This window comes from Micromonospora arida (genome assembly GCF_042873195.1).
Lineage (GTDB): Bacteria > Actinomycetota > Actinomycetes > Mycobacteriales > Micromonosporaceae > Micromonospora > Micromonospora arida.
In genome coordinates this window covers 936764-1052106 of record NZ_JBIALC010000001.1, presented here as the reverse complement: position 1 = coordinate 1052106, position 115343 = coordinate 936764, and the positions used below count along the sequence as shown (strand labels likewise).

Annotated in this window: 90 protein-coding genes and 2 pseudogenes (2 of these 92 running past the window's edge); 52 read left to right on the top strand and 40 right to left on the bottom strand. The window is 69.6% G+C overall.

Annotated elements, in window-relative coordinates:
- The 3 genes from ACFYP0_RS04935 to ACFYP0_RS04925 all read right to left on the bottom strand — a co-directional run.
- Positions 1 to 766: the 5' portion of a DUF1996 domain-containing protein gene (locus tag ACFYP0_RS04935; RefSeq protein WP_355499595.1), read on the bottom strand. It extends 149 nt beyond the left edge of the window; 766 of the gene's 915 nt are visible here — the first part of the coding sequence; its start codon is at positions 764 to 766; the stop codon falls past the left edge of the window.
- Between the two features lie 239 nt (positions 767 to 1005).
- The gene (locus tag ACFYP0_RS04930; RefSeq protein ID WP_355499596.1) at positions 1006 to 1665 is read right to left on the bottom strand and encodes a C39 family peptidase; all 660 of its coding nucleotides are present in this window, start codon (positions 1663 to 1665) and stop codon (positions 1006 to 1008) included.
- A gap of 1291 nt (positions 1666 to 2956) precedes the next feature.
- Positions 2957 to 4840: a Xaa-Pro dipeptidyl-peptidase gene (locus ACFYP0_RS04925; RefSeq protein WP_386994446.1), complete on the bottom strand. Its 1884-nt coding sequence runs from the start codon at positions 4838 to 4840 to the stop codon at positions 2957 to 2959.
- A 338-nt stretch (positions 4841 to 5178) separates the two neighbouring features.
- Between ACFYP0_RS04925 and ACFYP0_RS04920 the strand changes: the two genes are divergently transcribed.
- Both ACFYP0_RS04920 and ACFYP0_RS04915 read left to right on the top strand, forming a co-directional pair.
- Positions 5179 to 8508, top strand: a complete 3330-nt coding sequence (locus tag ACFYP0_RS04920) for a S8 family peptidase (protein WP_386994444.1) — start codon at positions 5179 to 5181, stop codon at positions 8506 to 8508.
- Between the two features lie 126 nt (positions 8509 to 8634).
- A complete protein-coding gene (locus tag ACFYP0_RS04915; protein ID WP_355499601.1) occupies positions 8635 to 9315 on the top strand; it encodes a DUF998 domain-containing protein in 681 nt (226 codons plus the stop codon).
- A 10-nt stretch (positions 9316 to 9325) separates the two neighbouring features.
- On the opposite strand, the gene ACFYP0_RS04910 is transcribed toward ACFYP0_RS04915, so the two are convergent.
- The 5 genes from ACFYP0_RS04910 to ACFYP0_RS04890 all read right to left on the bottom strand — a co-directional run bounded on the left by ACFYP0_RS04910 (position 9326) and on the right by ACFYP0_RS04890 (position 13399).
- A complete protein-coding gene (locus ACFYP0_RS04910) occupies positions 9326 to 9841 on the bottom strand; it encodes a DUF2231 domain-containing protein (protein ID WP_124862720.1) in 516 nt (171 codons plus the stop codon).
- Positions 9842 to 9969: 128 nt separating this feature from the next.
- Complete coding sequence (locus ACFYP0_RS04905) at positions 9970 to 10605, bottom strand: LysE family translocator (protein ID WP_355499607.1); 636 nt, start codon at positions 10603 to 10605, stop codon at positions 9970 to 9972.
- Between the two features lie 2 nt (positions 10606 to 10607).
- Complete coding sequence (locus tag ACFYP0_RS04900; RefSeq protein WP_386994441.1) at positions 10608 to 11354, bottom strand: metallophosphoesterase; 747 nt, start codon at positions 11352 to 11354, stop codon at positions 10608 to 10610.
- Positions 11355 to 11444: 90 nt separating this feature from the next.
- A complete protein-coding gene (locus tag ACFYP0_RS04895; RefSeq protein WP_386994438.1) occupies positions 11445 to 12488 on the bottom strand; it encodes an SEC-C metal-binding domain-containing protein in 1044 nt (347 codons plus the stop codon).
- A gap of 80 nt (positions 12489 to 12568) precedes the next feature.
- Positions 12569 to 13399: an NAD(P)H-binding protein gene (locus ACFYP0_RS04890; RefSeq protein ID WP_386994437.1), complete on the bottom strand. Its 831-nt coding sequence runs from the start codon at positions 13397 to 13399 to the stop codon at positions 12569 to 12571.
- 102 nt (positions 13400 to 13501) lie between these two features.
- Between ACFYP0_RS04890 and ACFYP0_RS04885 the strand changes: the two genes are divergently transcribed.
- From ACFYP0_RS04885 to ACFYP0_RS04870, 4 genes and pseudogenes are all read left to right on the top strand, one after another.
- Positions 13502 to 14428: an AraC family transcriptional regulator gene (locus ACFYP0_RS04885; protein WP_386994434.1), complete on the top strand. Its 927-nt coding sequence runs from the start codon at positions 13502 to 13504 to the stop codon at positions 14426 to 14428.
- Positions 14429 to 14463: 35 nt separating this feature from the next.
- Positions 14464 to 15417 carry an alkaline phosphatase family protein gene (locus ACFYP0_RS04880; RefSeq protein ID WP_355499617.1) on the top strand — a complete coding sequence of 318 codons (954 nt, stop codon included), beginning with the start codon at positions 14464 to 14466 and terminating at the stop codon, positions 15415 to 15417.
- Positions 15378 to 15791, top strand: a pseudogene (locus ACFYP0_RS04875) (alkaline phosphatase family protein); the annotation flags it as partial. The gene ACFYP0_RS04880 and the pseudogene ACFYP0_RS04875, both read left to right, overlap by 40 nt.
- Positions 15679 to 16173, top strand: coding sequence for a phospholipase domain-containing protein (locus tag ACFYP0_RS04870; protein WP_355499620.1), 495 nt, complete (start codon positions 15679 to 15681; stop codon positions 16171 to 16173). The pseudogene ACFYP0_RS04875 and the gene ACFYP0_RS04870, both read left to right, overlap by 113 nt.
- A gap of 151 nt (positions 16174 to 16324) precedes the next feature.
- Here the strand turns inward: ACFYP0_RS04870 and ACFYP0_RS04865 are convergent, their stop codons facing one another.
- The 10 genes from ACFYP0_RS04865 to ACFYP0_RS04820 all read right to left on the bottom strand — a co-directional run bounded on the left by ACFYP0_RS04865 (position 16325) and on the right by ACFYP0_RS04820 (position 26034).
- The gene (locus ACFYP0_RS04865; protein WP_355499622.1) at positions 16325 to 17161 is read right to left on the bottom strand and encodes an aldo/keto reductase; all 837 of its coding nucleotides are present in this window, start codon (positions 17159 to 17161) and stop codon (positions 16325 to 16327) included.
- 44 nt (positions 17162 to 17205) lie between these two features.
- Entirely contained in the window at positions 17206 to 17892 is a 687-nt protein-coding gene (locus tag ACFYP0_RS04860) for a hypothetical protein (RefSeq protein WP_355499625.1), read from the bottom strand.
- A 125-nt stretch (positions 17893 to 18017) separates the two neighbouring features.
- A complete protein-coding gene (locus tag ACFYP0_RS04855; protein ID WP_386994430.1) occupies positions 18018 to 19232 on the bottom strand; it encodes an exonuclease domain-containing protein in 1215 nt (404 codons plus the stop codon).
- A gap of 14 nt (positions 19233 to 19246) precedes the next feature.
- The gene (locus tag ACFYP0_RS04850) at positions 19247 to 19906 is read right to left on the bottom strand and encodes a DUF6218 family protein (RefSeq protein WP_386994846.1); all 660 of its coding nucleotides are present in this window, start codon (positions 19904 to 19906) and stop codon (positions 19247 to 19249) included.
- A gap of 208 nt (positions 19907 to 20114) precedes the next feature.
- Complete coding sequence (locus ACFYP0_RS04845) at positions 20115 to 20513, bottom strand: DUF4190 domain-containing protein (RefSeq protein WP_355499630.1); 399 nt, start codon at positions 20511 to 20513, stop codon at positions 20115 to 20117.
- A 36-nt stretch (positions 20514 to 20549) separates the two neighbouring features.
- A complete protein-coding gene (locus tag ACFYP0_RS04840) occupies positions 20550 to 20954 on the bottom strand; it encodes a hypothetical protein (RefSeq protein ID WP_386994428.1) in 405 nt (134 codons plus the stop codon).
- Complete coding sequence (locus ACFYP0_RS04835) at positions 20951 to 23404, bottom strand: AAA family ATPase (protein WP_386994426.1); 2454 nt, start codon at positions 23402 to 23404, stop codon at positions 20951 to 20953. Before ACFYP0_RS04835 ends, ACFYP0_RS04840 begins: the two co-directional genes overlap by 4 nt.
- A gap of 193 nt (positions 23405 to 23597) precedes the next feature.
- A complete protein-coding gene (locus ACFYP0_RS04830) occupies positions 23598 to 24416 on the bottom strand; it encodes a ribonuclease HI (RefSeq protein ID WP_386994424.1) in 819 nt (272 codons plus the stop codon).
- Positions 24417 to 24483: 67 nt separating this feature from the next.
- On the bottom strand, positions 24484 to 25383 hold the full coding sequence (locus tag ACFYP0_RS04825; RefSeq protein ID WP_356975078.1) for a hypothetical protein: 900 nt from the start codon (positions 25381 to 25383) through the stop codon (positions 24484 to 24486).
- Positions 25384 to 25473: 90 nt separating this feature from the next.
- A complete protein-coding gene (locus ACFYP0_RS04820; protein WP_355499647.1) occupies positions 25474 to 26034 on the bottom strand; it encodes a DUF4352 domain-containing protein in 561 nt (186 codons plus the stop codon).
- Positions 26035 to 26137: 103 nt separating this feature from the next.
- Between ACFYP0_RS04820 and ACFYP0_RS04815 the strand changes: the two genes are divergently transcribed.
- The 9 genes from ACFYP0_RS04815 (at position 26138) to ACFYP0_RS04775 (ending at position 40239) form a co-directional block, all read left to right on the top strand.
- A complete protein-coding gene (locus tag ACFYP0_RS04815; protein WP_386994421.1) occupies positions 26138 to 28042 on the top strand; it encodes an N-6 DNA methylase in 1905 nt (634 codons plus the stop codon).
- A gap of 242 nt (positions 28043 to 28284) precedes the next feature.
- Entirely contained in the window at positions 28285 to 28665 is a 381-nt protein-coding gene (locus tag ACFYP0_RS04810) for a YbaB/EbfC family nucleoid-associated protein (protein ID WP_386994419.1), read from the top strand.
- Positions 28655 to 28987 (top strand): hypothetical protein, encoded by a 333-nt coding sequence (locus ACFYP0_RS04805; protein WP_386994417.1) that lies wholly within the window; start codon positions 28655 to 28657, stop codon positions 28985 to 28987. Before ACFYP0_RS04810 ends, ACFYP0_RS04805 begins: the two co-directional genes overlap by 11 nt.
- Before the next feature lie 151 nt (positions 28988 to 29138).
- Positions 29139 to 30365 (top strand): WXG100 family type VII secretion target, encoded by a 1227-nt coding sequence (locus tag ACFYP0_RS04800; protein WP_386994414.1) that lies wholly within the window; start codon positions 29139 to 29141, stop codon positions 30363 to 30365.
- Complete coding sequence (locus ACFYP0_RS04795) at positions 30365 to 30775, top strand: hypothetical protein (protein WP_386994413.1); 411 nt, start codon at positions 30365 to 30367, stop codon at positions 30773 to 30775. The genes ACFYP0_RS04800 and ACFYP0_RS04795 overlap by 1 nt, the downstream gene beginning before the upstream one ends.
- Positions 30776 to 30970: 195 nt before the next feature.
- The gene (locus tag ACFYP0_RS04790; RefSeq protein WP_355499660.1) at positions 30971 to 32035 is read left to right on the top strand and encodes a serine/threonine protein kinase; all 1065 of its coding nucleotides are present in this window, start codon (positions 30971 to 30973) and stop codon (positions 32033 to 32035) included.
- 13 nt (positions 32036 to 32048) lie between these two features.
- Positions 32049 to 34850 (top strand): SNF2-related protein, encoded by a 2802-nt coding sequence (locus ACFYP0_RS04785; protein WP_386994409.1) that lies wholly within the window; start codon positions 32049 to 32051, stop codon positions 34848 to 34850.
- The gene (locus ACFYP0_RS04780) at positions 34847 to 39760 is read left to right on the top strand and encodes a class I SAM-dependent DNA methyltransferase (RefSeq protein ID WP_386994407.1); all 4914 of its coding nucleotides are present in this window, start codon (positions 34847 to 34849) and stop codon (positions 39758 to 39760) included. Before ACFYP0_RS04785 ends, ACFYP0_RS04780 begins: the two co-directional genes overlap by 4 nt.
- A 167-nt stretch (positions 39761 to 39927) precedes the next feature.
- Positions 39928 to 40239: a hypothetical protein gene (locus ACFYP0_RS04775; RefSeq protein ID WP_356975099.1), complete on the top strand. Its 312-nt coding sequence runs from the start codon at positions 39928 to 39930 to the stop codon at positions 40237 to 40239.
- Positions 40240 to 40330: 91 nt separating this feature from the next.
- Here the strand turns inward: ACFYP0_RS04775 and ACFYP0_RS04770 are convergent, their stop codons facing one another.
- From ACFYP0_RS04770 to ACFYP0_RS04760, 3 genes are all read right to left on the bottom strand, one after another.
- Positions 40331 to 40525: a DUF397 domain-containing protein gene (locus tag ACFYP0_RS04770; protein WP_356975101.1), complete on the bottom strand. Its 195-nt coding sequence runs from the start codon at positions 40523 to 40525 to the stop codon at positions 40331 to 40333.
- A complete protein-coding gene (locus ACFYP0_RS04765) occupies positions 40518 to 41399 on the bottom strand; it encodes a helix-turn-helix domain-containing protein (RefSeq protein WP_356975103.1) in 882 nt (293 codons plus the stop codon). Before ACFYP0_RS04765 ends, ACFYP0_RS04770 begins: the two co-directional genes overlap by 8 nt.
- Before the next feature lie 307 nt (positions 41400 to 41706).
- Positions 41707 to 42204 carry a hypothetical protein gene (locus tag ACFYP0_RS04760; RefSeq protein ID WP_356975105.1) on the bottom strand — a complete coding sequence of 166 codons (498 nt, stop codon included), beginning with the start codon at positions 42202 to 42204 and terminating at the stop codon, positions 41707 to 41709.
- Between the two features lie 283 nt (positions 42205 to 42487).
- On the opposite strand from ACFYP0_RS04760, the gene ACFYP0_RS04755 reads away from it, so the two are divergent.
- The 15 genes from ACFYP0_RS04755 (at position 42488) to ACFYP0_RS04685 (ending at position 65931) form a co-directional block, all read left to right on the top strand.
- Positions 42488 to 45802, top strand: a complete 3315-nt coding sequence (locus tag ACFYP0_RS04755) for a type ISP restriction/modification enzyme (RefSeq protein ID WP_356975107.1) — start codon at positions 42488 to 42490, stop codon at positions 45800 to 45802.
- A gap of 268 nt (positions 45803 to 46070) precedes the next feature.
- The gene (locus ACFYP0_RS04750) at positions 46071 to 46403 is read left to right on the top strand and encodes a hypothetical protein (protein ID WP_356975109.1); all 333 of its coding nucleotides are present in this window, start codon (positions 46071 to 46073) and stop codon (positions 46401 to 46403) included.
- 21 nt (positions 46404 to 46424) lie between these two features.
- Positions 46425 to 47162 carry a hypothetical protein gene (locus ACFYP0_RS04745; RefSeq protein ID WP_356975112.1) on the top strand — a complete coding sequence of 246 codons (738 nt, stop codon included), beginning with the start codon at positions 46425 to 46427 and terminating at the stop codon, positions 47160 to 47162.
- A gap of 13 nt (positions 47163 to 47175) precedes the next feature.
- Positions 47176 to 48177 (top strand): hypothetical protein, encoded by a 1002-nt coding sequence (locus ACFYP0_RS04740; protein ID WP_356975114.1) that lies wholly within the window; start codon positions 47176 to 47178, stop codon positions 48175 to 48177.
- Positions 48165 to 48992 carry a hypothetical protein gene (locus ACFYP0_RS04735; protein WP_356975116.1) on the top strand — a complete coding sequence of 276 codons (828 nt, stop codon included), beginning with the start codon at positions 48165 to 48167 and terminating at the stop codon, positions 48990 to 48992. The genes ACFYP0_RS04740 and ACFYP0_RS04735 overlap by 13 nt, the downstream gene beginning before the upstream one ends.
- A 26-nt stretch (positions 48993 to 49018) precedes the next feature.
- Positions 49019 to 49462 carry an NUDIX hydrolase gene (locus tag ACFYP0_RS04730; RefSeq protein WP_356975118.1) on the top strand — a complete coding sequence of 148 codons (444 nt, stop codon included), beginning with the start codon at positions 49019 to 49021 and terminating at the stop codon, positions 49460 to 49462.
- 1908 nt (positions 49463 to 51370) lie between these two features.
- On the top strand, positions 51371 to 52603 hold the full coding sequence (locus ACFYP0_RS04725; protein WP_386994400.1) for a hypothetical protein: 1233 nt from the start codon (positions 51371 to 51373) through the stop codon (positions 52601 to 52603).
- Positions 52604 to 52622: 19 nt separating this feature from the next.
- The gene (locus tag ACFYP0_RS04720) at positions 52623 to 53117 is read left to right on the top strand and encodes a hypothetical protein (RefSeq protein ID WP_356975122.1); all 495 of its coding nucleotides are present in this window, start codon (positions 52623 to 52625) and stop codon (positions 53115 to 53117) included.
- 407 nt (positions 53118 to 53524) lie between these two features.
- Positions 53525 to 59953 (top strand): DEAD/DEAH box helicase, encoded by a 6429-nt coding sequence (locus ACFYP0_RS04715; RefSeq protein ID WP_386994398.1) that lies wholly within the window; start codon positions 53525 to 53527, stop codon positions 59951 to 59953.
- Entirely contained in the window at positions 59950 to 62133 is a 2184-nt protein-coding gene (locus ACFYP0_RS04710; protein ID WP_386994396.1) for a UvrD-helicase domain-containing protein, read from the top strand. The genes ACFYP0_RS04715 and ACFYP0_RS04710 overlap by 4 nt, the downstream gene beginning before the upstream one ends.
- A gap of 53 nt (positions 62134 to 62186) precedes the next feature.
- A complete protein-coding gene (locus ACFYP0_RS04705; RefSeq protein ID WP_386994394.1) occupies positions 62187 to 63449 on the top strand; it encodes a serine/threonine-protein kinase in 1263 nt (420 codons plus the stop codon).
- Positions 63450 to 63835: 386 nt separating this feature from the next.
- Positions 63836 to 64138, top strand: coding sequence for a DivIVA domain-containing protein (locus ACFYP0_RS04700; protein ID WP_386994391.1), 303 nt, complete (start codon positions 63836 to 63838; stop codon positions 64136 to 64138).
- Entirely contained in the window at positions 64135 to 64386 is a 252-nt protein-coding gene (locus ACFYP0_RS04695) for a hypothetical protein (protein WP_386994389.1), read from the top strand. The genes ACFYP0_RS04700 and ACFYP0_RS04695 overlap by 4 nt, the downstream gene beginning before the upstream one ends.
- Before the next feature lie 160 nt (positions 64387 to 64546).
- Complete coding sequence (locus ACFYP0_RS04690; RefSeq protein WP_091400182.1) at positions 64547 to 65467, top strand: ParA family protein; 921 nt, start codon at positions 64547 to 64549, stop codon at positions 65465 to 65467.
- Between the two features lie 8 nt (positions 65468 to 65475).
- Positions 65476 to 65931, top strand: coding sequence for a hypothetical protein (locus tag ACFYP0_RS04685; RefSeq protein WP_386994386.1), 456 nt, complete (start codon positions 65476 to 65478; stop codon positions 65929 to 65931).
- A gap of 13 nt (positions 65932 to 65944) precedes the next feature.
- On the opposite strand, the gene ACFYP0_RS04680 is transcribed toward ACFYP0_RS04685, so the two are convergent.
- The gene (locus ACFYP0_RS04680; protein ID WP_386994384.1) at positions 65945 to 68074 is read right to left on the bottom strand and encodes a HelD family protein; all 2130 of its coding nucleotides are present in this window, start codon (positions 68072 to 68074) and stop codon (positions 65945 to 65947) included.
- A gap of 56 nt (positions 68075 to 68130) precedes the next feature.
- The gene (locus ACFYP0_RS04675) at positions 68131 to 68616 is read right to left on the bottom strand and encodes a hypothetical protein (protein WP_386994381.1); all 486 of its coding nucleotides are present in this window, start codon (positions 68614 to 68616) and stop codon (positions 68131 to 68133) included.
- 119 nt (positions 68617 to 68735) lie between these two features.
- On the opposite strand from ACFYP0_RS04675, the gene ACFYP0_RS04670 reads away from it, so the two are divergent.
- Both ACFYP0_RS04670 and ACFYP0_RS04665 read left to right on the top strand, forming a co-directional pair.
- Positions 68736 to 74711 (top strand): DUF4011 domain-containing protein, encoded by a 5976-nt coding sequence (locus tag ACFYP0_RS04670; protein WP_386994379.1) that lies wholly within the window; start codon positions 68736 to 68738, stop codon positions 74709 to 74711.
- A gap of 248 nt (positions 74712 to 74959) precedes the next feature.
- Positions 74960 to 75100 carry a hypothetical protein gene (locus ACFYP0_RS04665; RefSeq protein WP_386994857.1) on the top strand — a complete coding sequence of 47 codons (141 nt, stop codon included), beginning with the start codon at positions 74960 to 74962 and terminating at the stop codon, positions 75098 to 75100.
- 54 nt (positions 75101 to 75154) lie between these two features.
- Here ACFYP0_RS04665 and ACFYP0_RS04660 read toward each other — a convergent pair whose 3' ends face one another.
- The 4 genes from ACFYP0_RS04660 to ACFYP0_RS04645 are packed head-to-tail and all read right to left on the bottom strand — an operon-like array spanning position 75155 to position 77374.
- Positions 75155 to 75379 carry a hypothetical protein gene (locus ACFYP0_RS04660; protein ID WP_244219226.1) on the bottom strand — a complete coding sequence of 75 codons (225 nt, stop codon included), beginning with the start codon at positions 75377 to 75379 and terminating at the stop codon, positions 75155 to 75157.
- Positions 75380 to 75388: 9 nt separating this feature from the next.
- Positions 75389 to 76672: a WXG100 family type VII secretion target gene (locus ACFYP0_RS04655; protein WP_386994377.1), complete on the bottom strand. Its 1284-nt coding sequence runs from the start codon at positions 76670 to 76672 to the stop codon at positions 75389 to 75391.
- Positions 76669 to 76989, bottom strand: coding sequence for a type VII secretion target (locus ACFYP0_RS04650; RefSeq protein ID WP_356975143.1), 321 nt, complete (start codon positions 76987 to 76989; stop codon positions 76669 to 76671). Before ACFYP0_RS04650 ends, ACFYP0_RS04655 begins: the two co-directional genes overlap by 4 nt.
- Complete coding sequence (locus ACFYP0_RS04645) at positions 76976 to 77374, bottom strand: YbaB/EbfC family DNA-binding protein (RefSeq protein ID WP_386994375.1); 399 nt, start codon at positions 77372 to 77374, stop codon at positions 76976 to 76978. The genes ACFYP0_RS04650 and ACFYP0_RS04645 overlap by 14 nt, the downstream gene beginning before the upstream one ends.
- Positions 77375 to 77597: 223 nt before the next feature.
- Here ACFYP0_RS04645 and ACFYP0_RS04640 point away from each other — a divergent pair, with 223 nt between their 5' ends.
- Entirely contained in the window at positions 77598 to 78542 is a 945-nt protein-coding gene (locus ACFYP0_RS04640) for a TAXI family TRAP transporter solute-binding subunit (protein ID WP_386994373.1), read from the top strand.
- A 12-nt stretch (positions 78543 to 78554) separates the two neighbouring features.
- Here ACFYP0_RS04640 and ACFYP0_RS04635 read toward each other — a convergent pair whose 3' ends face one another.
- On the bottom strand, positions 78555 to 79973 hold the full coding sequence (locus tag ACFYP0_RS04635; protein ID WP_386994371.1) for a sensor histidine kinase: 1419 nt from the start codon (positions 79971 to 79973) through the stop codon (positions 78555 to 78557).
- A 4-nt stretch (positions 79974 to 79977) separates the two neighbouring features.
- Complete coding sequence (locus ACFYP0_RS04630) at positions 79978 to 80661, bottom strand: response regulator transcription factor (RefSeq protein WP_386994369.1); 684 nt, start codon at positions 80659 to 80661, stop codon at positions 79978 to 79980.
- Positions 80662 to 80805: 144 nt separating this feature from the next.
- Here ACFYP0_RS04630 and ACFYP0_RS04625 point away from each other — a divergent pair, with 144 nt between their 5' ends.
- From ACFYP0_RS04625 to ACFYP0_RS04570, 12 genes are all read left to right on the top strand, one after another.
- Positions 80806 to 81828: a tripartite tricarboxylate transporter substrate-binding protein gene (locus ACFYP0_RS04625; protein ID WP_386994367.1), complete on the top strand. Its 1023-nt coding sequence runs from the start codon at positions 80806 to 80808 to the stop codon at positions 81826 to 81828.
- 1 nt (position 81829) lies between these two features.
- Complete coding sequence (locus ACFYP0_RS04620) at positions 81830 to 82291, top strand: tripartite tricarboxylate transporter TctB family protein (protein ID WP_112679933.1); 462 nt, start codon at positions 81830 to 81832, stop codon at positions 82289 to 82291.
- Positions 82292 to 82311: 20 nt separating this feature from the next.
- The gene (locus ACFYP0_RS04615) at positions 82312 to 83817 is read left to right on the top strand and encodes a tripartite tricarboxylate transporter permease (protein WP_124862651.1); all 1506 of its coding nucleotides are present in this window, start codon (positions 82312 to 82314) and stop codon (positions 83815 to 83817) included.
- A gap of 43 nt (positions 83818 to 83860) precedes the next feature.
- Positions 83861 to 85795: a Na+/H+ antiporter NhaA gene (locus ACFYP0_RS04610; RefSeq protein WP_356975152.1), complete on the top strand. Its 1935-nt coding sequence runs from the start codon at positions 83861 to 83863 to the stop codon at positions 85793 to 85795.
- A gap of 1067 nt (positions 85796 to 86862) precedes the next feature.
- Positions 86863 to 90891, top strand: a complete 4029-nt coding sequence (locus ACFYP0_RS04605) for a discoidin domain-containing protein (RefSeq protein WP_356975154.1) — start codon at positions 86863 to 86865, stop codon at positions 90889 to 90891.
- A gap of 125 nt (positions 90892 to 91016) precedes the next feature.
- Positions 91017 to 92204, top strand: a complete 1188-nt coding sequence (locus ACFYP0_RS04600; RefSeq protein WP_355500382.1) for an MFS transporter — start codon at positions 91017 to 91019, stop codon at positions 92202 to 92204.
- Between the two features lie 116 nt (positions 92205 to 92320).
- On the top strand, positions 92321 to 93997 hold the full coding sequence (locus ACFYP0_RS04595) for an ABC transporter substrate-binding protein (RefSeq protein ID WP_356975157.1): 1677 nt from the start codon (positions 92321 to 92323) through the stop codon (positions 93995 to 93997).
- Between the two features lie 6 nt (positions 93998 to 94003).
- On the top strand, positions 94004 to 94960 hold the full coding sequence (locus ACFYP0_RS04590; RefSeq protein WP_091399352.1) for an ABC transporter permease: 957 nt from the start codon (positions 94004 to 94006) through the stop codon (positions 94958 to 94960).
- A complete protein-coding gene (locus ACFYP0_RS04585; protein WP_124856126.1) occupies positions 94957 to 95844 on the top strand; it encodes an ABC transporter permease in 888 nt (295 codons plus the stop codon). The genes ACFYP0_RS04590 and ACFYP0_RS04585 overlap by 4 nt, the downstream gene beginning before the upstream one ends.
- A complete protein-coding gene (locus ACFYP0_RS04580; RefSeq protein ID WP_124856128.1) occupies positions 95841 to 96857 on the top strand; it encodes an ABC transporter ATP-binding protein in 1017 nt (338 codons plus the stop codon). The genes ACFYP0_RS04585 and ACFYP0_RS04580 overlap by 4 nt, the downstream gene beginning before the upstream one ends.
- Positions 96854 to 97855, top strand: coding sequence for an ABC transporter ATP-binding protein (locus tag ACFYP0_RS04575; RefSeq protein ID WP_124856130.1), 1002 nt, complete (start codon positions 96854 to 96856; stop codon positions 97853 to 97855). Before ACFYP0_RS04580 ends, ACFYP0_RS04575 begins: the two co-directional genes overlap by 4 nt.
- Positions 97852 to 99642: a gamma-glutamyltransferase family protein gene (locus ACFYP0_RS04570; protein WP_386994360.1), complete on the top strand. Its 1791-nt coding sequence runs from the start codon at positions 97852 to 97854 to the stop codon at positions 99640 to 99642. The genes ACFYP0_RS04575 and ACFYP0_RS04570 overlap by 4 nt, the downstream gene beginning before the upstream one ends.
- A 23-nt stretch (positions 99643 to 99665) precedes the next feature.
- Here the strand turns inward: ACFYP0_RS04570 and ACFYP0_RS04565 are convergent, their stop codons facing one another.
- Positions 99666 to 100346: a GntR family transcriptional regulator gene (locus ACFYP0_RS04565; RefSeq protein ID WP_356975165.1), complete on the bottom strand. Its 681-nt coding sequence runs from the start codon at positions 100344 to 100346 to the stop codon at positions 99666 to 99668.
- Positions 100347 to 100416: 70 nt separating this feature from the next.
- Between ACFYP0_RS04565 and ACFYP0_RS04560 the strand changes: the two genes are divergently transcribed.
- Entirely contained in the window at positions 100417 to 101133 is a 717-nt protein-coding gene (locus ACFYP0_RS04560) for a YoaK family protein (RefSeq protein WP_355500365.1), read from the top strand.
- An 84-nt stretch (positions 101134 to 101217) separates the two neighbouring features.
- On the opposite strand, the gene ACFYP0_RS04555 is transcribed toward ACFYP0_RS04560, so the two are convergent.
- Genes ACFYP0_RS04555 through ACFYP0_RS04540 form a run of 4 tightly spaced genes read right to left on the bottom strand, consistent with a single transcriptional unit; the run spans position 101218 to position 104472 of the window.
- A complete protein-coding gene (locus tag ACFYP0_RS04555; protein ID WP_112605650.1) occupies positions 101218 to 101844 on the bottom strand; it encodes a response regulator transcription factor in 627 nt (208 codons plus the stop codon).
- Positions 101841 to 103091, bottom strand: coding sequence for a sensor histidine kinase (locus tag ACFYP0_RS04550; protein WP_356975168.1), 1251 nt, complete (start codon positions 103089 to 103091; stop codon positions 101841 to 101843). Before ACFYP0_RS04550 ends, ACFYP0_RS04555 begins: the two co-directional genes overlap by 4 nt.
- A gap of 5 nt (positions 103092 to 103096) precedes the next feature.
- Positions 103097 to 103549, bottom strand: a complete 453-nt coding sequence (locus ACFYP0_RS04545) for an ABA4-like family protein (protein ID WP_356975170.1) — start codon at positions 103547 to 103549, stop codon at positions 103097 to 103099.
- Complete coding sequence (locus tag ACFYP0_RS04540) at positions 103546 to 104472, bottom strand: hypothetical protein (RefSeq protein ID WP_355500357.1); 927 nt, start codon at positions 104470 to 104472, stop codon at positions 103546 to 103548. The genes ACFYP0_RS04545 and ACFYP0_RS04540 overlap by 4 nt, the downstream gene beginning before the upstream one ends.
- 166 nt (positions 104473 to 104638) lie before the next feature.
- Between ACFYP0_RS04540 and ACFYP0_RS04535 the strand changes: the two genes are divergently transcribed.
- Entirely contained in the window at positions 104639 to 105388 is a 750-nt protein-coding gene (locus ACFYP0_RS04535) for a glyoxalase (protein ID WP_355500355.1), read from the top strand.
- A 53-nt stretch (positions 105389 to 105441) separates the two neighbouring features.
- On the opposite strand, the gene ACFYP0_RS04530 is transcribed toward ACFYP0_RS04535, so the two are convergent.
- Together ACFYP0_RS04530 and ACFYP0_RS04525 are read right to left on the bottom strand one after the other, a co-directional pair.
- Positions 105442 to 105837 (bottom strand): hypothetical protein, encoded by a 396-nt coding sequence (locus ACFYP0_RS04530; RefSeq protein ID WP_355500352.1) that lies wholly within the window; start codon positions 105835 to 105837, stop codon positions 105442 to 105444.
- 205 nt (positions 105838 to 106042) lie between these two features.
- The gene (locus tag ACFYP0_RS04525) at positions 106043 to 106345 is read right to left on the bottom strand and encodes a helix-turn-helix domain-containing protein (RefSeq protein ID WP_124856151.1); all 303 of its coding nucleotides are present in this window, start codon (positions 106343 to 106345) and stop codon (positions 106043 to 106045) included.
- A gap of 65 nt (positions 106346 to 106410) precedes the next feature.
- Between ACFYP0_RS04525 and map the strand changes: the two genes are divergently transcribed.
- From map to ACFYP0_RS04500, 5 genes and pseudogenes are all read left to right on the top strand, one after another.
- Complete coding sequence (map, locus tag ACFYP0_RS04520) at positions 106411 to 107184, top strand: type I methionyl aminopeptidase (RefSeq protein ID WP_356975174.1); 774 nt, start codon at positions 106411 to 106413, stop codon at positions 107182 to 107184.
- A gap of 186 nt (positions 107185 to 107370) precedes the next feature.
- A pseudogene (locus ACFYP0_RS04515) lies at positions 107371 to 108063 on the top strand (CDP-alcohol phosphatidyltransferase family protein); the annotation flags it as partial.
- A 275-nt stretch (positions 108064 to 108338) separates the two neighbouring features.
- On the top strand, positions 108339 to 109994 hold the full coding sequence (locus ACFYP0_RS04510) for a sulfatase-like hydrolase/transferase (protein ID WP_386994353.1): 1656 nt from the start codon (positions 108339 to 108341) through the stop codon (positions 109992 to 109994).
- Between the two features lie 34 nt (positions 109995 to 110028).
- A complete protein-coding gene (locus tag ACFYP0_RS04505; RefSeq protein ID WP_355500344.1) occupies positions 110029 to 110829 on the top strand; it encodes an FkbM family methyltransferase in 801 nt (266 codons plus the stop codon).
- 159 nt (positions 110830 to 110988) lie between these two features.
- Entirely contained in the window at positions 110989 to 111945 is a 957-nt protein-coding gene (locus ACFYP0_RS04500; protein ID WP_124853910.1) for a LysR family transcriptional regulator, read from the top strand.
- Here ACFYP0_RS04500 and ACFYP0_RS04495 read toward each other — a convergent pair.
- The 4 genes in view from ACFYP0_RS04495 to ACFYP0_RS04480 are tightly spaced (each overlapping or abutting the next) and all read right to left on the bottom strand, a layout consistent with a single transcriptional unit that may run on beyond the window.
- Positions 111870 to 113108, bottom strand: coding sequence for a vWA domain-containing protein (locus ACFYP0_RS04495; RefSeq protein WP_386994351.1), 1239 nt, complete (start codon positions 113106 to 113108; stop codon positions 111870 to 111872). The two genes, ACFYP0_RS04500 and ACFYP0_RS04495, sit on opposite strands and share 76 nt — an antisense overlap.
- Positions 113105 to 113947, bottom strand: a complete 843-nt coding sequence (locus tag ACFYP0_RS04490) for an SRPBCC family protein (RefSeq protein WP_386994349.1) — start codon at positions 113945 to 113947, stop codon at positions 113105 to 113107. Before ACFYP0_RS04490 ends, ACFYP0_RS04495 begins: the two co-directional genes overlap by 4 nt.
- On the bottom strand, positions 113944 to 114813 hold the full coding sequence (locus ACFYP0_RS04485; protein WP_355500335.1) for an AAA family ATPase: 870 nt from the start codon (positions 114811 to 114813) through the stop codon (positions 113944 to 113946). The genes ACFYP0_RS04490 and ACFYP0_RS04485 overlap by 4 nt, the downstream gene beginning before the upstream one ends.
- Positions 114810 to 115343, bottom strand: partial view of a nucleotidyltransferase family protein gene (locus ACFYP0_RS04480; protein WP_355500332.1) — the 3' portion only. Its footprint extends 42 nt past the window's final position; the window shows 534 of its 576 coding nt (coding positions 43-576); its start codon lies beyond the right edge, outside the window; the stop codon is at positions 114810 to 114812. Before ACFYP0_RS04480 ends, ACFYP0_RS04485 begins: the two co-directional genes overlap by 4 nt.

The following is a 115343-nucleotide window of genomic DNA, read 5'->3' as shown; positions in this document are numbered from 1 at the left end:
CGCCGGTGACCGGGTACCGCAGCACCTGGCGCAACTTCGGCACGTGCACCGGGTGGGTGCTCGGGCAGGCCTGGTTCACCGGGTACGCCAGGTGGCTCTTGTGGTCCGGCGAGTCGAGGTCACGGCCGTTCCAGCACTGCGGGAAGTCCAGGTACGACTCCAGCATCGTGCCCGACGGGCAGTTGACGAAGTCCTTCGACGGCGGCACGTGCCCGGCGTGCAGGCAGGACCAGCGGGCGATGCTGTCGTTCGCCCCGGTGGCCTTCGCGTTGCCGGCGACGAGCCGCAGCCCCAGCGGGAACGGCTGGGTGTTCGCGACGACGTCGGCGCGTACGCCCTCGCCCAGGTAGTAGAACGTGGCGATCGCCGGCTCCACGGGGACGTTGTCCCGATACAGGGTCGGCACCCAGTACGACGAGACGTCCACCCGCGGGTTGCAGGTGGTGGGCGAGTTGACCAGATCGGGGAGGGTGGTCCTGGCGTTCGTCACCGTGCTGCCGAAGAAGCTGTGCATGTGCGACGCCCCGGGCAGCCCGGGGAAGACGATCGGGTCGTCCGGCAGCCGGTGGCTGTAGGTGCAGTCGGCGGGGAACTCGGCGACCCGGATGGCGTTGGCGCCGAAGTCAGCGCCGGCTCGGCCGGGGGCGGCGTCGGCCCGGTTGATGGTGGACACCAGGTACGTGCCGAGTAGCACCAGCAGGGCGCCGATCGCCGTGGCGAGGCGCAGTCGGCGGGGGATGCCGGAGAGGGGTGCGGCCCTGTCCATCGTGACTCCTGTCGGGGGACGGGTCAGGGACAGCTCCGGCGCCGCCGCCGAAGGCATCGGAGTTGTGCCTGGCCAGACTGGGTGGTGGCCGGTTGGGCCGGTGTGAGAGAGCGCTCTCACTGCCCCCAGCCTCACGCTGAGGTCGACAATTGTCAATACGTGCCGCAGTTGGTGGAAAAGACGCCGAAGGGCCGGCCCCGTGGTGGGGTCCGGCCCTTCGGCGTGTGCTGGTGTGCGGGTCAGCTGGTGGCGTAGCCGCGGGTGGCGATCCAGTCGGCGAGGTGCTCGACGGTGACCTCGTAGGAGGCGGTGTTCGCATCGGCGGAGTCGGCGATCTTCACCACGTTCCCGCCGTCGCGGTAACCCACGACGCTGATGTAGTGCCCGCCCTCGAAGGAGTGCACCCCGCCGTCGGTGTCGACGCTGGTGCCGGCGATGTTCGCGACCACGGCCCGGCCGTCGTCCACGGTCTTGACGATGTCGGCGCGCAGCTTGTCGGTCTGCTTGGCGTCGGCGTCGGGGGTGCTGATTTCCACGGACCGGTAGGCGTCGTTCTTACCGGTTTCCTTGTTCAGCACCGGGGTGATGTCGTTGATGGAGTTGGTGCCGGCCTCGGTGGTGCCCATCTCCTTGGCCATGGCGTCCACGCTGATCTCCTTGCCCTGCACGGACAGGGCGTTACGCGTGGCGGCCGGGCCGCAGTAGTAGAAGTTCGGCTGCGCCTCGTAGCGCACACCGAGCTGACGCTCACCGGCGGGCTTACGGTCGCTCTGCGTCTGGGTGGCCGGCTTGGCATCCGACGCGGCGTACGCGGCGGTCACCGGTCCGGCGATGGCGCCGCCCGTGAAGGCGAGGCCGGCAGCGGTCAGGGCGGTCTTACGGATCAGATCGGTACGCATGATGGCGTGCTCCTCTGCATCGGGGGTGCCCGCACGGCACTCAACGGGGGGTCAGTGCGACGTGCGGGGAAAGTTCGAGGGGTTCTGCCCGGTGACCCGCGAGGGGGGTCGGCGTCGGGACAAGGTGTAACCGTTCGCGGTGGCAGGTCATTCCGCCTGCCCGCGAGGGCCGGCCTGTTGTGCTGCTCGGCCGTGCGGGGATGTAACCGGGGCGGCCTGGCGGGTGTTCCCGGCGGCTGCCCTGCCCGGCCGTTGTCGTGCTCGGCCGTGCGGAGGGTGTAACCGTGCGGGCCTGGCGGGTGTTCCCGGCGGGGCCGGTGCGCCAACGACCCGGGCTGTTGCGGTGGTCTGCCAGGTATAACGACCCGACCCGGCCGCCGATTCCGCCGAGGGGGTGGCCCCGACCACCCGACACCCGACGCCAAACCCGACAAACCACCCACCCCGCCGGCCGTGCGAACCCGACACGGAGGTCACGGCGGCGTGATCCACTCGGGTTCCTGAAAGTCGCGGTGTCCCGGCGCCGGGGATGCCCCGACTTCATGAAAGCCGAGTGGATCATGCCGGTCTGCGCCGTTCGCGCGCCCCGGGCCGGTCCGACCCCGAGGCCAGCGCGCCGTGTGCCCCGGCCTGGTCCGGGGCAGCCCGCGTCATGTGGCCTGGCCTGATTCGCGTCACCGCGCCGTGGCCTGGCCTGGCTGGCCGGGTTAGAGCGTCGTGTGGCCTGGCCTGGTCCGGGTTGGCGCGTCGTGTGGCCTGGCCTGGCCCGGGTCAGCGTGTGGCCTGGCCTGGTGCGGGTCACCGCGCCGTCGGCCCGGCCTGGCCCGGGTTGGCGCGTCGTGTGGCCTGGCCTGGTCCGGGTCACCGTGCGTTGGCCCCGGCCTGGCCCGGGTCGGCGCGCGGACCGAACCTCGCGTCCCGCATGATCGTGCTCGATCCAGGAAATAGGCCCTTCCCCATGCCACGAGACCACTACATCCAGGATCGAGCACGATCATGCGGACTCGGGCAGGGCGGCGGCGTTCGGGCCGGTCCGACGCGGGGTCAGTGTGGCGTGCGAACCCGGCACGGGGGAGACGGATGGCGCGATCCACTCGGGTTCCTGAAAGTCGCGGTGTCCCGGCGCCAGGGATGCCCCGACTTCATGAAAGCCGCGTGGATCACGCCGCTGAGTGGCGGCCGGCGGCACCTGCGCGGCAGCACGCGGTGCTACGCCGGCGGAGGGGTCCCGACGTGCGGGTGGGGCAGCCCGAACGTGTCGGACTGCCCCACCCGGGAGCGCAGGGACGAATCAGAACCCGAGGACGCTCCGCCCGCCGACAACCGGCAGTCGCAGTTCGCTGTCGTTCGGCGCGACCCGCAGCTCGGTGCCGCCCAACGGCAGCAGGGTGTACTCCTGGTCGCTGGAGAAGACGACCACGCCGATCCGGTGTCCCGCCGGGAAGATGTAGTCCTTCGGCTCCATGGTCCACCGGTAGTCGTACAGCTTGCCCTGCTTGACCGGCTCGGTGCGCGCGGCGCTCTTACGGTTCTGCGGGTCCATCCAACCCCGCGTCACCACGGTCGGGGCGGCGGTCGACCCGGCCGGGCCGTAGTCGACCAGGTACGCGGTGAGGTTCGCGTCCGGCTTGTTGTCGATCGCCATCCGCAGTCGCATCTCCGGACGCCCGGAGATGCGCACGCTCTGCGTCAGCTCGGGGGAGCGGTAGGCGAGTCGGTTGGCGCTCGCGGTGTCCGGGTTGGACACCAGGGTGTCCGGGTGGACGGTCCGGCCCTCGTCGACGAAGCTCTGCTCGATTTTGGCCTTCGGCGGCTTGCCGGTGGTGAGCGCGCCGGGTGCGGTGGTGTCGGTGGCCGCGAAGCGCAGGCCGACTTCCCGCGCCGCCGGGTCGGGCCAGTTGGCGTACGTGGTGTAGGCGCGGTCCTCGCGCTGGAGCACGGCCGTCGGCTCGTCCATGATGCCGTTGCGCACGTTCCACAGCCAGAAGTCGAACCAGCGGTTCTCGGTCTGCTTGTACGTCCACGTCTGGCCGCCGGGCAGGGTCACCGAGGCGCTGCTGCCGGGACCGCCGTGGCCGCCCTGGTGCAGCCAGATCTTGCGGGGGACGTCGCGCTTGGCGAGCTGGTCCCACCAGCCGGCGAAGTGCTCGGTCTTCACGTTCCAGTCGTTGAGGCCGTGCACGACGAAGACGCTGGCCTTGACGTCGCGGGCGTCGAGGTAGTCGCGATCCTGCCAGAACTTCGAGTAGTCGCCGGTGACCCGGTCCTGCTTCGCGGTGATATCCGCGAGCTCGTCGGCGCACTGCCCCTCGGCGCGGGCCTGCCCGGCGGTGTACTGGGCCAGGATGTCGAGGTCCTCGCCCTGGAACGTCCCGGGCGCGACCACCAGGCCGTTGGCCCGGTAGTAGTCGTACCAGCTGCTGATCGCGGAGACCGGCACGATGGTCTTGAGCCCCTTGACGCCCGTGGTGGCGACCTGGTTGGGCAGCGTCCCGTTGTAGGAGACGCCGGTCATGCCAACCGCGCCGGTGGTCCAGCCGGCGGTGACCGGGGCGCCGTTCGCGTCGTACCCCTTGGCACGGCCGTTGAGCCAGTCGATGACCGCCTTGGTGCCGAGCGTCTCGGCCTGGTCCCCGCTGGTCGGGCAGCCGTCCGAGTCGCCGGTGCCGACGCTCTGGCCGAGCACCACCGCGTACCCGCGGGGCACGTAGTAGTCGTCCAGCGAGCCGGGCAGGTTGGCCTTCGCCTGGGCCCGCTGTGCGCCGGCGTCGAGTGCGCGGCGCCCGTTGCGGTCGGTCAGGCCGTTCTGCGGCAGGTCGTCGACCAGCACGCTCGGGTACGGCACGTCACCCCAGGTGCCCTTGCGGTACGGGCTGTGCTCGAAGATGACCGGCACCTTGAAGCCCTGCGTGGCGGTCTCCCGGGGGCGGGAGATGTCGATCGCCACCCGATCGGGCCGACCGTCGTGGTCGGTGTCCACCGGGGTCTGGACGAACACCCGCTCCTCGATCGCATCGGCGAGCGAGAACACCGGTTGGGTCATGCCGTCGCTGACCACGATGCCGGTGGGCGTGGTGGGCGTGGGCGGGGCGGCAGCCGCGGGTGGGGCTGCGCTGAGGACCAGGGCGCCGGACACGCCGACGCTCAGGAGTGCCAGATGACGGGGTCGACGCATGCGCGTCTCCCTTCGGTTGGGCTGGTTGCCGGGGTCGGCAGGGGCCAATCTCGAAGATCCATTCGTCGCCATGCTAGGTCCGGGCCGGCGTCCCGTCGATCCCTTCGGCCAGGCACGCATCTGTCGTCCACACCGTCGATGCCGGTCTACCGGGCGGCAATCGAAACGACATCGAACTGAGCCCGGCGGCGAAACAGCGCCGAAATCCTCAGCGCGCGGGCCGGAAAACCCCTCGTCAAGGGGTGCCCGGATGATCCTTTCCCTGCATATGATCTTGCCGAAGTCGCCCGAAGAGGCGGGTTCGTCCACATTAGACGAGGAGCAAGATGCTCAGGAAAATGCGATGGCTGTTGGCCGTCGCCGTCACGGCCACGACGCTGACCGCCCTACCGGGCGGCACCGCCACGGCCGGGCCCAGCGACATCGGTCAGACCGGCGCACCCGCAGCCACTGCTGACGGGAAGACGCACACCGTCACCCTGCTGACCGGGGACGTGGTGACCGTACGGGACACCGGATCGGGTTGCCCACACGCCACAATTCGGCCGGTGGACGAGAACGCGGTGATCCACCAGAGCTGCGGCCCCGACGGGCACCTGCACGTCATCCCCGCCCGCGTCGCGTCCCAGCTCGGCTCGGTCCTCGACCCCGACCTGTTCGACGTCACCACGCTGATCGCTGACGGCTACGACGACGACAACTCCGCCGAGCTGCCGCTCATCGTGCAGCCCGCCACCGCGTCCGCCCGGGTGGCCGCGCTCGGTGACGTGCTGGCGTTGCCCAGCATCGGTGCGGTCGCCGGCCGCGTACCCAAGAAGAGCCCGGCCACGGCGAAGCTCGCGACCAACTCGCTGCTCGCCGGCGCGAAGAAGGTCTGGCTCGACCGCAAGGTCCGGGCCACCGCCCTGACCGGCGGTGGGCGCCCGGCCGGCCTGGACCGCAACCTGGACCAGATCGCGGCGCCGGACGCCTGGAAGGCCGGCTGGACCGGCAAGGGCGTCCGGGTCGCGGTGCTCGACACCGGCGCCGACTTCACCCACCCGGACCTGGTCGGCCGGGTCGCCGACCGGGCCGACTTCACCGTCGAGGGCGGTGACGCCGTCGACCACAACGGCCACGGTACGCACGTCGCCTCGACCATCGCCGGCACCGGCGCGGCCGCACACGGTCAGCGTCGCGGCGTGGCGCCGGACGCCAAGCTGGTGATCGGCAAGGTTCTCGACGACTCCGGCTACGGCGACGACTCCGGCATCATCGCCGCCATGGAGTGGGCCGCCACCCGGGCCGACGTCATCAACATGAGCCTCGGCGGCAGCGACCCGGACGACGGCAGCGACCCGCTGTCGCTCGCCGTCGACACTCTGAGCAAGTCCACCGGCGCGCTCTTCGTCATCGCCGCCGGTAACAGCGGCGGCGCCATCTCCTCGCCGGGCTCGGCCGCCAGCGCGCTGACCGTCGGAGCGGTCGACCGCAACGACAAGCTCGCCGACTTCTCCAGCCGCGGGCCGCTGGTCACCAGCAACGTGGCCAAGCCGGAACTGGTCGCGCCCGGTGTCGACATCGTCGCCGCCCGGGCCGCCGGCACCAACCTCCAGGACCCGATCGACCGGTACTACGAGGCGATCAGCGGCACCTCGATGGCGAGCCCGCACGTGGCGGGTGCCGCCGCGCTGCTCGCCCAGCGTCACCCGGACTGGAGCGGTGAGCGACTCAAGGCCGCCCTCGTCGGCGCCGCCGACCCACTCGCCGGCATCGACCCGTACGCCGTCGGCGCCGGTCGGCTCAACGCGGCCCGGGCCCTCGGTGGCCCCACCGGCAACCAGCCGGTGGTCAACCTCGGCACCTTCGCCTACCCGCAGTCCGGGACCAGCGAGACGAAGCTGAGCTGGACCGCTGAGTCGACGGCCGTTCTCGACCTCGACGTGTCGATCGTCAACCACGACGGCCAACCGGTGCCGCGCGGCGCGGCGTGGCTGTCGACGAGCCGGCTGACGCTCAAGCACGGCACCACCGCCTCGGCGACCCTGCGGGTCAACCGTGCGGCCCTGGCCGCCCGACCGGGCTTCTACCTGGCCACCGTCACCGCCCGTTCCGGGCGCAAGCTGGTCGCGACGACCCCGGTGAGCTTCTACGTCGAGCAGCCCAGCTACGACCTGACGATCCAGACGAAGCCGCTGCCGGGCCTGAAGGACGGCGCGGAGAGCTGGATCAACCTGCTGGTCACCAACCTCACCGACCCGCTGATCTACTACGGCGGTGCGGGCGGCACGCCCGGAGACACCTTCACGCTGCGGGTGCCGGCCGGCCGGTACGCGATCCTCGGCTCGTCCGTCGCCTACTACGTCGACAGCGACGTGCTGGAGTCGACGCTCGCCGCCGAGGTCGACCTGGACGTGCGCGGGGCCCGGAGTGTGACGCTCGACCCGGCGCGGGCCAAGCCGGTGACGGCGACGGTCGACGGGGTGCCCACCACGCCCACCCGGACCGACCTCACCAACGTCCAGACCGCGCCGAACGGCCTGTCCTGGTGGCACCAGATCAGCGGGTACGGTGCCAGGACGACGGTCCGCACCACCGCGCTGCCCAAGCCCACCGTCGGCTCCCGGCGCACCTGGGCGGCGGTCAACCTGGACTCGCCAGCCGGCACCGCCAAGCCGTACCGCTACAACCTGGTGCACGAGTACGCGGGCGGCGTGCCGGCCGACCCCGCCTTCCGGGTGAGCAAGGCCGAGCAGACGAAGCTCGCCCGGATCGAGGAGCGCTTCCACCAGGTCGACTCGGAGGGGATGGTCACCCAGCTGATCCGCAGCGGCTTCACCCCGGACGGGGTGCCGGTGACGCAGACCCACGAGGGGAACCTGCCGCCGTACCGCACCGACTACCTCTCCGCCGGCTACCGCTGGGCGGACGAGGGTGTCTACGGTGGCCTGTCGGCCCAGGAGGCGCCCCGCACCTACCAGCCGGGCAGTCTGCAGACCAAGGTCTGGGCGCGCCAGCCGCTGCACTCCGGCTGGTACGACGACCCGGCCGGCGTCGACCAGAGCTGCGCCACCGCTCCGTCACGGACCCGGGGCAACCTGCACATCGACCTGGTGTCGCTGACCGACCAGCACCAGCGGGCCGACTGCCTCCAGGGCTCCTCGATCGGGGTGAACCGCAAGCTGTCGTTGTACCGCAACGGGAAACTGGTCGAGGAGCGGGACCGCCCGCTCGCCGACTTCACAGTGCCGCAGCAGTCGGCCGACTACCGGCTGACCCTCGACGTCGACACGAGCCTGATCCTGCCGATCTCCACCAAGGTCAACACCTCGTGGACGTTCCGGTCGGCAGGGCCGGACGGCACCGGGAGCGTGCCACTGCCGCTGCTCGCGGTGGACTACGCGCTGCCGATGGACACCAACAACCACGCCACCGGCGGAACTGCGGAACTGGCCGTCCGGCAGATGCGGGGCATCAAGGCACAGAAGGTGACGTCGTTCCAGGTCTGGACCTCCACGGACGACGGGGCCACCTGGAAGTCGGCCCGGGTCACCGGCAGCGGCGACAGCTACCGGGTCGCGCTGCCGACGGCCGCCGCCGGGCAGTCCGTGTCGTTGCGGGTGAAGGCCGCCGCCAACGGCGGTAGCGGAATCGACCAGACCATCATCCGGGCGTACCACGCCGGCTGACCGTCGACACGGTGGTGCGGCCCGGCTCCGGCCGGGTCGCACCACCTTTTGCGTCGCGGTGTCGATCCGGCCCTACCTCGTTCGTCGTGACGGTGAACCGTGACGCCGACAACGAGAGGCACGCCCATGACGTCCGTCGCCGAGACATCGCTGCACCGAACCCATTTCCTGCTGGGCTGTGGCACTGTCGCCGGCCTGCTCTTCCCCGTCCTGTCGTTCGGGCAGGCGTTCACCCGATCCGGCTTCGACCTGCGCCGGCACGCGATCAGCTCACTCACCCTCGGTGACCTCGGCTGGTTGCAGGTCGTCGCGTTCGTGGGCACCGGCGTCCTGGCCGTCGCCTTCGCGCTGGGCCTGTGGCAGGCACTGCGACCGGGCCGCGCCGGCACCGTGGCACCGGTGCTGGTCGGCGTGTACGGGGTGGCGATGGTCGGCGGTGGGATCTTCGTGCCCGATCCCGCACTCGGCTGGCCACCCGGCGCCCCGGCGGGGCTGCCCGAGCAGGCCAGCACGGGCAGCGTCCTGCACACGGTGTGCGGTGCGGCGGCGTTCCTGTCGCTGATCGCGGCCGGCCTGCTGCTCGCTCGACGGTTCGCCGCCCAGGGGGACCGGAACTGGGCGCTCTACAGCGCCACCAGCGGTACCGTCGCGTTCGTACTCACCGCCCTGCCGTGGAGCGAGGGGAGCGCGAGCATCCGTTTCGCCGTCGGAGCGGTGCTCATCTCGGGGTGGCTCGTGGCGCTCTCCTGGCGAACCCGCGACGAGGGCGTCCTGACCGCGGTCGCGCCTTCGGCCAGCGGCCGATGAGCCACCGACGTCACTGGCCCTCCCAGACCGCCTTCGCCCCGGAGTCGCCGGTGCGCACCACGTAATACACGGTGACGGCGGCGGCCACCAGCGACAACACCTGCAACGCCAGGGTCAGCGGCCGACCGGGCCGCCCGTCCGCGCTGGCGTCGGCGGCCTTCGGCGCGACGAGCCGGACCAGCGCCAGGGCCACCACCCCCAACCCGATGCTGGCGTAGAGCGTGATGTCACCGAACTCCTGGTGTGCCTCCAGCTTCGGCAGGAACTCGGGGGTGACCCGGTTGGCGGCGCGCATCCGCTCGAGGAAGGCGTCGCCGGAGAGCTTCGTCAGCAGGGCGGCGACCGGCGCACCCACTGCCAGCAGCCCCAGCACCCACCGGGTGTGCGGCCGGATCGGCGGGACGAACGCGTAACCGACCGTCAGCAGGGCCAGCAGCGGCACGAAGGCGACAGCGGCGTGCAGCAGCAGAGGGTGGGCCGGGATGCCCATGAACTCCTCGAACATCGGCGTCTCCTCCGGTGACATCGGCCTGGACGTTGATCGTCCACATCGGGACGCTATCGGTACCACGCGGGCGTGTCATCCCCGCCGATCGCTCACCTGTCGCGGCCAGGTCGACGGTGACGGGCACCCCGCGCCGGGCGAACCCGGCCTCAGGTCGCCGCCGCGCGTACGCCGAGGCCGACCAGGATCACGCCGGTCAGCCGATCGAGCATTCGTCGCACCGATGCGGTGCGGAGCAACCGGGCGGCGGCACCAGAGACGACGGTCCAGCCGGCGAGCCAACAGGTGTGCAGCGCGGCGTGCGCCGTGGCGAGCAGCACCATCGGCACCAGCACCGGTCGGCCCGGTTCGAGGAACTGCGGTGCCAACGTGAGGTAGATGGCGGCGGCCTTGGGGTTCAGCACATTGCCGAGCAACCCCTGCAGATACGGGTGGTCCACGCGCCAGGGCAGCCTTCGGGCGGAAACCGTCGGTCGCCGTCCCGCCTCCGCGCGACGGCGCGACGCGGACCAGAGCATCCAGAGCCCGAGCCCGACCAGATAACCGGCCCCGACCAGCTTGACCACCCAGAACGCCTGCGACGAGCGGAGCACCAGCGCGGCCAGGCCGACAGCGGCCAGCGTGGCGTGCACGTAGAGCCCGGTCACCGTACCCAGGATCACCCACCAGCCCTGCCGCCGCCCGCCGGTGGCGACCCGCGAGACGACCAGGGTCAGGCTCGCGCCCGGCGTGGCGGTGATCGGCGCCACGGCGACCAGGAAGCCGAGCACCGCGACCCCGTGCATCCTCAGACCACCACCCGGTAGTGGGTGGTGAGCAGCCCGGCGTCGTCGTACACATGGAATGCGACGCCGGGCGGTTGGGTCTGGGTGGTCAACGGGCCCTCGCCCTCCCAGGGCATCCGCAGGGTGGAGACCACACCCGGGGCGATCCGCAGTGGACGGCCAGCGAAGGTGCTCGCGGCGGCGGTGTGGAAATGCCCGGTCAGCACGGCGACGACCTGCGGGTGGGCGGCGACGAGTTCGGCCAGGGGGTCGGCCGGCAGAAGCCGCATCGGGTCGATGACCGGGTGGTGCAGCACCACCGGCGGGTGATGCAGGGCGATGAACGTCGGCGTCCCGGCCGGCACCGAACCCAGCTCGTCGGCGAGCCAGGCCATCGTCTCCTCGTCCAGGTGACCGTCGTCCGCGCCGGGCACCGAGGAGTCGGCGAGGAGGAAGACCGCCCCGGCCACGTCGTGGCGGGCGTTGATCGGGCCGGTGCCGCCGCGGTCGTCACCGAGCAGACCCTTGCGGTACGCGTCGCGCACGTCGTGGTTGCCGGGGCAGACCATCACCGGCAGCGGGGAGTCGAAGAGCTTCGCGGCGGTCTCGTACTCGGCCACCTCGCCGTGGTCGGCGATGTCCCCGGTGATCAGGATCGCGTCGACCTGTCGTGGCAGGCCGTGCAGGTGGTCCATGACCCGGGCGGTCCGCTCGGCCGACCGGGGATGGCTGTCGAGGTGGGTGTCACTGAGGTGCGCGATGACCAGCACGAAGGCACTCCTTAACGGCTACTAGGGTGAAAGCCGTTAGGGACGCTACTCCGGGCCAGGCCGGCCGCCGCAGCGCGTCAGCCGCCGCGGTCAGCTCCGCGAGCGCGGCAGGCAGTCCTTCTTGTACTTGAGGCCCGAACCACACCAGCACGCGTCGTTGCGCTCCGGTGGCCAGGCGATCCGCGCGCTGGGCCGCGCCGACACCTCGGCCGCGTAGCCGGCCCGGACCGCCGCGTCGGCCGGGTCGCCGCCCCGTCGACCGGCGAACGCGGTCAACCCGGCCACTGTCGCGCCGAACACGCCCAACCCGGCCTGACCGGAACCCCGCAGCCGAACCAATTCCGTCTCCAGCCGGCCCCGGTGCGCGTCCCAGTCCGGCCCGTACACCTCCGTGAGGGCGGGGTGCTCGGCGAGCAGGCGATCGAACTCGGCCCGTGGCCAGAAGAGCAGATCCGACTCGGCGTCCCGACGCTCACCGGTTCGACGCACGAGCTGGGTCTCCAACCGGTCCGCCAGGTCGTCCTGCCGGTCGTGCGGCAGGTTCAGATTGCGGCGTACCCGATGCCGTTGTTGCAACAGGAAGAAGGCGACACCGGGCGCGTCCGGCGGACCGAGATCGACCACCGGGTCGATCGCCGTGCTGGCCGGCCCGGACGCGGCGGTCGCACGTTCGTTGAGCACTGTGTCGACCGCCTCGCTCAGCCACGTCTCGGCGGTCGCCGAACGCCCACCGGCGTCCAGCGCGGCACTGACGTAGGCGGGTGCGTCGGGCTGCACGAGCAGCAACGGACGCAAGGCGGTCAACTCCGCCATCGCCTCGTCGTCGTGACCGCCGGCCCGGAACAGCGCGCGGGCCCGCAGCGCGCGGGCGAACCCGGCCCGAGGGTCGTCTCCGGACGGGTACGCCGCCAGGGCCTGCTCCGCGTACCGCAGCGCGGCCTCGGGCCTCGCTCGGATCTCCGCGATCTCGGCGGCCAGAGTCAGCGCGTCCCCGGCGTCGTCCGGGTCCTCCAGCCGGCCCTGTTCGGCGGCCTCCGCGAGGTCGGCGGCGACACCGAGCGGATTGGCCGTCCCGAGCGCCGAGCGGCGAAGTTCGGCGAGGTCAGCCTTGGTGAGTATCTCTTTCGTCGGCACGATCTCACGGTACGTCGGGGTGCTCGCGGTATGCGGGCAGATCACCTGTTACGCCGCTCTCATGCCGCCCGCCGGGCGGACTACGACCACGCGCCGGCCGCCGCTGCCCGGGCGGCGTAGGTGTCGAAGTCGAGCGGGTCCCGTCCGAGAACCCGACGTACCCCGTCGGTCGGTTCGGCGAGGTGGCCTGCCCGCATGCCGGCGAACAGGGCGTTCAGCCCCGTGGCCGTCTCCGCCGGATAACCCTCGGCGAGCAGTTCGGCGTGGTACTCCTCCGGGGTGAGCTCCACGTAGCGGATCGAACGGCCGCTCACCCGGGCGATCGTCGCCACCGCCGCTGCGAAGGTGAGCGCACGAGGTCCGGACAGGTCGTACACCTGTTCGTGGTGACCGGGCGACGTCAACAGCGTCGCGGCCACGTCGGCGACGTCCTGGGCGTCGACGAACGGCTCCGTGGTGGCACCCATCGGCAGGGCCAGTCGACCGTCGAGCAGCGGTTGCCGAAACAGGTCCTCGCTGAAGTTCTGACTGAAGTTGTTCGGCCGGATGATCGTCCACTCGATGCCGGACTTCCGCACCGCCTCCTCGGCCGCGAGCATGCCGGGGGAGAAGTCATCGACCCGGTCGATCCCGCGCCCGGAGAGCGCCACGATCCGGCCGACACCCGCGTCGACCGCCTGGGTCACGAAGTCGGTGGCCAGCGCGGGGTCCTCCGGGGCGAGCAGATAGACCGCCGAGGCGCCGGCCAGGGCCGGCCGCCACGTGTCCCGCCGCGACCAGTCGAACCGCACCTCACCGGAGCGAGAGGCGGCCCGGACGTGCCGACCCGCCGCCCGCAGTGTCTGGACCAGCCGACGACCGGTCTTGCCGGTGCCGGCCATCACGAGTGTCGAAGGTGCGTTCGTCGTCATGACCACGAGTCAACCCGCCCGGCCGCGGGCGGGACATGTCCTGTCGTACGCCAGGCATGTCCGATCGTCCGCGGTCCATCCTCGGCGATCTATCGTCGGTGCATGGACCCGTTCGACAATCTGCTGCGCGGCCTGCACGCCGACGGCGCGGCCTTCGGCCGGTCGGTGCTGACGCCGCCGTGGGCGCTGCGGTTCACCGACGGCGCCCCGCTGACACTCTGTGTCCCGATGCGGGGCGAGGGCTGGATCTCCCACCCGGAGAGCGACAAGCCTCGCCTGGTCCGGGTCGGCGAGGCGGCCACCGTGCGCGGGCCGGCTCCGTTCGTCTTCTCCGCCGAGCCCCGGTCGAGCTTCGAGCCCGGGGAACTGCAGGACGTCCGGCGCGGCCAGACCGGGGTGGTCGACCCGGTGGGCGTGGACCACACCGACCGCCTCGTGCTGCTGGTCGGGGTGTACCACGTCCGGGGCCGGGTGCCGCAGCGGCTGCTGGGTGCGCTGCCGCCGGTGCTCGTCGTGCCGGAAGACCAGGACTGCGCCGCGCTGCGCGACTACCTGGACGCCCAACTCGACGCGGGGCGACCCGGACGGCAGGTCGTGCTGGACCGACTGCTGGACTGGTTGTTGGTGTGCACGGTGCGGGACTGGTTCGACCAGCCGGAGGCCGAGGCCCCCGGCTGGTACCGCGCGTTGGGCGACGACACGGTCGGGCCGGTGCTGCGTGCCATGCACGACGCGCCGGGCCGGCCGTGGACCCTGGCCAGCCTGGCCGCGCAGGCCGGCGTCTCCCGGTCCACACTGGCCAAACGGTTCACCACGTTGGTGGGCGAACCGCCGCTCACCTACCTGACCGACTGGCGTATGGCTCTGGCCGCCGACCTGCTGGCCGAATCGACCGCGACGGTCGCCGCCGTGGCACGTCACCTCGGGTACGCCGACGCGTTCGGCTTCAGCGCGGCCTTCAAACGCGTGCACGGCATGAGCCCCAGCGGGCACCGACGGCTCGCCCGCACCGACGCGACGGCGGCCTGAGCGGCTGCTCTTCCAGGCCCAGAGCCGGTCGACGAGTGGTCGCAGAACCAACGAACTACGGTCATCTGCCGTCAACCCGTCGTCGGTGGCACCAGCCCAACGGGGCCGACGAGCTGCTGCCCTTCCGCCCCGAGGTGAAGGACCTCGGCCAGACCTTCCTGCCGGACCCGCCGCACGGCTGGAACGACGGGCACGCCGCCTGGAACGACGGCCGGTTCGACAAGTGGGTGCCGAACAAGGGCGTCACGGCGATGACCTACCACACCCGCCAGGACCTGCCGTACCACTACGCGCTCGCCGACGCGTTCACCGTGTGCGACAGCTACCACTGTTCCCTGATGGGGCCGACCGACCCGAACCGCTACCACATGTGGAGCGGGTGGGTCGGCAACGATGGCAAGGGCGGCGGCCCGGTCATCACCAACGCCGAGGCTGGCTACGACTGGTCCACGTACCCGGAGCGGCTGGAGCGCAACGGCATCTCCTGGAAGATCTACCAGGATGTCGGCACCGGCCTCAACGCCGCCGGGTCCTGGGGCTGGACGAACGACCCCTACATCGGCAACTACGGCGACAACTCGCTGCTCTACTTCCACCAGTACCAGAATGCGCAGCCCGGAACGCCGCTGGCCGACAGGGCCAAGACCGGCACCGAGGTCAGGACGCAGGGCCGCGACCCGGAGGCGCTGCTGGCGGACTTCCGCGCCGACGTCGAGGCGGGACGCCTGCCGGAGGTCTCCTGGATCACCGCGCCGGAGGCGTACACCGAGCACCCGAACTGGGAGCCGGCGTACGGCACGAGGAGGGCGGCTTCTTCGACCACATGGTCCCGCCGACGCCCCCGCAGACCCGCGAGTACGGGCAGTCGACAGTGCCGACCACCAACGAGATCTTCCCCGGCGACGCCGACCACCCGGCCTGACCGTACGGCCTCGGCATCCGGGTGCCGATGGTCATCGTCTCGCCGTGGACGCGCGGCGGCTACGTGAACTCGCAGGTCTTCGACCACACCTCACTGATCAAGTTCTTGGAGGCGCGGTTCGGACACGGCCGGCCGGACCTGATCGAGCAGAACATCACTCCGTGGCGGCGGGCCGTCGTCGGCGACCTGACCACAGCGTTCGACTTCCGGCACCCGAACCGCTCGCGCGAGGTCAGGTTGCCCGACACCGACGACTTCAAGCCCGAGGAGTTGGTCCGGCACCCCGACGAGGTGCCGGTTCCGCCGGCGGACCAGCGGCTGCCGAAGCATGAGCACGGCGTACGCCCGGCGCGGCCGATCCCGTACACTCTGCACGCCGACGGGCGCCGCGGCGACGACTCGTTCCGGATCGACTTCCGCAACTCCGGCGGTGTCGCCGCGGTCTTCCAGGTCCGCCGGGCGGGCAGCGCGGACGCCCCGCGCAGCTACACCGTCGAGCCGCCGGTTCACCGACGGCCTGTCCCATCTCGACGTCACCCCCGCCTACGACGAGCGCGACTACAAGCTGGCCCTCACCGTCAAGAACCGCGGGTCGAAGCGGGTCGAGGTGACCGTCCGGGACGGGTACCACGCCCGTCCGGTCAAGGTGTCGCTGCGCCCCGGCGAGACCGAGCGCGTCACGTGGGCGCTCGCCCGCACCCACGGCTGGTACGACCTGACGGTTTCCGTCGCCGGTCACGCCGACTTCGCGTACCGCTGCGCGGGTCATGTCGAGAACGGCAAGGACAGCATCAGCGACCCGGCCCTCGGCGGGCTCGTCTAGGCGACACCGCGTCACCCGGGCCGCCGCCGGCCCGGGTGACGCGGCTCGGCGCCGCGATCGGCGGCGGATGTACGGATGAGCGTGATGACTCACAGGCATATTGATGCCGCAGAGTCATCACACTCGTCACGGCGCTCGCGCGTCGGGTCGGTCAGAACTCCTCGTACACCGCCGGGTCCTGGTCCGAGAGTCGCCCGTCCGGGCGGCCCAGCGCGGTGATGGTCTCGACCTGCGCGTCGGTGAGCTTGATGCCGAAGACGTCCAGGTTCTCAACCTGCCGCTGCGGGGAGGCGGCCTTGGGCAGCGGAATCACCTGCCGGGCCACGTGCCAGGCGAGGATCGCCTGCGCCGGGCTGACGCCGTGCGCGGTGGCGATCTCCACGACGACGGGATGCTGCTGCAGGTCGTTGCCGTGGCCGAGCGGGCTCCAACCCTGCACCAGGATGCCGTGCTCCCGGTGGTAGTCGATCGCTTCCTGCTGCGGAAAGTACGGGTGCACCTCGATCTGGTTGACCACCGGGGCGACCCCGGTCTCGGCCACCAGCCGCTCGATGTGCTCGGGCAGGAAGTTGGAGAGCCCGATGTGCCGCACCAGGCCACGCTCACGCGCCTCGATCAGCGCCCGCCACGCCTGCACGTACAGGTCGACCTTCGGGTTAGGCCAGTGGATCAGGTACAGGTCGACGCGGTCGAGACCGGTGCGGAACACACTCTCCTCGATGGTGGTCAGCGCCTCGTCGTAGCGGTGGTGCCGCCCCGGCAGCTTCGAGGTGACGATCAGCTCGCCCCGCACGTCACCGGCCGACCGGGCGGCCCGGCCGACAGCGCCCTCGTTCTCGTAGTTCACCGCCGAGTCGATCAACCGATAGCCCGCCCGGATCGCCTGACCGATCGCGTCGACACCCGCCGAGCCGTTGAGCCGGTACGTGCCGAGCCCGATCGCCGGCAGAGTGGTGCCGTCGGCTGCCGCAAGATGGGGAATCGTCATGATTGGGACCCTACCTGGACGACGTTGGTGGGGTGCTGCGTCAGCTATGGCCACGTGCTGGGCGGCGGGCCGAAGGCGCGACGACCGGCCCGGACGGCCATAGCGGCGAGGGCAGCGTTGGCGCCACCACCAATCACCGCGCCGATGCCGAACGGTGCCGCTCGACCGAGGACGATGATTCCCTGCTTGGTTCCGTACTTCGTGACGAAATGCCTCCCCAAGATCTTGTTGATTTGACGCAACGTCTCGGCAGGCACCTTGGCGACAACCTGACGTCCCCAGTGTTGCCCCGTACGCTCGGCAACCTTGGTGATGGTGGCGGAGCCGGACCCGCCGAGCATGATTCCCATGACGATCGTTCGGCGGCGCTCAATCTCGTCGATGGGGACTCCGTGGACCTCGGCGATCGAGAGCGCGAAGAGGGCGCTCAGCTCAAGAGATGAGAGAACCTCGCCGGCCGACAGTGCCAGTGCGATGCCGGTGCCGACACCGGGCGCCGCTGCGGCTCCTCCAACCGCGGCACCCGTCCCGGCCAGGGCGCTGACGTACATCCGCTCCAGATTGCGGATCACCTCTGCTGGTGTCGCCTCTGGATTTCGCTGGCGGGCCCGGGCGATGTTCTTGCGCACAAGCACGCTCTGAGCGTCGACCGCCCTATCCAGAAGGTCGAGGACCCGCTGCCCACGTGTGCCTGCCTCCGAAACCGGTCCTTCGAGGGCATCTTCTGCCATGCCTTGCACTCCTTGAATCGTCATGAATTGCCTGAGTCGCCCACTGACCAACCGAGCGGATCTTGCGCCAGATCGTTGAACGGCGGACGCCGTATTGGTGGGCGGGCCCGGCGATTGAGTGCGCCTTACCGACCGAGGTCGGAGAGCATTCGCCGGTACGCGATGGGGTGTACGACCGGAACGCCGTACTGGCGGGCCTTCTTGGCCTTGCCGGACATCGAGTCCGGGTCGGCGGCAACCAGGAGGCGAGTCTTTTTGGTGACGTTGTCACCGACCTGCAGGCCCGCCGCCCGAGCGTCCTCTTCCCAGGACCACCGCGGTGGTTCCATGGCCCCAGTGAAGACCACCAGATCGTCGGGTTGGAGCCGCCAGCCCTTGGTGTGAGGCTGGGCCGCGCCAGCGTCACGAGCGGCTTTGAGGGCATGCTCGACGTCGGAGGCCTGCAGCCCGAGCAACGTGGCAACCTGGTCCAGGTCGTGGCGTTCGGCTGACGTGAGGACGTTGTCCTCTAATGCCACAGTCGCCAGGCTCGCCAGATAGGTGCGGTGCAGGTGGTCGACGTCGACTCGGGCGAGGCCGAGCTCTTGGGCAGTGGCGACGAGCGCGTCCGCCTCACAGGCGGAGATGTGCCGGTCAAGCAACGCTTGGTCGAGCAGGTCCAAGTACGCGTCACCCTGCGGTTCACTGAGCCGCGGAAGCCGGTCCACCAGACGGGCCAGGAAATGCTCTTCCCGGTGTCCCGGGTCTCGGCGAGGCAGAGGCACCACGGCCTCGGTAGCCAAGGCCGGCCAAGGGGCAGCCGCAGCGGCGTCAATGACCGACGTCCACGGCGGCGGCGTGCCCGCGTCTTGCAGATAGCGGGCCAGAAGCTGCGCAGCTGCCCTCGCGTCATGCAGAGCGGAGTGCGCCTGGTGCGGCGGCAACCCTGCCGCTCGACAACAGTCACGCAGGCTGCGACCGGCCGACGGGAGGAAGTGCCCGGCCAGCCGCATGGTGCACAACCCCTCTGCCGGGCTGATCGGCGGTTCAATCCGCAGCCGGCGGTACTCGGCGAGGAGAAAAGCGGCGTCGAAGTGCAGGTTATGAGCGACCAGCACCCTTCCGCGAAGGAGGCCGGCGAGGTGGCCTGCGAGCCGACCGAACTCCGGTGCGCGCCGTGCCTCGGCGGCCGAGATGCCGTGGATGAGTTGCGGTCCCAGATCCCGTTCGGGGTTGACCAGGCTGCACCACTCGTGTGTCACCTGCCCGGCGCCGTCGAGGTGGATGACAGCGACCTCGACCACGCGGTCGTGCCAACTGGTGCGCAGGCCCGTCGTCTCCAGGTCGATAACTGCGTACACGTCGGATCGACTCCCTAGATTGTGGCCGGAGCAGAGTTGTCGGCGGCGGCGCGCAGTCGGGCCAGCCACCGTGGAGGCAGCGGCTTCGGCTCGCCCAGAGCGCGCAGATACTTTCGTCGATACCGCGCCTGTTCGGTGTCCTGCCAGAGTTCAGCGGCCATAGCGACGGCCGACGTCAGGGCCAGCGCCGCCCCCGCGACTGGCGAGGCGGCCCAGGGCTGCAGGGCGAGCCGCATCGCCAACTCCTCGTGATCCGGCACCTCGGTGGGCCATGCAAGCGGAGCGAGCTTTGACTTGGACAATGCCCGCTGCCGGTCGACCGCTTCGCCGTAGGCGGACCGGTGCTCGGAGATCTCCGTGAGGAGCTCAGGGGCGGTCAGCATGTGCCCCCGCAGCGTGCTGGTCAATTCCCGTGGCAGTACGTGGGCGATCCTGTCCAGGATCGCGACCAGAGTCTCCGTGTCCCACCCCACCAGGCATCGCCCCTGCAACATCCACATGATGCGAACAAGTTGGTCGTCCTGCGCGACCTCATCGAGGCGTACAACCCACGCCCCGCCTGCGCGTCCGGTCGGGCTGAGCCGCCACACGGCCACAGCCTCGGTGCCGTCCGCGTCGGGGCTGACGGCGAGAACAGCGTGACCACGCGCACCGGGCACATAGTCAACGGGTATGCGAGTTCGCTCTCGGATTCTTCGAGTTCTGCCATCCCACGCCCTTCATGATCGGGAACGGAAGAATCACAGTAGGTGTCAGCCTGGTCACGCCGGCTCAACCGGAGCGGCACCTCATCACGCGTAGTGTCCACACGCGAGTGCCTGAACAGATCACGCGCGTGGGGCGAGCGGGCCAGGACGCTGCGGTGACCGGCGGCTGACGTGCTCACGGCGTCGGAGTCGGAGTCGGCGTGGCGGCGCCGATCAGACCGCCGAAGAAGACCATGACCGTGAGCGCGATCATCGGGCCGACGAAGACGTAACCGAGGATCAGGCCCGTCACGGCCATGCCCCGTCCGGACTTCGTCCCGTGGCGCGTTTCGTAGAGCCCGACGTGCCCGAGGACAACCGCGAGGACGCACGGTATCCCGAACAGGCACCAGCCACCGAGGACGCCGAGGATGCCGAGGACCATCGACGCGGTCGCGGTGCTGGACGAGGGCGGGGCCTGCACCACCACCTGGGGCAGCAGCGGGTGGTAGTAAGCCGGCGGGTAGGGGCTGGCGGGAACGGCCGAGATCGGCGGCAGCGGACGGGTCGGGTCGTATCCAGGCTGGTAGGACAAGGCGATATCCCTCTTGGTTGAGTCAGATGTCGGAGGTCAGCTCGTGCTGCTGGCGGGCGCCTGGAGTCGGATGAGCAGGGTGCTCACCTCGGTGTGCAGGCGACGCAGCTCCGCTGCCGTAGGGGCCAGCTCGTAGCAGTGGTGGTGCGTGGCGGCGGAGAGCGTCGCCCAGGCGAACGCCACCCGACGAGCGGTTTCGCGGCCCGGGCCGAGCCGGCCGCGCAGCATCAACTGCTTCGCGCGGCCCTGCCGGCACGCCGCCACGGTCGGCTTCACCCGCCGCCAGTAGGCGTCGACGCCGCCTTCGAGGGCGAGCCGGATCAGGCAGGCGCAGGCCCGCGGCCACCAGCCTGCGGTCACGGCAGCGGTGCCGAGCAGCCCGGCCCCGCGCAGCAGTTGATCGGCCGCCGCCAGGCAGCGCTGTGGCGTCGGCGCGGTCACGACAGCGCCGCCGCGAGGAGGCGGGCGTCCGCGACCAGGCCGGGCAGGTCCGCCAGGTACGCCCCGTGCACGCCCTCCCGACACGCCTGGTACGCGTTCACCGCACGTCGTCCGTGCCGGCGGCCCAGCCAGCCGAGCACGTCACCACCCTTCTCGGCGTCGTCGAACACCGCCAACGCGACGGTGGTGGTGACCCGTCGGGACGCGTCCTCGATCGCCTCCTCGATGTCGGCGTGCCGGACACCCCGCGCCACCCGGTTCCGCCAGACCACGCGGTGGCAGGCCGCCTCGACCGCAGAGCGGCACAGCTCCGCGACCACCGGCCCGCGCACCTCGGCGGGGATCTCCTCGTTGCGCGCCAACGCGTACGCGTCGTCCAGGTAGCGGGTAACCGGGTCGGAGCCGGGTCGCAGCGTCACCACCGACTTCTCCGCGCGGGTCACCTCGATGATCCGCGCCTTGCCGAGATCGAGTCGGCGGACCGCGTCCGGCAGCCGGGTGTCGTGGGTGAAGACGACCACCTGCCGCTGCTCGGCCAGCTCGGCGAGCACCCGCGCGAGACCGTCCACCTTCGACGGGTCCATGCTCTGCACCGGGTCGTCGACCACGATGAACCGGAACGGGCTCTCCGGGGCGCAGCTGCGGGGCAGGAACGTCGCCAGCCCGAGCGCCTGCATCTCACCCTGACTCATCACACCCAGCGCCGTGCCGTTGTCAGCCCCGTCCACGCTGACCGGGAAGACCACCCGCCGCCGGGTGTTCGCGCCCTCCAACGTCATCGACCCCAGCTCGACGTTGCTCTCCTGCCGCAGCTGCGCCCAAATCTGCTGCGAGTGCCCGGCGAACGGCGCGACCCGCTCGCTGCGGATCTCTGCACCGGCGTCCTTCAGCCAGGCGCGCGCGGCCTTCAACCGGGCCAGGGTCGCCTCCCGCGCCGGCAGTCCGCCGACGGTGGCCACCCACTCGCGCACCTCGGCGGCCGCCGCCCGCCAGCCGGTGTCGCGCTGCCGCAGAAACCCCTCGGCGTACGCGCGGGCCGCGTCGACCGCCGCCACCACCGCCGGGTACCGCGCGGCCAGGTGGTCGGCCAGCTCGGCCGGCTCCCCGGGTACGCGCCGCAGCGCGGCAACGGCGTCACGCAGCACCCCGGCCGTCGGCTCCGACCCGGGGCCCTCGGGCACGACGAGGTCGTCGATCAGGTGGTGTGTCTGCCGCAGCAGAGCCGTCAACCGGGTCGTCGCCGTCTGGGCGGCGACACTGCGCTGCCGAAGCTCGCCGAGCGACTCTGCGGCGGCGGCACGCCAACCACCGTCGAGGGTGCCGGTGGCGCAGACTGGGCACGACCCGTCGCCCTCGTCCTCGTGATGTTCGAGGGCGAGGCGGAGCAGCTCGGCGCTACGCAGTGCGGCCCGGGACCGGCCACCGTCGTACCGCTGGGCCTCGACCGCCGCGTCCCGCAGCTGACCGGCGAGCCGGGTCACCTCGTCGACCGGCGGCGGGGCGAGGGCGGCGAGCTCCCGACAGAGCAGCACCTCCCGGTCGGTGGTCGTCTCGTCCGGCTCGTCGAGGATCGCCGTCACCGCGCCAAGGTCGACCGCGCCCCGGCCACGCAGCAGCGCGGCGGTCCGCCGGGCCCGGTCGTCGGCGATCCCGTCGAGCGTGGCGCCCAGGGTGGCGCGCTGTGCGCGTACCTCCTTGGTGCTGGTGTCGTGCGGCCGGGTGGCGCGCAGCAGACGCTGGTCGGCGTCGGTGAGCGCGTCCAGCCCGAGGATCGCGAAGAGCGCGTCGAAGAGCTGGCTCTGCGTGCCGGCGGCGAGCTTGCCCAGCTCGGCCGCGGTAAGGAACGGTCGGTACAGCTCCAGCGGACGGGCCAGACCCAGCTCGGAGAGGCCCGCATGCCGGCCCTGAGCGCTGGTGACGGTCACCTCGGCGTCGGCCAGTTCCGCGCCGACCGGCCAGGCCCGGTGCACCCGCGTCGGCGTGGCCACCCCGTCGACGCGCAGCTCCACATCCACCCAGCACGGGTCCGGGTTGTGCAGGTTGCGCCACCCCGTACGCCAGACGCTGGTCTTGTCGGCCCACCGGGCGCTGTCCCCGGTGAGGGCGAGTTCGGCGGCCTCGGCGAAGCTGGACTTGCCGGAGCCGTTGCGGCCGACGACCAGGGTGAAGCCCGGGCCGGGGCCGATCTGGATGGTCCGTTCCGGGCCGACGCCGCGGAACCCGGCGACGGTCACCGACTTCAACCAGATCCGTTCCGCCGGACCGTCGTCGGCGGGGGAGCGGGGGTCGAGCCGGGTGGGAGTGCCGGCGAGGGCGGCGGTCAGGTCCTCCTCGCCGGTGAGGGCGGCGAGGACGAGTTCGGCGGTCTCGGTCGGTACGCCGTCAGCGGCGGCCAGTCGTTCGAAGATCAGCTCGATCAGCGGGGCGGTGGTCTGTGCGGGCTGGGTCATGGTCGTCTCCAGGCGTGTGGTGTCCGCGGACCGACGGTTCATCGGCCCGCCCGGGGTGAGCGGTGGAAGTGGGGAGGCCGCTGTCGGCCCGGCTGGGGCTCGGGAGCCGGTGATGGTGGTTGGACGCTGTAGAGCTGATGTCGCAGACGAATCAGTGGTCCAGCGCCGGCCGCTCCGGGCGCCCCGGGAGGGCTCAGAGCGTGGCGTTCGCGTGCCAGTCGCGCAGGAACGCGTCGACCAGGGCGTGCGCCCGAGGACACAGGTCGAAGGACTCCTCCCGCCGACGGCGGGCCATGTGCGACAGGCCGTCGGCGGCCTCGTTGAGGGCGTGGCCGCTGTGCCCCTTGACGTGCGCGAACGTCAGGTCGGGGCGGTGGGCCACCTGCTCGGCGAGCCGGACCAGGGTCGGCTTGTCGGACCAGCGGCGCTGCCGCAGGCTGTAGCCAGCGGGCATCGCGTCGGTCTCGCCGGCCTGCCAGCGGTGCAGGTAGCGCAGGGCGGCGAGGCTGTCCAGCAGCACCGTCATGCCCACCGGCACCTCGTCGTACCCGGTCAGCAGGTAGTCGACCGCGCGCAGCTCGTTGATCAGCACCCGGGAGACGCCGGTCGGGTCGAGCCGGCCGGTGCCCCGGCCGAGCAGGCCGTAGTGGCCGTCGCTGACGACGTACCCGATGCCGCCCACGCGGCCCTTCCAGCTGGCGTCGGTCGCGGCGACCAGCGGCGCGGACGTCGTCGCCCAGCGGACCACCCGGCCGCGACCGCGCTGCTGGTCGTCGCCGGACCGGCGGTGGATGCCGTGGTCGGCGGCCAGCCGCTCGGCGGTGTCGAGCAGCTCACCGGCGGAGGTCAGCTCGTCGTAGTGGGCGGCGGTGAACGCCAGGCGGACGGCGTCGCCGATGCGCTGGCAGTCGCCGCAGCGGGTGGGGCGGATGAAGGCGCGCAGGGTGAGAGCGCGGTCGTGCAGGGGAGGAGGGAGCAGGGCCAAGGTACGGAGGAACTCATCGGGACGCACGACGCCTCCTGACGTCTTGGGGGAGGGAGGGCTTGTTGCGCGCTACAGAGCTGATGGCGTAGACGAATCAAGCGGGCGCGATGGTCCAGTTGCCGTCGGCCGTCACCTGCACGAGCGCGGGCGCCGTCAGCGGACGGACTCCCGAGTAACCACCGATCTCGTTGACCAGCAGGCCACCCTCGGCGGTTTCCAGGGAGTAGGCGTGCACCACGAAGTTGGAGCTGCCCCGGGAGTGGGTGATCTTCACCGCAGTGGCGTCTCCGCCGAGGACGATGACGTTGTCGCCCTTCCCCGACGCCTTTCCCGAGAGGGCCTTGGTGGCCATCTGGTCGACCGATCCGATGGTCAGGGTCCAGCTGCCCGTCGCCTCGACCTCAAACTGAGTGGTGAGCGCGCCGTCCTCAAGGTTGATCCAGCGCTTGCCGCTGTACGAGCCGATCTCGTTGACCAGCAGGCCGTCGGGCCCGTCGCTGCGCAGGACAGTGTTGCTGCTGCATCGACAGGTGAACTTCACGACGGCCAGATCGGTGCGCTCGGGAATCCGCACCACGTCATCACCCCGCCCATTGATCACCTTGGGCTTGGGCACCGGCGGGGTCGTGGTCGGAGCCGCCGTCGTCGGCGGGGCGCTGGTCGGAGCCGCCGTCGTCGGGGCCACGGTGGTCGGCGACGCCGTCGTGGCAGCGGGGGTGGGGCTGCTGGAGCTCGCGCCGGTCGAGGGCTTCCCGTCGTTGCTGCTCACCGCCCCGATGACCGCACCGCCGCAGCAGAGGGCGATGACCAGGGCGATACCACCCACCGCCCACGCCCGGACGTGGGACCTCTTGCCAGGCGTGGCCGGCACAGGGGCGCCGAGCAGCATGCCGCCCGCAGGGGTGGTGGACGTCGGGTCGGCGGTGGGCTGGACGGGAGGCTGCGACGGATCGGCGGGCTCGCCGGCCGGCATCGGGGTGGTCGGGTCGGTCACGGCAGGACTCCTCTGTTAACAGGTGGCGGTGTGAACAGCCGGGGATGCCGGGGCGGGCGATCGGTGCCCGCCCCGGTGCGGGAAGGAAGGTCAGCTCAGCGCGACGTCGACGCCGCCGGAGAACATCGAGTCGTGCAGCTCGAGCTTGGTGATCTTGACGTTCTTCGGGATGTCGAAGACCACGACGCCGTTGACCTGGTTGCCGGGGTTGATGTCGTTGAGGAACGTCTCGGCGTTCTTGTTCGCGTAGATCGCCGCGCCGGTGTCGGCGGAGTACTCGGTGCCGTCGGCCGCGTACGCCTTCTGGCTGCTGCCGTCGAACATCTGCGCTTCCTTGCCGATGTTCTTCACGTTGAGCGTGACCAGGCAGAACTGGCCCTGCGCCTTCTGGCCGAGCATGTCGCTGCCGATCTTGGCGACGCCGCACTTGGACGACTTGACGGTGAACTCGAACTTCCCGTCCCGGGCCGGCTGCCCGATCTTGGCGGTCTTCGCCGGCTTCTCCTCGGCCTTGGCGCCGCCTTCGTCGCCGCTGGAGCTGCTCGCCTTGCTGTCGCTGCTGGAGTCGCTCGCCTTGTCCGCGGCGCCGGAGCCGCAGCCCAGGGCGATGAGGCCGGTGGCGAGCAGAGCGAGAGTGGTGGTCTTGCGCATCGTTGTCCTCCTAAAGTGGCCGTTGCGGGGTCAATAAGAGCATCCGTCTGACAACACTGTCAACAGACATTCTCATGCTTGACAGGCGTGGGAGACTTTCGGCGTGGAGAACCCGACCATCACGGCAGCGGAGATCGCCCGGCTCGTCGGTGTCGGTCGCGCTGCGGTCAGCAACTGGCGTAAACGGCATCCCGACTTCCCCGCCCCCGTGGGCGGAACGACGGCGAGCCCCGAGTTCGACCTGATCCAGGTCGAGCAGTGGTTACGCACCCAGGGCAAGCTCCCCGAGCTCGCCACCGCCGACCGGCTCTGGCGACACCTCACCGCGGCCAGCGACTCCCCGGCCGCCGGCCTCGCCGCCGTCGGCGCCCTGCTGCTGGCCCGTCAACGCGGCTCCCGCAGCGCCGGCATCGACGCCCAACTCACGCCGCTGCTGCCCGACGTCGACGCTCTCGCCGACGAGTTGGGCCCGCAGGGCGCGTTCGACGAGCTGTGGCAGCGGTTCTCCGCACCAGGGCCCGGCCGCCCCTTCGCCACCCCCGACGACCTCGCCGACCTGATGATCGGGCTCGCCAACGTCGGCGGCGGCTCAGTGCTCGACCCGGCCACCGGCTCGGGCGCCATCCTGCGAGCCGCCGCCCGCGCCGGCAGTACCTCGATGTACGGGCAGGAACTCGACGACGAGCTGGCCCGGCTTGCCGGCCTGTGGCTGGCCCTGCACGACGTACCCGGGGAGGTCAGCGGCGGTGACTCACTGCGCGCCGACGCCTTCGCCGGCCGCGCCGTCGACGCCGTCGTCTGCCACCCACCCTTCGGCGCCACCAACTGGGGCGACGAGGAACTCGGCCACGACCCCCGCTGGATCGTCGGCACCACACCCCGTACCGAACCCGAGCTGGCCTGGGTGCAACACGCCCTCGCCCACGTGCGGGTCGGCGGGCACGCCGTCCTGCTGATGCCACCCACGGTCGCCAGCCGCCGCGCCGGCAAACGCATCCGCGGCGAACTGCTGCGCCGAGGTCACCTACGCGCCGTCATCGCGCTTCCACCGGGCGTGGCGGCGCCACACGGCGTACCCCTGCACCTGTGGGTGCTGCGACGCGCCGCGACCGACGCGCCGCCACCGGCGCGGGCGCTGCTGATCGACGCCGCCAGCGGCGACCTGGCCGACACCGCGCCGCGCGTGCTGGCCGCGTGGCGGGCCTTCGCCGCCGCCCCGGACGGCGACGTCGAGGAGGCCGGGTTCGCCCGCGCGGTCCCGGTCATCGAGCTGCTCGACGAGGAAGTCGACCTCACCCCCGCGCGCCGGCAACCCGCCGTCGTGAGCGAGGCAACAGGCGAGCATCTGGTACGCACCAGAGAACGACTGGCCGCCATCGTCGGCGAGCTGCCGGCGCTGCTTCCGCAGGTCACGCCCGCGCCCGACGGGCCGGACGGCCTCTTCCTCACCGTTGGAGAGTTGGCGAAGACCGGGGCGCTGCAACTGATCGGTCCGGTCCGCGCCGGCACCTCCGCACCCGCACCCGACGGGCCACCGGTGCTCACCGTCCAGGACGTGCTCGCCGGGGTGGAGGCGTCCGGTCGGGGCGACGACCGGTTCGGGCAGGAGATCCCCCTGGCAGTGGGCGACGTGGTGGTGCCGATGATCGCGCGGCAGCTCACCGCACGGGTGGTCACCACCGAGGGGGCGCTGCTGGGACGCAACCTGTACCTGCTGCGACCCAACCCGGCGGCGTTGAATCCGTGGTTCCTGGCCGGGCAACTGCGGACGTCGGCGAACGAGAAACAGTCGTCGAGCCTCTCGGGGACGATGCGGTTCGACATTCGACGGGCGCAGGTGCGGCGGCTGTCGCTGGACGAGCAGCGGGCGCACGGGGACGCGTTTCGGCGCCTTGACGCCTTCGAGTCGGCGATCCGGCAGGCCGCCTCACTGGGAGCTGAGCTGGCGCAACTCACCGCCGACGGGTTGGCACGCGGGGCCCTGCGGCCAGACGCCGACCTCCGATAGGCGGTGCGTCGGCTGCTACCGAGGCGACCGAACGTGATTCCGGTCGTCGTTCCGGCGCACTGAGTCGTCGGTCGGCGGCCCTGATCGATCACTGTCGAGCTGCGCTCGACGGCTGAGGGGCATCGTTCACCGCGATGGTGGTGCAGAGTGGTGGGCTCGGCGTCGGTCGAACGATGGCGCCGAGGTGCGTAGCGGGGAGGTTGGGAATGCTGGGCCAAGATCCGGACGCAGCACAGGAATTGATGCATTCCTGGACGGCCGAGCTGTCGGCACGAGCTCAGGCTGCGGTCGAACTGTCAGACCGGGTCGCGGCCATCACGGCGTCGGCGGCCGGCGCGGACGGTGCGGTGCGCGTGACGGTCGCCGCCTCGGGGGCGCTGACGGACCTTCGGTTGGACGACCGCGTTCAGCGGATACCCGGTGCCGAACTTGCCAGCATCATCATGGCCACGATCGCCCGTGCACAGGCCGGGTTGACCGAGCAGGTGAGCATCGCGGTGCACGACACCGTGGGCACCGACTCGGAATCCGGGCGGGCGGTCACCGACTCCTTCGCCAGGCGGTTCCCCAGCACCTCTGACGAGCCCGATCGGTGGGAGCGGGACGCCAGAAATGGCTGGTGACTCTGAGTTGCAGATGTCGGTGGCGGCGGTGATTCGGCACGCCGCGACGGTCAACGACACCGCCGACAGCATGGAGGCCGCTCGCGGAGCGGCGGCGTACGTGCAGATGGGCGCTGAAGCGTACGGGCAGATCTGTGCGTTCCTACCTCGATTGATCGACCCGGTGGCGGACAGGGCGGTGACGGCGCTGGGAGAGTCCGCCACGGCACTGCGTGAGGCGGCAGCCAACCTACGAGCGGTTGCTGCCGCGACCGAAGCCGCCGACGCGGCGAGCGCACGACGACTTGCCGACAGTGCCGGCCGGTTGGAACTGCCGCTGTGACCGATACGGCGGCCAACCCGCTGGTGGTGCAGCGCCACGACTCGACCCAGTGGTACACCGGGCTCGGGTTGGTCGAGGACGTCGCTGACACCGTGTCAGGCATCGAGTCGGCAGCTGGATCGACTCGACGATCGGTGGTGTCGCCACGTCGATGGATGCGTTGGCCACCGTGCTCGACCCGCTCGGCTCGCTGGTCAGTTGGGGCGTCGGTTGGTTGCTTGAACACGTCAAACCGCTGTCGGACGCGCTGGACTGGCTGGCCGGCGACCCGGATCAGATCGACGCGTACGCGTCCACGTGGCGCAACGTCGCGAAGCAGAGCACCGATGCGGCGGCCGACCTGCAGGCGGCGATCTCGTCGCAGCTCTCCGAGTGGGAGGGCGCCTCGGCGCGCGCCTACCGGGCGCACATGTCTGACCAGGTGCGGGCGATGGAGGGCATCGCGCGGGCTGCCGGCGGCATCGCTTCGCTGGTGGAGGGCGCGGGGCTGCTGGTGGCGCTGGTCCGCGAGTTGGTCCGGGACCTGATCGCGGACTTCGTCTCGGTGCTGGCGGTCCGGCTGCCACTCTGGCTGGCCGAGACCGGCGCGACGTTGGGCTTGGCGACTCCGCTGGTGATCTCTCAGGTCAGCAGCCTGGTGGCCAAGTGGGCGGCGCGGATCGGCAGGCTGATCAGCGCGCTGATCAGCAGCCTGCGTCGGCTGGCCCCGCTGCTCCGACGCTTGGGCGACCTGATCGACGAGCTGAATGGCCTGCTGCGGCGGGCGGCCCGCGCCGACCCGGTCAGCCCGGCGAAGGGCGCCACACCCGGTGGGCGCCCTGCGGCCTCGGGAGACCCGGACCTGGACTCGATGGGGCGTCGGTCGGACTGGGAGGATCCCTCCGCACATCCGCAGACGCCGCCACCGCCGGATGCGAACCTCCCGGCCGGGGATCCGGTCTACCACCGCCCGAACAGCACCGCCATCGGCTACGACAGCGCCACGATGCGCAACTTCGACGCCGTGGCACCGATCCCCGGCCATCACGATGTGGTCGTACACGGCGAACGCACTGGACTGTTCCGGCCCGGCCTCGTGGGCGCTGACGGTGCCGACCACCCCGCCAACTTCACCCACCCACAGCAGATCGCCGACGCCATCCGCGCCAACCCGCACTACGACGGTGGCCCGGTACGGCTGGTCTCCTGTCACACCGGCACCGTCGCCCCCGAAGCCGGCGTTCCACCAGCGGCGCAACAGGTCGCCGATGCCCTCGGGGTGCCGGTGACGGCACCGACGGACGCGGTCGGTGTCGACCGGTATGGTCCGGTGGGGCAGACCCCAATGATCCGGGGTGGCGGAGAGTGGAAGACCTTCTATCCGAACGGTGGGCGTTGATGGGCGGCGGTCAGCTGAAGGCAGCGGGGATGTTCCGCGAATTCGGGCCGGTCCGCTCCGCCGAGCCGCAGGAGAGCATCTTCGACAGCGTCGCCGACGAGGAACTGCCCGACCTCACTCAGGTTGTCAGCTACTTGAACTCAGGACACGTCCTTATCGATGTAATGGACGTCGCCAACGATGCCTTCGACTCGACCCGGCAGGTGATGAACGGCTCGACCGTTTTGACCGACGGTGACTGGCTCTGGCGGAAGGACCTCGCCTACTACGTACGGCGTCACCGCGTCGCACTGCCGGCGGGTTTCCTCGCGCTCATCCGCGAGCGTGACTACGTCGTCCCTTCGCGGGACGTGCCGGAGCTGACGGCTTGTTCGCGGCAGGCCCGAGACCTGATGTTCTGGAACAGCTGACAAGATTGCTGGTGTCGTCAGATATCCGACGGCGGCGCATCGAGCCGCCTGAAGTATGAATTCAACGCCGAACAGGAACCGCCATTCGGACGCTTCCTCGTCGAAAGTTCAACGTTGTACGGTCATGCGTCTGCCGGGTGTCGAACCGCCAGGGCAGACGGGCAATTTGGGTCTGTGTCATCGTGAGGGGGACGAATGACGCTGGGCAGAATCGGCGGCTATGAACTGGTGCGGCCGCTTGGCTCAGGTGGCATGGGTGACGTGTTCTTCGCGGTGTCGCCGACCGCCGAGCGGGTCGCCGTCAAGGTGATCAAGCAGCACCTCATCGAGGCACCGACGGTGCGCGAGCGGTTCGCCGCCGAGGTCGACAGCCTCAAGCTGGTCTTCGGCTCCCGGGTGGCCCGCCTTGAGGGTGCCGACCCGTACGCGAACCCGGCCTGGCTGGCCGTGGAGTATGTCCCCGGCGCCACGCTGCGTCAGCATGTCGACGCGCGGGGGCCGCTTCCCCTGCCGCTGGCCGCCATGGCTGGAGCGATGCTCGCCGAGGGCCTGGCCAAGGTGCATCAGGTCAAGCTGCTGCACCGCGACCTCAAGCCGCAGAACATCATCCTTGGCCCCGACGGCCCCAAGCTGATCGATTTCGGCCTGGCGGTGCTGATCGAGCGGGACGACTACCTGACCGAGCCCGGCGCCCTGGTCGGCACTCCCGCCTACATGTCGCCCGAGCAGGTCAAGGGTGAGCGAGACCTCACGCCGGCGGTCGACGTCTACGCCCTCGCCGCGACGCTTGTCTTCGCCCTGACCGGGCGAGGGCTCTACCCGCCGACCAACTCGTGGAATCTGCTGCTGCGCATCAGCGAGCCGACCGACCTTCCCGACCTGTCTGGGGTGCCGGCCGAACTGGTGCAGTTGCTCGGCACGATGCTCGCCTTCGACCCCACGGCGCGACCCGGTCTGACCGACGTTCGCGCCCGGCTGCTGGCGGTCGCCACCGCTGCCAGCGGCAAGAGCGTCCACGCCCTGCGCCAGGAAGTCGCCGAACTCACCTACGACGGTGGCACGGAGCTGCTGGTCCCTCCGGACCTGGATGATCCGCGACAGGACCCGGAGGGCACGCCGGTCATCGAGGCGGACACCGTCCCGGTGCCGGAGCCGACGCCCACGAAGGTCGACCCCGAGCGGGCCACCAAGGCGCCAGCCGATGTGACGTGGCTCGTCGACAAGATGCGCCGCCAGTACGCCCGCCGCTCGACCCTGTAGGAAGGCACCACCGATGACCACCACCCAGGCCGCGACCTTCGCCCCGGGCTCCCGCATCGTCGTCCGCGACGAGGAGTGGCTGATCCGCAGCGTCAAGACCGGCACCGCGGACGGCACGATGGTGAAAGCGGTCGGCGTATCCGAGTTCGTGCAGGACGTCGAGGCGACCTTCTTCACCAAGCTTGAGGACATCACGCCGCTGGTGCCGGAGGAGACGGACCTCATCCAGGACACCTCGTCGCGGTTCCGGCAGAGCCGCCTCTTCCTGGAGGCCGTGCTGCGGCGTACTCCGCTGCCTCGCACCGAGCGCGGGTTGGCCCTCGCCGACCGGTTCCTGCTCGACCCGCTGACCTACCAGCAGCGACCCGTTGAGCTGGCGTTGTCCGGCCTGCGGCCGCGGATCCTGCTCGCCGACGTCGTCGGCCTGGGCAAGACCCTGGAGATCGGGCTGATCCTCGCCGAGCTGATCCGCCGGGGCCGGGGTGAACGCATTCTGGTCGTCTCCCCGCAGCAGGTCCTCGAACAGTTCCAGCGTGAGCTGTGGACCCGGTTCGCCATCCCGCTGGTCCGGCTCGACTCGACCGGCATCCAGCGCATCCAGCAGGAGATCCCGGCGGGGCGTAACCCGTTCACCTACTTCAAACGGGCCATCATCTCGGTCGACACCCTCAAGGACGCCGGCCAGTTCGGCCACCACCTCGACGCCACGACCTGGGACGCCGTCGTCATCGACGAGTCGCACAACCTCATCAACAAGGGCACCCAGCGCAACGAGCTGGCCCGCCGCCTGGCCGCGAAGACCGACGCGCTGCTGCTGGCCAGCGCCACCCCGCACAACGGTGACAAGGAGTCCTTCGCGCAGCTGATCTCGCTGCTCGACCCGGCGGCGATCGCCAACGAGAAGGACTACCAGGCCAGCGACATCGCGCACCTCTACCTGCGTCGCACGAAGATCAGCCCTGAGGTACGCGACCAGATCGGCGACCGCTGGGCCGACCGCGGCCCGTCTGAGGCCCTGCACTGCGCGGCGACCACCATCGAGGAGCAGATCTTCGACGAGCTGACCGACGTGTGGCTGGCCGGCAAGTGGACCGACGAGCCGATCACCGGGCAGCACCGGCTCTTCCCGTACACCTTGTTGAAGTCTTTTCTGTCCTCGCACCGTGCGCTGCGCGAGACGGTGACCAATCGGCGCAAGAAGGCCACCGGCACCGAACGGGTGGCCCTGGACCGGCTCGCTGAGCTGACCTCCGCCATGACCGACAGCGACTCCAGCAAGCTCAAGGGCCTGGTCGACGAGCTGCGGAAGATCGGCGTCGGCAAGAACAGCATCACCCGGGCCGTGGTCTTCTCCGAGCGGGTGCCGACCATCAAGTGGCTCGCCGAGGTCGTCCCCGGAATGCTCGGCCTCAAGCCGAACGCGATCCGCGTGCTGCACGGCGGGGTGGCCGACAAGGACGAGCAGACGATCCTCCAGGAGTTCGAGCTGGCCGGCAGCGACGTCCGGTTGCTCTTCACCGGCGACGTCGCCTCCGAGGGCGTCAACCTGCACCAGCAGTGCCACCACCTGATCCACTACGACATTCCGTGGAGCCTGATCCGGATCGAGCAGCGCAACGGCCGGATCGACCGCTACGGGCAGAAGCATCAGCCGCAGTTCCGCGCGCTGATCCTCACCTCTGACCGGGAGGACGCCAAGGACGACCGGACGGTCGCCGAGAAGCTGCTCAACCGGGAGGAGACCGCGCACCGCAGCCTCGGCAGCGTCGAGGCGGTCACGGGCCAGTACGACGCCAAGGCCGAGGAGGACCGGCTGGTCCGGGACCTGCTCGCCGGCAAGTCGGTGGACGAGTCCTACGAGGCTGCCCACGCCGAGGTCGACGTGATGGCCGACCTCTTCGGCGACGTCGGCACCGCTCCCGTGGCGACGGACGTGCCCCAGGCGAAGGTGCCGAAGCTCTTCGACTCCACCCAGGATTTCGTCGACGCCGCCCTGTACGAGATCTACGAGGACCGGCCCGAGGACCACATCGACCTGCGCCGCGAGGACGAGCTGCTGACCTTCCTCGCCCCTGACGACCTGGTGCACCGGCTCACCGATCTGCCCCGTACCTACCTGCGGGCGCACCGGGAGGGCGAGGACCTGCGGCTCAAGGTCACCTTCGACCGCGCCCTCGCTCAGCGCAAGCTCGACCAGGCCCGGCAGAGCAAGACCCCGATGTGGCCGGACATCGCCTTCCTCAGCGACGTGCACCCGATGGTCGACTGGTTGGTCGACAAGGTCCTGATCCGGCTCGGCCGCCAGCAGGCCCCGGTGCTCACCGCCGACGTGGCCGCGCCGACGTTCCTGATCCAAGGCGTCTACGCCAACCGCCTCGGCCAACCCACCGTCGTGCAGTGGATGGCCGTCTCCGACCTGCCCGCTTCGCCGACGATCCGGCCGATGGACGAGGTGCTGCGCGAGGCCAACGTCGGCCCGACGATGGTCAACCGCGCCGAGGCCATCGCGATCGGCCCGCTGAAGGAGTTGCTACCGGGGGCTGTCGCGGTTGCCCGGCAGTATCTGGAGGGCAAGCGCGCCGAGTGGGCTGAGGCCAACGCCGAGCCGTTGCAGAAGCACCGCCAGCAGTTGCAGACCTTCCAACAGGCCAGCCTCGTCGACGAGCTGCCCGGCGCGCATCGGGAGAAGCGACGCCAACGCGTCGACACCACCGTCCAGGAGCAGCACGACCTGCTCGACCGCTTGGAAACCGACGGCGACCCGCTGCTGCGGGTGCTCGCCGTTCTCGTACCGTCGCAGGAGAGTGCCGCATGAGTTTCGAGTCGCTGACCAACCGCGGCGAGTACCTCTCCGCGCACTACCTCGCCGAGATCCTGCCCACCACCCTCAAGGGCGGTCTGCTCAAGCAGTGGGCGGAGACGGAGAAGTCCGGCGAGTCGACGCCGCGCGCCGGGCTGCGCGGCATGCGCCGGACCTACTTCGACGCAAAGACCGAGCTGACCGACGTCGACTTCTTCGACCCGGAGCGACTGCGCAAGCAACACCAGGACGTGCTGCGGGCGCTCGGCTTCGACCCGCAGCCACAGACCATCACCGTCGAGCGCAACGGCCAGGAGTACGACGTCCACGTCGCCCACGCCGAGCTGACCACCACGCACGGCATCGTCGCGCTGGACTGCGGCTGGGCGGTCGACACCGAGGCAGCGCAGGACCCGGACGACGCCGGCCGCCTGCTCGACCCGCTCACCCTGTCGAGCACCGAAACCATCGAGACGGGCGCCAAGCTCGCCTCCCTGCTCTTCGCCGCCGACAGCCCGAAGCCCCGCTACGTGCTGATCCTCAGCGGTGGCGTGATCACCCTCGCCGACCGCACGGTCTGGGGTGAGGGCCGCTACCTGGCCGTCAGCCTCGACACCGCGTACGCCCGCAACGACGACAAGGAACTCGACGTCGTCGCCGCGCTCTTCGGCGCCGACTCGCTGCGCCCGCCGGCCGAGGGCGGCACCGAACCCCTCGCCGACCTGGTCGCCGGCTCCCGCCAGCACGCCGTCGGTGTGTCGAGCGAACTCCGCGTGGGCCTGAAGGATTCCGTCGAACTCATCGCCAACGAGGTCCTCGACCAGATCCGGCGGGCCGGCTACCAGCCGCAGCAGGTGATGGACCTCGACGAGTTGGCCAAGGAACTCGGCCGGGAGTCGCTGCGCTACCTCTACCGGATCCTGTTCCTGCTCTACGCCGAGGCCCGCCCCGAGCTGGGCGTGCTGCCGGTCAACGACCCCCAGTACGTCGAGGGTTACAGCCTCGCCCGTCTCGGTGACCTCGTCTCCCGCCGCCTCGCCCCCTCCGCCGAGGATGGCACCCACCTCTACGAGTCCCTCGACCTGCTTTTCCGCATGGTCAACGAGGGGCACCGGCCGCGCGGTGGCGCGGACGTCGACGACAAGGCCAGCGAGGGCGAGGGGCTGCGCTTCGAGCCGATGCGCTCCGACCTGTTCCTGCCCGAGAAGACCAAGCTCATCGGCCGGCTGATCGCCGAGCCGGGCAGCGACCCCGACGACGAGCACGCACCGAAGATCGACACCCGGCTGCGCAACAAGGTCCTCTACGAGGTGCTGCGCCGGCTGATGCTCACCAAGGGTGGTAAGAAGCGCCGCGGCGGCTTCATCTCGTACGCCCAGCTCGGCATCAACCAGCTCGGCGCGGTCTACGAGGGCTTGATGTCGTACACCGGTTTCGTCGCCACCGAGCAGCTCTACGAGGTCGCCAAGAACGGCGACCCGAAGGACGGCTCGTGGATGATTCCGGCCTCCAAGACCGACGAGTACGACGACAACGTCTTCGTCTACAAGGAGAACGCGTACACCGGCGTCCGTAGCCGGGTCTGCTACGAGGCGGGACAGTTCGTCTACCGGCTCGCCGGCCGCGACCGGCAGACCAGCGCCTCCTACTACACCCCGCAGTCGCTGACCGAGGTCACCGTCCAACTCGCCCTCAAGTACCGCCTCGACCAGGACGACACCGTCACCCCGGCCCGCGAGCTGCTGGACTGGACGATCTGCGAGCCGGCGCTCGGCTCCGGCGCGTTCCTCAACGAGGCGATCAACCAGGTAGCCGCCGAATACCTGCGCCGCCGCGCTCGCGAGTTGCAGGTCGACCTGGACCCGGAGCAGTACCACCTCGAACTCCAACGGGTGAAGGCGTACATCGCCCTGCACAACAGCTACGGCGTCGACCTCAACCGCACCGCCGTCGAGCTGGCCGAGGTGTCGCTCTGGCTCAACGTCATGCACGCCGGCCTCCAGGCCCCCTGGTTCGGCCTGCACCTGCAACGCGGCAACTCCCTCATCGGCGCCGGCCGGAAGACCTACACCGCGAAGCAGCTCGCCGACAAGTCGTGGCTCACCACCGCGCCGAAGGAACAGCCCTTCCGGGACGGGCCAATCGGCGAGGGCACCATCCACCACTTCCTGCTCCCCGCCGACGGCTGGGGAGCGGTCGCGGGGGAGAAGGAGGCCCGCGAGCTGGCGCCGGCCGAGACCGCGCGATTGAAAGCCTGGCGTACGGCGATGAAGCGCACGCCATCCGTCAAGGGCAAGAACTCGCAGGTCCAGCGCTTGCAGGCCCTCGCGCGGCGGGTCGAGTTCCTGTGGGGGCTGGTGCAGCAGCGGCTCGACATCTCCGAGCGGGAGATCCGCCGCGACATTGCAGTCTGGGGCGCTGAGGACCTGCCTTCCGTTACCGAGGCGGTGCCTCGGGAGGAGATCCTCGCCGACCTGACCGCGCCGGGCACGCCGTACTGGCGGCTCAAGACCCTGATGGACGTCTGGTGCGCGCTGTGGTTCTGGCCGCTGGACAAGGTCGGGCTGTTGGACGGCTCTGACCCGGCCTACCCGGCCACGCCGGTCGAGGTGTCGCACGTCAGGGACGAGCCGGCGTACGAGGAACCGGTCGTCTACGAGACCGCGGACATCTTCGGCAACGTGCAGCCGCAGCAGATGAAGATGCCGACGAAGGCCACGGGCATCCGGCGGATGACGGTGGCGGAACAGCTCCGTCAGCAGGTGCCGTTGGCCGACCTGGGCGATTGGCTGACCTTCGCCGAAGCGCTCATCGGCCGACGTGACTTGGACGAGGACACCGCGCGGTTCTACAACCGAAAGTTCACGAGCCTGAGCGAGATGAGCGAGTTCGAGCGGAAGCTCGACGGGGTAGTCGGCGTGGACTCGTCGTGGATGCTTTCCGACCGGTTCCCCTGGCTGCTCGCCGTCGGCCAGCTCGCCGAGCAGCGGGGCTTTTTTCACTGGGAGTTGACATTCGGTCAAGCCTTCACAAAAGGTGGTTTCGACCTTCAAGTCGGTAACCCGCCATGGGTTCGGCCTGACTGGAGGGAGGACGGGCTCCTCGCAGAATGGGAGCCCTGGTTTCGACTCGTAGTGAAGGCGCCTGCCGAGGTATGGGACCAACGGAAATCCTGTCTGCTGCGACAGCGATTCATTTCGCGGTCCTACTTGGAAGAACTGTCCGCAAAAACTGGCCTCGTAACCTTCCTGGGTGGTCTTGCGAACTATCCTCTTCTCGCCGGCACTCGGCTAGATCTATATCGGGCGTTCATGAGTCAGGTGTGGAGGCATCAGCCAAAACGGGGTAGCGCGGGACTCGTGCATCCTGACAGCCACTTCGTTGGAGTGAAAGAGGGCCGCATTCGTGAATCCGCGTATCGACGTCTTCGTGTTCATGGTGGATTTGTTAATGCGGCGAACTGGGCTTTCGATGACGCGGGCCGGACTCTGGAGTTTGGAGTGCACATTTATGGTGTACCCGGAGAGGTTTCATTTCTCCACCTCAGCCAAATGTTCTCGGCCAGCACTTTGCGCGATTCTCTAGCGCATGACGGACATGGGTTGCCGCCTGGGCAGAAGCATAACGGTGCTTGGGATCGCAGACCCCACCGGTCCCGAGTCGTCGTCGTCGATGAGACGCTGCTGGCGGAGTGGGAGCGCCTCCGTGGCGAGAGTGGGAATCCTCGCCAAGTGCCACTTCTAAATCCGATAACCGTGCATGAAAAGGGTGCCATCGCGGCAATTGCAGGGTTCGAGCGGAGACTTGGATCGGTGCAACCCTTCATCAGCGGTGGTTACAACGAAACTGTGGGCAAGCAGACGGGTCTTATTCGATACCAAGTGGGACGAGTGTTGACGCTCCGCGATGTTGTGCTTCAGGGTACACACTTCGGAATCGCCAACCCTTTTGGCAAACAGCCGAACGATCCGTTTCGGAACGGCAAGGACTGGGTTTCATGGGATCTAGTTCGTTTAGATACCGATGTCGTTCCACGGACGACCTACGTACTCGCTGGCGCGGAGGCGGGCTCTAGGAGCGCTCAGGATGTCTGGGCGGGGCGCCCCTACACGGATTACTATCGGATCGCTTGGCGTAAGATGATCGATCCGAAAAGCACGGAACGGTCGCTATTTGCGGCGATTATGCCGCCGGGGCCAAGCCATGTTGATGGGGTGTATTCCATGTGGTTAGGTAGCGACGCGGATACCGCCCTCTGCGCGGGGTTCTGGGCGTCCCTGCCGCTTGACTACTTGCTGCGTATCACCGGGAAGGCCAATCTCCATCCTGCGGATTTAGCTGCTTTTCCCGTTCCAAGTGTAGGACACCCGCTCGCTGCTCCGCTGCTCGTGCGAACGCTGCGACTTAACTGCTTAACGATTCCGTACGCCGGGCTGTGGAGTAAGTTATTTCAGTCCGCTTGGGCTTCGGAGCGTTGGGCCGCGCAGTGGGGAATTCCGAGTCCTCTTGGCGATGTGGGACCGCAGTGGCGCCGGACAACGCCGCTACGTGATGAACGGTCTCGCCGTGCCGCGCTTGTGGAAATCGATGCGCTGGTGGCGGTCTGGCTGAATATCGATGTTGATGAGATGTTGGCGGTTCTGCGGTCCCGGTATCCCATCTTGACAGACCGTGAGGACCAAATGTGGTTTGACGCCAACGGTCGTCGGCTTGCTGTCGACCCCTATGCATTTGGGATTGGCCAGTCCAGACAGGACTATGAGCAGTTAATGGCACACCTAAATCACCCTGAAGGTAACCCGCCGCCGGAAGGGTACGCGGCGCCGTTCTATAAGGCGGACCGGGAGAACGAGTACCGGCAGGCGCATGCCGTGTTCAGTAAGCGGCTTCAGGATGCGATCGATGCGGGCTGGCAGCCGTCGTAGCCCACTACCCCGCTTCCATCACCGAAGGAGAGCAGATGGCTCCGAGTAACCATCGGAAACATCAGGCTGGACGGCATCTCGCAGTAGCCGAGGCTCTGTTACACGGCTACTCGGCGAGCCTGCACGGTGCGCAGACCTTTGTGACAGTCAACGGTAGGGCAGCGGCCATGCATGTCGCCGCGCAGGGCGCATGGATGATCGCGGACATCAACAAGATGACGGCAATGTCCGCCAACCTCTATGTCCTCGTAGACGTGACCGACGGACGCCGAGACTTCTACGTCGTCCCCGGTGACGACCTGCGTGCCGGGGTGCGCGAGCGGCACGAGGAGTTCATGGCCAGCGTTGGTGGGGTGCGTCCGCGCAACCCGAACAGCCGGCACACGGCGATCCATCCGGCGCACGTGCAGACGTGGCGCAACCGGTGGTCGCTGTTCGACCAGGCGGCCGAGTCCGTAAGCGAGGACGCAGGCTCCTGACCGGTCATGCGGCGGGAGCGCGTCTGACCGGTCATGCGGCGGGAGCGCGTCCGGCAGGTCGGTCGGGCTGCGCTCCCGCCTGATGTACGACTCAACGCCCAGACTTCGCAGAGCGGACGAAGTTGGTCCAGGCGGCAGGGGAGAAGGTGAGTGCCGGTCCGGTCGGGTCCTTGCTGTCGCGTACCGCGACGAGGCCGGGCAGGTTGTCGGCAACCTCAACACATGCGCCGCCGTTGTCGCCGCTACGGGTGCTCTTTCGCCATACGGCGCCGGTCAGCTCAGCCATGGTGGACCTCTCCGACGATCTTGTTAATCAGTTGCTTTGATTGTTGCTCATCGAGCGCCAGGGACGTGAGGCTCGTCCACACTTTCTCGTAGGCGGCGATCTCGTCAGGCCGGTCAAGATACAGGGCACCGGTCAGCGACTCGCTGTAGACGACGGAGGGCTGCGGGACGACTCGATTGGTCAACGGGAAGTCGAGCATCATGAAGGTGCCCGCAAGGGCACCGTAGTGCGCCCCGACGGACAACGGCAGGATCCGGATGGACATGTTCGGAAGGTCTGCGAGGTCCTTCAGGTGTCGGAGCTGATCGGCCATCACCGCCCGGCTGCCGACCTGCTTGATCAGCAACGCTTCGGCGAGCACGGAGCTGAGCTGAGGTGCCTTCGGCAGCCGCCGCCGTAGGAGATCCTGCCGCTGGAGCCGAATGCTAATGAGCTGCTCCAACTCGTCTTCGCTCATGTCGGTGCGGTTCTGGAAGACACCTCTCGCATACGCCTCTGTCTGCAAGAGACCGGGGATCAGCGACTCGTCATACCCCCGTAGGCGGGAGGCGGCGGATTCCAGGCCGACGTAGAGCTCGAACCAGTCGGGGATGGCGTCGCCGTACGAGTGCCACCAGCCCTTGGCCTTGGTCTCGTTGGCCAGGGCGGTGAGTGCGCCGGTCAGCTCGGCGGTCGCCCCGTACAGCTCGCACATGGCCTTGGCGTCAACGGCGCGGACCGGGCCGAGGCCGGTCTCGATGCGCCACAGCTTCTGCCGGCTGAACTGCATCGCCTCAGACGCGCCGTCCAGCGTCATCCGCGCCTCGGTGCGCAGGTCGCGCAGCGCTCGCCCGAGCTGCCGTCGCGGCACTGTCGATCCCATGTCGTCGGCCATCCGCCACCCTCTCCGTGTTGCATTGTGTTACATCCCGACGCCATCGCTGAAACGTGGAACCGTTGCCGATCGGCTATTCTTCGGCGGTGCCACTGCATCAATAGCGATACGCGTCTGACCATACAAGACACTCCCGACAACAGCCATGTACACGCAATTCCCACGCGACGATTGTCGGCGTACCAATGGGGGTTCTGTATGTTTTTCGGGGTGATCGGAATTTGCCGCCGACTCCGGCGTGTCGCGCGGAGCCGGCGGTCGGGGCAGGGGCTCGCGGTCAGCCGGCGGTCGGGGCAGGGGCTCGCGGTCAGCCGGCCAGTGGGCTGAAGCTGCGGCCGTCGAGCACGTTGATCAGCTCGTCGTCGCGGTGCACCTCATAGCCGCGCCGCCGTAGTTCGGCCACCAGCTCCGCCTCATCGCTCAGCGGAATCTCCAGCAGGTCGCCATTGAGGACGGTGGCCTGCTGCTTGCCGAAACGCGTTCGCAGATCCTTCGGCAGTAGCGTGAAGGCCCCTTCCGCTACCAACGGCGGCCAGTCGCCCTCCACGACCGAACCCACTTCGTTGATGTCGAACGGCTCGTCGTCCGCGGGGTCCTCGCCGGGATCGTAGTACTCCGGGTCGGCAGGGTTCGACACGTGGGTGGTCCGGATTCGCCGGGCCTCGCCCCAGGTGCGGGCGGCGGCGATCGCTTTGATCTCCGCAGCCTCCTCGGCGGCGGTGTCCGCGTCGGCGAAGGCGAGGCAGTCGTGCATCTGCGCGTGGCCGTAGACCAGGCGCCGGGTGGTCGGGTGGTGCGTCGTCATGACTCCGATCCTGCCTGAGGGGTACGACGTGCAAGATCAGGTGTTGATGTGAGTCCCGTCAGCGGGGCCGGTCGGGCCAGTCACCTTCAGCGCCTCTGTTCTCTGTCGTGCGTACCTACCGGCATCATGCGGTTGGTCAGACGTGCACTGTCGCCATTGATCTATTTCGCTGCCTGTCGCATGCTGTGGCGATACGGCGGGAGGTCGGCTAATGACTCTGGGTAGCCATGGCGAGCTGGGTGGTGGCGGCACGTTTACGACTCACCGGTCGAGATGAGGGCGCATGGACAGGAGCGCCCGCACCCGCAGTGCGGCCGACGTGCCCGGTCCTCGGGGTTCTGCTGAAGCGTACGGCGCCGTGCTGGAGGCAGCTGTTTCTCACTTCGGTGCTTCCGTCGCGCCGCTCCTTCAGCGGGGACTGGCTGCTCGGGAGGACACCTTGCGGGCGCCAATGGTCGAGCTTCTCGTTGCGGCTGGACAAGCGATTGGCTGCCCGGTCAGGGCGCATGGCGAGGTCCGCCTCCCGGACCTTGCTATCCGCCCTGACTACTTGATCGACGTCGACGGAGCCCCGATCGGGTATGTGGAACTCAAGGCGCCGGGCAGGGGTGTTCCCGGCCACGGTTGGCATCCCACGGCCCGGGAGCGTAGGCAATGGGTCCAGCTTCAGTTGCTTCCGAACGTTCTGTACAGCGATGGTCAGTCCTTCGCGGTGTATCGCTGGGGAGAATTGCAGGGGCCAGTGGCACGGATGGACGGCGACCTGCAGCGGGCCGGTGCGCGCCTTCGGCCCGCAGACGGCAACCTGGCGCTCGTGCTCCACGCTTTCCTTGCGTGGCGTCCACGTCCACATCGCCGCCTCGAACATCTGGTCCGAGACGCGGCACGACTTTGCCGATTGTTGCGCGACGAGGTGTTGGACACCCTTGGTCAAGAGCGACTCGGTGGGAGGGTGCGGCTCTTCAGCGATCATCTAGCCGACTGGCGCACCTGGCTATTTCCCCACCTGAGCGAGGAGTTGTTCGCCGACGCCTACGCGCAGACCGTCACGTTTGGGCTGCTGTTGGCGCGTCGGTCAGGGATCGAGTTCGAGGGCAAGGAACTGCCGACGCTCGGGCGAGAGCTGGCCAAGAACCACCTGCTCGTCGGGCGAGCGCTGGCAATCCTCACCGAGGACCACGGTGGTCCTAGCATTGAGCAGCGCAGCGTGGCTCTGCAAACGTTGCGGCGCGCCATCGAGGCCAGCGACTGGACAGATTGGCGGACAGACACATCGGACCAACTGTATGAGCGCTTCTTGGAGTTGTACGACCCAGCGGTTCGACGGGGAAGTGGCTCCTACTTCACGCCGCAGCCCGTTGCGGACTTCATGGTCCAGTTTGTCGACAGCATCTTGCACGACAAGCTGAAACGACGGCTAGGTCTGGCCGACCGGGATGTAGTGGTCGTCGACCCGGCTATGGGTACCGGCACCTTCCTGTTGAGCGTGATTGCACGTGTAGCGAAGACGATTGCGGCTGACCACGGGGACGAGCCAGCTGAACTTCGTGCTCTCCTCGGTCGTTTAGTTGGATTTGAACGCCAGATCGCGCCCTTCGCCGTAGCGGAACTACGGCTGCACCAGGATCTCGCGGCGCGGGGATTGGAGGTTGCCGACGAGAAGGTCAGATTCTACGTCACCGATACCCTGGAGGACCCTGACGTAGAGACGCTTGTTAGCCCGTACGTGTACCGGCCAATTGCTGACTCCCGGGCGCAAGCAATCAAGGTCAAGACCGAGGAACGAGTCATGGTCGTTCTCGGCAATCCGCCCTACCTCGAACGCGCCAAGAATCAGGGAGGGCTCGTACTTGCCAGCAACAAGGGGAAGTCGAGCATGCTCGACGGTTTTCGGGGCACCGGTACCGGCAGACTCGAGTTCAAACTGCACAACTTGAACATCTACTTTTGGCGCTGGGCCACCTGGAAGGTATTCGAAGCGCATCCTGAGCACCCGGAGGGAATCGTGGCCTTCGTTTGCACCTCGGCCTATACCACCGGACCAGGCTTCGCCGGCATGCGCGAGTACCTGCGACGGCAGGCCGACTGGGGCTGGATCATCGATCTATCTCCTGAAGGACATCAGCCCGAAGTGTCGACACGCATTTTCCCAGACGTGCAGCAGCCATTGTGTATCGGCGTATTCGGACGTGCCAAGACGGCCGATACGGAAACACCGGCCAGGATCCGTTATGTTGCCCTCTCCGGGACCAGGCAGGAAAAATTCAACGCCCTCCAGGCGCTGACTGCCGCAAGCGGTCGGTGGTTGGACTGCCCAACGAAGTGGTCGGCTCCATTCCGTCCCGTGTCGCAGGCCATATGGAACGACTGCATTGCGCTCGCTGACCTGATGCCATGGCAATCCCCAGGCATCAAACCTAACCGAACGTGGGTTTACGCGCCGGACGAAAAAACGTTGGCCGAACGGTGGCGGCGCCTAACCTTGGCTCCTCTGGCAGAACGGCCGGAGCTCATGAAGGAGACTAGGGATAGGGCAATCTCTGTCGCACTCTCGCCGCACTTCGATGGCACAGGCCATCCCGCGTCACTGGCTGGCACCATTAATCCTCAGGTTTCCATCATGCGCGTATCGTTCCGGAGCTTCGACCGGCAGTATGTTATTGCCGACCGAAGGGTTGTCGACTTCTCCCGCCCCGATCTCTGGTCTACCTACGGAAAGCATCAGACGTATCTGACCACACTGTTCGCGGAATCGATAACTTCGGGACCGGCCGTCGTTTTTGCCGCCGAGGTGCCGGATACCCACCACTATATGGGCCATCATGGCGGCAAGGTACTTCCTCAATACCGTGACGTCAGAGGTGAGCAGCCCAACATCGCGCCTGGCTTGATCGAGCATCTTTCTTGTCAGTTCGATAGCCGCGTTACCTGCGACGAAGTTCTCGCCTATGTTGCCGCCGTGGCTTCGCATCCCGGCTACCCGATACGATTCCGTGCGGACCTTCGCACTCCGGGGGTGCGGATTCCGTTTACCGTGGACCCTGGCCTTTGGCGTGAAGCAGTCAGGCTTGGTGAGCGAGTAATCTGGCTCCAGACCTACGGTGAGCGTTATGTCTGCGCAGCAGCCGGCCGCCCGCCGGGACCCCCGCGGGAACTGCGGCCTGATGTCCTCGCGCCCATACCAGGCGTGCCGGACCGCATGCCGGAAAGCATCACGTACGACCGGGACAGTTCGACCCTGTATGTGGGTGAAGGAGCCCTCGGTCCCGTTCCCTCGGCAGTATGGGATTACAACGTTTGTGGCACCCAAGTAGTCAAGAAGTGGTTCGACTACCGCTCCAAACGGCCCCGCGTGCGCAGATCGTCTCCACTGAACGACATCGTTGCCACTAAGTGGGACTTCACCGATGAATTGCGAAACCTGCTAGCCGTACTCCATGGATGCGTGCTCCTCGAGCCGCAGCAGGACGCCGTGCTGAAAACTATCCTCGATGGACCTATTCTCAAGGCGACAGAGCTTGAGGATTTAGGCATGCTGCCACCGACAGATGAAGTGAAACAGCCGATCATCGATGTCCAGCCGCCCCTCTTCCAATGATCGGCTGCGTCGGACCATCTCTCGCGCTCGGTCCGGAATTCAGCACGGAGTAGCCAGTGCCTCTGCCCGGCCCAGGATGGCCGCGCAGGCCGGCGGCGCACTCTGTCCGGTCGCCGCTGTCGCCCGGGCACCCGCGGCGGGTTCGACCTGGCAGTCCTGGACCAGCGCCGGTAGCTGCCCCGTAGAGCCTCGCCCGGACGCTCGGGCGCTGTCTGAAGTGGACGTACGGCTGAAGTGGCCCGCGCTGTCCATCGATAGCTTGGTCTCTATGGCATACCGGAACTACACAGCCGATGGCAGCTACTGGACGGTTCGGAAGCAGGGATCCGTCTACTGGGTCGCCCGCATGCGCCGCGTCAACGGCTCCTACGAGTGGTTGGACACCTGGGGCGGCTACGAGCGTGCCGGAGCCGCCGCCGGCGCGGCCGCGCAACTCGCCTACAACCAGGCCCGGGAAGATGTGCTCAAGGAACTGGTCGGCACCCTGCACACGGCGCTGGACCGGGCAGGTCTGGGTGCCTTGCCCACGCCCGCCCCGGTGAAGCCCCCCGCGCGGTCGGAGCTTCCGGCGGCCGTCGAACTCGATGATCCTGAGGATTGACGGCGCGCGTAGGCGGGGCGTATGCGGCTGATGGAGGCGGGACGCGAGGCTGAGGTGAGCCCGGACCTGTTGCCCGGCGCCCTCGCCCGTGACGGTGTCGTCCTGATCCGGCAGGGGTCCATCGCCGAGGTCAGGTCTCTGCTCGACCGCTGGACCGTCACCGTCGACCATCCGCATGAGGTGGCCGACGGGCTGACCCTCATCGTGCCTCGGTTGTGCACCGACGAGGGCGACAACGAGGCCGGCTTCACCGATCTGGCCCTGTCGCCGCACACCGATCGCAGTCTGCACGCACAGCCCTCCAGCGTGCTCGCCACCCTCATGCTGACTCCGGCGAGGGCCGGGGGAAGCGCGACACTGGTCGACGGCGCGCGGGTGCTGGCTCTCGTCCGCCGACTTACCGGGGATACCGAGATTGCCGGTCTGCGACTGAAGACGGCAACCGGTCGACCAGGCCCGGCGGTTGTCGAGATCGGTGCCGGCCACGCCCGCATCCGCTACCGCGACGACCGGATCGCGGGTCCGTACAGCACCGATGGGCGTACGGACCTCGTAGTCGCGATCCGTCGCCTGATCGCTGAGACGGCCCAAACCCTGCACCTGGGTGCGGGCGACGGCTACCTCGTACACAATCACCGCTTCCTGCACGGGCGCACGGCCTTCACCGGGGAGCGGAGCCTGGTGCGGTTCCTGGCGAGAGTCAACAGCGACCATCCGTACGCGTGGTTGAACCGGGGGTTTTCGATTGCGAGTTCCTAGAGCGCGCACCGCAGTGTCGTTACCGCAGGGCCGTGCCCAGCTCATCGCTGCACTGTCGAAGGTGCCGTCGCCCTCCGACGCGGCCTTTCCGCAGGCTATCCGCGCCGTCATCGAGGCGTACCCCGATCCCGAGCCGCTGCTGCGAGCCATCCTCGACGATCCCGCCGTTCGCAGCCGGTCCCGGTTCGCGGCACTTTACGCGCTCCTGCTGCGGCTACGACGCGAGGAACGCCACGCCGAGTACGGCTCGGTCGTCCGAGAACACGAGAACGAGTTCGGAGCGGAGCCCTACTTCCACACCTTCCGTGCGATCGTGGCCCGGGCCAAGGGTGACCTGGCCTCGCTTCGCAGTTCGGTCGAATACTCCCGTCAGGCGGTCGCCGCCATGCCTGACGTGGCCGCGGTGGTTCATCAACTGGCGGCGTTCTGGGTCGAGTACCTCGAACGTCTGGAGGACCCCGGATCCGCACGTTACCTCGACGAGGTGGAACGGCATGTCGACCGGGCGATCACCCTGACCCAGGGCCGTATCGCCCACTACTACGAGACAAAAGGTCGGGTGCTGGCACTGCGGGGTGAGTTCGAGGCTGCCAGGACTGCCGTTGCACAGGCAATCGAGCTTGAGCCGCGCGCCTCGCGGGACCATATGCGCCGGCTCACCCAGTATCAGTCGAGTCGGATTCGCATCGATCTGATGCAGGAGCGCGCCCGGTGGGCCCAGGCCCACGCCCGTTTCCGCACGGAGTTGACTGAGTTCAAGGGCCAGCAACTGCAACTCCTGGGCCTGCTCGCGGCCGTGGTGGCGTTCATCGCCACCGCCAGCAACATCGCCAGCCAGAGCAGCGGCGTCGAGGGCCTCCGCCTCATGCTCGTGGCGTCCGGCGCTATCAGCGTCGTTTTCGGTACGTTCTCTCTCGTCAACAACAGCCGCGTTCTCCGGGTGATCGCAGCGGTCGTCATCGGGTGCGCCATGATCGGGGCAGGGATGTTCGTGCCGGCCTCGTGGATGTCATGAGAGTTGGACCAGCCATGAAGGTAGGAGAAGCGATTACCTCCGCCGGCGGTATGCGGGCGAACGAGGACCGCGTCGGCCACCGCGGCACCCTCGCCTGGGTCATCGACGGCGCCACCGACCTCTACGACGACACCGCGCTGCCCGCAGGCAGTGACGTGCAGTGGCTTGTCGACAGCATCGGTGAACGATTGACCCAAGCAGGCGCCGACGACTACCGAGGTTCCGCCGCTGAGTTGCTGACGTTGACTGCCGCGGACGTTGCCCGCGAGCAGGCAGCACTGTCGTTCCCACCAAGCAGGGTGCCACCCGCCTGCTCGATAGCGGTCTGCGTCGACCAGGGCATCGGCTACGACCTCGCCCGCATCGGCGACGCCACCGCCATTGTCGACGGCGTTTGGCCGGTGGTCCTGTCGACTGACTACTTCGACCAACGCGAAGCTGCGGCGGTCGCGACGAATGAGGGCGAGGCGGACCGCGTTGTCGCGGCGATGCACCAACGCCGGCTGCACACGATGACCTCCGGTGATGTCGAATCCGTCTTCTCCGGGCACCCGAATCGCCAGCTGCGCCCACACACCGTCTGCGGCGAGTGGACGCACACCGACTGCATACTGCTGTGCACCGACGGCTTCGCCCGGCTGGTCACCGACTACAGGCTCTACCGCTCATGGACCCAGGTGATCCCCGATGCGCGCGATCGAGGGCTGCACTACCTGGAGAAACTGATCCGCGATGCAGAAAGCAAACCCGGCAATGGCGGAGGCCGCTTCAAGCGGGCCGACGACGTCGCCGCGCTCCTGCTGACCCCGAACTGATGCGCACATACGGAAGGACCTCCCGCATGACCGAGCGACCGCCGTACCTCGTCGAGCGGAACCCGGGGTACTTCGAGTACCAGCTACCGATCTCGGTCAAGCTCGTCATCGATCACCACGGCCGAGTGCCGCTGCTGCGGAACGAACGTGACGAGTGGGAGCTGCCTGGGGGGAAGCTCGAAGTGGGCGAGACACCCGAGGACGGTGTCTGCCGAGAAGTCGCCGAAGAACTCGGGCTGACCATCACGGAGGTCGACATCATCGACTCCTGGGTCTACGAGATCACCCCGGTCCGGCACGTGTTCATCGTCAGCTTCGGCGCAACGTACATCGGCGATGAGGACCTGGTCTACTCCGATGAGCACAAGGAACTCGGCGTGTTCGCGTACGACGAGGTGCCTCACCTGCACATGCCCGAACCCTACAAGCGGACCATCCAGCGCTGGCGCGAGCGCCGGCCGACCGAATGAACATCACCTCTGTCAGAACAGCTCAATGAGTGCGGAAGACCAGCCTCGCGCGTGACCTCGACGAGGTGCAGCGGCACGTCGACCGGGCGATCACCCTGCGCGAGGGCCGTATCGCCCACTACTACGAAACGTAGGGCCGGGTGCTGGCACTGCGCGGAGAGTTCGAGGCGGCCGGGCTGCCATCGCCCAAGCAAATTGCACTAAATCGTACTCCCGAAGGAAAATTGGCCGGCGGCTGTCTCCGGGTCAAGCAGGGCCCCGGCAAAGTCGTCAGGTGACTCCGAGTAGGGCGAGTGGGCGTTTGCTGTCGCGGGCGTGGTAGCGGTTGGCAGCGGCGATGTTCGTGACGCCGGTTGGGGCGTAGGGCGCCGATGGCGGCGTTACCTAGGCGGCCATGACCTGGAGTCCGGTGTCGCGGCGGGTCTGGGAGCGGTCTTCGTCGTCGGTGACGTCGCGGACTCAGTGGACTTTGTTCTCGACCGACGAGGAACCGCGGATCCACCCGGCAAGGTGCTCCGGCCTGGCCTGGTGAACGCGCAGGTCGGTGATGGCGTAGACGGGTCTCGGTGGTGCTGCGTTTCGGCTGGTCGAGCCGCTGGCGGCGTGGCCAGCCGGTCAGGTCCAAGGCCTGCAACAGCCTGCGACCATCGCCCCCGACGGCCCCCGATCCATGTCGATCCCGAGCACGGCCGTTGTGTTAGCGGGCAGATCAGCAAGCCACTCACCGATTGCCGCATACGAGCGGTTGTCGCCCACGACCGCGCACACCGCCCCGGCGACCAGGGCAGGCCGGACTCCCCGCCGAGCACGGGGATCGAGTAGGGCACCCAACGCTACGAGCAGGCCCGCAGCCGACTCCACAGCAGATGCCCCGGGCGGTGCGGTCGACAAGGATGAGATCAGCGACGATGGCAACGCGGGCATAGCCACTTCAGATAGATCAACAGGCCTTAAGAACCTCGATGATCTTATGGAACCGCCATGCACGCCTCGCTACCCATACCCAGGGCCGCGTCTATACCAGCCATCTCAAGCCGAACACCCCTCCTGACTTGTCGGGCCCGGGGCGAACAGGGGAGGCTCCTTCATCACCACTGTCGACAATTAGATAGATCGCCTTCGTGCCCGATCGTACGATCTCGCGATCCCCAGCGGCGCGACTACGCTTGGTGCTCCCATCTTGTCGCTGAGGCATCGGACCAGCAGTCCGGATCGTTGAGTTCAACGGAAGGAGCTGATGGCGTGAAGCGTGTGCCTGGCGTGGGCGGACCGCTGGCATGCCTGCTCGTTGGTGGAACTTTGCTAGTACTGTCGATCCTGAACGGACCGGCCGTCTGGCTATTGCGTAACGTTCCGGCATCGGAGTCTTGGTTCCGCGAGTCAGCCGTTACCGTGCAGCAGGTCGGGCCTCATGCGATGCTACGCGTCGTGGCCATAGTGGTTGCCTTAGGCCTCATTGGGGCAGCATACGAAATATCAGGTCGGCAGTGGAAGGCGCGCCAGCGGACTGACGAAGCACCTGGCAGGCCAATCATAGATCGGCCAGCCAACCTCGACGAAGCCAACCGTGAGATTCTTCAGGCTATGGTTCGAGTAGACCAACGGTACCCGGTCTCGGTAATCCGGCTGTTCGGTGAGATGCTTATCGAACCCGAGCGATATCAGGTACGCATTAGTGACGAGGTTGAGCCTAGTGGTGAGTGCCTGAAAGTCACGGTATCCACCACTTTCACCACTTCAGCCGCACATTCGACGGAATCGCGACGGGGTGGAACTGCCGCGCCGCCACGGCAATGGGATCGCAGTCACAAGAGTCAACTGTCGGTTCCGGTCCTTCACCCCGCAGGTCCCAGTCAAGTGCCAGCGGCCAATCTTTCGAATGCGCCCCTTCCGTCGGAGGGTGGCAGCTTGGCCAACCAGCGACCTGAGAGAAGCTCAGCCGATCTTCCGCTGGTGTTGGTGCCGTTGATATTTGCCACCAAGGGCACGATGCTCGATAATGTGGACACCTTCGGCGGAGACGCGTCCGCGATACCATTCCTCTCGCAGGAAGATGCCAGAGGAATGGTGGCGCACGTGCTAAAGGCGCTCTTTGAAGATGCCTTCGGCCAGGACGACGAGGCCGTTTTGTTTGCCCTATTGCGGCTCGTGTTCAGGCCCGGCAGAGAGTCCGCTGAGCATGCACGCCAGTACTTCAATCTGATTGTTGCGTCGATACGATCCAGGGCGGACGCTAGTAAGCTCGCGCGACTTCAGGGCGTCTGTACGTTTTTAGTACGGAACTACGTCATTGTTGCAGAGGTCTCGCCAGCCTCCGACAGTTGGGTCCTTCGATACACAAAGACAATACCGATTTACGGGCGGGCCGACTCACCATTTCGAAGGCGGAGGGTTCGTTTTGGACTTCAGCCAAACGCCTATGTGATCCCTCTCAACCTTCCGTTCACTGCTGCCAGCTACCATTTCCGCATGCAGGCGAGCCCGAACAGCTATGTCAAGGCCCACTATCTACAATGGGCCAAGAGTGGAAGGACTGTTCGGCAGGAGGATATCCGAGCCATCAGCGACCGAGCTTACCTGCGCATTCGACATCGACAAGCTTTACCCTATGCCCACTTGTACACACGCCGGTTCGACACGTGCAAATATCCAAAGGACATGGTGATGCATGTTGTGTTCGACGAGGTCCCACCGGGTGCGCTTGGGCTGACGTGCGGCATTGCACTGATATCTGCCTCTGTGATAACCGTACTATCCTTCGTTGCCCCGAGTAATCAGGGCCGGATCTCGGGCGATGTGTTAGCGTTCCTGCTCGCGATATCGCCAGTCGCGGCTACATTCGTAGGATACTCAATGGAGAAGCTCCAGCGGTCCTCTTTGGCGACATTTCTCGGACTACTCGCGACCGGGCTAACTTCGTTAGTGGCAGCTCTTTTATACGTTCGGCCGGCTGCGAGCTGGATGCTTCATCACACCGTGGCGATCGGACACACTAGCCCGGAAGTGAACGTAGCTTTGTTGGCTGTGGGTACTTGCGGCCTCATTAATGCCATTTCCCTGTGGTGGCTATTGCGTCGCGAGCTTGCGCACTATGTTGATCTACTCAGCGAGAAGAACACGGTAAACGTCATGTTTCGTTGATAGGATTGGAGGAGAACTTGTGGCCGAGCAGCGACGTCCGGACTCGAATCCGGAAGCCGAAATAGACGAGCAGGTTTTAGATCTGGAAGCGCGACCGGGAGTTGGCGATGGTCTACTGGAGTCGCTGCCGCCGGGCGCGGTTGTCGCGTACCGCGGTGAGCCGAGCGCTTCAGAGCGTGCCATGCTGTGCTGGCCCATGTCAGAACAGGACAGGTTGAGTTTCGCCTCAGGTATCGAGAGCACGAGTAGCCGCCTCCAGGGTATGACCGGCGATGACCTGGATCGGTTCATTGGTGAGCTAAACCAAGCTACCTTGCGGCTTAGGCTTGATCTTGAGATCGAAGACGAAGAGGCCGCTGGTACGCAGGATTCACCTGATCAGGCTTCGTCCGTTGAAAGTTCACCGGTAGATAGCTTGTTCTCCCGTGCTGGTGGTATCGAGACGAGGGGCGCTTGGGTCCTTGGTCGACATATAGTTCATGCGTTGGCACGCCTCGGCCGGCCTATCCAGTAGCCCTGCTCGATGCTCGATGCTCGATGCTCGATGCTCGATCGAGTACCTTGCTGTCGTACCCGCGCCGCGCGATTCGGGCTGATCCGTGAGTCAGTCGGGGTGCCGCCGGTTCGCTGACATTGCAAAGCCAGTTCAAGGCCGCTACCACCTGCGGTGGGTGCTCGACCGCGAGCAGGACGATGCGAGGTCTTCTCGTGCGCTTCGGTCACGACAGTAGGCATGTACCTGCCGACCCCGGTTCACGGGCGAATCGTACTGGTCAGCCGCCTGACTTCCGGCGTCCTTGAACTCTCGTTCGGCGCCCGTCCGACGCGTACTTGTCGCGAATCCGACTCACCCCGCTGGCAGGGCTGTCGGGCAGGTCAACAGCGGTAAGGGGTGCAGTAGCATGCGGCGGTGACCCGCTCATGAGGCCTACCCTCGCCGCCGACACCCTGCGTCGGACCCTCACTCAGTACCTGACCACCACCTTCGGTTTGACCGAGGACGGCGTACGTCATGGTTTGGAGGGTTTTCTCTCCCACCCGGAGCAGGGCATCTTCCGCGGCCCTTACCTGCGGATCCGCACCCCTTTCCGCCCGGCGGAGGAGGGCTGGCGGGCGAACCTGGACTGGGCACCGGCCGGCTTCACCCCTTACCTGCACCAGGCGAACGCATTCGCCCGGTTGTCGACGAAGGATAAATCGGCCGAGCCGACCCTGATCACCACCGGCACCGGCTCCGGCAAGACGGAGTCGTTCCTGATCCCGGTGCTCGATCACTGCCGGCGGCAGAAGCAGCAGGGCAGGGCGGGGGTCAAGGCGATCCTGCTCTACCCGATGAACGCCCTCGCGACGGATCAGACGCAACGCATCAACGAGTTGCTCTCCGACCCGGCGCTCAGCCAGGTCACTGCTGGTCTCTACATCGGCGATGTCGCGGCCATCGAGTACGCCCACGTCTTCACCAAGCGGTCGGAGATGCGCCGCACCCCGCCGGACATCCTGATCACCAACTACAAGATGTTGGACCTGTTGCTCCAGCGCGCCGACGACCTGCCGCTGTGGGAGGGCGCCGAGCCGGCGTACGTGGTGCTGGACGAGTTCCACACCTACGACGGCGCGCAGGGCACCGACGTGGCGATGCTGCTGCGCCGGCTTGCCGCGGCGCTCGGCCTCGACGAGCCGGAGCGGCCGTTGGGGCCGATCTGCCCGGTCGCGACCTCCGCGACCCTCGGTGAGGGCGGCGGCCGGGACGGTCGTACCGCGATCCGCGAGGTCGCCGAGCAGGTCTTCGGCGTCGCCTTCGACGCCGGGTCGCTGGTGGGGGAGGACCGCTACGAGGCCGGCGAGTTCATCGCACGCCAGGACTTCAGCCTGCCGCTGCCCAGCCCGGAGCAGCTCGCCGCCGTTGACGACCGCGACCCCGAGCTGATGATGGCCGAAGTCGCTGAGCTGGTCGTCGGTGAGCGTTGTCTCGACGCGCCGACCCGCCTCGGTGACCTGCTCCGTCAGCATCCGTTGACGAAGGCGGTGCTCGACTCGCTCCAGGCGCGGCCGTGCACGCTCGACGAGATCATCGACGTGCTGCCCCGGAAGAACGCCACCGGCTGGGGCAGCGTGATGAAGACCCCGCCCGAGATCACGGCGAAGGCTCTCGCCCGGTTCGTCGGCCTGCTCTCCGTGGCGCAGAACCCGGAGGCTCCCGGCCGTCCGCTCTTGAACATCGAAACCCACCTGTGGGTACGCGCCGTCTCCCGCCTGCTGCGCGGCACCTCCCACCAGGCCGCCTTCGGCTGGTACGGCGAAGCACCGCGCGAGCTGGATCCGTACGCCACCGATGTCGACCTGGTCGTTGCCGACAACCGCTACCCACGGTTACCGGCCATCTACTGCCGGCACTGCGGCCGCTCGGGCTGGATGGCATTGTCGCCGGAAAAGGACCCGCAGGAGCTGGAAACCGACCCGGACAAGATCTACCGCGCCAGCGTCGGCCGGGACAAGCGCCGGGTCCGCGCGCTGATCGCAGCGACCGAGGATGAGGTACGCCAGCGCTCCCGTGGCCTGCTGGTCCTGGAGTACGGCCGCCGGGTGCGTCCCTTCGATGAACAGCGGGACCGGGAGCCCACCGACGACGCCGTCGTGGTGCTCGGCGACGTTCTCGACATCGACGGCGCCGAGAAGGACCGCTGCCCGTCCTGCGAGCTGGACCACGGTATCCGCTTCCTCGGTGCCGGCCTGGCCACCCTCGCCTCGGTGGCGATCACGCAACTCTTCACCGGTGGAGAACTCGACGAGGCCGAGAAGAAGACGCTGCTCTTCAACGACTCGGTCCAGGACGCCGCGCACCGTGCCGGTTTCGTCGCCAACCGGTCCTACTCGTTCTCGCTGCGTTCTTTGCTTGCCAGCCGGCTGGAGTCAGGAGAGTCGGTCGGGCTGGACGACCTGTTCACCAAGATGATCGAGGCAGCAGCGCAGCCGGAAATCCTCTCCACCGTCGTACCGCCGGACCTGCACGACCAGCCCGGTGTCGACAGCCTGCTCGCCGGTGAGCACAGCGGCAGTCGGGAAACGTGGGAGCTGATCAGTGAGCGGCTCGTCTTCGCCACCGTGATGGAGACCGGGCTGCGCTCCCGCCAGGGCCGAACCCTGGAGTTGACTCGCAGCGTCGCCGTCGAGGTTGCCCTCGACGATCCGGCCCGGGCCGCCGCGATCTGCCGGGACGTCCACCTCACCGGCCCCGGTCACCTGACCGGTATGGCGCCGGACGACGCCCGCTACCTCGCCTTCCTCCGCGGTCTGCTGGAACGGCTCCGGACCCGGGGTGCGGTGTTCCACGAGTGGCTGGTGCCGTACCTGAAGCGCGGTGGCACCCGGTGGCAGATCTGGGGCGGCCGGCCGGCCGGGATGCCCGCGTTCCCGAAGGGTCTGTCCGCGCCCGCGTTCCTGCTCGCGACGCCGAAGTCCCGCTCGGAGTTCGACGTGATCACCGCGCGGGGCAACTGGTATCAGGACTGGACGTCGCGCTGTCTCGGCCTCGACTCCGGTGACGCTGCCGGCTTCCTCAGCCAGCTACTGCCGGCCCTCGCCGCAGAAGGCGTGGTCGCCGTTGGCGACACCGAGGACGGCAACAAGGTGTACGGGCTGATGCCCGGCCACCTGCGGGTGACCCGACTCGACGACGCCTCCGCAGTGTCTGCCGGAGTCGGCTGCGACACCTGCCACTGGCAGCAGACCGAGCACCCCGACCGGGTGGCCGACTGGATCGGCCAGCCGTGCCGGCAGTACCGCTGCCGCGGTCAGCTCCAGGCCGTCCACGACGACACCGCTCCCGACGACTACTACCGACGGCTCTACCTGGACAGCCCTGTGTTCCGGGTGGTCACCGGCGAACACACCGGCATGCTCACCCGCGCCCAGCGGGAGACGGTGGAGAAGCAGTTCCGCGAAGGCGATCGCTACACCGACCCGAACGTGCTCTCCTGCACACCAACCCTGGAGATGGGCATCGACATCGGTGCCCTCTCCGCGGTGGTGCTGGCGTCACTCCCGCACGGCCCGGCCAACTACGTCCAGCGAGCGGGCCGCGCCGGCCGCAAGAGCGGCAACGCGCTCGTGCTGACCCTCGTGGGACGAACCGAGCGGGATCGCTACTACCTCACCGATCCCCGCGACATGATCGCCGGCCAGATCGTCCCACCCGGCTGTTTCCTATCCGCCGTGGAGATCCTGCGCCGCCAGTACCTCGCCCACCTGATCGACCTGGCCGCCCGCGGCCGTCTGGCCGGAGTGCTGCCGATGCCACGGCGGGCGCACGTGCTGTTCGGCCCGACCGGTTGGTTGACGGGCCTCGCCGAGGCTGGTCGTCGCGACGGTGGCCGGCTGGTGGAGGACTTCCTGGTCCTCTTCGGCGACAAGGTCCTGCGGGCCGCCGTCGACCAGCTGCGTGAGTTCGCGGTGGACGGCATCGTCCACCGGGTCAAGGAAGCCGACGAGGTCTGGGAATTCCGGTTGGCCGACCTGCGCCGACGGATGCAGGAGCTTGCCACCGCCCGGGGCACGCTGGTGCCCAGCGACCCGGACCACGCCCGCGAGATCAAGATGTTGAAGGCCGAGGAGGGTGCGGTCCGCCGCCGCCTGCGAGAGGTCAGCGCGGCTGCCGCCCACGGCACCCTGGTCGAGTTCGGTCTGCTGCCCAACTATGCGCTCATCGACAGCAGGACCGACCTGGAAGCCACCCTGACCTGGGAGGACAAGACCGACGGTGACCGTCGGTTCCACAGCGAACTCCGGGAGTACGCGCGCCCCGCCCGGCAGGCGTTGGTGGAGATCGCACCCGGCAACAGCTACTACGTGCGGGGCTACAAACATGAGATCTCCGGGCTGGACGTCGGCCCAGCGGACCGGCCGGCGTACGAGCAGTGGCGGGTCTGCGCGCAGTGTGGCTACGTCCGCACCCACCTGGCCAAGGAGGACACCAGCGCCTGCCCGCGATGCGCGGACCCGGGCATCGCCGATCACGGACGACTGTTCCAGGTGCTCCAACCGACCCGGGTGCTGAGCCGCGACAAGCGCGACGACGCCCGCATCCGTGACGACAGCGACGACCGGGACCGGCGGTTCTACGCCACCACCGTCGCCGTCGACGTGGACCCGGCCAAGGTCGATTCGTCCTGGCGGCACGCTCATGACACGTTCGGTGTCGACTACAGCCGGCACGCGATGATCCGGCACTTCAACCTGGGCGCACAGCGCTACGACCGGGCGGCTGAACTCTTCGCGGGCGAAGAGGTGCGGATCAACCGTTTCCACGCCTGCACCTCCTGCGGCGGGACCACGGTTGATGGTGCCCCCGCGGTGAGCCAACAACTCGCTGCGCAGGCCTCCGGCTCCACCGTCGTGCAGGGTGCAGAGCACCACCGGCCGTGGTGTCCCTACCGGCGCTCGCCAGCTGCCCCGGACGCCCATGTCGATCTGATCCTCGCCCACGAGCTGGAAACCGAGGCACTGCGCATCCTGATCCCCGCCGCAACCGCCGTCGTGCAGGAGCGCATCGCGTCGTTCGCCGCTGCCATCCGCCTCGGCATCGCCGCGCAGTACGGCGGCGACCCCGCGCACCTTCAGGCGGTGTCGGCCACCATGCCGGACGGGCAGAGCGACGGGACGCGCAACTTCGTGGTCGTCTACGACACTCAGCCGCAGGGAACCGGCTATCTGCACCGCCTCGCCAAACCGGAGGAGTTCCGCGCCGTTCTGGAACTTGCGCGGCAGCGAATCGCCGACTGCGTCTGTCGAAACGAAGGCAAAACGGTGTGTCACCGCTGCCTCCTCCGTCACGCGCGTAACGAGCACTTCGCCCTGATGAGCCGCGACGAGGCGTTGGGCATGCTGCACAAGCTCCTCGACAACTGGGACGTCCAGGAGGGCACCCGCACGGACGAGATCTCGCTGATCCACCAGGTGGAGAGCGAGTTGGAGATGCGTTTCCTCACCAAGCTGTTGGCGCTTGGCGAGACGCCCAACTCGGGTCTGCGGATCGACCGGCGCACCGATCATGACGGTGCCCGCATCGCCGACCTGCGGTTCGTCCGGGACAACGGTCAGAGCGTCACCCACTGGCAGATGAAACTGCAGAACACCGTTCGAGGCACCCGGCCCGACGTCCACTTCAAACGCCTCGACGCCCCGTCGCCCGAGGTGGCCGTCTACCTCGACGGATTCAAGTACCACGCCTCATCCCAGTACAACCGGCTCGCCGACGACGCCGAGAAGCGGGCCCGACTGCGCGCCCACGGCTACCTGGTCTTCGCCGCCACCTGGGACGACGTCAAGACCTGGGGGAGTGCGGACGGACAGGGGCGGTGGATGCCGTACGGGGGACTGAGCAAGCAGACCGCCAGGGACAAGTTCCGCGGCATGCTTCCTGGCGCGGACCCCGCAGAGCTTGAGGAGACGATCTGGGTCAATCCGATCGAACAGCTCATGCGCTTCCTCGCCGATCCTGATCTCACCCGCTGGCAGCGGCGGGCGGAAGGCGCTCTGTGGGGCATGCTCAAGCAAGCCCGAGACAAGAGCGCCACCGACTCCGCTGGCGTCGCGGAAAGGTTGACCGCCGCTCTGTGTGGAGGATCCCTGCCCGCCTCGACCGCAGGGCACATCATGGTCGCCCGAGCTCAGGACAACGCTGGGTGTCCGGTGACGGTCGTCCTCGACGCGCGCAGCAAGCCGTTGCCGATGATGTCGGCCCTCGCCGTCGTCGACGATCTGCCGGCGGCGGTGGCGGGGGAGGGACACAAGGAACGCTGGGCCGCCTGGCTGGCGTGGGGCAACGTCATCCAGTTCCTCGGCAATGGTGGCGGCGACGCCGGTCAGCTTGCCGTGTCCGCGCTCGACGCCTTCGAGCCGGCCTCGATGGCGGTGACCGAGGGCACCGGGCTCGTGCTGGCTCAACGCGCGCTGCCGCTCGACGAGGAGACGGCAACCTGGCTTGGCGTCGCGGTGCAGCCGGTGACCGTCGAGCCCGAGACGCTCGACACCGAGTCGCCGTGGCGGGACGTCCTGCGTTACCTGGACCCGGGCGAAAACACTCTGGAGCAGCTCGTCCAACAGCTCGCCCGGCAGGAGCTGCCCGCACCGGTCGTCGGCTACGAGCTGGGCGACCAGGGCTGGCAGGCTGAGCTGGCCTGGCCCGACCGGCGGATCGCCATCGTGCTCACCGGTCCGTCCGACGACCCGGAGACGGAAGATCGCGACCGGGCGTACGCGGACGCGGGCTGGCACGCCCGTACCGCTCGGGAATGGTCGGTCGACGAGTTGGCGGCAGCGATCAAGGTGACAAGCGGGGGAGAACGTCGATGAGCACCGGAGCAACAACCCTGCGGATGCTGGACCGCGCCGACAAGGAGGTCATGAAGCTCACCCGCGCCGACATCGGAGCGGTCTACGAGTTCATGCACAAGTTCCGGCACAACCCGGAGAACCCGGGGCTCAACCTGAAGGCGCTCAACAGCGATTCCCGGCTGATGTCCGCGCGGGTCAACAAGGACTATCGGGCGCTGCTGCTGCACATCGCCGAGCGTGACTACCTGCTCGTCGCGGTCAAGCATCGGGGCGAGGTGTACGACGACCTCACCCGCTACGCGTACCGCATCAACCGGGTCACCGGCGGCATCGAGGTTATCGACATGGCACCTGTCGGTGACAGCATCATCGGTCGGGTCGTGCCGCCGGACGTCGAACCGGAGCCTGCGCAGAAGCCGCTGTTCCAGGCGTACACCGACGCTCAGTTGCTGGAGTTGGGCGTTTCCGAACCGTTGCTGCCGCAGATCCGGGAGTTGACCACCGAGGCGGAGCTGCTGGAACTGCTCGACCGAGCGCCGCAGCTCACCACCGACGTGCTCTTCGCGCTCTTCGACGGCACCCCCTACGACGACGTGCTCCAACAGGTCACGGACCCGGTACGCGCCGACGAGCCGGTCGACCCCGAGGACTTCGAGGCGGCGGTGGAACGCCCCGCCACGCAGGTGACCTCCGACGACGAGGCTTTGCAGGCGATGCTCGGCGAAGCCTTCGAGCGGTGGCAGATCTTCCTGCACCCCACCCAGCGGAAGCTGGTCGAGCGCCGCTACAACGGTCCAGCGCGAGTTGGCGGTGGCCCGGGCACCGGCAAGACGATCGTCGCCCTGCACCGAGTGGCGCACCTCGCCCGGCAGTTGCCAAACGGCGTGGACAAGCCGATCCTGCTCACCACCTTCAATCGGAACCTGGCTGCGGACCTGCGTACCCGCCTTATGGCGTTGGGCGGGCAGGAGTTGGTGGCCCGGGTCGACATCGTCAACATCGACCGGTTGGCAAGCCGGGTGGTGGCAGAAGCCAAGGCAGGCGGCAGCCGCCGGGTGGTGGACGACAATCGCGTCCTTGAGCTGTGGGACGAGTTCCTCATCGAGACCGGGGAGACCACCTGGGAGGCGGAGTTCCTTGCCGCCGAGTGGACCCAGGTGATCCTCGGTCAGGTGCTCAACTCGCGGACGGACTACTTCAAGGCCCGCCGCCCCAACCGTGGACGCAGTCTCTCCCGGATCGAGCGGGACCAGATCTGGCAGCTGACCGAGCGCTTCACCACCTGGCTGGAAAACCGCGGCGTCTGGACCTGGCGCCAGGTGGCACAACGGGCTGCCCGCCTCGAGATGGACCGAACGGCCCAGAACACCGGGGTCGCCGGCGAGTCGTCCGGCGGTTTCTACCGCCCGCGCTACCGCCACGTGGTGGTCGACGAGGCGCAGGACCTCAGCGCTGCCCACTGGAAGATGCTGCGTGCCATGGTCGCGCCAGGCCCCGACGACATGTTCCTCACCGGCGACACCCACCAGCGCATCTACGACAACCACGTCACGTTGAGCAGCCTCGGCGTCAACATCCGCGGTCGTTCGTCCAGGCTCACCCTGAGCTACCGCACGACCCGGCAGATCCTCGCCGACGCCCTGCAGATCATGACCGGGGAGGTGTACGACGACCTGGACGGCGGCGAGGAGGACCTGGCGGGCTACCGGTCACTGCTTCGTGGCGGCCGCCCGGTCTTTCGCGGTGCCGCGACGTGGGCGCAGGAGCGGGACCTGATCGTCGAGCAGTTGCGCGGTTGGGGCAGTCCGACGGACGGCTCGGTTGCCATCTGCGTACCCACCAAGGACCTGGCGGCGGACGTCATCAGCCGGCTGGAGGCCGAGGGCCTGGAAGTGGTGGAGATCGGCCCGGACGGCCCGAAGCGCCCGGACGGCGTGCACATCGGCACGATGCACCGGTTCAAGGGTCTCGAGTACCAGCGCATGATCATCGCTGGGGTCAGCGACGGCCTGGTGCCTCGCCAGATGATCAGCAGGTACCGGGACACTGATCCGAAGCGCTACCAGCGTGAACGCCAGCGCGACCGGTCGCTGCTCTTCGTCGCCGCCACCCGCTCGCGCGACGAGCTTGCGGTGTTCTGGCACGGCACGCCCAGCCCGTTCCTGACCGGGCGGCTCGTACAGCGACAGCTAGCGTGATTGCCGGCCCCTGCTCAGGCGGGGCCGGGGTGGGATGCCGGGGGAGGCTGTAGGTGCAGGCAGGGGATCGTATTGGCGACCGGTACGAGTTGACGTATCCGGTCGGTCGCGGAGGAATGGGTCAGGTCTGGGCCGGCTTCGACGAGCGGCTCGACCGGCCGGTGGCGATCAAATTTCTTCGGCAGTTGGACGTGCCGGAGGACGAGCGTGAGACGGCGGGCAAGCGTTTCAGGCGGGAGGCGAGAGCGACCGCCAGGCTCGATCATCCCGGAGTGCCGGCCGTACACGACCTGGGCGTACACGGTGAAGACCTCTTCCTCGTCATGCAACTCGTACCGGGGATCGTCCTCGCCGACCACATCGCCGAGCAGGAACGGCTGCCTGTCAGCGAGGCGGCTTCCATTGCCGCGCAGGTCTGTTCGGTGCTCGTGGCAGCTCACAGCGCCTCGCTCGTGCACCGTGACCTGAAGCCCCACAACCTCATGATCACCCCATCGGGGGTGGTCAAAGTGCTCGACTTCGGCGTAGCCGCGCTGCTCGGCCCGGCCGAGGCCTCGCGCCTCACCGCGACCGGGCGCACGCTCGGGACCCCTGCCTACATCGCACCCGAGCAGGCGCAGGGCGGCCCGGTGGGCCCTGCCGCCGATTTATACGCCTTGGGCTGCATCTTTTTCGAGATGCTCGGCGGAAGCCCTCCCTATGAGGCGGCGAACGCACCAGAAATGATGCGCCGTCACATCGACTCACCGATTCCCATCATCACTGAGTATCGATCGGATGTGCCCGACGATCTGGCGCACCTCTTGTATTGCCTGTTAGCCAAGGACCCAGCGGAAAGGCCAGCGTCGGCTGGCGAGGTTCGTCAGATCCTTACGCCGTTCCTCGAAAACGGTGAATCACCAGGGCTCGTGGCCGCACGATCGGACGACAAGGTTCCCGGCCCTGCCCCCGTCTCGGTTCCGCCGCAGAAGGCCAAGAGGGAGCTGGTGGAGTTGCGAGCGCAGGCCAGGGAGTTGGCCGAGAATGAGCGCTTCGTGCAGGCCGCCGAGGTGTTGCAGCGGGCCCTTCACTTGGTGCCACAAGGCGGTGCGCCGCTCGCCGCCGAGATCGTGGCGCTCCGAGTTGATGTCGCGAACCTCTTGATGCTTGCAGGCGACTTCCGGAAGGCGCGCCGCGCTTTCGAGGCTTTGGCACAAGATCTGGAGCAGTCGGGCGGGGAGCAGGATCTAGTCGAGGAATGTCGACAGCAGGTGGTGGCCTGTCAGCTTGAACTGGGCGAGTGCGCTGATGCCACCGATGCGCTCTCGAGGCGCTAGCTCATCGCGACATCGCCCGTGTCCCGGCAGATCCTCTGCCATCCGTTGCTGCTCACGGTCGAGTGGGTTCAAGCATCCGCGCGGTTCCTGATTCCCTTACGCAACACTGCATGAGCCGTCCCTGCAACTCGCACAGGTTGCAGCAAAGAAAGTCAGCGCAAAACGGCGAAATTGCGGCCTGAAACGTTGCTTCTCCAATGCGGCCATCGCAGGCTGATCACAGCACGGCGGCCGGCCGGTCCCCCCGAACGGCCGCCGTGCTTCCCAGGACAGCCCTCGCCGAGCAGTGATCCGTACCGCCGAGAACTGGGGTTTCAGGGGACGGGTGTGCCTCCACAGATGGGCGGGCAAACCCGCCCATCCACGACCAGGAAAGGCGGACGGACGTGAACGCCCCAAACCAGCGATCAACCGCGGCGGGTAGTGGTGCGACCTACCGCTCCGCCGCGTACACCAGTCTCTTGCCGTGGCAGGTGTGTGAGCGTCGCTTCGCGCCGGTCGGGTTCGGACGTCGCGGTTTGAACCCCGACGACGTGTACGCCTTCCTCGACCGGGTGGCCGTCGACATGGCCGCCGTCTACGCCGCTCTCGCCGAGAGCCGCCGCGAGACGGCCCGGATCAAGGCCGGGCTGCATCGCTGGCAGACCGATCAGGCCCGCGCTCGCAACGACCGGGGCCAGGCCCGATGAGCCAGCGGTACGTCATCCACCTGCCCGTCGTTGCCAACGACCTGTCCGCCGCGCAACGCCTGGCCCGGGTCATCGGCCGCTGGATGCTGGTGCTTCCGATGACCGACCCGGGGGAGACCACCGTCTCCGAAGAGGACCATCAGTTGCTCCGGCACCGGGTCTTTTGCGACCTGCGGATGCCAGGCGGCCGGCGCTGCCTGCTCCGCGACGGCCACGACGGCGCCTGCTCCCGCCGCTTGCGTCGATGAGGGGTGCGAAGCCGGAGATAGGCAGAGCTGGAAGCAGCGGGCGGGTCACCATCGACGAGGACGCGGCGGCCGCGGGACTGGTAGTCGCAGGCGAGTAGCGGTGCGAGAGCCCGACCACTCCGCTGGGAATCGTGGCGGCGCACGTGGCATGCTGCTGGCCATGCGTCAGCCCGGGAGCGTGGTCTCCGTCATCAACTACAAGGGCGGCGTGGGCAAGACGACGTTGACGGCGAACATCGGGGCGGAGTTGGCGACGCGCGGCCTCACCGTACTCTTGATCGACCTGGACCCACAGGCGAGCCTCACGTTCTCCTTCTACCAGCCGCACCAGTGGGAGCAGGAACTCGCCGACGAGCGCACCATCCTCCAGTGGTTCGGCGACGTGCTCGGCCACGGTGGCTCCCAGCCGCTCGACCCGTACGTGGTGACCCCGCCCGCCGTGAACGACGTGATCGCCCGCAGCGGCTCGGGCCGGCTCGACCTGGTCCCGTCGCACCTCATGCTGGTCGACGCCGACCTGGATTTCGCCTACCAATTGGGCGGCTCCCGGTTTCAGCACGGAAGTCCGCGCTATCTGCCGCTGCACCGAGCGCTGGCCGACGCGCTCGACGGAGAGGCCTTCCAGGCGTACGACGCTATCCTGATCGATTGCCCGCCCAACTTCACGATGGTCACCCGCACCGGGATCGTCGCCAGCGATCACATCCTGATCCCGGCCAAGGCGGATTACCTCTCCACGCTCGGCATCGACTATCTCCGCAAGAAGCTCTCCGAACTGGTGCGGGACTACAACCGGGTCGCGGGCGCCGTTCCGCAGATCAATCCCACCATCCTCGGTGTGGTTCTTACGATGATCCAGTACGCCGGCACCGGGCCGATCATCGCCCAGCGCAACTTCATCGAACAGCCCAGCAGCGTCGAGCTGCCGGTGTTCCGGCAGATGATCCGGGACAACAAGACACTTTTCGCGCCCGCAGGCGAGCACGGAATACCCGCCGTCCTCCTGCCGAACGCGAACCCCACCGTCCAGTACGAGCTGCAGCAGCTCGCCAGCGAGTTTCTCGCCCGGATCCGGAACTAGGAGCACCCGTGACCAGCCCAGCCGACCTGAGCCACGCCGTACTTGTGCGGGTGGCGGAGTTCCTCCGTACGCTTCCGGCGGACCAACTGGCCGCGCTGGCCGAGGGGTCCGCCCGGCTGCAGCTCGCGGCGACCGGCGCGACCGGCGCGACATCCGACCGGCCGGCGCGGCCGTCGGTGGCGCCCAGGAGCAGGGGTACGGCGAAGACCGCGCCGGCGCCTGCGGTGGAACCGGAGAAGGTCCGCGCTGACCTGGCCGCGATCGACGACCGGGCGGCCGCCGGGCGCTACCTCGACGACCTGCGGCTGACCGTGCCGCAGCTCAAGGCGCTCGCCAACAACCTCGGCATCGCCGTGCCGAGCCGGGCGACCAAGGCCGACGTGCGGCGCGACATCGTGCAGTGGACGGTCGGGCGCCGGCTCGACTCCTCGGCGATCAGCAGGCCGGCGCCGGTCCGCGGCTGATCGCAGAGCCGGGTCAGTCCGTCGCGTCCAGCGCTCGGCGTACCTCGTCAAGGACCGCATCCCACGACGCGCGCGGCGCCGCGCCGCGCAGCTGGCCGGCGAGGTGGTCGGCGAGCCGGCGGACCGCTCGGTCGGTGAACAGTGCGGCACCCTCGTCCGCGGCCGTTGGCCTCCGCTGCGGTGGCACGGTCAGCGGCAGCGGATCGGCGACACAGACGATGTCCAGATATGCCGTGGTACGGGTCAACGCCACGTAGAGCAGCCGGTGCCCGCGATCGTCCTCGGCCACGATCTGTTCCGGCTCGACCACGACCACCGCGTCGAACTCCAGCCCTTTCGCCTCCTGCGGACTCACCAGGTTCACCGAGCCACCGAGCTCACCGCGCTGCGCGCTGCTCCAGCCGACGCCGTTGTCAGCCAGCGCCGCCTCCACCTCGCGGCGACACCGTGCCGGGCAGACGATCCCGACGAAGGCGCCCTTCTCGGCGTGAGCGGCGGCCAGGGCGACCACCCGCCCGGCCCGCTCGGTCAGCGAAACCCGGTGGATTCCGGGCTCGGCCGGACCCGTCCGCACCACCTCCGGAGGCGTCACGCCGGCGGCGGCCACCGGCAGCAGCCGGGCGGCGAACCGGTACGCCTGCGCGGGTACCCGGTAGCCGTACCGCAGCGGGGCGATCACCACGGGATGGACCGCAGGCAGGTGATCGGTCACCTCGGCCCAGTCATCACGGGCCCACGAGCCGGTTGACTGAGCCAGATCCCCCACCAGGGTGAGCGAGCCCCCCGCGCAGCGACGGCCGATGGCCCGCAGCTGCATCGGCGACAGGTCCTGTGCCTCGTCGATCACCACGTGCGCGTACTGGCGTCCCGGACCGTCGATGAGCCGCTCCAGCTCGTCGAGGAGCGGCAGGTCCGCCGCGGCCCAGACCTCCTCGGAGAGCCGGTCCGCGCCCTGGCGGTGCAACTGGCGGACCTCCTCAGCGGTGAACTCCGTGCCGGCCGCGGCGCTCAGCCGCGCCCGCGAGCCGAACAGGTCGCGCAGGAACGCCGCCGCCGACTGCTGCGGCCACAGCCGCTCGACGAGATTCGTCACCGCCGGCGCCCCGGCCGCGTCGACGCCGGCGCGTTCACTGACCAGGTGGTTCACCCGGTCCCAGAACAGGCGGCGCTGCTGGGAGTATGGCAATTCCGCCGCGCTCGCCACCGCCATCGCCTCGGCCAGTTCCGTTCCGGGCACGGTGACGAACCGTCCGCCCAGCAGGAGCCGTTCGGCAGGCTCGGGCACCCCCACCCGGTTGCGCAGTGCGCGGGAGAGTAGGCCGGCCAACCGTGCCTCGCCCTTGAGCCGGCTCACCTCGGCCTGCTCGGTCCGGCCGCGGCGTACGTCGGGCGCCAGCCGGGCGACGTCACGCATCAACACCTCGGCGTCGCCCAGATCGGGCAGCACCCGGCCGATGTAACGCATGAAGGTCGGGTTCGGTCCGACCACCAGCACGTCCTCCGGTGCCAGGTCGGGGTTGTTGAAGAGCAGCCAGGAGACGCGGTGCAGGGCGACTGCCGTCTTACCGGTGCCCGGCCCGCCCTCGATCACCAGCACCTGCTCCATCGGCGCCCGGATCAGCTCGAACTGGGCCGCCTGGATCGTTGCCACGATGTCGCGCATCTCGCCGGTACGCGCCCTGGCCAGTTCGTCGAGCAGGCGCTGGTCGGGCCCGTCGATGGCGGCCGCGAGCTGGGCGAAGAACACGTCGGTGAAATCTTGGATCGTGTTGCCGTCGCACTGGTAGCTGCGCTTGCGTACCAGGCCCCGAGGGTCGACATGGCTCGCCTCGAAGTAGGGCGCGGCCGCTGGCGCCTGCCAGTTCGCGATCAGCACCTCGCTGCGCTCGTCGAGCACGACGTGCCGGCCGATGTAGAGCACATCGTCCGACTCGTCGTCGACCCGGCCGAACGCCACCGCCTCGTCGTTGTCGCCGAGGGCTTCGGCGGCCTTCCCGGCGTACCGCTTCAGGTGCACGGCGGCGCCGGGATGCGCCGCCGCCGCGGTCACCTCGGCCAGCCCGTCCCGCCGGCGGGTCCGATGTCGGGCCGCCGCGTCGAAGAAGGTCTGCTCGCTGGCGATCTCCGGCGACTTGCTGCCCACGTGTGCTCCTGACTCCGGCGGAACCGCCACACCCTATCCCTGTTAAGTGCCGTTGCTCAGGCGGTCACCGAGCCGAGGCCGAGGCCGTCGAGCAGGTTGATGAGGTCGTCGTCGCGGGTCACCTCGTAGCCACGCTCGCGCAGCTCCGCAACCAGTTCAGCCTCGCCGTCGAGCGGGATCTCGAGGTACTCACCGTCGTGAACCGTGAGCACGACTTTGCCGTACCGGTCCTGCAGATCCTCCGGCAGCACGTCGAGCGCCCGCACCGCGACCATCTTGGGCCAGCTCATGTCCACGACCGCACCCACCTCGGCGATGCGGAAGGGCTCGTCGTCGGGGTAGTCGTCCTCGTCGTAGCACTCGGGGCCGGCGGGGTTCCACAGGCGGGTCATCTGCACCTGCCGGGCCTCGCCCCAAGTACGGGCGGCGGCGAGCGCCCTGATCTCCGCGGCCTCCCCGGCGGCGGTAGGGGCGTCGATGAAGGCGAGGCAGTCGTGATTAATGGCGTGGCCGTAGACCAGGTGCTGGTGTTGCGTCGTCATGGCGCACATCCTGCCCCAGACGTACGACTTCCAAGATCGTCGTACGGCCGGGGACCGCTCCGCCGGTCGGTTGACCGCTAGGCTGGCCCCCCACGGTCTCCCCACCTGGAGAAACGCCCATGTCCGACAGCGTCTTCGCGCAGTTCACCGCCGACGACGATCAGCTCGAAGTTGGGCTGATCGTGCAGCCGGCGATCAACGCCGCCCTGGTGCACAACCGGGTGCCGCTGGTGCGTCACCTCACGCTCGTCAACCGAGGCGCGGTGCCGCTGACCGACGTGACGCTGACGCTGGAGCTGCGAGGCCCGGACGGCGGGCTGACCGAGCCGTGGACCCGTACGCTGACCGCACCGTTGCGGCCCGGCGCGAGCACGAGCTGGGACGACTTCCGCGACTTCACGCCCGACCGCAAGCTGCTGTATCGCACCGACGAGGCGTTCCCTGTCGACTACATCCTCCGGGTGCAGGCGGGGGAGGAGACACTGCGGCTGGTCGCTCCGTCACGAGTGTTGGCGCACAACGAGTGGTTCAACAGCCCTGCCCTGTACGACAGCCTGGCCGCCTTCGTGCAGCCGAACACCCGGGCGGTGGAGGCGGTCCTGCGGGCAGCCGCCCAGCTCCTGCTCGCGCGGACCGGCTCCGGCTCGCTACAGGGCTACCAGGAGGGCTCGGAGCGGGCGGCGCTGATCGCCGGCGCCGTGTACGAGGCGCTGCGCCAACTCGAGATCACCTATCAGACCCTGCCGGCGTCCTTCGAGAACACCGGCCAGAAGGTGCGCACCACAGCCGCCGTCCTCGACGGGCGGCTCGGCAACTGCCTCGACCTGTCCGTCACGTACGCCGCGTGTCTGGAGGCGGCGGGGCTGCACCCGCTCATCTTCATCAGCGCGGGGCACGCCTTCGGTGGCTTCCTGCTGGAGGAGGAACGGCTGGGGTCGGCCGCGGTGACCGAGACCAACCTGCTGATCTCGATGGTCGACTCGGGCCGGGCCGTGCCGGTCGAGCTGACCCGCATCGGGCCGGGCGCGCAGTCGGCGACCTTCACCGAGGCGGTACGCGTCGGGCTCGGCCACTTCCGCGGCGACGGTGAGCGCATGCAGGGCGTCGTCGACGTCCACCTGGCCCATCGTTCGGGGATCCGCCCGCTGCCGTCAGCCGACGAGCTGGTCGCGCCCGCCGCGGTCGACGCCGAGGCGACGCCGGAGATAACAGCGTCCCTCGACCTTCCGCCCGGCGTCGCCGCCGCGAAGCTGCGCCAGTTCGCCGACGAGGGCGAGGAGGTGCCGCAGCAGTCCGACGGCTCACCGGCGCGCGTCCAGCAGTGGAAGAAGTCGCTGCTCGATCTGAGCCTGCGTAACCCGCTGCTCAACCTGCCCAAGCGTGGCCGTGGCCTGGACCTGCACGTGCCCGCGGGTGCGCTGGCCCTGCTCGACGACCTCATCCACGACGGCCGTCAGGTGCAGGTCATCCCGCAGGACGACATCAGTCACGTCCACGAGCTGGCCGGGGCACGTCGGGCGCAGGACCTCGACGCCGAGATCCTGACCCGGGAGCTGCGTACCGACCGGCGGGTCTACGGCGCGGTCACCGACGCCCGCTACAAGACCGCGATGCGCGCGCTGCAGCGCGAGGCGCGCACGATGGAGCAGGAGACCGGCAGCAACTACCTCTACCTGACCATCGGCACCCTGGTGCACACGAAGGCGACCGGGGGAGAGGCGTACGCGCCGCTGTTCCTCCTACCGGTGCGCATCGAGGGTGGCAGCGGCCGTCGCCCGTACGCGCTGGTCATCGACGGCACCGAGGTCGCCAGCCCGAACTACTGCCTGATCGAGTGGTTGCGGGTGAAGCACAGCGTGCGGATCCCGGAGCTGGAGCGACCGGTCCTCGACGAGCACGGCATCGACATCGCCAAGACCCTCGCGGCGATCAACACGGGGTTGCTCGACAACCGGCTCAACTACCGCATCGACGAGACCGCCAGTCTTCGACTGCTGCAGTTCTCCACCTTCCAGATGTGGCGGGACCTCACCGACCACTGGCCCCGGTTCATGGAGAACCCGGTCGTCCGGCACCTGGTCGAGTCCTCCGGCGCCACGTTCGACGATCCCGCCCGCCCGGAGCACGACGTCGAGATCGCTGTCGACGAGGCCGACCTGCACCTGCCCATCCCCGCCGACGGGTCGCAGATGCAGGCCATCGTGCGCGCCGAGCGGGGCCACTCCTTCGTCCTGGAAGGCCCGCCGGGCACCGGCAAGTCCCAGACCATCACCAACATGATCGCCCGGGCGGTCAGCGCGGGCCGGTCGGTGCTGTTCGTCGCCGAGAAGCAGGCCGCCCTGGAGGTGGTGAAGCGCCGCCTCAAGCAGATCGGCCTCGGGCCGTTCGCGCTCGACTTGCACGGGCGCAAGCAGTCCCTCAACGCGATCCGCCAGCAGCTGCGCGACGCGCTCGACCAGTACGACCAGGGCGGTGACGGCACCTGGACGGCCGTCGAGACGGCCTACCGGACGCGGCTCGCCCCACTGACGGAGTACCCGGCCCAGGTGCACACCACCAACCCCGTCGGGATGTCGCTCTGGTCGGCCTACGAGCAGACCCTGGCGTACGGGGACGGCCCGGTCGCCCCGATTCCGGTGGCCTATCTGCACGCACCCGCCCCGGCACGCGCGCAGGTCGAGACGACCCTGCGGGAGTTCCCGGCGGCCGCACGATCGGCCCGACTCCGGGCCGCGCATCCGTGGGCGCTCAGCGGCTGCCGCACCCTCGACGGGCTGCACGGCGCCGCAGTCACCGAGATCGCCGGTGAGCTGGAACGTCTCCGCGCCGATCTCGCCGCGTACCCGCGCCTGGTCGAGTTGCTGCGGACGCTGCCCGCCCCGGAGACCGTGAGCGAGTTGCAGGCGGGCGCCTGGCTCGCCGTACGCGGAATGTTGCCGGACCGGCAGACCACAGTGCACGCCAGCGACCGGCGGTGGGACGAGGCGGTGGCCCGGTTCCAGGCGGACCTGGCGGCCTTCCGGCAGGGGTTCGCCGGTGAGCTGGCCACCTTCCGGCCCGACGTGTTCGCTCGACCGGAGCTGACCGCCTGGCATGGTGAGGCCCAGGAGGCGGCGAAGCGGTTGTTCGGCAAGGGCAAGCGCCGCCAGGCCATAGCGGACCGGTTGGCGGTGCATCTGGTCGCCGGTGCCACGCTCGACGTGGAACAGGTGGAGGTGCTCACCGGCCGGTTGGTTGCTGCCCGGGCGCAGGCCGCCGCGCTGCACCAACATCTGCTGGGGCTCGGTGGGCTGCGGCTGTCGCAGTGGTTGCCCACGTACCCGAACGCGCAGGAGCGGCTGACGGAAGCCGTCGAGGCGACCCGGGTTGGCCGGACGCTGTTGGCCCAGTATCCGCAGGCCTGGGAGCTGTTCCAGAGCGGGTTCACCGATGCCGACGCGGCAATGCTCGACCGATTTGCCTCGCGGTGGCGGGCCTGGCGCGGAGTGCTGCGCTCCGGTGAGGCCGAGCTGACCCTGTGGGCGGGCGGTTCGCACTGGACCGACGCCTGGCAGCGCGACGGCGCGGCCTGGCTGCACGAGTTGCAGAGCGAGGAGTTGTTCCCGCTGCGCCGATGGGCGACCGTCCTGGCCCACTCCGACGTGCTCGCCTCGGCCGGCCTCACCGACTACCGTGACCAGTTGCTGCGCGCCGAGGTGCCCGCGCATCTCGCCGAGGAGGTCTACCGCCGGGGTGTCGCGACGGCGTCCCTCGCCGAGCGGGTACGGGCCGGTGGCCTGCAGTACTTCGACCCGGAACTGCACGACGACGAGATCAGCCAGTTCGAGGCGGCCGCCGGTGAGCTGCGGTCCGCGCTGCCGACGCAGCTGCCGTCGGTGCTGGTCCGTCGCCGCCCGTTCAGCCCGGCCGACCGGCGTGGCCGCTTCGCTGACTTCGCCGCGGAGCTGCGCCGTAAGCGGGGCGGTCGGTCCTTCCGGGAGTTGTTCGAGCAGTACCCGGACGCGGTGCTCGCACTGACCCCGTGCGTGCTGGTCAGCCCCGCGTCCGCAGCGAACTTCCTGGCACCCGGGAGCCAACGTTTCGACCTGGTCATCTTCGACGAGGCCTCGCAGATCCGCGTAGCGGAGGCGATCGGCGCGATGGGTCGGGGCAGCGCCGTGGTGGTCGTCGGGGACTCCCGGCAGATGCCGCCGAGCAGCATCATGCAGGCCAGCCACAGCGTGGACGAGGTCGACGAGGGCGACGGCCCGGTGCCGGAGGACCTGGAGAGCATCCTCAGCGAGGCCGTCGAGTCGGGACTGCCGCAACGGTGGCTGTCCTGGCACTACCGCAGCCACGACGAGTCCCTCATCGCCTTCTCCAACCGCTACTACTACGACAACAAGCTCTCCAGCCTCCCGTCGCCCGGTGCCGCCAGCTCCGCGGGCGTCAGCTGGCGGCGCGTCGAGGGCCAGTACGACCGGGGCGGATCCCGCACCAACGAGGTCGAGGCACGGGCGATCCTCGCGGACATCACCCGGCGTTTGCACGACCCGGCGACCGCCACCCAGTCCGTCGGCGTGGTCACCTTCAACATCCAGCAGCGGGATCTGATCCTCAACCTGCTGGAGGAGAGCACCGACCCGATCATCCGTGAGCAGCTCTCCGGTGCGGTCGCAGAGCCGATCTTCGTGAAGAACCTGGAGAACGTGCAGGGCGATGAACGGGACGTCGTCCTGTTCTCGCTGGCCTTCTCCACCAATCTGGAGACCGGTCAGCTCCCGCTGAACTTCGGTCCACTGAGCCAGGCCGGCGGCGAGCGGCGGCTCAACGTGGCCATCACCCGCGCCCGCCGTCAGGTCGTCCTCTACTCGTCCTTCGACCCGTCCGACATCGACCTCGCCCGTACGTCGGCGCTGGGCACGCAGCACCTGCGGGCGTACTGCGAGATGGCCGCCGCAGGTGCGGACCGTCTGGGCGACCTGGCCACCGACCGCACCGAACGGCGTAGTCGGATCCGCGATGAGGTGGCCGCGGCACTGCGCGACCGCGGCCACGAGGTCCGTACCTCGCACGGTCTCTCCGACTTCACAGTGGACATCGCCGTACGCACACCAGGCTCACCACGGTGGCAGGTGGCCGTCATGCTCGACGGCCCGGACTGGAGCGCCCGCCCGACGGTGGCCGACCGGGACTCCGCACCGACGCTTCTCCGCTCGATCATGGGCTGGCCGGAGGTCGTGCGGTTCTGGCTGCCGGCGTGGATCCACGACCGGTCGGCGCTACTCGACCGGGTCGACGAAGCGGTCACGCGAGCCGAGGCCCTCGCGACAGTCGAATCCGAGTCGTCGGCGGTCGCAGCGGCACCCGAAGCTATTGAACTGCCGCAGCCGCGCCCCGCAACGGACGTGGAGCAGCCACGCTCGGCACCGGCCGCCGAGTTGCCGCAGCCGCGCCTCGCGGCGGACGAAGAGCCCTTCCGGGGCGGATCGGCAGCACCCGTCACTGCACTGGCCGCCGCGACCACGGCAACGTCGGCCGCAGACACCATCACGGTGAGCCCGTTCGTTCCGTACGTCCCAACCTCACTCGGAGACCAGGCCGACCTCGACCTCCTGGCCACCGACCGGCGGGTACGTGACCTGATGCGGAACGCGCTCCGCGAGATCATCGACTCTGAGGGGCCCATCGAGCAGCACCGGCTGGCACGCCTCGCTCTCGCCCGGTTCGGTTTCCTCCGGACCCGGGAGGACCGGCGCACCGCCGTGCTGTCCCTCGTCGACTCCCGTCGCCTCTACGCGCACCCGACCGTGAGTCGGTACGCCTGGCCGGAGGGCGTCGACCCGCAGACGTACCGCGCGTACCGGGTCACCCAGGCGAGCAACGACCGCGCGTTCGAGGAGGTGCCGCCCGAGGAGGTGGCGAACGCTTTCGTGCACGTGCTTCAGGGCATGACGAGCATGGACGAGGAACGGCTGCTGCGCGCCGGCCTGGAACGGCTCGGCTACCGCCGACGTACCGAAAAGATTGACAAGCTACTCCGGTACGGGTTGCACGTCGCCCTGACCAGCGGTCGCCTCCGCTACGACCAGGAGGGCCGCCTGACCAGCGGCTGACGACAGCCAACCTCGCATCGGCAACAGGACCGAGGTGAGTACCGGGTTGGTCATGGCGGATGACGTCGACCTTGTGCTCGGTCTCCGGAAGTTGTCGCCCGCCAACCGTTACCAGGCTGCTGCGCAGATGGCTGACGATCTCCTGTTGTGCTGCGGGGGGCAAGTCGTCGATCCACAACGATCCGAGGTTGTTGTCGACGATCTCCTGCAGGTGGTTGGCGGTCGGCCGATGGATGCTGGTGCTGCCCATGACCGACCCGGGGGAGACCACTGTCTCCGAGGAGGACCAGCAGTTCCTCCGTCACCGGGTCTTCTGTGAACTGCTGATGCCGGGCGGCCGGCGCTGCCTCCTTCGCGACGGCCACGACGGCGACTGCTTCCGCCGCTGACGTTCCGTTCGGTCTACTACGGTTGCGCTACCGGTAGAGACCGGCGTCATTCGCTCAGCTTGCGAACAGCATTCTCGACGGAAACTCACCGCTCGATCGCCAGGCCTTGACGATCTTTGACGCGATCGCACCCGCAGCTGAGTTGAAATCGCCATCTTCGACACGGGCGTCGAGGGTGTGCGGATCGATTGTGAGGATTCGATCAAACCTGTCATCCAATCCGAACTCGTACCGAACCTCGCCTGCGGCCGCCTCCACGCGCCGCGCGGTCACCATCATCCCCACGTTCTAGCCTCCAATCCCCGAGTAGTCTTCGTATGTCGGCCCGGGTATGAACGTCTCCCAATTGGACACCTGGTTGGCGGCAAGATGTGCTTCCCGGTATGCCGCCTGCGGGTGTGTCCGGTAGTACTGCAGTTCTGCCAACTCGTGCTCCAAGAGTGCGTAATCCTCGGGCAGTGGGCTACCTCGCCGTAAACGCAGCCACGCCTCAGCCATGGGTGGGCTCGGATCGTATCGTTGATGGATGACTCCGCCCGCATAGTCATCCATTGGGTGGGCGTCGAAGAAGACGTGCCGGCGGATCTGCTCAATCTCCTCCTGAGAGAAACCTCGGGCACCGTCCAGGCGGGGCGCGTCTCCGACGTGGCCAGCTATGACGTCGGCGTCGGCCTGCTGGCGGATCGCCTCGTACGCCTCCTCCGCCCAACGGTCCTGCCCGCCGTAGTCTGCAAGGTTACGAGGTCGAGTGGTGTGGCCTCCATGAACGCCGCGAGCCCCATCTGCTGCGTTCCCTGGAGGCCCGCGCGGAGTGTCGCCAAGTCGGCCCAGCGCCTGCTTGAGTTTCTCGATGAGGTCGGCGAGTCGACGCACCTCCGGAATCAGCCGCCGCAAACTCGCCAGCAGCCCTCGCAGCAGCCGTGCAATCCGCGCCCCCCAAGACGCGACAAGCGTCGTGACCTGCTCCACGACCAGCGGCGCGGCCAGTCCACCGGTGATGAGCAGTTCGCCCGCGTACACGATGATGCGGGACACGCAGGTGGCGATGGCGTCGCGGACCAGGAGTCGGACGGCGGCCACCAGGCCGGCGGCGCCTTCGGTGATCGCGGCCATGGTGTCGGCGCCCTGGGCGAGGCCGGTGATGGCCTGTTGCTGTTCATTGGCCCAGCCGCGGTAGGCGGGGCCGGCACTGCCGCCCCAACCTGCGACGTCGGTGCGGACGGCGCGAGCCAGCTCGGCGGCGTCGTCGCGGAGCGACCCGGCGACGTTGCGCCAGGTCTGGGCGTGCGCGGTGATCTGTGTCGGGTCGCCGGCGAGCCAGTCAAGCGCCTCACTGAGCGGCTTGACGTGTTCGATGAGCCAGGCGATGCCGTACTGGAGCAGGGCGCCGACCGGGTCGGAGACGAGGGCGAGGGCGTCCAGGCTGGCGCTCACGACGCCGAGGCTGCCGTCGATCCAACTGCCGTTGCGGACGCCCTGGGCGATGAGTTCGATGTCCTCGCAGATCCACACGCCCGCCCAGGCGCTCGGCGGGGTGTCCGCAGCGGCGGCGACGAGCGGGTTCGACGTCACGAGCGCTGTCGCACCCTGTCGAGTAGCTGTTTGGCTTGGGCGTCGGAGCTTCGGTAGCGGTCCGCTCCGACCCGGAGCTTGCCGGCGGTGTCCCGCACGGATGTGGCGGCGGCGCCGATGCCGTCGACCAGGGTTCGCTGCAGGCCGTCGAGCAACACTGGCATCATCGCGCAGAGTTGTCCGTAGGCGTCGGTGCCCAGCCGGACGTGCTGGCCTGCCTGCTGGGCGGTGTCGAGGCTGGCAGCGCAGCGATCGAGGCGTGCGGCGTGGGTGGTCAGGTCGTCCGGGTCGACCTGGATGCCGTCACCGGCGGGCATCGTTCGGTCCCTGGTCGGGGAGAAGCCGGCTGCGGTACGAGTCGATGATGGCCTGGGCGCTCGCGTCGTCGCCAAATGACTGCGTGGCTGCGTCGCTGACCTGTCGGAGCAGGTCGGCGCGTGCGGCATTGGTGGTGTCCAGGATCTGCCGGGCGGTGTGCGCCGCGGGTTGTTGCCGGATGCGCTCGTCGAGCCGCAGGTCGATCAGCAGGCCGTTCGAGTCGACGGTGACGTCGACAGTCCGATCGACGTCGTGGGCGGTGCCGGTCAATTCCCGCATCGTCGCCGACAGAGCCTTGGCGCGATTCGCCCGCTCGGCGAGCGACGTCTCCCACTCGTCGAGCCGGCGCTCCGCCGCGTCGAGCGCAGCGTCGTCCGCCCACATGTCGACCCTCCCCAGGGGACCACTGCCGGCGGCAACCGGCGACATCACCGGCACGCTACCAACCGGTGGCGCTGCGTGCATGCCCCCTCAGGGTGGTCAACGGGGCCGCCCGCTCCGCGCGATCTTGCACTTGCTGTCGCGACAAATGACGCACAGTCCCGCATCTCGACGACCGAAACTGCAAGATCGGCGCGGCAGGGGGCGGCGTCCGTATCATTTCGGCATGACGCGGTTCAGTCGGCGGGCGGTGCTGCTGGCCGGCGGCGGGCTGCTCGTTGGCTGTTCGCGGCGGCCGGAGGCGGACCCGGTCCACCTGCGACTGGCTACCGGGCCGGCGGGGGCGGTCTACCGACGGATCGGCGGGGCGCTGGCCGAGCACATCTCCGAGCAGGTGCCGGGTGCCACGGTTACCACTGTGCCGAGTGGGGCGTCCACCGACAACATCCGGATGCTGCGGGCCGGCGAGGTGCACCTGGGGCTGACCAGCCTGGACGCGCTGATCACCAGCGACGGCAGCGCGCCCGGAGGGCTCTCGGCGATCTGCCGGCTCTACGACAGTCACCTGCATCTCGTGGTCATGGCCGGTTCGGCGATCGGCGAGTTTCGGGACCTTGAGGGCAAGCGGGTGTCTCTCGGGGCGCACGACTCCGGCACGGAGTTCACGTCGTTGCGGGTCCTGAAGCTCGGCCCGCTAAAAGCCGACGGCTGGAACCTCAGCCAGGCCGGGTCGGCAGGAGCGCTGCGCGACGGCACGATCGACGCGATGTTCTCGCTCACCGGCGTTCCGACGCCCGCGATCACCGAGCTGGCGCAGCGGCACCCGATCCGGTTGATCCCGTTGGATGCGCAGGCGGACGGGCTCTTCACGGCGTACCCCGGTCCCTACGCGCCGGCCATGATCCACGCGGCCGCCTACGCCGGTGTCCCGGCGACCCGTACCGTCGCCGTACCGAACGTGCTGCTGGCGCGCGACGACCTGCCTGACAACCTCGTCTACGCCATCACCGACACGGTCTTCCGGCACACCGGGGCGATCACCTCCGATGGTCGTGAGGGTGCCGAGGCCCTTCCGGAGGCGTGGCAGATCAACGTGCGTACCGGAATCTCCACCGCGTCGGTCCCGCTCCATCCGGGCGCGGCGGCCTGGTTCCGCGACCGCAAACGCTGACCCGGGACCACATCAGACCGGCGCCGACGCGGGCGCGACCGGCAACATCACCACCGCGGCGAGCCCGTTCCCGGACCCGTCCGGACGCTGCAGGCCCTCCTCCAGCCGCAGCTGACCCCCGGCCGCCCCGATGAGGTCGGCGCAGATCGCCAGGCCCAGCCCGGTCCCTGGCACGTTCTGGTGCCGAGGTGAGCGCCAGAACCGTTGCAACGCCTGGGCCCGCTCGGACACGTCGATGCCCTGGCCGTCGTCGCGGACGGCGACGGTGACCACCGCGCCGGCGGAAGCCACCTGCGCGATCACCTCCACGACCTGCGCGTCGGACAGCCGCAACGCGTTGCTGATCAGTTCGTCCAGGATGCTGCCGAGCCCGCCGGGCGGCTCCAGCAACCGCAACCCCGGGGGTACGTCGACAGCCAGGGTCTGCCCGGCCGTGGCGGTCAGGGCCCGCCACCGGTCCACCCGGGTTGCCAGCACCTCGTCGAGGTCCACCGGCGACGCCGTCCGCAGGCTCTCCATCCGCGCGCTGGCCTGGAGCGAGTTCAGCATCCGCTGCATCGCCTTCAGCTCGTCGACGGCGACGTCGTACGCCTGCTGCCCGTCGCCGTCGGACCGCAGGTGTGGTGCGAGGCTCTCCACGGCGAGCCGGAGGCTGGTCAACGGGTTGCGTAACTGGTGTGACGCGTCGGAGACGAACGCGCGCTGCCGCTGGGCGGCGTTCTCGACGGCGTCCATCATGGTGTTGAACGAACGTGCCAGCCGCCGCAGCTCGATGGGGCCGGCCTCGGCGTCGGCCCGGATGGTCAGGTCGCCCTCGGAGATCCGCGAGGTCGCCGCGTCGAGTTTCCGCACCGGCCGCAGCACCCACGCCGACACCGGCCAGGCGACGGCCGTCAGCGCGAGCAACGGCAGCAGCCCGAGCCCGGCCAGCCGGGCCCAGCGTACGAGGATGAGCTCGCGCGTCCGGGACAGGTCGGAGATGGTCACGACGGCGCCCACGACCTCACTGTCCCGGCCGACCGGCTCCGCCACGACGAGTGCGGAGTCGTCCCACGGCGCCCACTCCCAGGACGGTTCGGAGCGCGCGCCGGCAAGCGCCGCGGTGACGATCCGGGGCAACGCCGCCTCGGCGCGCGCTGCCTTCTGGTACGCGTCGGCGGCTCCGAGCAGCACCGCTCCCGACGTGTCGATCAGCGCGACCGGGATGCCGTAGAGCTCGTGGTACCGCGTCAGCTCCTGCTGTAACGCCTCGGTGCGGCCCGTCGAGAGCGCGGTCTCGGCCAGTGAGGCGAACCGGCCGACGTCGCCCAGACGGTTGACGTACGTCTCCTGCATCTCGCGTTCGGCCACGGTGATGCTGAGCGGCACCCCGAGCGCCGCGACGAGCAGCACCGCGAGGGGGACCAGGACGACGAGCAGCCGGCGGTGCACGCGGTCAGCCGATCAGCTCCGGCTGGTCGGCCAGCAGCCGATAGCCGACGCCGTGGATGGTCCGGATGACCACGTCCGGCCCCAACTTGTGCCGCAGCGCCGCGATGTGGGTGTCCAGGGTGCGGCTGGACGACTCCCAGGACGCGCCCCAGATCTGGTCGAGGATGACGTCGCGGCTGACCACGTTGGGCGCCCGCCGGGCCAGGAGCAGGAGCAGTTCGAACTCCTTGCGGGTCAACGGCACGAGTGCGCCGTCGACGGTGACCTCGCGGGTGCCGACGCCGATCCGCATCGGCCCGAGGACGAGCGGCTCGTCGGTCTGGCCGAGAGCGCGAGCGGCCCGGGTGCGCCGCAGGACGGCGTCGATCCGGGCGAGCAACTCGGGGATGCCGAACGGTTTGACGATGTAGTCGTCAGCGCCGGCGCGCAGGCCACGAACCCGTTCGTGCTCCTCGGATCGCGCGGTCACCGCGATGACGGCGGTCTGCGGGTGGTCACGTAGCTTGCGGATCACGTCGAGCCCGTCGCCGTCGGGGAGACCCAGGTCGACGAGGACCACGTCGGACGGCGCGGCGCGCTCGGCCTCCGCGGCGGTGGCGACGCGGTGAACCTCGAAGCCCGCCTGGGTCAGGACGGTCACCAGACCCCGCGCCACGCGGTCGTCATCCTCGATGACGGTTATCCGCATACCGGCGAATTGTACGGCCCGGATCGGTGCTCGTGCCGGCCCGGTTCTTGGGATTTTTCTGACACCATCCGGGCCCCGACCAGCCGAGACTAGGGGCCACTAACGCGCCGAAGGATGTCCATGCGTTGATGGGGAGGTTGCCGTATGCGAACGACCAGCAGGTACCGGGCCACCGCGCGGATGATCGCCGCGATCGGTGTCGTCGCGCTCGCCACCGCCTGTTCGGGTAACGGGGGTGCCGCCGGCGGAGGGGACGCCGCGAATTACCCGGACGAGAACATCACGATCGTCGTGCCGTTCAGCGCGGGTGGCCCGACGGACACGGTCACCCGGATGATCGCCGGGCCGATGGCCGCGAAGCTCGGCGGCAAGATCGTCGTCCAGAACGTCGAGGGTGCCGGCGGCACTGTCGGCGCCGGCGATGTCGCGCGGGCCAAGCCGGACGGCTACACAGTGCTCATGCACCACATCGGCATGTCGACGGCGCCCGCCCTCTACAAGAGCCTCGGCTACAAGCCCCTGGAGGACTTCGAGACGGTCGGGCTCGTCACCGAGGTACCGATGACGATCGTCGCTCGTAAGGACTTCGCGCCCACGACCCTCCAGGACCTGGTGACCCACGTGAAGGCGAACGCCAACAAGGTCACGCTGGCCAACGCCGGTATCGGCGCCGCGTCGCACCTGTGCGGCCTGCTGTTCCAGAGCACCACCGGTGTGAAGCTCCAGGAGGTTCCGTACCAGGGCACCGGTCCCGCGCTGACCGACCTCGTCGGCGGCCAGGTCGACTTCATGTGCGACCAGACGACAAACACCAGCGGCCAGATCGCCGCGGGAAAGGTGAAGGCGTACGCGGTCACCACGCCCGAGCGGGTGAAGAGCCTTCCCGACCTGCCCACCACCACGGAGGCCGGGTTGCCGCAGTTGAAGGTCAGCGTGTGGCACGGTCTCTACGTTCCGGCCGACACGCCGCAGGAGATCGTCCAGAAGCTGTCCGAGGCGTTGAAGGTGGCGCTGGCCGACCAGGGGGTCATCGACCAGATGGCCAAGCTGGGCACCGCGCCGGTGCCGGCTCAGGACGCGACCCCGGACGCGCACAGGGCGAAGCTCGACGAGCAGCTCGGCACCTGGGCGAAGATCATTGCCGACTCCGGGGTCAAGGTCTCCTGAGGTGGAGCGCCGTCGGTCGTTCCCGGACGTCCTCGCCGGGGGGATCTTCGTCCTGATCGGTGGCGCATTCGTGGTGGGGGCGCTCGGCTACGAGCTGGGCACCCCGACACGGATGGGCCCCGGTGCCTTCCCGCTGCTGGTCGGCGCGGCCGTGGTCGCCCTGGGCCTGGCGATCGCCGGCAAGGGCCTCATCGCCGGTGAGGTGATCTCGTTCGGGCCGATCCCGTGGCGGGCGGTCGCCGTCATCGTGCTCGCGGTCCTGTTCTTCGGGTTCACCATCCGGCGACTCGGGTTCGTACCGACGACGGCGGTGACCGCACTGCTCACCACCCTGGCCAGCGCACGCGTACGGCTGCTCACGGCGGTGGCCGTGGCCGCCGGGCTGACCGTGGCCAGCACGCTCATCTTCGTCGTCGGACTTCAGCTGCGGATCCCGCTGTGGGGCCCCTGGCTGGGCCTCTGACGCGGCATCCGGATTGAGGCATGGAACTCCTCGACAACCTCGCGTTGGGCTTCTCGACGGCCCTGCTGGTCCAGAACGTCCTCTACTGCTTCGTGGGAGTGTTGCTCGGGACCGCGGTCGGCGTGCTGCCCGGCATCGGGCCCACGGCCACGGTGGCGATGCTGCTGCCGATCACGTTCAGCTTCGAGCCGGTCACCGCGCTGATCATGCTGGCCGGCATCTACTACGGCGCACAGTACGGCGGCTCGACGACAGCCATTCTGATCAATCTGCCCGGTGAGTCGTCCGCGGCGGTCACCGCGCTGGACGGGCACGAGATGGCCCGCCAGGGCCGGGCCGGCCCCGCCTTGGCGGCCGCGGCGATCGGGTCCTTCGTCGCGGGTACGGTCGCCACCGTGGCGCTGGCCGCCGCGGCCCCGCCCCTGGCCAGTGTCGCGTTGAAGTTCGGCCCGGCCGACTACTTCTCACTCGTGCTGTTCGGCCTGATCGTGTCCATCGCGCTGGCGCGGGGCACGGCGCTCAAGGCACTGGCGATGATCGCGCTCGGCGTGCTGCTCGGCACTGTCGGCCAGGACATCTACACCGGAACGCCCCGCTTCGTGTTCGAGCAGCGCGAGCTGTACGGCGGCATCGACTTCGTGTCGGTCGCCGTGGGCCTGTTCGGGGTGGCCGAGATCCTGCGCAACCTGGAGAACGAGCAGACCCGTACGGCGATCGTCAGCAAGGTGACCAACCTCTGGCCCACCCGTGAGGACCGACGTCGGATCATCGCCCCGATCCTGCGGGGCACCGGTCTCGGCGCCGCGCTCGGTGTCCTGCCCGGCGGCGGCCACGTGCTCGCCTCGTTCACCTCGTACGCGGTCGAGAAGCGCATCTCGAAGCGGCCGCAGGAGTTCGGACGGGGCGCGATCGAGGGTGTCGCCGGCCCCGAGTCGGCGAACAACGCCGCCGCGCAGACGTCGTTCATCCCGCTGCTCACCCTGGGCCTGCCCGCCCACCCGGTGATGGCGCTGATGATCGGCGCGTTCATCGTCCACGGCATCACCCCGGGCCCGAACGTCATCAACGACGAGCCGGCGCTGTTCTGGGGCCTGATCGCGTCGATGTGGATCGGCAACGTGCTCCTGCTGCTGCTGAACCTGCCGCTGATCGGCCTCTGGGTGCGCATGCTGCGCATCCCGTACCAGGTGCTCTTCCCGATGATCATCCTGTTCGCGGCGATCGGCACCTACTCACTGAACTCCAACGCGTACGACGTCTACGCCATCGCGTTCTTCGGGATCCTGGGCTACGTCCTGATCAAGTGCGGGTGCGAGCCGGCGCCCCTGCTGCTCGGCTTCGTCCTCGGCCCGCTGCTGGAGGAGAACCTGCGTCGGGCGCTCATCATCTCCCGCGGCGACCCGTCGGTCTTCGTGACCCGGCCGATCTCCGCCGCGCTGCTGGTCCTGGCGCTCGTCGCGCTCGTCGTCGCCGTCCTGCCGACGATCCGCCAGCGCCGCGCTGTCGTCTTCGCGGAGGAGGAGTAGCAATCCGAACCACGTGACGGTCAGGTCGACGAAGATTGTTCCCGTGACGAGCGACAACACGCCCCGGGGCTGGACCAGCCGGACCGTCTGGGACAGGCGGTTCAACGCCCCGCTGCGCTCGTTCCTGCGTACCGAGACCGGCGGCGCGCGGGTGGTGGTGATCGCCGCGGTGGCGGCTCTCGTCTGGGCGAACCTCAGCGCATCGTCGTACGAGTCGGTCTGGAACACCTCCTTGTCGGTCCGGCTCGGCGACTGGCAGGTGGCGCATGACGTGCGTACCTGGATCAACAGCGGCCTGATGACGTTCTTCTTCCTGGTCGCGGGGCTGGAGTTGCGCCGCGAGTTCGACATCGGTGAGTTGCGGGAGCGGCGTCGCCTGGCGTTGCCGCTGCTGGCCGGGGTCGGCGGCATGCTCGTGCCGATCGCGATCTACCTCGCCATCAACGCCGGGCACACCACCGCGGCGGGGTGGGGTGCGGTGATGGCCACCGACACGGCGCTCGCGCTCGGCGCGCTGGCCGTCTTCGGGCCACGCTTCTCGGAACGGCTGCGGGGTTTCCTGCTGACCGTCGCCGTCGTCGACGATGTGGTGGCGATCGCGGTGCTGGCCATCGCGTATCCGCACCACCCCTCACCGACGGCGCTGATCGTCGCGGCGGCGATCTTCGGCGTCGTACTGGTCGTCCGGGGCTGCGGGGTTCGGTTCGGCCCGGTCTTCGCGCTGCTCGGGGTGGCGGCCTGGCTCGCCGTCTCGATGTCCGGTGTCGACCCGGTCGCCGTGGGTCTGGTGATGGGGTTGCTGACCTACGCCTACGCTCCCGACCGAGGTGACCTGCAGCGGGCCAGCGACCAGTTCCGCCTCTTCCGGGAACAACCCACCCCGCAACTCGCCCGGATGGCCCACGCCGGGCTCACCGCGGCGCTGTCGCCCAACGAACGGTTGCAGACGCTCTACCACCCGTTGGCGAGCTACGTGGTGGTGCCACTGTTCGCGCTGGCCAACGTCGGCATCGTGATCGACGGCGACCTGCTGGCCAGGGCGGTGACCTCCCCGGTCACGCTGGGGGTCGTGGTCGCGTACGTCGTCGGCAAGCCGGCCGGGATCGTGGTCACCGCGTGGCTGCTGACCCGGCTCAGCGGCAACCGGTTCCGGCCACCCGTCGGTTGGGTTGCCGTCGCGGGGGTCGGCACGATCTCCGGCATCGGCTTCACCGTCGCACTCCTGATCGCCACCCATGCCCTGAGCGGCCCGGCCCTGGACGAGGCGAAGTTCGGCATCCTCGTGGCGACGCTCGGCGCGTCCCTCGTCACCTGGATCGTGTTCCGCTCCGTCGGACGGCTCTCGCCGGCGCGGCGGACCCGCGCGCTGCTGGGCGTCACCGAGGGGATCGTCGACCTGATGCTGCCGGTCGACGCGGATCGCGACCACATGCGGGGGTCGCTCGAGGCGCCGGTGACGGTGGTCGAGTACGGCGACTTCGAGTGCCCCTACTGCGGGCAGGCCGAGCCGGTGGTCCGAGAGCTGCTGGCGGACTTCGCCAACATCCGGTACGTCTGGCGGCACCTGCCGCTCACCGACGTCCACCCGCATGCCCAACTCGCCGCCGAGGCCGCCGAGGCGGCGGGGGAGCAGGGCGCGTTCTGGGAGATGCACGACCTGCTGCTCGCCCACCAGGACGCTCTCAACCCTACTGACGTGCTCGGTTACGCCGAACAGCTCGGCCTGGACCTGGACGGGTTCCGGGAGCACATGGTGAAGCGGATGGGCGTGGACCGGATCGCCGAGGACGTCGACTCGGCCGACCTCAGCGGCGTCACCGGCACCCCGACCTTCTTCATCAACGGCCGGCGACACCACGGCGCGTACGACATCACCGCGCTCTCGGCGGCGGTGAAGTCGGCGTTCGCGAGCGCGAAGCTTCGCCCCGAGTACCACCCTCGGGATCCCGAGCGCCGTGAGACCGGCCCGGCGAGCTGACCGCGCGGTCCGTGCGGCCGTCACCGGGCCAGGTGGTCCACCAGCGCCGCGGTCGCTTCCCGGCCGTCGGCGGTGCCGCCACGATCACGGGTACGGCTGCACGCCTCGTCGACCTTCCGGCAGTCGCTGCGTCAACGGGGTCTGCCGCCGTGTGACCTCCGATCCGCGGCCAGGTGCTCGGTGCACTGCGGCGTCCAGCCCTCGTCGGCGGCCTCCGCGTCGGGGTGGGGAGGTGTTGGTCGGCGCCTTTGGAGCTGAATCGTTTGCGACATCATCGAGCAGGCGGCGCCTCGGGCTGAGGCTTCGGGCTGGAGCTCTTCGGCCCGAGGGCTGGAGGGCTGGGGCTGGGGCTGGAGGCTGAGGGCTGAGGGCTGAGGGGTGAGGGGTGAGGGGTGAGGGACGGAGGGACGGAGGGCTGAGGGGTGGAGGATTGAGGGGTGAGGGCTGGGGCTGGTAGGGGGAGGGCTGGGGGCTGAGGGCCGGAGGCAGAAGCGGCAGGCGATCGGTCTGATTCGTTTGCGGCATCAGCTCCAAAGGCAACCCGTCAACCCCGTAGCCCGGGTCCGGTAGCCCGCACGCCCCTGTCCCGAAGCCCTGCACCTTCGCAGCTCCGCACATGCGTAAACCTTGCGACTCCGCGCGCGCCAAACCCAAGCGGCACCGCGCGCGTCGAACCTAAGCGGCACCGCGCGCGTCGAACCCAAGCGGCACCGCACGCGCGTAACCCTCGCGAACACCGGCTGCGCCGCGAGCGACGGTCAAGGGGTGGGGAGAGCGACGAGCCGGGCGGCGCGGCGACCGGCGGCGACCCGCGACGGCCACGACGACCGCGACGACCAGGGTGATCAGGAAGACGTCCGCGCCGGTGAAGGCCGCGTGGAAGCCCGCCCTCGGAGTGACAGCGGCTGACCGCCGGGCGTCGATGTCCGAAGTGGAACAGCTGCGGAGCGTGTTCGGGGAATCACGATGGAGTCGGACCCTTGACTCTCGGGAAACATCGGGCCACCATCTGACAACGTTGTCACAGACCCCCGCCACCTGACAACGTTGTCATTTCTGGAGGCAAGATGTCCGAGCCATCGCCGGTCTCACGGCGTACCTTCCTCTCCGCCGGCGCGACGCTGCTGGCGTCGGTCGGGGTGACCGCAGCCCTCCCGGACGCCCTCGCGTCCGCCGCCGTGCCGGCGCCGACCCCCACCGCCACCGACCTGGCCCGGTACCGCCCGGTGGCGGTCTCCTCGACCGACTACGCGCCGACGCCGGCCACCTTCGCCGTGGACGGCCTGCCGCAGGTCGGCGTCCGGGGGAGTGGATGGCGCGCCGCCAACGGCGACCCACAGTGGATTTCGGTGGACCTCCAGGCTCTGTGCCGGATCGAGGCCGTCTCCCTGGTCTTCGAGGCCACGCTCACCGACGGGCCGTTCGACGGCAACTACACCGACACCGACGGTGACGAGATTCTCTCCAGCGCCGCGACGGCGTACCGGATCGAGGTCTCCACCGACGGCCGTGCCTGGCGGTCGGTGTACGAGACCAGCGAGGGCCAGGGCGGCACGCAGACCATCAAGCTGCCCGAGCCGGTCACCGCCCGGTGGATCCGGATGACCGCCACGAAGCGCTCGAACAGCAACCCGGTGGGCCTCAACGGCTTCCAGGTCTACGGCGTACCGCTGGCCGGCCGGCCGAAGGCCGAGGGCTGGACCAGTTGGGAGGGCGGCAACACCGGCTCGGCACCCGAGCTGAGGGTCGCCGCCGACGGCACGGTGCCGCTGGAGTCGGGCTGGTCGTTGACGATGGACGACTTCGCCGGCACTGTCGACGGCGCCGAGCTCTCCCGTGCCGGCGTCGACGTCCGGTCCTGGCTGCCGGCGACGGTGCCCGGCACCGTGCTGGGCACCCTGGTCGAGCAGGGCCACCTGCCCGACCCGGTGGCCGGCTTCAACAACATGCGCATCCCGGAGGCGCTGTCCCGGCACACGTGGTGGTACCGGCGCGCGCTGCGGCTGCCGCGCGACCTGGACACCTCGGCCGGCCGACGGATCTGGCTGGAGTTCGACGGGATCAACCACGAGGCGACCGCCTGGGTCAACGGCGTGCAGGTCGGCAGCGTCAAGCACCCGTTCGCGCGGGCGGCCTTCGACATCACCGACGCGTTGGCCGGTCACCGTGGCGAGCACGTCCTCGCCGTCCGGGTCACCCCGATGCCGCACCCGGGCACGCCCGGCGACAAGGGCCCCGACGGTCGTACCTTCCTCCAGTCGGCCCACCACTACCTTGACGCGCCGACCTACCTGGCGGTGTCGGGGTGGGACTGGATGCCGGCCGTCCGTGACCGGGTCACCGGCCTCTGGGACCACGTCCGCCTACGCAGCACCGGCGCCGTCGTCATCGGCGACCCGCACGTGCAGACCACGCTGCCCGACCTGCCCGGCAGCGACACCGCCGAGGTCACCATCCGGGTGCCGGTCCGTAACGCGGCGACCAGCGCCACCACGGTCACCGTCCGCGCGGAGTTCGACAAGGTACGCGTCGAGTCCACCGTGACCGTTCCCGCAGGCGGGAGCACCACCGTCACCTTCACACCGGAGCGCTTCCGCGCGCTGCGGCTGCGCAACCCCCGGCTCTGGTGGCCCAACGGCTACGGCGACCCCCACCTGTACGACCTCACGCTCACCGCCACCGTGAAGCGCTCGGTCAGCGACCGGCGTGCGCTCCGCTTCGGTGTCCGCGAGTTCGCCTACGACTGGCACCAGCCGATCGTCATCTCGCCGCCCGGCAAGCCCGCCCTGGAGTTCGTCGACGGCGCGGCGACCCAGACGGTCACGTTCGACCGGCAGCACGCCCGGCACGTGCGCATCCAGGCCGGCCAGCGCGCCACCGGTTGGGGCATCTCGATGTTCTCGCTGTCGGTGGCCGACGGCACCGGCCCGGATCTCGCCCTGCGCCGCGACGCCAGCGCGTCGTCCTCGGAGAACGACGGCAACGGTCCCGGCAAGGCCGTCGACGGCGACGCGGCGACCCGCTGGGCCTCGCAGGCCGAGGACGACCAGTGGATCCAGGTCGACCTCGGCGCGGCGGTCGACTTCGACCGGGTCACCATCGTGTGGGAGCAGGCGTACGCGCTGGACTACCGCGTCCAGGTCTCCGCCGACGGGGACGCCTGGAACGACGTGACGTCGGTCAGCAACGACACCCCGCTGGGCAGCCGCGCCACCCAGGTCGAGACGTTCGCCAGCCAGACCGCACAGCACCTGCGCATCCAGACCGGCGCGCGGGTGACCTCGTGGGGCGTGTCCATGTGGGGGCTCTCGGTGCAGCGCCAGGCCGAGCCGGACGTCGACCTGGCGCTGCGCCGGACCGCCACCGCGTCGTCGTCCGACAGCGACTCGAACGGCCCGGACCGGGCCGTCGACGGCAACCCCCGGACCCGCTGGTCGTCGAAGTTCGAGGACGACCAGTGGATCCAGGTCGACCTCGGCGCTCCGGTCAGCTTCGACCAGGTCACCATTGTCTGGGAGCAGGCGTACGCCCGCGACTTCGTCATCCAGGTCTCGGACGACGGGCAGCGGTGGACCGACGTGAAGTCGGTCAGCAACGCCGTCACCCAGCTCAAGATCAGCGTGAACGGTGTGCCGGTGTTCGCCCGGGGCGGCAACTGGGGCTGGGACGAGCTGTTACGTCGGGTGCTGCCCGACCGCCTGGCCGACACGGTCGAGATGCACCGCGACATGAACTTCACGATGATCCGCAACTGGCTCGGCAGCAGCAACCGCGAGGAGCTGTACCAGGCCTGCGACGAGCAGGGCATCCTGGTGTGGAACGACTTCTGGCAGGCGGGCGCGTTCCTGCCCAACCCACCCGGCTACGTCGACATCGCCGCCGACACGATCCGGCGGTTCCGCCACCACCCGAGCATCGTGGTGTGGTGTGGCGCGAACGAGGGTGACCCGCCGCCGATCGTGGATGCCGGTCTCAAGCAGGCCGCGGCCACCGAGCACCCGGAGATCCTCTACATCCCCAACTCGGCCGGCGGTATCGTCAGCGGCCACGGCCCCTACCACTGGGTGGAGCCGGCGACGTACAACAACAGGAACACCTACGACACTGGCGCGTTCGGTTTTCACACCGAGATCGGCATGCCGGTGGTGTCGGTGGTCGAGAGCATGCGCAACCTCGTCGGTGACGCGCCGGAGTGGCCGATCGGTGAGGTGTGGAACTACCACGACTGGTCGACCATCGGTAACCAGCGCGTCGGCACGTACCAGGCGGCGATCGACGCGCGGCTCGGTGAGTCCGACTCGCTCGACGAGTTCGCCACCCGGGCGCAGTTCGTCAACTACGAGAGCCACCGCGCCATGTTCGAGGCGTGGAACGCCAACCTGTGGCAGGACGCCACCGGCCTGCTGCTGTGGATGTCGCACCCGGCGTGGCACAGCACGGTCTGGCAGACCTACGACTACGACCTCGACGTGAACGGCGCCTACTACGGCGCTCGCAAGGGGTGCGAGCCGGTGCACGTCCAGGCCGACCCGGGCACCTGGCAGGTCCGGGTGGTCAACCACACCGCCGCCCCGCTCAGCGGGGTCACGGTCAGCGCCCGACGCTACGACCTGAGCGGCCGGTCGCTGGGTTCGCCCCAGCGTCAGCGGGTGGACGTGGCCCGCTCGGCCACCACGGCGGTCTTCCCGCTCGCCGCGCCGGACGGCGGCGGGCTGCACCTGGTGCGACTGGAGTTGCGGGACAGCCGGGACCGGCTGCTCGCGGAAAACACCTACTGGCGCTACGACAAGGCTGAGCAGTTGCGGGCGCTCAACGACGTGCCGAGCACCCGACTGTCGACGTCGTCGAGCACCGTACGCGTCGTGGACGGGCGCAACACCGTCACCACGACGGTCCGCAACCAGGGTCGTACGGTCGCCGCCTTGGTGCGGCTCGCCGTACGCGACCAGCGCGGTGAGCGGGTCCTGCCGGTCCGCTACGACGACAACTACTTCTGGCTCCTGCCGGGGGAGAGCCGCGAGGTGCGGATCTCCTGGCCGGCCCGGTCGGGCCTCGCCCGCCAGGTCACGGTGACCGCGCAGGCCTACAACTCCTAGGAGTACGCGGTGGGAAGCGGCGCCGTGCGCGCCGCTTCCCACCGTGGCTCGTGCGCTGCCACCTGATGCGGGCGTTTAGGTCGGTTACCGCACCTCGGCTCGGGACCGAGATTCATGCTGTACGTGTGACACGGTCCGGTTCCACGTCCGGGGCGGTACGGGTCGCGTTCGCTTTCTGGATCACGCTCGTGGGCACCACCGTGCCGACGCCGCTCTACCCGCTCTACGAGTTGGAGTTCGGCTTCTCGTCGTTGACCGTGACCGTGGTCTACGCGCTGTACGCGCTGGGAGTCGTGGTCGGGCTGCTGGTCTTCGGTCGGCTCTCCGACCAGATCGGCCGACGTCCGGTCATCCTCATCGCGCTGCTGCTCTCGGTCGCCGCCGACGCCGTGTTCCTCGCCGCCGTGGACCTGGCGATGATCATCGTGGGTCGGATCCTCGCCGGGCTGTCCGCCGCACTGATCATCGGTACGGCGACAGCGGCGTTGGCGGAGCTGATCGACCCTCGGCACCCGAAGCGTGCCGCCACCGTGTCGATCTTCGCGAACCTGGGCGGCCTGGCCACCGGCACCCTGCTGTCCGGGATCGTGTCGGACGTGGCACCCGAACCGCTCCGGCTGCCCTGGGTGATCGTGCTGGTCCTGGCGGTGATCGCGATCATCGCGCTGCGCGGGGTGCCGGAGACGGTCCGGGAACGTTCGCCGGTGACCCTGCGGGTGCAGCGGTTGCACGTGCCGGCGACCATCCGCGGCGCCTTCATCCGCTCGGCGATCACCGCCGGCGCGGGTTTCGCCGCCCTCGGGGTGCTCACGTCGGTGAGCGGGCTGTTCCTCGGCATGGTCCTGCACGAGACCTCACACACCCTGGCCGCGCTGGTGGTCTTCGTGGCGTTCACCGGTGCGGCGTTCGGTCAGCTGCTGACCCGCGTGCTGTCCTCGCGCGCCGCGCTGGCCAGCGCCTGCGCCGGCCTGGTAGTGGGGGCGGGCCTGCTCGCGTTCAGCATGTCGATGGCGTTGCTGGCGACGCTGCTCACCAGCGCGGCGGTCATCGGCGTCGCGTCCGGGGTGGCGGTCGGCGACGGCATCGCGACGATCACGATGAAGACCGAACCGCAGCACCGGGCCGAGGCGGTGTCGACCTTCTTCGCCATTCTGTTCGCCATGCTCGGTGTGCCCGCGGTCGGGGTCGGTCTGCTGATCCAGACGATCGGTCTGCGCCCGGCCGGCGAGGTGTTCAGCGCGGTGGTGGCGGTGCTCGCGCTGGTCGTCCTGCTCAGCCTGGTTCGGGGCGGCCGGACTCGGCCCGCGAGCTGATCGCCGGCCGGCCCGTTCAGGGCGCCCGGGGTGGCTGACGAGCCACTCACGGAGGTCTTGCGGCGGTCATCGTATACAACATACGCTCCCCGAATCGCCCACTTGAGGAGCTCTCCATGACGAACCTCTCCGTCCGCGACACGAACCTGCCCCGCAGCCGGGTGCTCCGGGCCGCGGTGGCGGCGGCCGCCGTCGTCTGCACTGTCGTCGCCTGCTCACCGGTGTCGAACAACGACGGCGGCGACCCGTCCGGCGGCGACCAGTCGGCGGGCCAGGATTCCTTCGGTACGCCCGCCGACCCCGCCGCCGTGAAGCAGGGCGGCAAGCTGGTCATCGCCCTCTCCGCCGAGCCCGACGCGCTGGACCCGACGCTGTCGAGAAGCCTCTACTCCCGCTACGTCTTCCAGGCCATGTGCCAGAAGCTCTACGACGTCAACGAGCAGGCGCAGGTCGTACCGCAGCTCGCGACGGCCCTGCCCACCACGAGCGGCGACGGCCGGACGGTGACCATTCCGCTGCGGCCCGGCGTGCGCTTCGCGGACGGCACGGCGTTCGACTCGGCCGCGGTGAAGGCCACCCTGCAACGCCACCTCACCAACGCCCGGTCGGCGCGCAAGAGCGAACTCGGCCCCATCGACGGCGTCGACACCCCGGACGCGCAGACCGTCGTCCTGCGGCTGAAGCAGCCGTTCGCCCCGCTGCTCGGGGCCCTCGCCGACCGGGCCGGCATGATCATGAGTGCGCAGGCGCTGCGGACCCTGGGTGACGACTTCGCCTCGGCGCCGGTCTGCGTCGGCCCCTTCAAGTTCGCGAAGCGGGTGCCGCAGAACTCCATCGAGGTGGTACGGGACCCGAACTACTACGACGCGAGCAAGGTGCACCTGGACGCCATCTCGTGGCGGATCCTCACCGACGCCAGCATCCGCGCCGCCAACCTGCGCTCCGGCGACGCGCAGGTCGCCGACTCGGTCTCCACCCAGGACGTCGCCTCGCTCCGGCAGGACTCGGCGGTTTCCGTCCTCCAGTCGCAGTCCCTCGGCTACCAGGGTCTGACCATCAACGTCGGCAACGTCGACGGCGTCGGCACCGCCCCCAAGCCCATCAACCGCCCCCTCGCCCAGAACGCCAAGGTGCGGCAGGCCTTCGAGCACGCCATCGACCGCAAGGCCCTGGTCGACGCGGTCTTCAACGGTCTGCACGCCGCCGCCTGCTCCCCGATCTCGCCCGCGAGCACGTTCTCGTCCCCCGAGGCGCAGACCTGCCCGGCGCACGACCCCGCCAAGGCCAAGCAGTTGCTGGCCGAGGCCGGTGTGCAGACGCCGTACACGGTGACGATGCTCGCCTCGAACACCCCCGACACCCTGCGTCTGGCGCAGGCGTTGCAGTCCATGGTCAAGGACGGCGGATTCGACCTGAAGATCAACCCGGTGGAGTACTCGTCGCTCCTCGACGAGCAGGACCGTGGCAACTTCGAGCTGCTGCAACTGGGGTGGAGCGGACGGATCGACCCGGACGCCAACATCACGAACTTCGTCGGCACCGGCGCCAGCCAGAACGTCGCCGGCTACAGCAACCCGCAGCTCGACACCCTGCTGACCCAGGCCCGACAGGCCGGCGACGTCGACGAGCGCAGGAAGCTGTACGGGCAGGCGGTCACGTTGCTCCAGCAGGACGACGCCTTGATCTACCTCTACCGGCAGCGCAACCTGACCGCCGTCAGCAAGCAGATCCAGGGCCTTCAGGTCTACCCGGACGGCGTGATCCGGGCGGCCTTCGCCGGCTTCGGCAAGTAGGCCGGCGTGGCCCGATATCTGCTCACCCGCGCCTGGCAGTCGGCGCTGACCCTGCTGTTGTCCACGATCGTGGTCTTCGTCGGCGTACGGGCGCTCCCCGGCGACCCGGCCCTCGCCCTGGCCGGGGAGGACCGGTCGCCGGAGGCCCTGGAGGCCATCCGTCGCCACTACGGGCTGGACCAGCCGCTGCCCGTGCAGTTCGCCCAGTACGTGGAGCGCATGGCGCAGGGCGACTTCGGGGTGTCGATCCGCACCGGTACGCCGGTCTCGTCGATGCTCACGACAGCCCTGCCGGTGACCGTCGAGCTGTCCGTCCTGGCGATCCTCATCGCGGCGGCGCTCGGCGTCGGCGCCGGGGTGCTCGCGGCGGTCCGTCGTGGACGTCCGGCGGAGTGGCTCGCCAACGGCCTGGCCCTGATCGGCCTGTCGGTGCCGCACTTCTGGCTGGGGCTGCTCGCGATCCTCTACCTGTCCGTGGCGACCGGGCTCTTCCCCGCCTCCGGCTTCGTGCCGATCCTGGAGGACCCCGTGGACAACCTGCACCACATCGTCCTGCCGGCAGTGATCCTCGGCACCGGCCTGGCCGCCATCATCATGCGGCAGACCCGGTCGGCGATGCTGGACTCACTCTCCTCCGACTACGTGCGCACGGCGAAGGCAAAGGGCCTGCGACCGCGCGCCGTCATCACCCGGCACGCCCTGCGGAACAGCCTCATCGTGGTGGTGACCGTCGTGGGTCTCCAGCTCGGTGGGCTGATCTCGGGCGCGGTCGTCACCGAACAGATCTTCGGGCTGCCGGGCTTCGGCAAGATGACCATCGACGCGGTGTTCCAACGGGACTACCCGGTGATCCAGGCCGTCGTCCTGCTCACCGCCGCGGCCTACATCGTGATCAACTTCTTCGTGGACCTGCTCTACTCGGTCATCGATCCACGCATCCGGGTGACGGGAGATCCGGCATGACCGTCCTCACCGTACCGATGGCGGAGACCGGCACCGCCAGCATCACCCGGCGTACCCGGGTGCTGCGACGGCTGCGGCGCAACCCGCTCGCCGTGGCGAGCTTCGTCGTGCTCGCGCTGGCGGGTGTCATCGCGCTGCTCTCGCCCTGGCTCGCGCCCTACTCGGTCGACCAGACCGACTTCGCCCGTACGTTCGCGCCTCCCGGCACCGCCGGGCACCTGCTGGGCACCGACGACCTCGGCCGGGACGTCCTCTCCCGCATCATGCTCGGCGCTCGGGCGTCGTTGCAGGTGGGGCTCCTGGCGGTGGCCACGTCGCTGGTCATCGGGGTGCCGCTCGGGCTTGCCGCCGGGTACTTCCGGGCCTGGGACGCGGTGATCTCGCGCTTCACCGATCTGCTGCTGGCGTTTCCGTTTCTGATCATGGCGGTGGGTTTGGCGGCCATCCGGGGCGCCAGCCTCGGCAACGCCGCGGTGGCCATCGGCATCGCCCAGATCCCCGGGGTGATCCGGGTCGTCCGTTCGGACACGCTGCGCCTCAAGTCGCTGGACTTCGTCGCGGCGGCCGTCGTGGACGGCGCGAGCGACCTGTGGGTGCTGGCCCGGCACATCCTGCCGAACGCGACCTCGGTGATCCTGGTGCAGGCCACTGTCGCCATCCCGGCCGCGATCCTCGGCGAGGCGGTGCTGTCCTTCCTCGGCCTCGGCATCCAGCCCCCGGCGCCCAGTCTCGGCACCATGCTGGCCACCGCCCAGCAGTTCGCCGCCCGCGCACCCTGGGCCGCCGTCCTCCCCGGCGTGGTGATCATGGGTCTGGCGCTGGCGTTCAACGTCTTCGGTGACGCCCTGCGCGACGCCCTCGACCCGAAGGGAGACCGGCGATGACCACCGCCTCCGCGCCCGTACTGGAGATCCGCGACCTGTCGGTGTCGTTCCCGACCGAGACCGGCACCGTCTCGGCGGTCGACGCGGTCAGCCTGGACCTCGCAGCCGGAGAGATCGTCGGGATGGTGGGCGAGTCGGGTTGTGGAAAGAGCGTCACCGCGATGAGCATCGCCGGGCTGCTCCCGGGCAGCGCCCGGGTCACCGGGTCGGTGCGCCTGGACGGCACCCAGCTGGTCGGGGCCCGCGAGTCGGACCTGCGTCGGGTCCGTGGCCGGGAGATCGCGTACATCTTCCAGGAGCCGATGACGTCGTTGAACCCGGTGCTCACCGTCGGGCGGCAGATCGGAGAGGTGCTCCAGGTCCACGAACGGATGTCCCGACGGGCGGCGCGGGCCCGCGCCGTCGAGCTGTTGACGCTCGTCGGTATCCCGTCCGCCGCCCAGCGGGTCGACAACTATCCGCACCAACTCTCCGGCGGCATGCGCCAGCGCGTGATGATCGCAATGGCGGTCGCCTGCGGCCCGAAGGTGCTGGTGGCCGACGAGCCGACCACCGCGCTGGACGTCACCGTCCAGGCCGGCATCCTCCAGGTGCTGCGGGACCTGCGCGACCGGCTCGGCACGAGCGTCCTCATCATCACCCACGACCTCGGCGTGATCGCCGACATCGCGGACCGCGTCGTCGTCATGTACGCGGGCCGGGTGGTGGAACGGGCCCCGGTGGACGACCTGTTCGCCCACCCACGGCACCGGTACACGGCCGGGCTCCTGTCGGCGTCACCGCAGCCGGGCCGGCACGCCGGCACCGACCGGTTGACCGAGATCCCCGGGCTGGTGCCCGTCCTGGCCAGCCAACCCGACGCCTGCACCTTCGCGGATCGGTGCCCGGCCGCGGATGAGCAGTGCCGGGCGGCCGCCCCGCCGTTGGAGGACGTCGGTGGCGCCGACCATGTCGCGGCCTGTTGGCACCCCTGCGTCACAGCACCGACGGCAGCTCAGGAGGCGAACCGATGACGCCGCACCCGAACGCCCTGGAGATCGCGGACCTGGTGATGCACTTCGGCCCGGTGCGTGCCGTGGACGGGGTGTCCCTGACCATCCCGCGGGGCCGGGTCACGGCCCTGGTGGGGGAGAGCGGTTCCGGGAAGTCCACAGTGGGCCGATGCGTGGTGCGGCTCGTCGAACCGACGGCGGGAACGGTCCGGATCGCGGGCACGGACGTCACCCACCTGTCCCGACGGCGACTGCGTCCCCATCGCGGCGCGGTGTCGATCGTCTTCCAGGACCCGGCCGCGTCACTGGACCCGCGCATGCTGGTGGGCGAGATCGTGGCCGAACCGCTGCGGCTGGCCGGCAAGCGGATCTCCCGGCGCGAGCGGGACGCCCGTGTCGCCCCCCAACTCGAACGGGTGGGTCTGCGCGCAGAGGTGGCCCGTCGCTATCCCCACGAGCTGTCCGGCGGGCAACGCCAGCGCGTCAGCATCGCGCGGGCCCTGATCTCCGAGCCCATGCTGCTCATCGCGGACGAACCCACCAGCGCGCTCGACGTGTCAGTGCAGGCGTCGGTGCTCAACCTTCTCGCCGACCTGCAACGCGACATCGGGTTCGCCTGCCTCTTCATCACCCACGACCTCTCCGCGGTCGAGTACCTGGCCGACGACATCGCGGTCATGTACCTGGGTCAACTCGTCGAGACCGGCAGCCGCGAGCGGATCTTCGCCCGGCCGGCACACCCGTACACGCAGGCGCTGCTCTCCGCCGCGCCGGTGGCCGACCCGGTGCGTCAGCGCCACCGTCAGCCGGTGCTGCTCGGCGACGACCTGCCGTCCGCGCTCGACCCGCCGTCCGGCTGCCGGTTCCGGACCCGGTGCCCGCTCGCCTTCGACCGGTGCGCGACGGAGGTGCCGGAGCAGACGATGATCGGCGACGGCATGGCCGCGTGCCACCTGGTCCAGTCGGACGGCACCGGTCCCGACGTTCGTACCGCAGATCCCAGTGAGGTGTTGTCATGACGTTCACCACCCGACCCACGTTGCAGGGCACCTTCGGCATGGTGTCCTCCACCCACTGGCTCGCCAGCCAGTCGGCGATGGGCATCCTGGAACGTGGGGGCAACGCCTTCGACGCCGCGGTCACCGCCGGTTTCGTCCTGCACGTCGTCGAGCCGCACCTGAACGGGCCCGGCGGCGAGGTGCCGGCCATCGTGGCCACCGCACGGGACCCCCGACCGAAGGTGCTGTGCGGGCAGGGGCCGGCGCCGGCCGGCGCCACCATCGCGCACTTCCGGTCCCTCGGGATGGACCTCATCCCGGGTGCCGGGCCGCTCGCGGCGGCCGTACCCGGCGCGGTGGACGCCTGGCTCCTGCTGCTGCGCGAGCACGGCACGCTCACCCTCGCCGAGGTGCTGGAGCCGGCGATCGGCTACGCCGCCGCCGGGCACCCGCTGGTGGGCCGGGTCGGGGACACCGTGGCGGCCGTCCGGTCGTTGTTCGAGGAACACTGGCCCACCTCCGCCGCGCTCTGGCTGCGCGGCGGCCGACCGCCGGCCGCGGGGGAGTTGGTCACCAACCCGGCGTACGCGGACACCCTGCGCCGGCTCGTCGAGGCGGGACGGGCGGCCGGCGCCGACCGGGAGGCCCAGATCGAGGCCGCGCGTCGGGCCTGGAGCACGGGTTTCGTCGCCGAGGCGATCGACGCGTTCAGCCGGCGCCCCTTCCAGGACTCCAGTGGCCGCCCGCACGCCGGGCTGGTCACCGGCGACGACCTGGCCGCGTACTCGGCGAGCTGGGAGCCGCCCGCCACCCTCGACTGGCACGGCTACTCGGTGGCGAAGACCGGTTTCTGGGGCCAGGGCCCGGTGCTGCTGGAGTCCCTGGCCACCCTGGACGCGCTCGACGACCCGGGCGCGTACGACCCGGCGACCGCGGCGGGTGTGCACGCCCAGGTCGAGGCGCTCAAGCTCGCCTTCGCCGACCGGGAGGCCTGGTACGGCGACGGGGCCGACGTGCCCGCCAAGGCGCTGCTCTCGCCGCAGTACGCGCGGGAGCGGGCCGCCCTGATCGGCGATCGCGCGTCGGCGGAGTTGCGGCCGGGGCGTCCGGACGGGGCGCAGCCGCACCTGCCCGCCCACGTCCGACCCGGTGCCACCCGGCGTGCCGACCCGACAGACCCGACGACGGGAGAGCCGACGGTGCAGTCGGACGGGGTGACCCGGGGCGACACGTGTCACGTGGACGTGGTCGACCGCTGGGGCAACATGATCTCCGCGACGCCCAGCGGTGGCTGGTTGCAGAGTTCCCCGACGATTCCGGAGCTGGGCTTTCCGCTGGGCAGCAGGTTGCAGATGTTCTGGCTGGAGGAAGGGCTCGCCTCGTCGCTGGCGCCGGGCCGCCGCCCGCGTACGACGTTGAGCCCGACGATGGTGCACCGCGACGGCGAGCCGGTGCTGGCCTGCGGCACCCCCGGTGGCGACCAGCAGGACCAGTGGCAGTTGCCGTTCCTGCTGCGGCACCTCGTCGGTGGGCAGAGCCTTCAGGAGGCCATCGACGCGCCGGCGTGGCACACGGTCAGCCTGCCGGGGTCGTTCTATCCCCGCGACATGGAGCCCGGTGTCCTGGTGGTGGAGGACCGGTACGACGAGGGCGTGCTGGCGGCGCTGCGGGAGTACGGGCACGAGGTGCGGGTCACCGACGGGTGGAGCCTCGGTCGGCTGTGCGCGGTGACCCGCGACCCGGCGACGGGAGTGCTGGCGGCCGGTGCGAACCCCCGTGGGATGCAGGGCTACGCGTGCGGCCGTTAGCGGGCGCTGCGGCCGTGCGCCCGTCAGTGGGCGCCGTAGCCGCCTTCGGCGTTCTCGTACGCCGCGGCGGATGCCGCGTCGAGGTGGTCGAGTGCGGCCCGCTCGGCGCGGTCACCGTCGCCTGACTCGATGGCGTCGACGAGCTGGATGTGCTCGGCCCACGAGTGTGGAGCGCGTTCGGCCGCACCCAGCCGGAAGATCCACTGCACATGGAGGTAGAGCGACTTGGCGATCGACGACAGCCAGGGGTTTCCGCTGATCTGGAGGATGCGCAGGTGCAGCGTGCTGTTCAGCTCGGCGACCCGGGCCAGGTCCTGCCGCTGCGTCGCCTCGCGGCCCTGGTCGAGCAGGGCGCGCAGGGACGCCACGTCGGCCGCTGTGGCCCGCTCGGCGGCCAGCCGGGCGGCCAGCGTCTCCAGGCGCTCGCGTACGGCGAACATGTCGGTGATGGTCCCGCTGCTCGGTGAGGCGACGACCGCCCCGCGGCGGGGGAGGATCACGACGAACCCCTCCGCCTCGGCGACGCGCAGCGCCTCCCGCACGGGGTTGCGGGAGACGCCGAAGTCCTCGGCGAGCCGGTCCTCGGTCAGCCGTTCCCCGGGTAGGTAGTCGCCGTCGATGATGGCGGTCCGCAGCGCGGCGAGGACCTGATCGCGTAGCGGCAGGTGTTGCGCGCCGAGCTTGTCCCGTAGGTCTTCAGCCACCTGGTCGCCTCTCCGTGAACGTGTCCGGACAAAGTGTATACGAAGAACAATTACTGGAAGGTGGCCGACAGTGTCGAGCACAGCGCCCCGCGTCACCCACCCCCGCGTCGCCCCGCGCCGAGACGAGCGCCTGCTGCGGCGACGGCAGGCGCTCGTCGTCGTCCTCACCTTCCTCACCGGCAGCGCCGACGCTCTCGGTTTCCTCGCCCTCGGCGGCGCCTTCGCCAGCGTGATGACCGGCAACATGGTCCTGCTCGGGCTCTCGGCCGGCCGGGGCGAGGCCGACCTGGCTCTGACGTCGGGCTGCGCCATCGTCAGCTTTATCGTCGGTGTCCTCGCGGGCGCCCGCGTCGTCGGCTCGGCACAGCCCGACGATCCGGTCTGGCCCCGGCGGGTCACCTGGGCGCTGGTCCTGGAGCTGTCGGTGTTCGTGGTGTTCGCCGCCGTCTGGGAGGTCACGCTGCACACCGCCGACGCGGGTGTCCATTTGGCGCTGCTGATGCTGTCCGCTGTCGCGCTGGGGGTGCAGAGCAGTGCGATCCAACGCTTCGGCGTGTCCGGCCTGTCCTCCACGTACCTGACCGGCACGCTCACCAGCCTGATCGCCGGGGTCGCCGCGCGCAGCCCGTGGGCCAGCCTGCGCCCCAAGGCTCAGGTGCTGCTGGCCCTCATGGTCGGCGCGGCGGTCGGAGCCCTGGTCGCCCTGCACCTGCCGGTCGTCGCCCCGGCCCTGCTGATCGTGCCGCTGGTGCTCGTCATCGCCGTGTCCGCGCGGATGCGGGCCTGAGCCTCAGACGCCGCGAGCGCGGCCGGAGCCTCAGACGCCGCGAGCGCGGCCGGAGCCTCAGACGCCGCGAGCGCGGCCGGAGCCTCAGACGCCGCGGGCGAACAGGGCCAGACGGACCCGGTTGGGGCTGTCGGTCTTGGTCATCAGGCTGGTGATGTGGGTCTTGACCGTGGTGACACCGATGTGGAGCTGGTCGGCGATCTCGGTGTTGGACAGGCCCTCGGCGACCAGGTTGAGCACGTCCCGTTCCCTGGCGGTCAGGCCCGGCAGGGCCGGCGGTGAGCCGGGACGGGCGTGCACCGCGCGCTGCACGAGGCGGCGCAGCACCTCCGGGCTGAACGGGCTGTCGCCGACGGCGGCCCGGCGGATGCCGTCCAGCAGCTCGGTCGGCGGTGCGTCCTTGAGCAGGAACCCGCACGCTCCGGCGGTCAGCGCGGGGTAGAGGTGGTCGTCGTCGCCGAACGTGGTCAGCACCAGGACGCGGGTGGCGGGGCGTTCGGCGAGGATCCGGCTGGTCGCGGTGATCCCGTCGACGCCGGGCATCCGCAGATCCATGACGACGACATCGGGGAGGAGCCGCCCGGCGAGCGGGATCGCCTCACGCCCGCTGTCGGCCTCCCCGACGACCTCGATGTCGGGTTGCGCGTCGCAGAGCATGCGCAGCCCGGCCCGGATGAGGTGCTGGTCGTCGACCAGCAGCACCCGGATCACGCCGGCTCCGACGCGGGCGACCCGGCCGGGGCCTCCCGCTCGCGGGGCACCGACCCGACCGGTGCGTGGGCGGACGCGGCGGCCACGGCCGGAAGGACGGTTCGCACCCGCCACCCGGTGCCGGTCGGGCCCGCCTCCAGCCGGCCGCTGAGGACCTCGACACGCTCGCGCATCCCGGTGATGCCGTGCCCGCCACCGGCCGGCACGCCCGCCGGCACCCCACCACGGCCGTTGTCGGTGACCTCCCAATGCACCGCGCCGTCCCGGACAGCCACCACGAGGTGCGCGAGCGCGGACGTCCCCGCGTGTTTGGCCACGTTGGTCAGCGCCTCCTGGGTCAGTCGCAGCACCGCCATGCCGCGCACCGCGTCGAGCGAACCGATCGCCGGGTCGAGATCGGCCTCCACCGTGACACCCGCCTGCCGGGCCCGGTCGATGGACGCGCCGATCGCCGCCGGCAGCGCGGACGGCTCGATCGCGGTCAGCGCCGCGTCGCCGCGTACCCCGTCGGGGTTGCGCAGCACCGCGACCAGCCGGCGCAGCTCCGCGAGGGCCGCGGTGCCGGTGCCGTGCACGTCGTTGAAGACCTCGCCCACCCGTGGGTCCAGGTCGGTGAGCACGTGCCGGGCCACGCCGACCCGCAGGACCATCGACGCCACATGGTGCGCGACGACGTCGTGCAGCTCGCGGGCGATGGCGCTGCGTTCGTCGGCGCGGGCCGCGCGGCTCTCCGAGGCGTGCTGGCGTTGCTCGGCCAGGGCGCGCTCCACGGCCTGTCGACTCAGCTCCCGGTTGGTGCGGATGACGAGGCCGAGCAGCACCGGTACGCCGACCTCCAGGGCCAGCCCGACGACCCCGGAGGCGAACCGGCGCGGCGGGTCGCCGATCGAGTCGGTCAGATCGACCAGGACCAGCAGCGCGGTGGCCAGCCAGATGGTCCGGGGGCGGCGCGCACGCATGGTGACTTCGAGCAATGCCCAACTGGTGCCAACCTGGTTGATCGTGAAGTCGTCGATCAGGCCGATCGCGACCGTCAGCAGGGCGGCCTGCGCCACCAGGTTGACGACCGGCCGACGGTGCGCCGCCAGCGCCACGGTGAACGCGAGCACCGCAAGGATCCACTGTGTCGTCGTGGGTGTGCTGGCGGAGTGCGGGACGACGAGCAGGTAGCACAGCCCGGTGAGATCGAGCAACACCATCCGCACGAGCGTGTCCCGCATGTCGAACAGTCGCCCGAGCCAGCTCACGGTCGTCAGCCTAGGTGCTGCGGCCCGGTGGCGGCGGCCGCCGACCGCCGCCACCGGGTCCGGACCACGAGGTACGCGGCCAGGCCGAGCGGCCCGAGCAGGATGGTCAGCACCAGCACCGGAGCCATCACCAGCGCCGGCACCCCCCGATCGCGGCTGTCCAACCACGCCCACCGTCCGACGAACAGGTCGAACGCGATCATGTGCGCCCAACCCGCCGCGGCCCCGCCGGAGGTGCCGAGCAGGTCGCGCACCCCGGCCAGGGTCGGCGACGCCACGGCCGGAAGCACGTCGCCGAACGCCGGGAGCACCAGCAGCGCGTAGATCACCACGACCGGCAGCACGATCAGCGGGGAGGCGATGATCCGGGCGGTCCACGACCAGCGCGGAAGCAGGATCATCAGCGCCCAGAACGGCGCGGCCACCGCGAACGTCAGGGAGAACAGCGTTCCGGTCATGCGGCCAGCGCCAGTTCCGGCCGACGTCGCCGGGCCAGCACCAGACCGGTCGCGGTCGCCGTCGCGACCACCAGGGCCGCGACCGCGGCGAGCGTGACGGCGTCCGGCCGCAGCAGCGGCTGTCCGCGCAGGGCCTGCCAGGTCAACAGCACTGTGAGTACGCCGTACGCGGCGCCCGCGACGACAAGCAGCCGGGCGCGGGTGCGCTCGTCCAACCGCGTCGCGAACCGGCTCAGCAGGATCGCCAGGATCGGCAACGCCTGGAGGGCGTGCAGCCCCACGAAGTGCCCGATCCGCAGGTCACCGCCGGTGGTGCTCCAGCCCACCACGGGCAGTCCCGATCCGCCGTCGACGACGCCCACGCTGTGCGCCCCGGAGATCCCGTCGATCCCCGGCTCCTGCATGGGAAGCACCATCGGCACCGCCGCGAGCATGCCCAGCAGCGACAGGCCGAGCCCCCACCCGACGGCCGTCGCAGCGGCCCGGTCCGGGATCCGCCGGATCAGCAGCACGACGCCGACCAGGAGGTGCGCGAGGAAAAGCACCATGATCGCCGCGCCCATCACCGAGAACAGTGCACCGTTGAGCGGGGAGGTGCCGTTGAAGTGGCTGGTCTGTCCGCGTACCACCTGGGCGACGATCACGATCATCTCGATCACCGCCATCGCGACGATTACCGTGACCGCCCACTCGGCCGCCCGGCTGCGTCGTGGCAGCAGGGAGAGCATCCAGGCGAGCGTCGCGCCGTACAGCACGAACGACACCGCGAACTTGAACGGCTTGAGCCAGATCGGCGCCCCGGTGAGAACGCGCGAATCGACGAAAATGCCGACGGCCGCGACGACGGCGAGCACCGCCATCGCGGAGACGAAGACCATCAGAGGGCGATTCCACTGCGTCGCCCGGCGCACAACTGTAGTCATGTCTGTAGATGTTCGTGGTCGTGTCCGCCGATCGCGTCCAACCCCGAGCCCCGGTTGCGGCCGCTGGTCGGAGGCCGCCTCCTCCCTGGGTAGGAGACGAAACCCGTCGAAGCCGCTCGGTGGTGCTGGCACAATGGCCGGCCTGCCGACGGGACGGGGATCGACCATGACGACCAGTGCGGACCGTGTCCAACCGAACGAGACCACAGTGCCGCTGCTGCACTGCCCAGCCCCGGAGGAAACCCTGGCGTTCTGGCGGGCGCTCGGGTTCGAGGTGACCTACGAGCAGACCAGACCGTACGTGTACCTGGCCTTCCAGTGGAGTGGGTTCCAGCTGCACTACGGGCCGGCACCAAAGGATCTCGACCCGGCGAAAGAGCATTCCGGCGGCTGCCTGGTGATGGTGGACGCGGTGGCGTCGTACCACGCGGTGTTCACCGAGGCGATGCGCCGCAGCTACGGCAAGGTGCTGGTCAAGGGTTTGCCCCGGATGACCCGCTACCGCGCCGGCGCGTCGCGGTTCAGCATCGTCGACCCGTCCGGCAACACCATCACCTTCATCCAGCGGGATGAGCCGCAGGACCTGGAGTACGGCGGGTCGACGGAGCTCGACGGGTTGGCCCGGGTGCTCGACAACGCGCGGATCCTGCGCGAGTTCAAGACGGATGACCGGGCGGCCTATCGGGCGCTCGACTCGGGGATGCGCCGCCGCGCCGAGGACGCGCCGGTGGTCGAGCAGGCGATGGCGCTGGCCGGCCTGATCGAGCTGGCCACCGCGTTGGACAAGGCCGACCGGGTGCCCGAGTGGGGCGCCCGACTCCAGGCGCTGTCGTTGACCCCGGAGCAGCGGACGCAGGTGGCGCAGTACGTCGCCGACCCGGCCGTCCTCGAACCGTGGTGGCCTGACCCGCGCTGACCCCGGACCTCCCCGCGTCCGGCCCGCAGCGATGTCGTTGTAGCCCGAACCCGTCAGGGCCGCACGTTGGTGTCGTCGTCGAGGACAACCTCCGCCAGCCGCTCCGGGAACATCCGACGCACGCTCGCGGAGTAGTCGCTCCCATCGCCGGGCTGGGTGACGCGATCGCCGTCCACCCGCACCGGTATGGAGACTCCGAAGACGTCCCCGACCCCCGGTGCTGCTTCACAGTGCGCCCAGGCGAACGACGAAGAGCCGTCTCGCCCCAGCAGTCGAACCTCGCAGGTGCCTGGTCCGTTCAGCAACTCGGCGGGGAGGAGCGTCGCGAGACGTTCCTCCTCAGCCCGCACGTCAGCCGCGTTTCGGTCGGGCAGTGCGTACGGCGGCTCGGAGCAGCCGGTGAGCAGCCCGATCGCCAGGCCGAACCCGACGGCGTGTCGGCGAATCACCCCCGCAGCATCTCATTCGATGGTTCTGAGACGACGTCACCGTCAGTTTGCGGACCGAGCCCTCGTTGCGCTGTGGCGGAACAGCGCCGCCACGTGGGGGCACCTCAGGCGATGCAGAGCAGGCTCAACATGGAAGGGGCGGCGACGATCACCGTGACGGCGACCCATCACCTGCGGCGGCGTCAACCGGCTCGACCGCAGCGCGCTAGGAGGCCAACCGTTGGCGCGCGGTGGCCGTCGGTCGGGGGAGTTCGGCGCTGTCGTCCGACGTGTTGATCTCTGACCAGACGGCGTCGAGGGAGAGCCCGAGGACGTCGGCGATGGCCGCGATGGTCGGAAACGCGGGGGTGGCGATCCGGCCGGACTCGATCTTTCGAAGGGTCTCCGGCGAGACGCCCGCGTCCAGCGCGGTGAGGAGCATCGAACGCTCTCCACGGGCTCGACGCAGGAGCGCACCGAGGCGCTGTCCGCGTTCGAGCTCTGCGGGAGTGAGCGGCAACCTGACCATGCTCCGATTCTAGTACCGGGATAATATGGCCGGGATACTTATTGGTCGTCCGAGGAAGGCGCTGCATGATCGAGATCCTGAGCCCCACCGACGTGCTGCGAGCGAAGGACACCGGCGCGCTGGTCGCCCGCATCCTGCAGACGCTGAAGGGCCGCTGCGTGGTCGGCACCAACCTCCTGGACATCGACCGGTGGGCCCAGGCCATGATCACCGAGGCCGGGGCGCAGTCCTGCTACGTCGACTATGAGCCGTCCTTCGGGCGCGGGCCGTTCGGCCACTACATCTGCACGTCGGTGAATGACGCCGTGCTGCACGGGTTGCCGTACGACTACCCGCTCGCCGACGGCGACCTGCTCTCGCTCGACCTCGCCGTCTCCCAGGGTGGAGTCGTCGCGGACTCGGCCGTCAGCTTCATCGTGGGCGACGTGCGGCCCCCGGAGAGCGTCGCGCTGATCGAGGCGACCGAGCGCGCCTTGCAGGCGGGGATCGCCGCCGCCGGCCCCGGCGTTCCCATCGGTGACATTTCCCACGCGATCGGCTCGGTCCTCAACGCGGCGGGATACTCGGTCAACACGGAGTTCGGCGGCCACGGCGTCGGATCGACGATGCACCAGGACCCGCACGTCTCCAACACCGGCCGCCCCGGTCGCGGCTACCGGCTACGCCCGGGGCTGCTGCTGGCGCTGGAGCCGTGGGTGATGGCGGACACCGCCACGCTCGTCACCGATGCCGATGGCTGGACCCTCCGCAGCGCGACGGGCTGCCGGACGGCGCACAGCGAGCACACCATCGCCATCACCGACGACGGCGCGGACGTGCTCACCCTGCCGACGCCCTGACCCGTGGGGCACGATCGACGCCCTCACCGGTCAGCCGACGACGGGCGGCCCACGATGGACGATTAACCGGCGGCCGAAGGGGCACGTCCCTCCGTGGCACCCTGCCGAATCGTGTTCAGAATGAACCGATCGGTCATATTTTCCGTGATGACGGTCAGGGTCACCCACCAGAGTCACGGAGGCACGATGTCAACGGTTCGAACTGGTCCGGTCATCGGACTGCTCGTGCAGATCGTCCTGCTGGCGGTGCTGGGGGAGACGGTCGGTCTGGGCACGGCGGGCTGGGTGGCGGGGCTGGCGTACGGGGTGGTCCTGTGCGCCCTGCTCAGCCGGGGGATGTCCCGCTCCGGCGCGGGTGCGCTCAGCCCGGCCGACCGGGTCACCCTGAGCCGGGCGATCCTCGTCGGCGGCGTGACGGCCCTGGCCGCCGACTCGTTCGGCCGGTCGGCGCCGATCACCCTGATGGTCGTCCTCACCAGCGTGGCGTTGGCCCTCGACGCCGTGGACGGGTACACGGCCCGCCGCACCGGGACCACCAGCGAGCTCGGCGCGCGCTTCGACATGGAGATCGACTCCGTCCTGGTCCTGGTCCTCTGCCTGCATGTGGCCCCCGCTGTCGGTGGCTGGGTGCTCGTGATCGGCGCGATGCGCTACCTCTTCGGCGCCGCGACCTGGATGTTGGAGTGGATGCGGGGATCCGCGCCGCCGCGTTACTGGAGCAAGGTCGTCGCCGCGATCCAGGGCGTGGTGTTGACGGTGGCGATGGCCGACGTGCTGCCCGCGCCGCTGACGACCCTGATGCTGGTGGTGTCGGTGGCGCTGCTGGTCGAGTCGTTCGGGCGTGACGTCGCCTGGCTCTGGACGAACCGGCACCTGCGCCACACCGTTCTCCATGGCGCCCAGGGTGCGATGGTCCAGCCGGCCAGCTCGGCGAGCCACAGCGCCCCAGGCACCGGAGCGGGGCTGGCCGAGCTGACCCCGAGCAAGACCGATGGGTTGCAGTGGTCGGACCGTCCGACTGTCGCCGTGGCCCGACGCGGGATCGCCCGCGTCTGAGCCGCCCGGATGCCGTACTCAGCAAAGATCATGGAAGGATGCCCGGGTTGTCGCTCTTGACGCGCGTACGTCAGTTGCCGAACCAGGGACGGAGGGCGATGAGGGCCGAAGCCTCGGGCGACACCGCCGACGGCACCCACGTCGAGGATCGGCCGAAACGCTCCATCGCCGCCCGGCTGACGACCGTGCTGGCCGCGCTGCTCGTGCTGCTCGTCCTCACCGTGCCGTACGACTTCGGCCGGCTCAGCCCGGCGGCGTTCGCGCGGATCCCCCTGGAGGCGCTGCTGGTAGTGGCCCTCCTACTCGCCCTGCCGTCTCGCGGCAGCCGACTGGTCGCGACGCTGGCCGGCGTGGCCCTCGGCCTGCTCGGCCTGTTGAAGCTGCTCGACCTGGGGTTCACCGCCTCGCTGAGCCGGGCGTTCGACCCGGTGCTCGACTGGGCGCTCCTCGACGAGGGGTTCGCCTTCCTCAGCGAGTCGTACGGTCGACCCGCCGCCATCGGCGTCGCCATCACCCTGGCGGTGGTGTTCGTGGGCCTGCCCACACTGGTCACGCTGTCGATGCGGCGACTGCGGCGACTGGTGGTCCGACACCGCACCGCGACCACCCGGATCGTGGCCGCGCTGGTGGTCGTCTGGGTGGCCTGCGCCGCGTTCAACGTGCGGGTGGTCGAGGGCGTGCCGGTCGCCGACACGTCCGCGACCACGCTGACCAACGGCCACGGCTTCCAGGTGCGCCTGCGACTCGACGACCGGGAGAGGTTCGCCGCCCTGCTCGGGGACGACAGGTTCGCCGACACCCCCGGCGACCAACTGCTCACCGCGTTGCGCGGCAAGAACGTGGTCATCTCCTTCGTGGAGAGCTACGGCCGGGACGCCGTCGAGGACCCGGAGTTCGCCCCACAGGTCGGTGCGGTCCTCGACGGCGGGACCAGCCGGCTGAACGCGGCGGGATTCGCCGCGCAGAGCGGCTTCCTCACGTCGCCGACGTTCGGCGGCGGCAGCTGGCTCGCGCACGACACGCTGCTGTCCGGCCTCTGGGTCGACAACGACCAGCGGCACCGTACCCTGCTGGCGAGTGACCGGATGACCCTCAACGGCGCCTTCCGCCGTGCCGACTGGCAGACCGTGGGAGTGATGCCCGCCGTCAGCAGGGCGTGGCCGGAGGGCTCCTTCTTCGGCTACGAGCGGTTCTACGACGCCAGAGCCCTCGGGTACCGCGGCCCGAAGTTCAGCTTCGGCACGATGCCCGACCAGTACACCCTCGCCAGTTGGCGGCGCCTGGAGCAGGCGAAGCGCGACGGCAAGCCGACGATGACGGAACTCGCGCTGGTGTCGAGTCACGCGCCCTGGACGCCCGTCCCGGATCTGGTCGACTGGGCAGCCATCGGCAACGGGGCGATCTTCAAGGGGACCGTCAAGGAGTCCGACGACAAGCGACGCAACACCGAGCAGATCCGCGCGGACTACCGGCACTCCATCGAGTACACGTTGAGCGCGCTCATCTCGTACGTGCAGACCTACGGCGACGATGACCTGGTGTTCATCTTCCTCGGTGACCATCAGCCCGCCGCAGTGGTCACCGGCGACAACGCCAGCCGAGACGTCCCGATCACCATCATCACCCGGGACCGGGCCGTCCTGGACCGGATCTCCGGGTGGGGTTGGCAGGACGGACTCAAGCCCGGTCCGCAGGCACCGGTCTGGCGGATGGACACCTTCCGGGACCGCTTCCTGACCGCCTTCGGGCCGTAAGCCCGGCCAACCCGACGGACTGGACTCAAGACAGATGACGGCTGGCACCGACACCAGGATCGCCGCGCTCAGAACCGACCCCGCGATGTCCCTCCTGCACCGATCGCTGGATGTCTACTACGGCGACGCCGAGCGCGACGCGCGGATGGACGCCTTCTACTCCCGGTTCGTCGCCGAGGGCGATCTCGTCTTCGACGTCGGGTCGCACGTGGGCGACCACATCGCCAGCTTTCGTCGTCTCGGGGCGCGGGTGGTCGCCGTGGAGCCGCAGCCGCTGTGCCTCCGCGCCCTGCGGGCCATCTACGCCGACGACGACCAGGTGACACTCGTCGAAGCGGTCTGCGGCGCAGCCCCCGGTAGCACCCGTTTCCACGTCAACTCCGCCAATCCCACCGTGTCCACCGCCTCGCCCGACTTCGTGCGGGCGGCGGAGGGCGCGGGCGGGTGGGACGGCGAGGTGTGGGATGCCGACATCGAGGTCCCGGTGGTCACCGTCGACGCGCTGATCGAGACGTACGGCGTGCCGACCTTTGCCAAGATCGACGTTGAGGGTTTCGAGGACGAGGTGCTGGCCGGCCTGAGCCGCCCACTGCTCGCGTTGTCGTTCGAGTTCACCACGATCGCGCGTGCGGTCGCCGCCCGGTGTCTCGATCGGCTGACCGCGCTCGGCTTCGACGGCTTCGACGTGGCGTTGGGCGACGACAAGTCGATGACGTTCCGACGTTGGATGTCCGCGACCGACCTGGCGACGCATCTGCACGAACTACCGCACGCCGCGAACTCCGGCGACGTGTACTGCGTGTCCGGGAGCCAGGCGGCCACCACCGATAGCTGACCGGAGCAGTCGTCACCCGCTTCGGTCCGGCGGTGAACGGCACCGGGCCCGACGATCAGATGATCGGCCGCTGGCGGTGGGACGGGCTGGCGCGGGATGATCGTCGTTCGTCTCGACGCCGAGCCGAGCCACGCGATCGCGGGGGAGAGGGTGACGCCGGTGACCCCGACACAGCTGCGCGCGTACGTCGCCGTGGTCCGGCTGGGCTCGGTCAAACAGGCCGCTGCGGAGCTTCAGGTCTCCGAGTCGGCGGTGTCGCTGCACATCGCCCAGCTGCGCAAGGAGTTCGGCGACAAGCTCTTCGCCCGGACGGCGGCGGGCCTCGCGTTCACCCCGGGTGGGCTGCGGCTGGCCAGTCGCGCGGCGGAGCTGCTGGGCCTGCAGGACCGCACCATGCTGGAGGTCAGCGCCGCGACGCGCGGGCGACGGATGCTGCGGGTCGCCGCGTCGAGCCTGTTCGCCGAGTTCGCCGCGCCGGGGCTGATCGAACTCTTCGCGAAGCGGGCCGCCGACCTCGACGTCGAGTTGAGCGTGCGCAACCCAGGCTCGTTCGAATCGCTGTTGTTGACCCGCGCCGCCGACATCGCGATCGGGCCGCAACCCTCGGTCGTCGACAGCGCCATCGGCTGCCGGCCGGTGATGAACTACCGGCTCGTGATCGCCGTCGGTCCGGAGCATCCACTGGCCGGCCTGGCGGCGTCCCCGGGGCAGCTGCGGGAGCAGACCTGGCTGCTCGGGCCGTCGGCCGCCACCGAGTGGGGCGCGGTCCCGGCGCTGCTGCGCCGGCTGGCCGTGCCGGAAGAGCGGCAGCAGATCTTCCAGAGCCACGCGGCCGCGCTGGGGGAGGCCAAGCGGGGCAGGGGGGTGGCACCGGCCCTCGCGTTCACCGTCGCGCCGGACATCCGTCAGGGCCAGCTCGGGCAGGTGGTGGGGCCGCACGCGACCATGGAGGCGGTGTGGCACGCGCAGGTGCTCGCCACCCCCGGTTCGATGTCGGCCGCCGAGGAACTGTCGCGCTTCTCGTCGACGCCGAGGGCGATTCAGGCGATGATGCGCGGCGCGGGCGTCAGCGTCGGCCACTTCCGGCCGTCGGTGCACGTGACGCTCTGGAGTTGACGGGCGACGACCAGCAGGTCCTGGAAGGTGCCGGCCGGCAGCATCCGGTCGCAGTAGGGGAGAGCGGCGGCCATGCCGCCGACCCGGGGCGTGAAGCCGGGCGCGCCGGCGCGGGGATTCAACCAGACGATCCGGTACGCGCGGCGGCTCAGCCGGGCCATCACCGCCGCCAGTTCGTCCGGCGGGTCGCTGTCCCAGCCGTCCGATCCGATCACCACCACCGCCCCGCGCACGGCGTCCGCGTGATGGGAGGTGAGCAGGGAGCGCAGGTTCGTGGCGATCCGGGTGCCGCCGTACCGGTCGGTCACGGCGGCGCTGGCCTGCGCGACCGCCTCGGCCGCCGACGTGTGTCGCAGCACCACGGTGAGCCGGGTCAGCGTCGTCGCGAACGCGAAGACCTCCGCGTCGGCGACCACCGCGAACGCCCGCATCAGATGCAGGTACGCGGTCGCCTGCGCCCGCATCGACTCGCTGACGTCGCAGAGCAGCACGACCCGGCGTGGTCGTCGCACCGGTCGCTCGCGGACGACCTCGACGGGTTCCCACCCGGTGCGGCGGGCCCGGGCGATGGTGGCCCGTAACGCGACCCGGGCACCGCCCGCGCCGATGGCGAACCGCAGGGTACGCCGGGTCGGCCAGCCGGCGACGGCCCTGCGCAGGGCGTCGCCGAGTTGTGCCACCTGCGTGCTGTCGAGTTCGTCGAACGGACGGTCGGCGAGCCCGCTGAGGGCGCTGGGGCGCCGCTCGGGCAGCAGCAGCGCGGTGTCGTGTGCCGGTGTCTCCGTGACGGCCGGCGGCAGCGTCGCCCACGGCAGGCCACCGCCGGAATCCGAGTCGTCGGTGTCGGCCGGCACCCGCACGTACACGTCGTCGTGAGCGTCAGGTGGGGACGCGGACCGCGACGACCGGGGCAGCGGGGGCGGGTCCGCGAAGATCGCTGCGAAGACCCGGTCGAACGCGGCGAGGTCGGCGTGCCGTCGGACCAGGCAGATCCGGGCGGTCCAGTAGAGCGACGACATCGAGTCGGGTGGGCTGGCGGCGAGCGCCCTGACGAAGTCGTCGACGTCGGTGAGGCCGGCCGCGACGCCGGCTCGGCGCAGCCGGCCGGCGAGCGCCACCGCGAACGCGGCCCGGTCGACCCCGCGCAGCATGCCCTGGCTCACCGGCGCGAGGCCAGCCAGGCGATCACCGCGCCCACGGCGACGAGACCGACAACGACGGGTACGAGGCGCTTGGTGATCGAACCGCCGGCGATGCTGAGCAGGTCGAGCGCCTCCGGCTCGGCAGCCGCCGCCACGCGGGTGGAACCGCCGGGCGACTCGGCCGCCGCCGCCGGGGCCGACGGCAGTGACGGCGAGATCGGCGACGATGCCGCCGTCGAAGAGGCGGGCGACGGCGCGACGGGTGAGGGCTCGATCGGTGACGGCGCGACGGCGGCGGTCGTGGGCGTGGTGGCGACCGCTGTCGCGGACGCGGCGGGAAGCGTCTCGGGAACTCCGGACGGCGGCGCGACGGGCTCGGAGTCCGCGCGTGGTGCCGGCACGGCCGGGGCCGAGTGGTCGGCCGCGAGCTTGGCCTCCAGGTTGGCGACGAACTGGGCCACCAACTTGCCCGACACCTCCTTGATCATGCCGCTGCCGAACTGGGCCAGCTTGCCGGAGATCTTCAGGTCGGTGTCCACGCTGACCAGCGTCCGGTCGCCGTCCGGCCGCAGGTGGGCGGTGACCAGCGCGGACGCGTTCCCCGTCGACCGGGCGTCGCGGCCCTTCGCGTCGATCACCCCACGGTAGGCGGCGTCGTCCTTCTCGACGAACCGGGCGGTGCCCGCGAACTCCGAGATCACCGGCCCGACCTTGACCTTCACCCTGCCCCGGTAGACGTCACCGTCGACGCCGGTCAACTGGGCGCCCGGCAGGCACGGCGCGATCCCCTCCAGATCGGTGAGCACCGCCCACGCCTCGTCGATCGGGACAGCGACCGCGAACTCGTTCGTGATCTTCATAGCTGGCTCTCCTGGTAGGCGCCGAGCGCGGCGGCGACCACGGCGCGGTCGTCGGGGGTCTTGGCGATGGTGCCGATGGTCAGCGCGACGTCGTCGGCGGCGAGATCGGCGACGCCCAGCACGGACAGCGCGGCCACCCAGTCGATGGTCTCGGCCATCCCGGGGGGCTTCTCCAGCTCCCGGCCGCGTACGCCGCCGACGAACTGGACGGCAGTCTGGATCAGCGGCTCGGTCGCGCCCGGCACGGCGCGTCGGACGATCTCGACGGCGCGGGCCGGTTCGGGAAAGTCGATCCAGTGGTACAGGCAGCGGCGGCGCAACGCGTCGTGCAACTCCCGGCTGCGGTTGGAGGTGAGCACCACGACCGGCGGCGTATGGGCGGTGAACGTGCCGAGCTCGGGGATCGTGATGCCGGCCTCGCCGAGGAACTCGAACAGCAGCGCCTCGAACTCGTCGTCGGCCCGGTCGATCTCGTCGATCAGCAGCACCGGCGGGACCGGCCCCCGGTGGCGTACGGCCCGCAGGATCGGCCGTTCCTGGAGGTACTCGGCGCTGAACAGGTCCGCGTCGGTGAGCCGGGTGTGGTGCGCCTCGGCAAGCCGGATCGCCAGCAGTTGCCGCTGGTAGTTCCATTCGTAGAGCGCCTCGCCCGCGGTGAGCCCCTCATAGCACTGCAACCGGATCAGCGGTGTCTCCAGCGCGCGGGCCAACGCCTTCGCGGCGGCGGTCTTGCCGACACCCGGCTCGCCCTCCAGCAGCAGGGGCCGGCCGAGGCGCAGGGCCAGGAACAGGGCCATCGCCATGCCGTCGTCGACCAGGTAGTCGACGGCGTCGAGGCGGTGCCGGACGGCTTGGGCGTCCTTCATGCCTCGCCCGCCAGCAGGCGCTCGTAGTCGGCTCGGGTGTCCACGTCGATCGGCACCGGCCCGTCGACGGGCACCTCGGTCACCGGGTGACGCCCGGAGTGCAGGAGCTTCCAGACGGCCTTGTCGCCGTGCAGGTCGTACAACTCGGGCAGGACCTCGCGGCCGAAGCGGAAGGGATGGCCCAGGCCGTCCGCGTACCGGCACACGGCCAGCGGGGTGCCCGCAGCGGCGACCCGGCGGACGTCCGTGGCGCGGACGCCGGGCTGGTCGCCGAGGAGCAGCACAAGCGCGTCGGCGCGCGGGTCCACGGCCCGCGCGGCCGTGCTGACCGACGACCCGCAGCCGGTGCTGAACGCCGGGTTCTGCACGACCTGGCAGCCGGTCAGGTCCACCCGGTCGCGGATGCCGCCCGCCGCGCCGCCCAGGGTGACGAGCAACTGGTCGAAGCCGCACGAGCGCGCCAGGTCGAGGGTGGCGTCGAGCAGCGTCCGCCCCCGGTACGGGAGCAGTTGCTTGGCCTCGCCGAGCCG

Bases quoted from the DNA above. Each gene is read 5' to 3' on its own strand.
- ACFYP0_RS04930 (WP_355499596.1), bottom strand. From the start codon at position 1,665: ATGCGTACCGATCTGATCCGTAAGACCGCCCTGACCGCTGCCGGCCTC.
- ACFYP0_RS04925 (WP_386994446.1), bottom strand. From the start codon at position 4,840: ATGCGTCGACCCCGTCATCTGGCACTCCTGAGCGTCGGCGTGTCCGGC.
- ACFYP0_RS04920 (WP_386994444.1), top strand. From the start codon at position 5,179: ATGCGATGGCTGTTGGCCGTCGCCGTCACGGCCACGACGCTGACCGCC.
- ACFYP0_RS04915 (WP_355499601.1), top strand. From the start codon at position 8,635: ATGACGTCCGTCGCCGAGACATCGCTGCACCGAACCCATTTCCTGCTG.
- ACFYP0_RS04910 (WP_124862720.1), bottom strand. From the start codon at position 9,841: ATGTCACCGGAGGAGACGCCGATGTTCGAGGAGTTCATGGGCATCCCG.
- ACFYP0_RS04905 (WP_355499607.1), bottom strand. From the start codon at position 10,605: ATGCACGGGGTCGCGGTGCTCGGCTTCCTGGTCGCCGTGGCGCCGATC.
- ACFYP0_RS04890 (WP_386994437.1), bottom strand. From the start codon at position 13,399: ATGACGACGAACGCACCTTCGACACTCGTGATGGCCGGCACCGGCAAG.
- ACFYP0_RS04885 (WP_386994434.1), top strand. From the start codon at position 13,502: ATGGACCCGTTCGACAATCTGCTGCGCGGCCTGCACGCCGACGGCGCG.
- ACFYP0_RS04870 (WP_355499620.1), top strand. From the start codon at position 15,679: ATGAGCACGGCGTACGCCCGGCGCGGCCGATCCCGTACACTCTGCACG.
- ACFYP0_RS04865 (WP_355499622.1), bottom strand. From the start codon at position 17,161: ATGACGATTCCCCATCTTGCGGCAGCCGACGGCACCACTCTGCCGGCG.
- ACFYP0_RS04860 (WP_355499625.1), bottom strand. From the start codon at position 17,892: ATGGCAGAAGATGCCCTCGAAGGACCGGTTTCGGAGGCAGGCACACGT.
- ACFYP0_RS04835 (WP_386994426.1), bottom strand. From the start codon at position 23,404: ATGACCCAGCCCGCACAGACCACCGCCCCGCTGATCGAGCTGATCTTC.
- ACFYP0_RS04820 (WP_355499647.1), bottom strand. From the start codon at position 26,034: ATGCGCAAGACCACCACTCTCGCTCTGCTCGCCACCGGCCTCATCGCC.
- ACFYP0_RS04810 (WP_386994419.1), top strand. From the start codon at position 28,285: ATGCATTCCTGGACGGCCGAGCTGTCGGCACGAGCTCAGGCTGCGGTC.
- ACFYP0_RS04805 (WP_386994417.1), top strand. From the start codon at position 28,655: ATGGCTGGTGACTCTGAGTTGCAGATGTCGGTGGCGGCGGTGATTCGG.
- ACFYP0_RS04800 (WP_386994414.1), top strand. From the start codon at position 29,139: ATGGATGCGTTGGCCACCGTGCTCGACCCGCTCGGCTCGCTGGTCAGT.
- ACFYP0_RS04795 (WP_386994413.1), top strand. From the start codon at position 30,365: ATGGGCGGCGGTCAGCTGAAGGCAGCGGGGATGTTCCGCGAATTCGGG.
- ACFYP0_RS04790 (WP_355499660.1), top strand. From the start codon at position 30,971: ATGACGCTGGGCAGAATCGGCGGCTATGAACTGGTGCGGCCGCTTGGC.
- ACFYP0_RS04785 (WP_386994409.1), top strand. From the start codon at position 32,049: ATGACCACCACCCAGGCCGCGACCTTCGCCCCGGGCTCCCGCATCGTC.
- ACFYP0_RS04780 (WP_386994407.1), top strand. From the start codon at position 34,847: ATGAGTTTCGAGTCGCTGACCAACCGCGGCGAGTACCTCTCCGCGCAC.
- ACFYP0_RS04775 (WP_356975099.1), top strand. From the start codon at position 39,928: ATGCATGTCGCCGCGCAGGGCGCATGGATGATCGCGGACATCAACAAG.
- ACFYP0_RS04770 (WP_356975101.1), bottom strand. From the start codon at position 40,525: ATGGCTGAGCTGACCGGCGCCGTATGGCGAAAGAGCACCCGTAGCGGC.
- ACFYP0_RS04765 (WP_356975103.1), bottom strand. From the start codon at position 41,399: ATGGCCGACGACATGGGATCGACAGTGCCGCGACGGCAGCTCGGGCGA.
- ACFYP0_RS04760 (WP_356975105.1), bottom strand. From the start codon at position 42,204: ATGACGACGCACCACCCGACCACCCGGCGCCTGGTCTACGGCCACGCG.
- ACFYP0_RS04755 (WP_356975107.1), top strand. From the start codon at position 42,488: ATGGACAGGAGCGCCCGCACCCGCAGTGCGGCCGACGTGCCCGGTCCT.
- ACFYP0_RS04750 (WP_356975109.1), top strand. From the start codon at position 46,071: ATGGCATACCGGAACTACACAGCCGATGGCAGCTACTGGACGGTTCGG.
- ACFYP0_RS04745 (WP_356975112.1), top strand. From the start codon at position 46,425: ATGCGGCTGATGGAGGCGGGACGCGAGGCTGAGGTGAGCCCGGACCTG.
- ACFYP0_RS04730 (WP_356975118.1), top strand. From the start codon at position 49,019: ATGACCGAGCGACCGCCGTACCTCGTCGAGCGGAACCCGGGGTACTTC.
- ACFYP0_RS04715 (WP_386994398.1), top strand. From the start codon at position 53,525: ATGAGGCCTACCCTCGCCGCCGACACCCTGCGTCGGACCCTCACTCAG.
- ACFYP0_RS04710 (WP_386994396.1), top strand. From the start codon at position 59,950: ATGAGCACCGGAGCAACAACCCTGCGGATGCTGGACCGCGCCGACAAG.
- ACFYP0_RS04695 (WP_386994389.1), top strand. From the start codon at position 64,135: ATGAGCCAGCGGTACGTCATCCACCTGCCCGTCGTTGCCAACGACCTG.
- ACFYP0_RS04690 (WP_091400182.1), top strand. From the start codon at position 64,547: ATGCGTCAGCCCGGGAGCGTGGTCTCCGTCATCAACTACAAGGGCGGC.
- ACFYP0_RS04675 (WP_386994381.1), bottom strand. From the start codon at position 68,616: ATGACGACGCAACACCAGCACCTGGTCTACGGCCACGCCATTAATCAC.
- ACFYP0_RS04670 (WP_386994379.1), top strand. From the start codon at position 68,736: ATGTCCGACAGCGTCTTCGCGCAGTTCACCGCCGACGACGATCAGCTC.
- ACFYP0_RS04665 (WP_386994857.1), top strand. From the start codon at position 74,960: ATGACCGACCCGGGGGAGACCACTGTCTCCGAGGAGGACCAGCAGTTC.
- ACFYP0_RS04660 (WP_244219226.1), bottom strand. From the start codon at position 75,379: ATGATGGTGACCGCGCGGCGCGTGGAGGCGGCCGCAGGCGAGGTTCGG.
- ACFYP0_RS04650 (WP_356975143.1), bottom strand. From the start codon at position 76,989: ATGCCCGCCGGTGACGGCATCCAGGTCGACCCGGACGACCTGACCACC.
- ACFYP0_RS04645 (WP_386994375.1), bottom strand. From the start codon at position 77,374: ATGTGGGCGGACGACGCTGCGCTCGACGCGGCGGAGCGCCGGCTCGAC.
- ACFYP0_RS04640 (WP_386994373.1), top strand. From the start codon at position 77,598: ATGACGCGGTTCAGTCGGCGGGCGGTGCTGCTGGCCGGCGGCGGGCTG.
- ACFYP0_RS04630 (WP_386994369.1), bottom strand. From the start codon at position 80,661: ATGCGGATAACCGTCATCGAGGATGACGACCGCGTGGCGCGGGGTCTG.
- ACFYP0_RS04625 (WP_386994367.1), top strand. From the start codon at position 80,806: ATGCGAACGACCAGCAGGTACCGGGCCACCGCGCGGATGATCGCCGCG.
- ACFYP0_RS04615 (WP_124862651.1), top strand. From the start codon at position 82,312: ATGGAACTCCTCGACAACCTCGCGTTGGGCTTCTCGACGGCCCTGCTG.
- ACFYP0_RS04605 (WP_356975154.1), top strand. From the start codon at position 86,863: ATGTCCGAGCCATCGCCGGTCTCACGGCGTACCTTCCTCTCCGCCGGC.
- ACFYP0_RS04595 (WP_356975157.1), top strand. From the start codon at position 92,321: ATGACGAACCTCTCCGTCCGCGACACGAACCTGCCCCGCAGCCGGGTG.
- ACFYP0_RS04585 (WP_124856126.1), top strand. From the start codon at position 94,957: ATGACCGTCCTCACCGTACCGATGGCGGAGACCGGCACCGCCAGCATC.
- ACFYP0_RS04580 (WP_124856128.1), top strand. From the start codon at position 95,841: ATGACCACCGCCTCCGCGCCCGTACTGGAGATCCGCGACCTGTCGGTG.
- ACFYP0_RS04575 (WP_124856130.1), top strand. From the start codon at position 96,854: ATGACGCCGCACCCGAACGCCCTGGAGATCGCGGACCTGGTGATGCAC.
- ACFYP0_RS04570 (WP_386994360.1), top strand. From the start codon at position 97,852: ATGACGTTCACCACCCGACCCACGTTGCAGGGCACCTTCGGCATGGTG.
- ACFYP0_RS04545 (WP_356975170.1), bottom strand. From the start codon at position 103,549: ATGACCGGAACGCTGTTCTCCCTGACGTTCGCGGTGGCCGCGCCGTTC.
- ACFYP0_RS04540 (WP_355500357.1), bottom strand. From the start codon at position 104,472: ATGACTACAGTTGTGCGCCGGGCGACGCAGTGGAATCGCCCTCTGATG.
- ACFYP0_RS04535 (WP_355500355.1), top strand. From the start codon at position 104,639: ATGACGACCAGTGCGGACCGTGTCCAACCGAACGAGACCACAGTGCCG.
- ACFYP0_RS04525 (WP_124856151.1), bottom strand. From the start codon at position 106,345: ATGGTCAGGTTGCCGCTCACTCCCGCAGAGCTCGAACGCGGACAGCGC.
- map (WP_356975174.1), top strand. From the start codon at position 106,411: ATGATCGAGATCCTGAGCCCCACCGACGTGCTGCGAGCGAAGGACACC.
- ACFYP0_RS04510 (WP_386994353.1), top strand. From the start codon at position 108,339: ATGAGGGCCGAAGCCTCGGGCGACACCGCCGACGGCACCCACGTCGAG.
- ACFYP0_RS04505 (WP_355500344.1), top strand. From the start codon at position 110,029: ATGACGGCTGGCACCGACACCAGGATCGCCGCGCTCAGAACCGACCCC.
- ACFYP0_RS04490 (WP_386994349.1), bottom strand. From the start codon at position 113,947: ATGAAGATCACGAACGAGTTCGCGGTCGCTGTCCCGATCGACGAGGCG.
- ACFYP0_RS04485 (WP_355500335.1), bottom strand. From the start codon at position 114,813: ATGAAGGACGCCCAAGCCGTCCGGCACCGCCTCGACGCCGTCGACTAC.